We start from the raw sequence: 100,668 nt of genomic DNA, 5'->3' as shown, positions 1-100,668 counted from the left end.
TCAAATGTAAAGCGATTTTAGGATTAATAAAAAAGTGTAAATTTATAATCGGATTACCAATCCAAACTGTAAACTTTTTTTAGGACGACACAGGTCTGAGGCTATAGCCTGGGATTCTCAGGCTTTAGCCTCCTGTCTTTTTGCTTACTCCTGGACCTTTCAGCAGCCCACTGAAAGAGCCAGGAGTATCCCCGGAAGCGTCAGGAGCGCTCCCGGAATTATCAGGAGGCTTCTGGAGACTCCAGGAGTAAGCCTGGAACGGTGAGGCTAAAGCCTGGAGGCCTCAGGCTATAGCCTGAAAACTCGAGGCTAAAGCAAAAATGGGGGAGGCTTATGACTGAGAGGATTTTATTGAAGTATTATGGGGATGGGCTTAAGCAGTGGGGAGGGAGGGGAAAGCCTTTAAGATAGCGGCGGATGGCAGTTTTTAAGGATTTTGCGTGACTTCCTTTATTGAGTGGTATTTATTGAGATTGGATTGTGAAAAATACTTAATTCTTTATGTTTCAGGTAACTTAGCTCGGGAAATATCGTAAGTTGTAACACATTTTATATATTTGTTGACGGGGATATTTTGAAGATTAGGGGAAATGCAATCAGACAAGAGGATATTTTTAATACAGAATCATGATGAAACTATGATCCATGCCTCTAAGACAGAACTTTTCAGGTAAGCGGATTTTATGGTATTTAATTATCACATTTATAAAAGACCATTGTTGGATCAATTTATCCGGTTCTGCTCTGGAAATTTCAAGTTGGCAATTTGGTCATCTACATCTGATGATTATTTGAGGACGTTGTGAAATTTAAAAATTAGATAGATTAGTGATAAAAGAAAAATATACGCCATATGGCGGATATTCAAATGTTATAAGCAAGCCGCTAGGAAAGATTAGACTATCTATGTCGACATTTAAAATCAAAGACATTTTTAAAATCACAGATAGAGGACACGTACTGTCTGGAATTACTAGTGACAAGGAAGCAATTCTTGCAGGCGACAAGATTTTAGTTACTGATGGTTATGAAGGTGTTATTCTAAGAATTGGTGGTGTGTCAATTAAAAAGGAGGCGGGACATTTTGGGCTACTTATTTCTTTCGCGGACTTTGATAAACTGAAAGGAATTGATTTAACAAAAAGCGAACTGAGAATTATTAAAATAAAGGAAAGACAAAGATTGGTCACGGGATCAATTGAATGGACGGGAGACTTGTCAGATGACTGCACTGCACAATGGGCCGGACTTATGTTGAGAGCTGAATTGATGGACGAAAATTATTGGTGGTGGGCGGTATACGATATGGAGAACGATGAAGTGACCATTGACAGCTCGAATAACTATAGTTCAAGATTTATTGGTGGAACAAGTGCAAGACGAAAAGCAGAAGAGATAGCAAAGTCATATCTAAATATTTGAAATTCAAAGGGGCGTGTGATCGCGGCCAGCTTATAACAACGTATATGCGCTATTTAAATTTGATTATTAAATTTTAAAGGTAAATTTAAATAGCGCATATACTGGGGTTAGCGGCAACCCTATAACAAGAGTGCTAAGTTTGAACTGACGAATTTTGAATAAACAGAAAAACAATCATATAGACAAATGCAACCATCGGACTTTCTTACAATTTTAGGATTAGCACTTGCAGTTTGGGCAATTATCCCAAGTAAGGAAAGACGGTTTATTTTACTTTTCTTTTCAAAATTTGAAATTGGAGTTTTCATCGCTTCCCTTTTTGTTATTCATTACCTGATGTGTTTTGACTGGTTAATGGCTAACTGGTTTCCGTGTCTTTCAATTTTCACAGTTGACAATGGTTTGCCAAGTTCAACATGGGCTTACATGATAGCCTTGACGATAATATTTTTTCCAATTGTCAAAGTGTCATTCGGCTACTTTTCTGCAAGCCGATTAAAAAGCATGATTGCACTTTACGAAACTTATTTAAAGGAAAATGAGATTGACCTTTTGGTAAACTACATAACCAAGTATCACATTAAGGACATAAGAAAATATCTTCAAGGAATATCGCACCTTCCACAAAAGGAAAGCATTGACATCATCTTAAGAAGACGAACCGACAAAGACAAAGCATACGATAAATTGGTAGAACCGAAGAGAATATTATTTGCCTCATGGGTTTATGGACACATAATTCAGAACGAAAATTTTGTTCGTAAGACAGCAAATAAATACCCAGAACTTTTTGCAACAGCTTTTAGTGGAATGGAAACAAAAGAATCTTCTAACGAAGACCTTGTCAAGCTTTATATTGAATGCTTGTTTGAAAACAAAAACCAATTACTGATTCAGGAATTAAAAATTATGAACGGGACAAACTCATCAGTATTGGAAATGAACAAGAATTATGACATTCCAATCCTATTCTCACTTTTTGCTCATACAAAAGTAGCCTCAGAAAATTATGTTTGGTATCCAGTTGGCGAGGAAGCTGTTAAATCTTTAAAGCACGATTCAGTACAAAAAGAATTTTTGACAAAGAAATATGACCATGATTTAGAATCAGAACTTTGGAATCAAAAAATTTACATTGCTATTGTTTATTTTAACTACATGGTAAGAGAAACTATTTACCGAGACAGTGAGTGGCATATGTGGCTTTTTTATTTCAGGCATTTCACCGACCTTCTGATAGAAATAATTCCTTCTCCTAATGACTACGAAGGAAATTCTGAATACCCTTCGTTTGCTCATAAAATGATTTACGAGCAATTCTCAATAATGACCAACTGGCTTGATTTGGCAAAGGAGCAGGAAACAGACAATCGTGTAATTGATACTATCAGGTGTTTAGGATGGTGTGTTCATTCAATTTGCCAAGCTGACAATTCAAAAATTTCTGTTTGGTTTAGACGAAGGCAACTAGATTTAATACTTTCAACTTACTTTAAGTTCTCTCACTATCCCGACAACATTGCGGCTACAACTGCACGACAATGGTTAGAGAAATTATTTTTAAATCCTAAAGGTGTTGATTTTGGAGTTCCAGAAAGAACAAATGAATACTTAGCAGCATTACAAGACGCCTGGAATGAATTTGACAAGATTCCATATCAATATCATGAGGACAATGGTTCTATTCAACATTTCGTGACAACTGTTTTAACGCCAATCGGACTCAATGAATGATCCAATGGAACATCTTCGGACATACAGTAGGGCAGCCGCTAACAGTATATATACCTCAGTGGGGGCGGGCATTGTTTGTCAGGCTTTTTCTCATTATTTTCACAGTGTCTCGTGGGATACTTTACTGCTTTAAAATTCCCCACCGAGTCATATATCAACGTTAGTGATAATTATAAATGGAGTATGCAACAGAAGTTTGATATAAATGCATTTTTAAAACATTTAGCTTACGAGCTAATTAATAACTTTTCATTTGCTGGACAAGCGACTACACCAGGACTTGTTGGAAGCGCTAGAGAGAAAATTACTCGCCAGAAGCTGGAGACTTTGTTACCGCCAATGGTTGGAGTTGGAAGTGGATGTGTTATTGATAGTTTTGGTGGAACTAGTAAGCAAATGGATATAATTTTGTTCGAAAAACACCTTTGTCCAGTATTTTCAATAAATGATAACCCTGAAACAACTTATTATCCTTGTGAAGGAGTTATTGCGGTTGGAGAAATAAAAAGTACATTGAATAACTCGGAGTTGGAAGATATATTTAGAAAAACTGAATCGGTTAAATCTTTAAGAAGATTTGCGATTCCTTCTAAAGGTGTTCTTGTTCCTGATGAAACTGTTTCATTTAGACATTACGGTAATACGGGAGCATTTGAGTGCACCAAAGAAGAGGAGTTTAATCAGGATAAAAAAAGAACCGACCAAATTTTCTACTTTGCATTTTGCGGAGAACTTGGAGTTCATCCACAAACTCTTATTAATAAGTTTATTGAATTAAGTAAAATTTACCCAAAACAAAACCTGATAAATTTAATTTCAATATTAAATCACGGATTGTTACTTTATATGAATAGAGCTAAAGGGCAGATAAGGTATTGGTATGGAGATGATGCTGATTCAATTTATATAACTCCAAAGAGAGACAATAATTTCCAATTTTTAATCAATAGATTGAATGAAGTAGTGCGCGGGTATCGAACCACTGAAACAAAGGCATTCTCTAAGTATACAGCGATCTCAGAAGGACCAATTTTTCTGAACGGGACATTTGGAAATCTATAAAAATAACTATCGCTAACATTGTGTATAAAATATACCGGGGTAATAATGTTTAGGAAGGAGCAATGCTTCTAAATCCCGCTATTTTGTTTATTTTTAAAAGGTGTGCGGGGTTTCAGTGCTAGTGGATAGTTCAGTACTTTTAAACCCGGCACATTTCATACACGAATCGTTGCCTGAAATGCGATAACATTATCAACCTTAACATAATATTATGGGACTTTTTGACTTTTTAAAGAAGAAGGAGTTTGAAGAAATCAGGTTCCTTAAACAACAGCTTGAAAAATACAAGCCAATTATTGATGTTGAAAAAGAAGCGGAAACTATCAAGCAGAAATTGCAATCTGAAATTTCTGCTAAAAATAATGAGATTCTTACAGTTGAAACTGAATATGAAAATTTAAAAGCTAATTATCGAACAGCCTTAAGCATATATACTAATTTACGTAAAGAAATAGGGGTATATGAAAATAAGCTTGACCTTGTAGAATTTGGAATATATGAACCTGTTTATGATTTCGAAAAGTCGGATGACTATAGAGCTGAACAAAACAATATTATTGAAAAGCAAAAGCAACTTATAGCTAATGAAACGGCAGCAGTTTGCAGGACAAGTTGGAGTGTGGAGGGTAGTGAGGCCAAGGGACGTGCAATAACAAAAAAGGTCCTTAAATTGATGCTGAGAGCATTTAATGGAGAATGTGATGCATTGATTGCGAAAGTAAAATGGAACAATGTAAACCAAATGAAAGAACGCATTAATAAATCATTTGAAGCAATAAATAAATTAGGCGATAATTATACAGCATCAATTCAAAGACCATATTTAGAATTAAAAATACAAGAGTTAATCCTTGAACATGAATATCAGCTTAAAAGACAAAAGGAAAAAGAGACATTAAGGTTGGCTCAAGAAGAATTAAGAGATGAAGAAAGAGCAAGAAGAGAGTTTGAACAAGCTCAAAAGCAAGCTGAAAAAGATGAAGCGAATTATCAAAAGGCGTTAGAAAAGGCTCGAAAAGAGGTGGCAGAATTAACGGGTGAAAAGCAACAAAAGCTACTAATGAAAATTGAATTACTTGAAAATGAATTAAAGGAGGCACATGAGCGAAAAGAGAGAGCCCTATCTATGGCTCAACAAACTAAAAGGGGGCATGTTTATATAATTTCTAATATTGGTTCATTTGGAGAGAATGTATTTAAGATTGGAATGACAAGGAGGTTAGAACCGACTGACAGGGTAAAAGAGCTTGGAGATGCATCTGTTCCATTTCAATTTGATATACATTCTATGATTTTCTCTGACGAAGCACCGACTTTAGAGAATGAATTGCATAAAGCTTTTTCTGATAGAAAAGTGAATATGATTAATTCTAAACGTGAATTCTTTAATGTGTCAATTGAAGAGATTGAGGCAAAAATAAAAGAATTGGGAATTGATGCTGAGTTTATAAGATTACCAGAAGCTATGGAATATAGGGAAACAATGGCAATTTTAAATAGAATGAAGAATCAAGAGCCACAAGAATCCCTTGATGAACTAGTAGCTAAAGAATTTCCTACGGCGATTTAATAAATTAGCGCTTCAGGCAACATTATATAAAAAAAATGCCTGGCTTCAGAAGAAGAGTTAACTGATGATCTATAAAACTCGCATGGATTTTAATTGTAAATTATGGCCATGCTGGCGGGCTACTAGAGGGTAGGGACGCTCTTTAAATCCTGGCACTTTTTTTTATAATCGACGTTATCTTTAATAAAATGAATAGATACTTCAAAAGAAAATGGAATGAAACAAGAGGTGATGAATTTGATTCATGGGGAACATCTATTTGGTATTTTGAAGTGGAGGATAACGGGTATGCTGTTAAACAAATTGAATTGTATGATAATGGGAACCGACTGAAATATCATTTAGATAAAAGATTTGATGATTATGGAGGACTTGGAAGCCAACCATTAGATTTAGATGAATTCAAAGAATTTGAAATTAATCAAGATGAATTTGATTTTGAATGGAATAAATCAAACCCTAAACAGGAACATCAGGAAATACTAAATTTAATTTCTGACTATTTGGCTAAACATTATGATCAAAGGTTTGGGCAGGCTCTTTTCAATTTAGGCATTATGGAGTTTATGGACAAGGGTGATCCTGCAAAAGAAAATTTTAGATTAAGAGACATTCATGGAGATTCTGACGAGAATATTCTCAAGCGAATAAAAAATCAACTTGAATGGTTTGAGAAACAAAGAAACTGAAGATAACATTGTATAACCTATAGCGGCTGCACCTTTCCAATTATTTTTCAGAATTTAAACGCTCTATACTTACCAACCCCAATTCTAAAAAGCCCGTATATTCTACACCAAATTGCGCAGTTGAACACTTATTTTTACATTTGTAAAAAAAATACAGATTTTAACGTATATATTTTTTAAAAATATTTTTATAGTGACTAAATGAAAAATCATGATTAAGATTAATTCAGTTCAGAAGTTAAAAGTAATTTTTGCCTTGCTTTTACTTTTACAGGTAAAGGTAAAAGGCCAGGTGATTACATTAGACAATCAGGTGACAACATTCTCGGGAACGGGTCTTTCCGGGTATACCGATGGTCCAAAAAGTATTGCACAATTTTTTGATCCCATGGGCTTGGCTTTTGACCAAAAAGGTAACCTTTATGTTGCAGACAACATAAACAGATCCATCATCAGAAAAGTAACTCCGGATGGCGTGGTAAGTACTTATGCAGGAAATGGAGTTCAGGGTTTTGCAAACGGTAATCTTTCTGTTGCCAAATTCAGCCAGCCTACCGATCTTATTTTTTCCACTGACGGCATTGCTTATGTTGCAGACAATGGAAATCACCAGATAAGAAAAATTTCTACCTCGGGCAATGTAACAACTTTTGCAGGAAGCCTTGACTATGGCAATGTAGATGGTGTCGGAGGGTCGGCAAAGTTTAACCAACCATATAGTGCTGTTTTTGATAAAAATGGAAATTTATTTGTTACTGACGAATTCAATCACCAGATCAGAAAGATAACACCACAGGGACTTGTAACTGTTTTTGCTGGCAATGGCGTGGCAGGATTTGCTGATGGTACAGGAACTGCAGCAAGCTTTAATATGCCAATGGGAATAGATATTGATGCTCAGGGCAACTTGTATGTAGCCGATTACCTAAACAGCAGGATTAGAAAAGTGACACCTCAAGGTGTTGTTACAACTGTAGCAGGAACAGGTGAAGAAGGTTTTGCAAATGGGAGTGCAGCCACTGCCAAATTTGATAGACCAAGTGGTCTCACTCTTGACGCATCTGGTAATATATATGTTGCAGATTGTTACAATTATAGAGTAAGGAAAATATCTCCAGATGGCATTGTATCTACTTTTGCAGGCAATGGTACTTCTGCATATACAGATGGTCTTAGTGGTAAATCATCTTTCAGATCTGTCAGTGATGTAGAATTTGGTCCTGATGGTGCTCTTTATGTGTCGGATAATAGTTGTATTCGAAAAATAGCCCCAGTTTCTTTTAAAGCCTTTTCATCCGTTCAAAATTATCCATCAACTAATCAATCCATTGCTATAAGCGCCACTTCTTTAACTGGAAATTTAAACATACTTGCTTCAGATGGTTACGAAGTATCTCTTTCATCAACATCAGGCTTTGCCAGTTCATTAAATTTAACAGCCACAAACGGTTCGATTATATCAGTAGAAATTTTTATAAGAATCTCTAACACAGCTAAACCTGGGACAAACAATGGAACCATTTCCATTACATCATCAGGAGCCCAGGATGTAATATTGAATTTTACAGGGGAAACAATTCCCAATACTGCTTCTCCGACTATTATGAAGGGAATATATGTTAGTACAATTGCTTCAGGATTAAAGCCTGTTGGCGTAGTAGCAGATTCTGACGGAAATTTATTTGTTGCGGATGGCTCGAACCATGTAATTAAAAAAATCTCCAAAGATGGAACCATAACTGTTCTGGCAGGTGCTGGCACAAGTGGTTTTGCTGATGGAAAAGGCATTGAAGCTAAATTTAGTTATCCATCTGGTATTGCAATAGCCAAAAATGGGGATCTATATATCACAGATTCAAATAACCACCGAATAAGAAAGGTAACTCAGGATGGAGAGGTAAGTACTATTGCAGGAACAGGCACTTCAGGATCTCTTGAAGGAGCAGCAGCTTCAGCCCAATTTTATAATCCAAGCGGCATAGCAATTGATATCTATGGAAATATTTTTGTAGCAGATAAAAATAACAGTAAAATAAGAAAGATCAGCACTGACCTGATCGTCTCCACAGTAGGAGCAACTTCTTTCAACTATCCTTCCGGAGTAGCTGCTGATTTAAATGGAAATATTTATGTAGCTGATCAATCAAATCAAAAGATTAAGAAGATAACTGCTGATGGTACAATTTCTATTATTGCAGGAACTTCAGCAGGATATCTTGATGGAAATGCATTAAGCTCAAAGTTTAATTACCCTTCTGCGCTTACCGTAGATGCTGAAGGCAATATCTATGTCTCTGATATGAATAATTATATGATTAGAAAGATATTGCCAACAGGTGTTGTCGTAACACTGGGAGGAAGTGCTTCGAGTTCAGGATCAGTGGATGGTGTTGGTACCAGTGCTGTTTTTAGTTCTCCTCAAGGGCTCACTACTGATCTAAAAGGAAATGTTTATGTAGCTGACGTAGGAAGTGGTAAAATCAGAAAGTTAAGTGCATATCAAATGCCTGGGCTATATGGAATACAAGGTTCTCCTTCAGCTAAAGTTGATTTCCCGGTAATCGCTGCTGCACTTACCAATAATCTGGTTGTAACGGGTACTGCTAATCTGGAAGTTTCCTCCTATGTATCTTTTTTAAACAGTTTGAGTATTATTCCTACAAACGGAACTGCGAATTTCACTTTATCAATAAGAACAAAATCTACAGCTCCTGTGGGGGCCATATTTGATACAATAATTGTTTCATCTTTAGGAGCGGAAATTCTGAGAATTCCTGTTGAGGCATATGTATCACCAATGAAATCAGTTATTCACTTTGATCCTATTGTTTCTACACTTGCAGGTACAGCAACATCAGGTCTTCAGGATGGTAAAGGAGTGGATGCAAGGTTTAATACCCCTTATGGTCTTGCACTAGACAAAAATGACAATCTTTTTGTAGCAGATTACACTAATCACAGAATTAGAAAAATTACTCCAGATGGTGAAGTAACTACCTATGCAGGTACCGGAACTAAAGGGGCTGCGAATGGACCAGTAGCTACTGCAACATTTAACAACCCTCAAGGATTAGTTTTTGATGCTGCCGGAAACCTATATGTCTCCGAATATGGCAACAATGTAATTCGAAAAATTACACCGGATGGCATTGTATCAACATTCGTTGGGGGATCATTCTCTGGAAATGCTGACGGAACTGGAAGCCAGGCTTTATTTTATAACCCTTCAATGATGGCTATTGATGTGTCGGGTATCATTTATCTATGCGATGTAGGGAATAACAAGATTCGAAAAATTAGTCCGGAAGGCGTAGTTACATCTCTTCCATTTTATTTCAAAAATCCGAAAGGAATTGCTCTTGATGATGCCGGGAATATTTATGTGGTTGATAACAATTATCATCAAATAGTAAAAATAACACCAAATAATGAATACAGTGTGTTTGCGGGCGGCGGCACTTCTGGCGCAGATGGAGTAGGATCTTCTGCAGGTTTTTATTACCCATCAGGTATTACAAGGGGTAAAGATGGCAACTTTTACATAGCAGATGGTCTGGACTACAAAATCAGACAAATGACACCTGCTCGCATCGTCACGACTATTGCGGGAACGGGAACCTCCGGTACTGCAGATGGTCTGGGATCCTCAGCTACTTTCAGTGCTACTAATGCTTTGGTAGTGGGGTCTAATGGTAATATTTATATTTCTGAATATAATAATATCAGAAAGATATCCAAGCCTTCTTTGAGCCCATTCCAAGCTGAATATGGATCTGTTTCACCTAGTCAGTCCTTTAATGTAAAAGGATTTAACCTGACAGAAAGCATGACTATAACTGCCCCGGCAGGATTTGAATTGTCTTTTTCGGCAACCACAGGCTATTCAAATAGTTTAAGCCTGGCACCTGTAAGTGGAAATATTGCGTCAAAAAGAATTTACATTCGATTGGCTGCCACTGCTAATGCATCAAGCTATAATGACAAAGTGGTTATTAGCGCTTCTACTGCTGAATTTAAAACGTTAGATGTACAGGGAACAGTAACAGGCGTAGTTTCATCAGTGAAAAATGCAGATGAAAATGAATTTGCAGTTTATCCAAATCCTGTTCAAAGTCTTCTTCATATTATTCCAAATACGGGTAAAAGTGAAACTTTGTCAGTAAAGCTTTTAAATATGCAAGGAATAGAAGTTTTATCTACTGAAAAAAGTGGGGCCGCCGCATTTGAAATGGATTTCTCTTCACTTCCTGCAGGTATTTACCTATTGGAATTAAATGATGGAACAGGGGCTGTTCAACACAAGATTATAAAATAAAGGAAATAAAATTACCAAAAGAAGAGCGCCTAACAGGATTAAGAGACCTGTTAGGCGTGCTCTTTTAGAGCTAATTAATCAACATTTCGACCTGCGGCTCACAAGCCGTAATGTTGATTAATGAATGATAGTCAAAACACCCTAGTTTGTTAACTTTAATTTCTCTAATTCCTCAGCCTCTCAGCCGAAATCTATCCATAGCACAAAAAAATCAAGCATAAGTGAGTTTAGTAAAAAAAGCAAAATGCTTTCTCTCCTAATATTCATATTCTAAAACTCCAGTTAAAAAAAGCAGCCTTTCGGTAAATATTTTGTGTTTGCTTTCATTCCTTGCCACAGTCCAGATGCAAATGGTTTTATCTTGTTTCTTGATGAAATTTGTTTTTACTGCCTTTAGCTCATGTTCCTTAAAGATACGTTCCGTCTCCGTTATTGTCTGGTTATTGGTAAAAGTAATCTTATAAGTACGCACAATATGTCTTATATATCCTTAACTTAATTAAATGCGCCAGGCTTAGAATCATATTCCCTATCCTAACAATGGAATATTCAATGCTCAAATTGATTTAGATAAAGAGCAAGCTATAGATATTGAGATTATCAATTCTCAAGGTCTTCCAATTTCAAAGGCCTCTTATAATGGACAAGAGAATTACCTTCTTAACTTCTCACTGCCGTTAGGAACAGGAGTTTATCTGATGAAGATATTGACACCGACTCATTTCAGGACTATTGGATTTATTGTGCAATGACGTTTAGTTCATGATCAATACGCCAGTCTAGATATATTTCCGCTGTTTAAAAAAACGGATTTTTACTTGATAGATAGTTCTAATATAACGAAAGACAGCTGCATATCTGAGATCATCTTTAAACATAAAAACTAATGAGAATACCTATGAAAAATGTTACTTTCCATGTGCAACTATATTTAGTTTTTTTTGACAGTGGCCCATACACAAATCTTTTGAGAATTATGAGAGACAGTTTATTATTCGATTCTTTGTTTGCCGCTTTTAAATTTTTTTGGCTCTTACTTTTATCTCAAGCCCAGTAATCATATAAGTAGAACTTTCCATTGAAGGTTGTCATGAATGGGTTAAGGAAAAATCCGATTTACCCAATCATGTTGCTCTCATTGAAAGGCGAATATCCAATCCTTTTTTGACGGCTTTATCTTTCTTTTATTCCGTGGCATCTGTCTATTACCATTTCAGGAGAAGACTTTAATGATAAAATAACAACTAAAGAGACATTTAATATAAGACTCTATAAAAAGCAGCAGGAAAACAGAAAATAACAAACAAAGCTAACTTATATAAGCGAACAAATCTTGAAGACATTGTTCGCTTATGTTTGTTGTTAATTAGATAGATTTACTTTTATGAATTAGATGATAGATGGCTTAAAACGAATTATTCTAAAAAAAGAGAATAATTTAATGATTGGATAAGAAGGGTCTATCTCATACCATTTAGATGAAAAATTAAGATTCTTAGAGTGTTTGTGATGGTTATTCTGAAATAGTTCTCCCATCATTATAAAATCAATTATAAGCGAATTTTTGGATTTATCGTTATTGTTAAAATTAGTATAACCTACTTTATGCCCACACCAGTTGACAATGGCGCCATGAACAGCACCCATAAGAAAGTGAACGGGCAACAAGAGATACATCCACCATTGAGTGGCAAAAATGATGTAGAAGGTAATATATATAATGCCCCAACCTATTCTTGATAATCCATTTTCTCCCAGATTATCTATCAGTTTCCATTCAGGTATATCAGAAGTAAATCTTTCTTCTTCTATGTCTTTTCTATCTACTAAATTATTATAAATTTTTCTGGTCGTCCACATCATTCCAAAAACGGACTTATGATTATGAGGTGAATGAGGATCATTTATTGTGTCACTAAAGGCATGATGCTTACGGTGCATGATTCCATAAGCCCTGGGTGTAAGAAATGAAGAGCCTTGAAATATATACAGACTTATATAAAATACCTTTTCCCAGAATTTATTCATATGAAACATTTTATGAGCTCCATATCGATGAAGAAAAAAGGTCTGCATAAATAAAGAAAGATACCAATGAAATAAAAAGAATACGATAATGATCATTTTAAAGAGGTTTAAACTATAAGTAAAAATATTATTGATCTTATGAGTGGGAGGCAGAATTTGATGTTTATGCGACCATCAAGGAGAACCAGCGAGATTTTCCAAATCTAATACTATCTTCTGGAGATAATCAAATGTAGATATTCTTTGTTCAGAAAGCCAGATAATGGAGTCTAAATAAAAAAATAAATAGGAAATGTCAATAATATCGCTTACTTTTGTTATAGCATTAGCATCGTACTACAACGAAAATTCTTCTCCTTGTTGTTGTCCTTTCCTTACGTCTTAGCATACAGATTTAATTACCTTAACTAAAAGTTTGAACTCTTTATGGGTTTTAATTGTCTGTAAGTATAAATTATTTCTCACCGAGAAGACTTCTATTTTTAGTATAGCTACTTTTAGTAAGTAGATCCACTTTAGTTCTCTTCCCATAACAATCAAGTTCACATTTTATGTCAAAATCATTTAAAGATTTAAATCTGATAGCATCAATACTTGAAGCATTAGATAATGAAGGTTATATAGAACCGACACCTATTCAACAAGAAGCCATTCCTTATATCTTATCAGGAAGAGATATCTTAGCATGTGCCCAAACAGGTACAGGTAAGACTGCTGCATTTGCAATTCCTATACTTCAGATATTACAGAATAAAAATCAAGGTATGGTAAAAAAGCCTAGAGCTTTGATATTATCGCCTACACGTGAGTTAGTAGTTCAAATAGGAGAATGTTTCAGTGCTTACGGTAAATATACCAAATGTACTCACACTGTAATTTATGGTGGAGTTTCACAAAAAGCACAGGTAGCTTCCTTAAACAGGGGAGTAGACATCTTAATAGCAACTCCAGGAAGATTAAAGGATCTTTTGGATCAGGGTTATATAAATCTAAGCAATATTGAATTTCTGGTTTTAGATGAAGCTGACAGAATGCTGGATATGGGGTTTATTCATGATATCAGATTTTTGTCTTCGAAAATCCCGGTAAACAAGCAATCTGTTTTTTTTACGGCAACACTTAATCGAGAAATAAAACAATTAGCCGATACTCTTTTAAATAATCCGGTAAAAGTTCAGATTGCCGCTGAATCTTCTGCATCTGAATCAATTCAGCAGCTTCTTTATTTTATTGATAAAGAAAAGAAAATGGACCTATTGTTTGAGTTATTAAATGGTCCATTAATATCTGACGCCTTAATCTTTTCCAAGACAAAACATCAGGCTGACCGACTAGCCGATAAGCTTAACAGAGCAGGGATAAAATCAAATGCTATGCATGGGGATAAGTCACAAGGTTCAAGACAAAGAGCATTAGAAAATTTCAAAGCGGGAAAGATAAGAACTCTTGTTGTTACAGATGTAGCAGCCCGTGGAATTGATATTGAAAGCCTTTCTCATGTTATAAATTATGATATACCTAACGAACCCGAAACTTATGTTCACAGAATTGGCCGAACAGGTAGAGCAGGGGCATCCGGAAGTGCAATTTCATTTTGCTGTGCCGATGAGATAAATTTTCTAAAGCGGATTCATAAACTAATCGACAAATCTATACCAATCGCAGAGGGATATCCGATAGCTTCTAAGGGTGAAATAACAAGTGGATTAAAAAAATATATTTCAAAGAGATAGTACACGATATAAGTGAAAGATCTAATAGGCAGCGAAACAGAAAGGCTAAAAATCATCGCAATATCTCTGGAAAAAATCATTCATAAAGCTTCAAATATCCTAAAGCTTCAATTATATTATTAATGAAATGAACATTTGTAAATGAATAAAAAAGGTAAAAGACTTAAACGATATAGTGCATATTTAAGTACACGAATTAAAGAGATTCAGAGTCTGCAGGATGAACTAATTCTTCAGAATATTTTATTACTCTCTCGAAGAGAAGAACTGGAAATAAAGTATAATCAGGTAGAATGCTTGATTTCAAAGCAACAATCCGATTGTACTAAACAAGCGATAACAACGCAATTTAATGATAGCGTCATTGTTTTGTTTTTAAACTGACATTTATAGTATACTACCTTTATTGAACAGGTCGTTTAGTTTTAGGCTAGGTAATTATATTATTCATTTTATAAGATTTATGTTCGAATGTATGAAAGTGAATAAATTGATAGAATCTCTTTAATGAATTCTGTTTGACAAATCAATAAAGCCTGAAATTATAGAAACTTCAGGCTTTATTTTTTTAAATCAAGATAGTAATTGAACCTCAAAGGACCTTCGTCTATTTTCCAAGGGCTTTATTTGATTATCCATTGTTGCTTGAAAGCGACTATTTTTGCTTAAGCCCAAAGTTATGATTGATATTTTTATAACAGTTTTTTTTTGAAATCAGCCAGTTTTAGAGGGATAGTCATGTTTTGAAAAAAATGAGAATCTTATCTCACACTATAATCAAGGAGTAACTCAATTGTTATAATATCGGATTGATTGATTTCCAAAATATATTCCGGAAGATCAGAGTCAGTATCTAATTCCAGTATATTGGGATTTTTTAGTTTTGAAATATCGTTGTTCTCTATAAAGTAATATTTTTCGGCTTTTGGGCGATTGGATGATTTTCCCTCTTCCGTGGTTGCTATTTTAATAAACTTTCCCCTTATAAATATTCTGCCATTTTCATTATGTAACTTCTGCTTACTTAGTAAATATTCGAAAATACCAGAGCCTTCCTTTAAATATAGTCTTACTGAATCATAGAAATCTAATTCATAGGTTTGAAGAATAGGTATTTGCATAGGTTGATTTAAGTTGTATATAAAAAACATACTAATAAGTGAAATGTTCTAAGAATGGTCCTGTTTAAATTACCATTTGAAGTCCGGTGAGAGAGGTAAGTCCTGACTTAATCAGAGATGCTTTTATAAACGGGTTGCTTTCGAATATGAGGTGCTTAAAAAATATAATAATCAAGAAAATTATAAGATTTATTAACTCTCTTCTCACAGATTCGGCATAATAGGATGCCTCGCGCCAGAAAGCACAGAATTGAGTAATGTAAAAGTCTACGTGTTCCCAACATGCTTTTAGTTTCTCATTTCATATATTGTAGTTTTACCTTTATTGTGTTTGATAGGCAACAGGTACTCACATAAGTAAACATATTCATCTGTTTTACAGTTTTATCCTTCTGATAATTTACTAATGTGATATTTAAAAAAGAGCTAAATGTTTATTGACTATGTCAGGTAAAGTAAGATTTATTGATGCACGAAAATCTCAATTTTATTCAACTGTAAGAGGAAGAGTTGACGATTATTTCAAAGAGCAAAAGCTTACCAAAAATGCCAATATGCTCATGTATTTTAAAACTACTTTCTTTCTTGGCGGGTTAATTTTTATTTATTGCTTAATACTTTCGAATAAATTTAATCTACTATCCATGTTTCTACTTTCTATCCTCCTGGGAATGTTCACAGCCTTTGTAGGATTTAATATTTGTCATGATGCTATCCACGGAGCATATTCGTCCAAATCCTATGTCAATAGAGCATTAGGTTGTGTTTTTAACATTCTGGGGGCGAATGCATATGTATGGAATATTAGTCACAATATCATTCATCACACATATACCAATATTTCCGGTCATGATGGAGATATTGAGATAGCTCCGGGTCTTATAAGGATTACTCTTGAGGATAAAATATGCAAAATTCAGATGTATCAACATATTTATGCTTTTCTGATTTACGGATTTGCAAGTCTCGCCTGGGTATTTAATAAGGACTACCAATTGATTCATAAAAACAATTTGGGAGGAACGAATTTTAAACATCCCAAAAAAGAAATTGCAAAGATGTACTTCTTTAAAGCTGTTTATTATTTTTTATTTATAGCCCTACCTCTTCTTGTACTTCAGTTAAGTTGGTGGCAGTTTATAATTGGCTTCATAGCAATGCATCTCGTTGAAGGTTGGATTATGGGTATCGTATTTCAACTTGCTCATGTAGTAGAAGATTCTGAATTTCCCATACCTAACTCTGACGGAAATATAGAAGAAGCATGGGCAGTACATCAAATGAGAACCACAGCTAATTTTTCTAAAGACAATGTCTGGATCACTTGGTTTTGTGGCGGCTTAAATATGCAGATAGAGCATCACCTTTTTCCTAAAATTTGTCATGTGCATTATCCGAAAATATCAGTTATTGTTCAACAGACAGCCAAGGAGTTTAATGTTCCATACCTGGAAAATAAAACTTTTTTAGGCGCTGTACGATCTCATTACAAAATGCTTCGAAAGTTTGGGATTGAAGCACAGGAAAGTCAAGAGGAAGTTGCTGATCAAGAATTGCATAATTTAAATTTGAAATGAATACTCAAAAATGCAAGTGGAAATTTTCGAACGGGAATAAATGATAGCTTTGAATAGAAACAGAAGCTTATGGAAATAACCTTGTTTTATTTCTAGTTAGTACAAGTTTTCTTAACCTCTTATGAAGGGAACAAAAAAGAGAATTATTCTATGGGATAAGATTGCAAATAATTTGATAGGTATTTCGTGCAGTTCTTTTAAATAGTATTTTTGGGCTTTCAGGGAATTGGATGATATATTAAATGCTTTACTCCAGCTTTGGGAGATTTAATTCCGTACAAAAGTATCTTTGGTTACAGTTCTGATGATCCCTTTTTTTAAAGGCCTCCAAAGCAGAGAAAATACGCTATCATCAGGTTCCCTGGTGGCTTGTACTTCTACTACCTCCGGCTCATTTTTATTATTATTAGGATTTCCATCTTTTATTATAAAATTACTGATTAAGGATTTAATTCTTTTTGTTTCTCCTTCTTCATCCAATGCTTTTATTTTGAAGTCGTGATAAACTAATTTTAAATTTCCGTTTGCGACGCCATTGAGTATACCGACATTAAAGGAGGCAGAGTCGACCTGACCTTGTTCCGCTTGCATATTAGTATAAGTGAATACATTGTTAAAAGCAATTGCGCTCATAGGGCCCATTCTTCCATAATACTTGCAATCAAATTTAGGAGACATCAGCGGTACTGAAATATTAAAGTGAAGCTTTCCTTGCTTTTGCAGTATTGTCGTTCCTATAAGGCGGGCAGGGGTTTTATCGGTCATGATTTTTGGATCATTCGTGAGGTTAAAGATGGAAGCAATTGTATTATTTAACGTGAAAAGCACTGTCGCATTTTTCTTTTCCATAAAAGTTATTTGTCCATTATCAAAGATAACTTTATCTATTCTGAAATAAAATGGAATTGCTCTTGCCATTTCGTTCGGCATTAACTTTGCGTAATCAGGCTTCAATCCTTTTCCTTCCTTAAAAAACACATTCATGTTCATACTATTCATCAAGACTTTTCCGGCAACAATTTCTGACTTATACAATGTCCTTTTAATATCAAATTGATTTATCCTGATTTCCTTTATAAAGGTATTAAATACATTTTCTTTCTGCGAATGAGGCTTATATTGACTTATCCTGAATTTTTTTAATACAGCCGAAGACGTTTGCGATGATACTGAACAAAGATCCGTCTTAAGGATAAGTTTTTCCTTCACCAACTTTAATTCATAATCTCTAAACTCCCCTGATATTTGAGCTACATCTGGAAGTAAATTATCTATTGTTGCAGAAATTCCATTTATATTCAGAGCATAACTTTTTGACTTGTGAACTACACTATCTCCAGCGGTAATTGCAGTATGTGAGAAGGATCCATTCTCAATAGCTATTCTGTCTATGTCCAGAGCTTTAATGAACTTGTTAAAATTGGCAAAAGCAGGTCGTTTCTTTTTAGTCGTTTCTTTTTTTATAACAGTCTGGAAATCTGTTTTCGGATCTTTAATAACTATCTCTTTTAGTTTAACTCTGCCCTCGTCAAAAAAAGCACGCAGGTTGAATCCCTTTACTGAAATATGATTTGCAGAATTATTAAAGTAGATCTTTCCGGACTTGTTTTCTTTATCCTTATAATTTATTCCTAAATAGGATATCGTTATTGTAGAGTCAAAGGAAGAGGCATTTGTCTTTTCAACGGAGATTTTTACTTCAGGATTAAAGCTGGTTAACTCATAATTACTAAAGTCCAAATATATATTGTCGGGATTTTTAAATTTGATTGAATCGATTATTTCTCCAGCAACTTTCATGATTCGAAGGTTAACATTATTTGCTTTCTGAAATATCGAGTCTTGATTTGTGTAAATAAGATTTTTTATACTTCCATTGTGAGCTTCAATATCATTAATCGTAAATGATCTGATAACATCAGAGGCAAATGAGGAAACAAATAATTTATTTTCCCCCCCTGACTTACCCTTTATTGAAACATTTTGCTTGTTTTCTTCCTGATGAAAAATAGTTGATATTCGGGGAGACTCCAATGATAACTTCCCTATAAATATTTTTTTGTTATAAAAGAAATCACGGAAGTTTACTTGTTCTCCTTTTATTTCGTCAAAAACTGCTTCAGTTTCTTTAGCCTTTTTATTAATGATATCCGATTTAGAATAATAGAATTTTTTAAACTGCAGCGTCGAATCTGAAAGCTGTCCCTCAATCTTATCTATGCCCAATGTGTATGAGTCATCACTTGACCTTAAGCGATAATTACCCAGACTGATATGGATGTCTTCAGAGTATAAGATTTTTTTTCTTGGGATAGTATCAATTATGATATCATTTAATTCGATAAAGATATTCTCAGCTGTTTGCACAATTTTATTTTGTTCGGTTTCAAGATCATACTTTAATTTCCCTGATTCAATATCCATCTCTTCTATTCTTAAAGAGCCGGCAAAGCCAGCAATAATCGCAGGAAGTATTTCAATAAATGTCTTATTTGTTTCTCTGAATTGCTCTGAAACTGTACTTCCCTTTACCTGAATTTCAGGTGATTTTATACTTATTGTACCAACCCGAAGATCTTTGCTTATCAAATAATTTACCCACCTTATCCGACGAATGCGCAAAACGGGAATGTATAGTTTTACAGTTGAAATATTTGTATCCGGTTGTTCACTCTTAAGTGTTTTCAATCTGGTAGAATGCTGATACAACAATACCTTTGTCATATTTACAGTACCAGTCCAGAACCGGGTGTTTAAATCGTTAATTTCTATACTGTAAAGACCTTTTGAAGACCTGTATACTTCATTAGCAATCCGACTTTTTACGAAAGAGTCCAGGAAGAAATTTATAAGGATAAATCCTGTTATAAGAAATATCGCAATTACTCCGAAAAAGGCAGAAAGAAATGGGTGGTTCTTAAGATTCATTCATAGAAAACTATTGAAAAATCAACCAAATGTTCATTAAGATGTTTAGAGGTTATTGCTTAAGGACAAAGGGTCTATCCTTTTCATCATTTCTTTCGGTTAAAGAGAGATTTAATTCTACTTAAAATTGAAGTCTCTGTTTCATCTGTACTGATCAGATAAGCGTATGGGTTGAGAGGTTTTACATGATCTAGTGTAATCTTTAGTACGCCTAGGAAAGGAAGAAAAATGATCATACCGGAAACGCCCCATAGATTACCTCCTATTAGCAACACAATTATTGTTGCCAGAGGATTTATGTTTACCTTGTTTCCAACAATATTGGGAGTGAGGAAATTGTTTTCTATAAACTGATTAAAAGAAAATACAGCAATTACCCCGACTGCACTCCAAAGGGATTCTCTGGTGATCAAGGCCATTACTACTGGCAGAACTGCCCCTATAGGAACCCCGATATAAGGTATAATATTTAATATAGCCACTGATATTCCGAAAAATATGGCATTGTCCAGACCAATAATCATAAGTCCGACAGAATTTAGAACAGACAGGATAATTATCACTATAAAAACACCAGACAGATATCTTGCAGCTACTTTACTTGATGCTGTTATAATCATCCGTGTTTTTTCTTCATAGATAGGGTTTGCTATTTTTAAAATAAAATTTTTAAATCTATCTCTGAAATATAAAAAAAAGAATGTACATATAAACACAATCCCTATAGTTGCAAAAGTTCCTGTAGTTTCTACAAATGCGACTTTTATATACTCACCACCGTTTGACATAAAGCCAGACATTTTTTCCTTCATGAAGGCTGTCTGGTCTTTCGGAGAAACTTTTATTAGTCCTTCCAAAAATCTCTGAATATGTCCGATTTTAGAATTGATAAGTTCCTTATACATGGGAAGATTGTCTGTAAAGGAAATAACCTGGAAAATAAATAGTGTGACAAAAGCTCCGATAATAATTATTGCTACCAAAAAACATGAAAGTATAGCTAGCCATCTTGGGAATTTCCAGTGTTCCAGTTTCTTGCATAAAGGGAGAATGAGCATTGAAAGCAAAGCCGAGAAGCTTAAAGGTATTAATATACTTTTGGCAAAATACAATGCACAAAAGAAAAGAAAGCCGGCAAATAATATCAGGACAAAACGAAGTAAAGGATCTTTTCTCACAATGTTATTATTTAATAAACCTAAAGGGAAATCAGACTTTCTTTTTTGTAATAATGGAAAACTCTAGTTCTGCTTTTACTCCTTCTTCAATTAAACCCGTTTCTATTTTTTCTTTAAGTTGTTTTACTAACTGTTTACAAACTTCTTCTTCAACCTTTTTCTTAATCTTTTTATCACTTAAAGCCAAATCAGCGATAAAGCTGGTAAGCTCGCTCTTTTTTGCATGCAGGACTTCCTCTGCATTTGTAATATTCAAGTTGATTTGTATTATAGCCATGTGAATAATTTTTAAAAAAACCTGAAATATTTCTTCTTGTTTGGGGGATTGTCTTAAAGTATATTGATGGTAATAGACTTTAAATCTGCCCTGAAACTGTAGAGTTTAGGAGACTTTGTAGTCGACTTTTTAAAATGCTTGATAATGAGTAGAGTATATGTAGGTCTTTTGAGAATTTGGTTCGACAAATTGTCTGTCGGGGGTACAGGGACAGCAAGAGTGGTGAGCAAGAGCAACAGGATGAAAGGCGCTTGATAAAAGCACAATCTGTTGCTCTTGTTCACACTCTTGCTTCATTTTCAGCAACAGTAATTAGCAACAGCAACAGGATAAAAAAAGCTTTGATAAAAAGCTACAACCTGTTGTTGTTGCTCACACTCTTGCTGATTTATGAGCTTACTTTTTCAAGCTTAGCCCACTCTACCGTTACGCCTGGGCCAAAAGCAAGAGTAATCAATTCGTCTTCTTCTATAGTGTCCAATCTTCTTGCTAATACAAACATCATAGCTGCTGCACCTAAATTTCCAATGCTTTGTAATGTATCATAGGAAGACTGAAGAGCATTTGTTGGCCAGCCCAAACCATAAAATACACTTCCAACATGATCTAATATATTTGGTCCTCCTGGATGAATTCCTAGTGCCGGTGTTGGCTTATCCAAATTTGGATGCAATTTATTAAGGATCTTACTTCCTGCTCCATCGCAGAAATACTCACCTAATTTTTTCCCTACTTCACGATTTAATGTCATGCGATAGCTTGTATGATCAGGCCCTGTTGGAGGCACTAATCCTAATAAATGCTGGCTTTTAGGTACAAGTGACATTCCCGTTTGTGTGTACTTCCATTTCCCTTCATCTGAAAGGATTATTGCAGCAGCTCCATCTGCAAATAAGGAATGTGCTACCAGTGAAGAAATATCAGTGGCATTCACGTCATAATGTGATGAGGCAACTTCAACAGCAACAACCAATACTGCTTTGGCATCACCGGCTCGAATGATGTCTCTTGCGATTCTTAAGCAAGTGGCGCCACAAAAGCATCCGTTAAAATTTAATTCTGCCTTCTGGCAATCATCTGAAAGTCCTAAGGCTTCCATAACAGAAACAGCAACACCGGGCTCGCTCCATCCGCTTGTGCAGGTCGTAATAATATGAGTAACGTCAGAAGCTTTTCCTCCCCAATTGTCAAGTGCTTTGCGGGCAGCTTCAACAGCAAGTTTTATTGCTGTATCATTGAAAACTTCCATACGTTGCCAATAGGGTGGGATGAAATCATTAGGTGTATAAATATCGTGTGAAAGCGCTACGCGTTTTGCTTCCTCAAAATCATCAATTGATCTATTGGTTTCGATCCAGACAGGATGTGAATAATGCCGGGTATGGATGCCTGTACCTTTCACAAAACTTTTCATTCTGGAGATAACTGAATCTGGTTGACCATGGAATCTTCTCATTGCTTCATCAATTTCCAGCATTCTTTCTGTTGAAACCGGGTAGGGAAGGGCAGTACCAATGCCCGAAATATGTGCTTCTTTCTTCATAAAAATATTTCTTGATACTTAAATGTTATAAAACCGTAGATTCGGATTATGCAGTTTTTTGCAGGATGTATGGAAATACAGAAGTTTTCCTCATATATTAATTCCAGGATGGAAAACCAAATTTTTGAATAAAGGTTAAATTATTCTTAGAAATTGTTTAGATTTTTTACTTATCAGATGCAATGAGACAGTAAGAGATTTGGCAGCAAGTGTATGGTGCAACAGCAAGAGGGTAAAATATACATTGATAAAGCTACAAACCTGTTGCTCTTGCTCAAACTCTTGCTACCTTTTAAGGGACAGTCTGAACACACCTCAAAAAAAAGTCTGAAATTTAAAAAATATTAAACCCTGTTCTTAAGCTCATTACATAATGTTAAAACTGACAGTATAAATTATAAAGAGTTGTATATACTTTAAGGGTAAGAAGATGCTTGAACTATAATTGATGCCGCATAGAGCAATGGCATCAATCAGATCATTTAAGTAGATCATGGTCAAAAGACCTGACACTAAAAGAAAAATATTTGTTCTATTATTAGGTATGTTCGAATTATATACTTAACTTTACTGAACATTTAAGTTATTGTGTTTTTTAGCTGCTCTGTATTAATCATACCTCAGTTTTTCTCACCCTTTCTTAATTTATAATCATTCTTTTCTAAGATAACATTAGCAGAATAATTAGTGCTACTTATGGAGTCAATTCATAACTATTAGTGTTTTTTAATAATAAATATATAAACAATGCAAGGAACAGTAAAATTTTTCAACAACGCAAAAGGATTTGGTTTTATTACATCATCAGATTCTAAAGAAGATATCTTCGTACACTCTTCAGGTCTTATTGACGAAATTCGTGAGAACGATCAAGTTAAATTTGATATGGAGAGAGGTAAAAAAGGTATGAATGCGGTGAACGTTGAAGTCTTGAATTAAGAAATCTTAATAGATATATTATTTGAAATTTGATTCAAAAGAAAGCCACTCTAGTAAAGTGGTTTTCTTTTTTTTTACCCTTCAGCTTTATAATTATTATACAAGTATCAGAGCTACAGATGCACCATGGTTCCTTTATTATAGGCGCTGATAATCTTATTAGCACATCAGTCCTGGACTATGTTGACAAGTGCTGCTGAAAGCCAGATATTAATTGAACGATTAATATGTATCCTTTCTTAGATATATAGCTTTATTTGTGTATATTGAGATAATTCTTCTTTTGGCACCATATTCTAAAATCAGATTTATTTAGCGATTTTGAAATTTATGCTAAAGGATTGTAAAATTTCTATTCGATAATTAATTTATAACTAAATAGTAATACATGAGACAACTTAAGATTAGTAAACAAATTACCAACCGTGAAAGCCAATCCCTTGACAAGTATTTACAAGAAATAGGGAAGGTTGATTTGATTACTGCTGAAGTTGAAGTGGAGCTTGCGAAGCGAATCAAGGAAGGAGACCAGGTGGCATTAGAAAAACTGACGAAAGCCAATCTACGCTTTGTAGTTTCAGTAGCTAAACAATACCAGAATAATGGGCTGACACTCGGAGATTTAATCAATGAAGGTAATTTGGGTTTAATAAAAGCAGCGCAAAAATTTGATGAGACACGTGGATTTAAATTTATTTCATATGCAGTTTGGTGGATTCGTCAATCAATCATGCAAGCATTAGCAGAGCAATCACGAATAGTAAGATTGCCTTTAAATCGCGTTAGTTCTCTAACCAAGATTTCAAAAGCCTTTTCAGACCTTGAACAAAAGTTCCAACGTGAACCATCTACTGAGGAAGTAGCAGAATTAATGGGAGTAACCAATGAGGAGGTAATTGCAGATCTCAAAGTATCCGGTCGCCAAGTTTCGGTGGATGCACCTTTCACTCAAGGTGAAGAAAATGGCTTGCTAGACGTACTTTCTGATGTAAATGAGTCAACTCCCGATTCTCAGTTAATAATTGATTCTCTTACCATGGAAGTACAGCGGGTTTTATCTACGTTATCATCGAGAGAATCAGAGGTTATAGGTTTGTATTTTGGGTTGAATAATAAAAACTCAATGACCCTGGAAGAAATTGGTGAGAAATTTAATCTTACAAGAGAACGGGTAAGGCAGATCAAAGAGAAAGCTACAAGAAGATTAAGACATACATCCAGGAGTAAAGCATTAAAATCCTACCTTGGTTAGATTAAATCTAGGTACCGAGTTGCCAAATGGGTTTACCTCTTTAAGATAAAAGTAATTACAATAAGCCGGAAGCATTTTCAAATTCCGGCTTAAGCTTATGATAGATTTAAGCACTCCTCTTATCTTCATGCAACTCATCAGTTTTAAAGGATATCAATAAAAAATTTGCAGATAAAAGTCATTAGGTAGAGACGAAGTAACTGTGTCCCGAGTATCATTAGTCTAAAAAAAAAAATACTGTAATTCACTTCATATCAGAATTGTTCTGTTATATACATAAACGCCAATAGTATTTAATTAAGTCCCTTCAGTCTCTCTATCTCTCGATTCCTCATCTCCACATCTCTTCCAAGAGTTTTATCTTCATAGAGCTTCCTCTCATTATCACTAAGGCCATATTGATTATCGTGTTATTGTAACCTATAGCACTACTTTAGTTCTCTTTTTGGTTAAAGAATAGTCTTTCATCAAAAGCCGATATATCCGATACATGTTATAAAGGATTCAATACCTTGTTATTCGAGAAAAAAAAAATATTTTTAAATCAATATTTTTTAATAATAATAAATATCATTTTTCAATTAAATCTAAAATAAACTTATGAAGAAAACTCTTTGTAATTATTTCATTGGCCTGTTGGTTGCTTTTACATTTTCATGTGGTAAAAAAAGTAAAGATCCTTCACCTGCTGATGACCCTGTAGTTGCAGGAACATTCATCTATGAAGGCGAACTATATACAATGGAATCTACTAAAGATAGTACTTGGAATGGAGTATTCACGCAAAGAGCACAACCAACCCCTCATTGGGGGCTGCAGTTAGTATTTGATCAAAAGCCATTGAGAGATACTGTGTTGGATTTGAGCAAGCAGGATTTTTTAATAGTATATTTTGATGCTCCGGATACTTACCAAATGTATGGTTCTTCAGGTACAGTGGACGTTAAAGTAAGAAAAGGCTATATCACTTCAACTTGCACAAGCTGTGAGATCTATAGATATACAGATAAAAATTATACAAGGCCTATATCGTTTGAAGTAACGACTAAGTAGAGTTACAATTTATCATATAAAAATCTTGGGCTTGCTTAATGGGTTAGAACTCACTGCAAGCCCTAATTATTTGATGAAATTGATTTTTTAAAATTGAAACAGGGATTTTTTTCAATTGAAGTTATAGCTAATGCAAGGCTTTAAATGATATATCAGAATACTACATGAGCGCTTATTGTTACTTATTTTTCATATGAAAAAAATATTCCTTGACGATATAAGAACTATTGACATGATCTATGATAAGATACTGGAGCCCAAGTTTGATGTTGTGAGAAATTATAAAGACTTTGTTAGTTACATTCAAAGGAACGAACTACCTGATTTTATTAGTTTTGATAATGATCCAGGCCTTGATGAAAATGGAGAATTGGCACCTGATGGGTATGTGGCAGCAAAGTGGTTAGTTTATGAATCCGGCATTGATCTCAGGAATTTGAAATTTGATGTTCATTCCGCAAATCCCGTTGCGGCTAAACAAATCGATGGCTTATTAAAGAATTACATTGAATTTCTAAATGAGGAATTTGAGGATGAATAAATAAATTTAATTCGTCTTTAATTTTAATACATGTCATTAAATAAAATATAACTGTCAGGGCGCATTTATTTATTTTCCTCAATTTATTCAAATTCAATACGCATCAGAATCAGCAATTTTTTCTACCAGATCTTTGGTTACTTCATCCAATTCAACAGCTGATTGCAATACATATTCAAGAAGATCATCTGTGCTCTCTCCGTTTTTTTTGTTAATTGTGATCAAGTTTATCAGTCCCATTATTCTTGCCACAGGAGACCTTACTTTGTGTGATTGATACCAAGCTATTTCTTTCAGTTTTTTATTCTTTTCAATAATTAATTCATTGTTGACTTTTAACTTTTCATTTGCCCTCTTGATTTTCTCTTCACTTTTCTTTCTCTCTGTGATATCATGCACATTACCTATCAGATTAATGCATACATGCTCCTCATTAAAGACAGGTGAAATAGTCACTATCCCTTTTTTCTGACCAGAAGGATAATCAGTCGTTTCATCCCATGAAATGGGTATTCTTTTTTCTATGGCCTCATGGTATTTAGATAAAACCAGAGAAGAAGATGGCTTTGGAATTACATCTTCAACAAGTTTACCTTCAACCTGCTCTCTGGAGAGTTCTGTAACTTCAAGAAATCTTCTGTTAACAGTGGAAAAACGAAAGCTTTTTTCTTTTTCTATATCAATAAGAAACATTACCTCATTTGTAGAATTGAACACTAACTCCAGTTTTTCTTTTTGGAGCCTTGCTTCTGTTTCTGCAAGTTTCCTCTCCATTACATAAACTAGGATTCTCCTGATCCGATCTATACTGTTTTCTTCCTCTTTTGAAAGCTCTCGAATTGTTTTGTGATAAATCGCAAATGTTCCTAATAAGACATTCTTTGAATTGATGATAGGATAAGACCATGATGATCGAAGGTCAAAATCTTTTATAATATCTATATAATTGTTCCAATAGGGGTGGTTAAAAATGTCCGAAACTTCAACTTTTTTCCGTAGAAACGCAGAACTTCCGCAAGAACCTTTTCCTTCAGCTATCTGGGTTCCCTCCACTTCTTTATTGAAGGCTTCAGGAAGATGCGGAGAGGACCAGTTATATAATCTGCCATTTTTAGCTTTTAGCACGGAACATAGCATATCCGGGTGAATTTCTTTTAAACCATTCAAAAGGAACGTAATCAATTCCTCTACGGAAGAATTAGGTTGGACGTAGTGCTGAAGAACCTCTTTCTCCAGATTTTCAAGCTTCTCGATTCTTTTTTGCTCGGTAATATTTCTTATTACCCCCATAATCTTAGCTTTACCAAACAGGTCTTTTGCAATTTCAGCCTTCGCAGAAATTATTCTTGGCTTGTCTTCATTTTCTGGAAAGATTTGAACTTCAATATCGTATTTCATTTGCTCCTTAATGAGCTTTTTACCGGCATTTCTGACTTTTTCAATTTCTTTAATCAATGGTTCAATTTTGCTGATTGGAATCTCCGCAGCTTCGGGAGGGAACCCAAATATTTCACATGCTTTTTCAGATCCCCAGATTACGTCTTTGTTTTTCTCAAGTTCCCAGTATCCAACCTGTCCTATTTCCTGTGCTTTTAATAACCGTGCTTTATCTATCCGAATCTGTTGTTCTTCCAGCTTACGAGCCGTGATATCTCGAAAATAAATTGTTAGTCCCTCAGAGGACGGATAGATATTGTTTTCAAACCATTTATTATAGGGAGCATAATATTCTTCAAGGTGAATATACTGTTGCGTTTCCATAGCCTTATTATAGGCTTTGTAGAACGGCTGATCGACTCCTTCCGGAAATTCTGTCCAGATATGTTTCCCGATCATGCTTAAAGGATCCCTGTTGAAAATTTCCCCTGCCTTCCTGTTCATATATGTGTAGCGCCAATTTTTGTCAAGAGCCACAAAAGCATCAGATATTCTTTCGAGTACTGCTAATAAATTCTCCTGGCTATAAACATTCATTAATGGTTGAGAAGGGTTCTTTTTCATTATCTAAAGGAATCCAATAATATAACTCTAAAAATATTGATTCTTGTTTATTTTCAAAGTATTGTATTGGATTAGGGTAATAAAATTTTTGTAATGGAATATCAGGGATGTTTTCGTAAGAAAAAAATTTTGTGTGTTGATCTTAAAACCTTTGAATTTTCGCCCAGGTGCTTTAAATCTAAAGGTAATATGGATAGTGAGAGGTATTAATTATTGTTCAAAAACTTCTTAGGGATTATTAAAGGATGAAAATGTAAATGTATAGATTGAATCCTTTAGTTTATATTTTTTAATAGATCAGTTTATAGCAATATAGGAGAGAAGCAGGAAAAGATTTTGATTAGGAGTGCGTGTAGAACTATTAGCAAAGAACTTCTTTCAATTATAATTTGAAAATTTTATTTGAAAGAATCAGTTTCTACAGAATCTTTATAAGACGGATATTTCTTGGCAATTCCGTCGGACAATATTTTTAAAACTTTCCCTATGATCGGTATAGGTTCTTGTTTTGCATGTTGTTTTTGTATCACAAAAGGCAATGTATCGATTGGTAGCAGATGCTTAGGATCTATAGAATCATTGTCAGCGAGATCTTCATAACTATTAGCATATATCATCCGCTCTGGGGAATTTTTACTTTGAGTAAAATCCGTCGCCTGGAAAATACCGAATAGACCAATGAGGATAATGCATATAGCAAATAAAATTCCTGGAAGAGAATGTTTTAATACGCTCATGTGTAAAGTATATCGGGTTTACAAAAATATTATAAAAGCTATAAAGTGCAAAGAAAAGATATGTAGATAGTTCATTATGTGTATGTTGGTGAAATAGGATTATGTATTGCTAAATAATTACGCTTATAAATTCACAATTGATAATCTAGTGTTATATTTAATAACTTTAGATACTAAATAATCAACAATGGGACTTTCAGATATTTTTAAAAAGGATCAATCACCTAATGACTCATCAACAGATAATGGAATTTTAGGTCCTACTTTTCTTGACGGATTGACTGAACATATTCAAAATCCTAAAGACTTGCATTCACATGAATGGCGAAGACGCTTAAAATTCTCAAATGGTCATACTAATTTTAAAATAAAATATTTTGGAGAGTTACATGAGAATTACAAAAGTTTAATCATTGGGACTGACTTTGCACCTTCATTAGTTTTTGCTGTAGAGGTATCGACCGGGCAAGAAATCTTATTGTTTGATGGCTGTAAACATGGATATAATGCATTGTTCTGTGATACATACACCGAAGACCAGATCAAAAACAGGCCAGCAACAAATTACTATATTGACGAAGAGGGTAATGATACTTTTGAAATAATTATCTCAACATATAATGGTATCGACTATGATGATGAATTTGCAAGTGAAGTTGATGAAGATGGATTAATAGAACTTGTAGATGGAAGCAAAGATAAATTTAGCATTGTAAAACGAAATGGTTATGATACCTTACAAATTTGGGCAATAAATAAGAAAGGAAAAACTATCGATATTATATCTGAAGAACTTGCATAAAGCATAAAGGTAGAACGAAGAATGGATTATGGTCTTAATATGAAAGCAGTTTTCAAAAAAGCAGGAAATATATTTAAGTATTTAGTAATTTTATTTACAATCATATTTTGGATTTATGTTATCTGGGATGACTGGATATTTATAGAAAGATATTGGAAAGATCATTGGGCGGATTATATAGGACTTTGGACGTTGTGGTTTTTAGTTTATCTTATAGCTTTTTCCTTTTATTATTGGGTCATTGTTAGCACTATAATTTTTATTTATTACAAGAAAATCCTGAGAATAAGTCGGAATTAAATTATATAAAAATATCATATCACTTGACTAAATTTCCAATCTGTTATCATATCTTAATACTTGTCAATGTAGGTACATAGTTAATCTTTACAATAGGAAGTAGAACCCATAGGAAGATTGGTAATATGATTAATACACGATGTGAAACTTAGCCACGTCAGAGGCGTAAGAGTCAGAAGGCCAGGCAAAGTTTTGCTTTTTTGCTTGGAATTCATTGATTTTCAATATAGTTAACATTGTTTATGTTCAGAAATTTTCAAATTGTTGTTAAGTTGATTAAAAAACAATCTCTTACAATCCCAGCTGCCATTCTGTTTATTTTCCTTTTGACAGCCTGTAATAAGAAGAAAGAAGAAGCTCCCCCAAACACACATACAGACCTTCAATCCAATGGGAATTCTATTGACAAAACAACTGTCAATATTGACGAAATAAACACAGTTACTCTTAATACAAATATATCTCAACAGCAAATCACCGGTAAGATCGGAGACAAGGAAGTGGTATTCATAAAATCAGATGAAAATATGCTTACCTTTATTACTCCTGCTGATCTTGCTCCCGGAGAATATCCGATCAGCTTTGTACTTGGCAACACGACTTATGAATCAAGAATAGTAATAGAAAATAAGGTTGTAGTTAGTGATGTGCCTGCAAGATTTGATCAATACGAAAATTATCTTAAAGCCCAGATAAATAAATTGGATAGCGCCCTACAGGTAGAGGTTGATTCAAATCTTATTACGATAGAGGAGAAAAATACAGAGGTAAATGAAACCAGGCAATTCATTTCCGATGTTTTGACAAAGGTTAAATCAATGGATGCTTCCAAGCAGCAGAGCTTAGCAAATTTTCTGGAAGTTAACTCAACTAATCTTGAAAATAAAAATCTGATTTCCAATGCCCGAGTTACAAGCGAATACAATAGCCTTTTATTATTCAAAGCTTCGGTACTGGCATTGGGGGGATCTGTTTGGGCTTCTTATATCATGTATAGCGCAAAACAATATGATAAAGCCCTGTTAAGTCTTGCAGGAGTATTTGTGTCATATAAAGCTTCCATTTATTTCGGCAAAAAATCCCGAGATGATTTATATAAGCCTGTTTCGGTAATCATAGATAAACTTTCATCAGAAAGTCAGCAACGCAAGTCACAAGTTACTGCTCAGATGCTAACAGTGAATAATGAAGAACCTACCTCTATCGGGATTAATATAAGGAAGGCTTCCTTAACTAATGCAGATGCTTCAAACAGCAATTCTGTTATTCAATCTTTTTTTGGAGGCTTTAATAAGTTAACCGGTTATATAAATAAAATTAATGAAACCATTGAAGGAGTGAATGCTGTGATTGGTTTTCTTTATACCACTAAGACAGTATCTTATCTGCTTATTCCTAATTCACCAAGATTGGGACTGAGGCCGCTGGAGTCATCCGGATATATATCACTCCAGGGGATAAGTAATTCCTTAGTACAGGGAACATTGACAGGAGTGAGTAACAATAAAGCCAAAGTTACCTTTAAGTATTCAGGAACTTCTTCTGATGACATAAACATTAATTGCAAGTTAGTCTATAACAATGGAGACTTCTCCTATTCTGAAGATCTCTCGGTTACAATTAAGCAACCTCCTTTGGAAATAGGCCAGTCATATGCAGGAGGTATTATCTTTTATCTTGATGAAACCAAACATCATGGATTAGTAGCAGCTCCTAATGATCAGGTAGTAGGAAAGGGTTGGGAAGATCCGGGAAGTTGGGGCTGTCATAATACTGCTATCGTTGGAGCCGATAATCCGGCAGTAGGATTTGGAAAGTGGAATACGGCAGATATTGTGAAGGCTTGTTCTCAGCCTATTGGTGCGGCTTACATTTGTTCGAATCTTGTGCTTAATGGTTATGATGACTGGTTTCTGCCATCCAAATCTGAGCTGGATTTGATGTATGAAAATTTACATCTTAAAGGATTGGGCAATTTCACTGCGGATCCTAATAATCTTGTAGGAGTATACTGGAGCTCTACTGAATATCCTGGGCTTGAATCGACGGACGCGTGGGGAAGATTTTTTGTAAATGGTATTTCCAGAAATTATGCTAAAGGAACTGCATATTGCGTTCGAGCTGCAAGAGCATTTTAAAAATCATAAGAAGTAACAAATTTAACTTTTAAAATTGTAAAGGTCAAAGCCTCTATCAATACTTGCTTGTGACAAGATTTGATACATAAAAAATGGGAATAGCGATACAATCGTTATTCCCATTTTTACTTAATATTGTAACAAGAGATTATAATCAATAAATGGAGAAGGGGTATCAGTTTATTTCACTTTTTAAGATGACAGTTGCAGTATCAGCTTTTGCGATTATTGTAACATTGTTCTGTTTTTATATTGTAAAAGAAAAGAGGCAGTCAAAACAGTTTAATTGCGGTGTTGTTGAAGAGCAACCTGTCTGTGGAAATTATTTAAGACAGATAAGCAGTGGTGTAGAATTTAATAAAACAGGAGAGCAGTTATTTACTAATAATTGTAGAGCTTGTCATAGTATTCACGATGTTGTTGTAGGACCAGCTTTAAAAGATGTTGGAAAAAGAAGACCTAAGAAATGGCTTTATAAGTTTATTAATAAGTCAAATGCGGTTATTAAGTCCGGAGATCCTTATGCTGTAGAGCTATACAATAAATATGCTAAAACAGAAATGAAAGAGTTTAATTTCACAAAAGCAGAGATAGATTCAATACTTGAATATATTGATGGATATTCTCATCAGGGTTATTAGTTTGATGTCCTTTTTTTCGTCTCCCAAAGTCCGCAATAGAAAGATTGGATATTAAATATTCTTCAATTAAAAGGGATATCCTTCATTTTTACCAACATTGTTTATTAATCCTAGAATGATTATTTTAGTCCTATTAATTTGAATACAGAATCCAACAGTGCTACCATTTTTTTTTACAAGCATTGTCTTGTCAGCTGAGTTAAATTAAAAATTGTTTTATGTTAATTAAATTTTTTGATATGAAAAAAGTATTAATAAGAGTTGTATTCTTAGTCCTTGGGTTATTCACTGTAATTGATGGCGTTTGTCAGAAAAGATTAAGGATGTTTGAAAGGAATAGATTCCATAAAGATAAATTAAATGTTATCAGTCTTTATCCGGTTGGGGTGCTTAATATACTTGATCCATCATTACAAATTGGATATGATAGAAAAGTACGGGAAAATGTTGTCATTCAAATAAGTGGAGGTATTATCTTGCCTCATAGCATATTTGGTTTTGTAGGACTATTACCCAATAAAGATTATTATAGATTTAGTGGCTATAAAATTATGGGGGAAACAAAATATATTTTAGCCGAAACCATAAGTGGCAGGCATAACCTTTTCTGTTCTGTGGAAGCTTTTTATAAGAATGAAAGAAATGAAGTAAATGGATCGGCTTCTCCCGGGCCTTCCGAGCTTACTTATACAGACTATTTTACTGTACACAAAGAAGTGGTAGGTGTTGGTCTAAAATTTGGTATGCAATTTATGTTCGGCAGAATGATAATGGAATTTAATTCAGGAGTAGGTTTGAGACATAATAATATTACGCAAACTAATCGAGATAACCCAGAGGATAGATTGAACGAAACACCTAATCACATACATAGAAAAGGTAAGTATTATAGGTTGTATCTTCCATTGCATTACAAAATAGGCTATAGATTTTAATTAGTTGCTTATGTTTTTTTTTATAACTAAATCATATATTACACTTTTGTAGTAGTGTCATTTCTTTACAGTAGACTGTTGTAAGACACATCATGGAAAAATGAAAGATATAATTTCACAAAGACTATGATAGATTCAATGCTAGATTGTATTTAATTATCCCGACGAGTTTATTAGTAGTGAGGTTGAAAATATTTTTTGACAAAAAACTTTGACTTTGTAAGTGTAAGTCTGGATGTGGGACTTAAGGCAGAAATCTCAGAGGTATTATAGAGGCCTGTCATAGGTGTTATAGACAGGCCAATGATTGAAAATTATCTGTTGATTAATAAGATCTTGTTGTATATAGAAGAATTACCTTCGATTAGTTTTAGCATAACTGATTGCTCAGAAATGTCTTTAATTTCAATACATAGATTTTTTGTTAAGCCTTCTTTTAGCATCTGCCCTGTTAAGGAATATATTTGGTAATTTACTTCCTTATTAATTGGCAGTCCGTTTATGTAAATAAAATCAGAATAAGTCGTCGGATTAGGGAAAATATTTATAGAAGGCTTTGGCTCTTCAGATTTGGTAGATGAAATATCACAAGTATACACATTGTCAGTTAGGTTATTGATAGATACGTAATTACGATTATTTATTATTCCGGAAAAGTTAGATCCTTCTCCTTCAATAAGTATGGTTAATGGATCAAAGTAGAATACCCTTCGATTTGCTCCATGTATATACTGAACTTTAATTGAATCAAGATCTTTGGCTATTAGACCATCGTAAAATAATTCACCCACAGCAAGAGAATAATCAGCTACAAGTCTTTCCTGAGTTGCATCTTTACGAAAAAAATAAACCTTTTTATTATCAATATCTTCTCTGACAGCCCCGATATAAACATTGTTTAAATAAGAAACCTTCTTATAAGTTGTGTTATTGATAGTCGTATCGCATCTGATTTGGTATTTGTCAATAGAGGAGTTTCCTAAACCATGAGGATAAAATACTTCCCATATCCGACCTGTCTTTATAGTTGGTATATAATCTTGTGAAAAACTTTTATTAATGAGAAGAATAAATAAAAGAAAGTAAATGGTAGTTTTCATAAAAAATAAGTTTAAATAATTAAAGAATTTGAGTGTACATCTTCACTTGTTTTACTTAGCGTGAATTTAAACAATTTTTATGAATATTTGACGTCACTCCAGAATAGAGAATTAGGTTTTATTGGTAAAATAAATCCAACCTTCTTCTAAGATTTATAAATAGGAAAAATCATAGTACCACTTCTCCTTCATCAGTTATTCTAGTCCCAAATACCGATGAAAGATATTGCATCCTGGCAATTGCATATTCTTTGTTATGACCGATAGCAAGACAGACCTGCATGTTTTGAATAATAACAGGTCTTAATTTAAATTCACTTAACTTCTTGTTTTTTATTATGCATTCAAATAAAAATGACCTATCGTTTCTTAGTAGCTCATTTACAACGTAATCATCAATAAAATCCCCTGTATCGTATAGTATTATCTTTCCTTTGTATATCTCAATTCCCTGAAAGATGTGTGCGCTATGTCCATGGATAATATCTACACCAAGATCTATAAGTCTGTGAGCAAACTCAATTTGTCTTTTGTTGGGTTCTATCTCCATATTTGGTCCCCAATGAATCGATATAATCAATACATCTACTTCGCTTCTTAATTTTACCACTTCAGATTCCAATTCTTCCGGATCATCAACTGTTATAAAAAATGTACCTGGATGAAGGTTAGCTCTCCATGATGGTTCATTGTCAGTACAACCTATGATTCCTATCTTAATGTTGTTTTCTTTAATAATTATGGGCTTTTTGGCTTGAGCTATATTTATTCCAGCACCTGCGTGACCAATGGAATGATGATCAAGGATCCGAATGGTTTCTTCCAATCCGTCTATTCCATAATCACCAATATGATTATTGGCAATATTAGCAACATGGATATTGGCAACTTTAAGGGTATTAATTTTGTCAGGGTCGGCTTTGAAGTTGAATACTTTATTGACAGGCCGTTTAGATGTGGTAATAGCTGCTTCAAGGTTTATAATATTTACTCCCTCCTGTCTGAGCAGAGGTAAAACATCTCCCCATGGATATTCATATCCTGATTCAGAAATCTTAAGATTAACATTTCTTCCAATCATTACATCGCCCATGAACCTGATGGTGCAAGTATTTTCCATAATAAGCTATTTACCTGCATTAAGTAATTATGTTTAAGTGGTTGTGAGGGAGGTAAATTTTACAAACAGCAGAAGATGGATATTGAATCGTTATTCGGACTGGGGAGTAGCTAAGTAAGGTTTGTCTTAAAGAATCAGTTTAATTGAACTATTGAAAAGTTAGCGAATTTTTAAGATTATAGAAAATAGCAATGTAAGTGCTATTTCGAAAATCATTTTTGTAAGCGAGGACTTTATTAATATCTTATTTTCTATTTCGCTTTATACCCAATCATATTTTTTACAGATGTAAATTCAAATTTTATATATACTTCAGGCCAGTGTTTCAATTCTTACCATAAAACTGGCATATTCTCAGATTAAAAATATACCCTTTTCCTGTATTGTCAGCGAATTTAAATTGTGACAAATTTGAATTTACATACGCTAGACACACTTAAAACAAATTATATGAAAAAACTATTTTTACAGATTGTGCTATTGTTTTATTGTATTACGACATGGGCGCAACAGCCATTTCAGTATGTATCCAAATGGGGAGTTACCGGCTCTGAAGCTGGGCAGTTTAGACAGCCAAGGGAATTGCTGGTAGATAGGGATGGGAATATTGTGGTTTTAGATGTAAATAACTTCAGAGTTCAAAAATTTACACCTGAAGGCGAATTCTTGTCTCAATTTGGACGGGGTGGCGAAGGCCCGGGAATGTTGAATGGCCCTACTGGTATTGCTGTGAACAGTAAAGGGGAAATTTATATTTCAGATAATTTTAATCATAGAATACAGAAGTTTATTCCTTCCGGAGGATTTGCTTCGATGTGGGGTAGTGAGGGTACTGGTAAAGGACAGTTTAAAAATATCGGAGATCTGGCAATAGATAAGTTTGATAATGTGTATGTACCGGATTATGAAAATAACCGTGTTCAGAAATTCACTACAGAGGGTGAATATATCACAGAATGGGGAGCGTCTGGTCCTGAAAATGAACAGTTGAATTTTGGTCCACTAGCATTGGATGTAGACTTGCAAGGGAATGTATATGTAGCTGATGGGAATCGAATTCAGATATATACTTCAGATGGTGTTTATATTAAAACAATTGCTTTATGGTTCACTCCTGCGAGTGTATTCGTTGATAAGGACGGAAATATTTATATGGGAGAGTCTCAGTATAATTTTGTTTTTAAATATGATTCAAATGGGAATTACCTCGGCTTCATTGGCGGTACAGGTAATGGCGATGGGTTTTTAGATGCACCCAAAGGGGTAGCTGTGGATGGCAAAGGCTTTGTTTATGTTGTGGAAGCGGGCAATAATAGAATACAAAAGTTTAAACCATTTGCATATGGTATTTCAAGTCCTACTGTTGGCTGTTCCGGAAATTTCTCTGTGAAGGTTCAAAATTACATTAATCCGACTCCTGGTGTAATTGGTTTAGATGTTTGCCTGAAATATGATCCTGCTATCATGACGGCAAAGTCTACCTACACAATTGGTAAAGTAGTAAATGCTGGAAAGGCTTCGTGGGCAGTTGCAAATCTCAATATATCAACCCCGGGTGAAATTAAAGCTACCATTTATTATACTTCAAGTGCTCCTGCAACCACAAGCTTTAAAGGCATTGGAGATATCATCACATTTGATTTTAGTCTGAAATCAAACATACAACCACAAGCAAGCCCTCTTACTTCATGTGGTATTACAGAAAGTAATATGAATAACGGAGGGTATGTTGAATATCCTGTCCATGAAGGAAGTTTGTATGTTTCTACAAATCAGTTTACAAGTAAGTTGTATTATGCGGGTACCTATGTTCCTATGGGGACCTCAACAGTTGCTGGCTCTTATTATAATGTTACCAGAATTTATCCTGGTTTTAATTGTAGAAGCACCAATGTCGCTCCTGTGAAACCAGATACAAGCGGCGTGTTCACAATTCCGTTTACCAATGGCGAAATTGTATTTGAGCGAGATATCAGAGGTTCATATGAAGATAGCATAGGGCTTCCTTCTATTATGTCTGTTATTAATGGAAATGATGTTGTCCTTGCTTCTAATTTTATTGTTGGAAAAACTTTACCAAATTTTTATCAGCTCGTTGCTGCAGATGTGAATCTTGATGGAAGAGTTACAGCTGGTGATTTAACGTTAATGACAAGACGTTATTTGTTAAAAATAGGAGAGTTTCCACAACTATGGAATTATAATGGGTATGTACCAAATGAGAATAGAGAACTGTCAAAAGACTGGCTTTTTATTGATGATAGTTCAGTTGTGAAATATTCAAATTATAGTATTAAAAATGTACCTTCAATACCAAATTGTATTCAACCTCTGAATGTATGTCCCACGACAAAGGACAAATATAGAGGAATATTGCTGGGAGATGTGGATGGAAGCTGGGCTGTTGCAAATAAAGCGCAAAGAAGGGCATTTCAGAATGAAACAGAAGTTTTATTTAATCTTGCAGAAGCCACTTATACAGGTGGAGGTGCCTTTTCAGTACCTGTTTATGTTTCAGCAGATGATGATATTTCATCAGTAGATTTTTCGATTGATGTTGATAGTACTGTATCTATTTTGAAAGTAACATCTGATACTCCCGATTTGATTTTTGATAAAAACGTTTATGGGCGAAGCCTTTTAGTGGGGTCATATGTTTCTGACGGATATATTGTAGATAGCAAAGTTTTTTCAGTAAGTCTAAAAATTAATGATGGTCAGAAGTTAAATGAAAATCTCTTTGGTGGTTTTAATGCATATATCAATGGTACTCCGGTTTCTTCAAAAATCGGCACTGCAGGAATTACTACAGGTATTGTTGAAAATAATAGTATTACAGATTTTCATGTTTATCCTAATCCGACTAAAGGTGCATTCACTGTAGAACTTAAGAATGCAGACCTCGCAAATGAACTGGTTGTTTATAATGTGTTAGGTATTGAGGTTGCAAGGTTTTCAAGTCTTAAAGGTAATTCTATAAATGAATTTGATCTTTCAGAATTAAAAGCAGGAGTATATCAGTTAAAGCTGGTAGGGGATAATTTTAATAGAGTAAATCAACTTGTGATAGAGGAATAGAAGTTAATCTCTGAATAATAACAATGCCTTTTAGCCTATATCAGCTGAAAGGCATTGTTGTTTATGGAAGAGGGATTATTATGGAGTTGGGGGATGTTTTTGAAGTCTATGAGAGGTAGCTAGTATTAGGAGTATCGAGACTTACTTTATAATCAATCTTTGATAAAAGTAATCTTCATTATTAGGCTCCTTTTGATTCTATGTATTTTTCAGTTTTAATCCGAATTCATATAAATAAAAACTGCCGCCTCCTTTCGGAAACGACAGCCTTTTTAACCAACCATTTAAGCTCTATTACACCTCCACCTGTCGGCTGACAGTGATGTTAATGGTATTGGAAAATTCACCAACCTGCTCGTCTTGTACTTTGTAATATTTATGATATCACTGATTATCAATCTCACACTTGAAAAAAAGCGCTATAACTATCAAATTAACTCAAAATATTCAGAACCTTTGGTATAAAAAAGTAAAGCATTTTATCTTTGATACGTATGTATCTTTTGAATCTGATTATTTATCCATAATGAAAAAATTTTACATCTCTATTGTATTCTTATTTGCTTTTAATGTTCTGAGTGCTACCACATTCACAGTTTTAAATAAAAATGACGCCGGTCCAGGTTCTCTGAGACAATGTATTGCAGATGCCAATGCAGACCTTACAGCAACAATGGAAAATCCACATATTATCCATTTTAATCTGGCAGATGGAAGTAGAGAAATCTCCTTGCTCTCTGCTCTTCCTGCAATTGAAAATCATTTAGTTGTAGATGGCCAAGCTGAATATGTAAAAATTTTAGGCGGATCAGGGTTTAGAGTATTTGAAATAAAATCCGGAAAGTATGTATTCTTCAGCTCGTTAATACTTTCAAAGGGAAGTTTAACTTCAGGAGTTGGAGGATGTATTTTAAATTCAGGAGGTTTATGGCTGGACAACGTCAGTGTAGATGGAAATGAGATCATAGGTAATGGATATGGAGGGGGAATTTATAATAACGGTTATCTGGAAATTACAAATAGTTGGATTATCAATAACCACAATACAGGGGGAGAATCAAATTCCGGAGGAGGAATTTGCAGTAGTGTAAATGGCAGAGTGAAGATTTCCAAAACTACAATTGGTGCTAATTGGACGTCATCTGGAGGCGGAGGACTTTTTAATAACGGAAGAGAGGTCGAGCTTTCAGATATGACTTTTGTCAATAATATGGGTGGAGAAGGGGGAGCTTTATGTAATAGAAATTATGCCATATTAACCAACGTGACTATGTTTAACAATCAGGCACAGATAGGAGGGGCAATTAGCAGCTACTGGAATACTATACTGATCAACTGCACCATTAGCGCTAATGATATAGGAGGAGGTATTTATGTAAATAAAAGCACCGATGTAACCCTTACAAATACGATTGTTACGGGAAATAGAGGTAGCCTGACTAAAACTAAAGAAGATATCTACAGCACGTCAGAGGCTTTTATAAGCGCTACTAATTGCTTATTTGGTAACGTTGGTAAGTGGTTAACAATTGAAGGTCCTAACAACGAAATGGGTATTACCCCTGAATCTGCCTTTGGTACGGGAAGTACCAACGGATTTTTTAACGGATCAAAAATAGAAACTATATCATTGACAGAAGGTGCACTGGCCATTAATGCAGGGACCACTGAAAGTGCACCTTCCAAGGATCAATGCGGTCAGGAAAGGGTAGAACAAATAGATATAGGAGCATTTGAATACCAGTATTCTCTAGCCTCTATATCAGCACAAAAACAACACGATGTAAAGATCTTCTCCGACTACAGTAATGGTCATTATAGATTTGAAGTGGACAATACCATGCAAGGAAACTATGAGTGGAAAGTGATCGATATTAATGGAAGAGTTTTGCAAAGCAGTAATAACGCAAGCAAACAGAATGATCCATCGTTTGACTTGTCCTCTTATCCACAAGGAATCTATATACTTATAGTTAGTTCTCATAAAGGAATTAGTACTAAGGAAGTGGTGAAATTGTGAGAAGAATATGAAGACTATTGTATAATACTATCGATACTTTATTTAATAATGAAATCCCGGACAGACAAGCTTTCCGGGATTTATTTAAATATTTTTCAAAGCCTTTTTAATGAGTTTTTCATCATTAAATATCCTGCCTCTGAATAGAACTAGTCCAATAGCAGAAGCAACTGCCACATGAGCAGCTATTCTGGCAATTGCAGCTTTCCTGTTATACTTCCACATAGCTTTGAATCCTATTTCAGCATAAATATTTGGAATTTTTCCTTTACTCAAATCATCAATGATTCCTTCTATAACATCTACGCGATCTGCAATGAGCAAAGGCAGCCAGTGACTGAACTGTCCTTCACTCTTTTTATATGCATTCCGGCGAATCATACCGCTAAGCCCTTTAGGAGGTAAGGTTGTTCCAAATACTGCAGTTAAGTTTGGCCTTTCTGTTGATTTTAAAATTTCTACAGTTGGCTTTTGTAAAGCCGGCCTTTCCCATGTATAGCCGTTTTGTTCTTCATCTGTACGGTTGGGCTTCATAGGATAAGTAGGATCATTTTCCGGATCCGCATCTATTCCCCAGTCTTTAATATTTGGCTGTTCTTTTAATATTTTTTCCATATGAATATCCGTTTATTCTTTTGCTGTAGGTGGAATCAGAATAGGTTTGATACAGTTGTCCAGTTTATCCGAAAAGATTCTGTATGCATCAGATACATTCCTTAATGGCATTCTGTGAGTAATTAGCTCTTTTGGCTTGATGGTTCCTTTCTGAACGTGATCGATCAGTTTAGGTAACAGCCTTTTTACAGAAGCCTGATTAGCACGTATTGTAATACCTTTATTCAATACGTTACCTATAGGTACGAGATTTCCTGTAGGTCCATATACACCTACAATAGAGACAATACCACCTTTTTTTACCGAGTTGATAGCCCAGAATAAAGCAGTAGCAGAACCTGCCTGTAACAGTGTTTTTCTTCCTGTTATTGTCTGCATAGCACTACCGGCTGCTTCGGCACCCACGGCATCAATGCAAACGTCAGCGCCAAGCCAGTCAGTAGTTTGTTTGATAAATTGTACAGGATCTTCAATCGATTTGAAGTTATAGGACTCGCATTTAGCGTAGTTCTTTACAAACTCCAGCCTGAATTCATTCTGGTCAATGACAATGACTCTTCCTGCACCAAACAACCATGAACATTTAGCTGCCATTATTCCAATTGGCCCTGCACCAAATATTACCACCGTATCTCCTGGCTGGATTCCACCCATCTCCGCTGCCTGGTAGCCAGTGGGAACTACGTCTGTTAACAATACTGCATCATCAAGATCCATTCCTTCCGGTATAATAGTAGGTCCAAAATTTGCATAAGGTACCCTTACATACTCTGCTTGTCCTCCATCGTATCCACCTGCAGTATGAGAATATCCGAAGATACCACCCACTGCTGTAGCTTCAGGATTAGATTCATGACAATTGCCATACAATCCCTGTCTGCAGAAAGAACATTTTCCGCAAGCAATATTGAATGGCACCAATACCTTATCTCCGAGCTTTAACTTATGGACCTCTGATCCCAACTCTACTACTTCTCCCACGAACTCATGACCAAAAGTCGTACCTACACGTGTATCAGGTACATTTCCATTATATAAATGCAGGTCAGATCCACAAATGCATGAACGTAACACTTTTACTATACAATCCTCCGGATGAAGGATTTCAGGCATTGGCTTTTCTTCTGCACGGACCCTTCCTGGGCCCCGATAATTCATTGCAAGCATATCTATCCTTTAAGTTCTTTTATATTTTCTGCTGGCTTGATTCTTAATTTAGAATCGTCCCTTTTTAAAGAACTAGTGAGATTGTTTAAAAGTTAACACTAGGGAATACTGGTTTTTAATTACATTGTATTTCGTTGAATTCTAAATGATTGTTGATGTAATGAATGTTAAATGACTATGCCCTAAGAAGGATAGGTGAGAAGATCTTTTCATGTGTTTTTGAAAGGAGTTAAAGATTCTTTAATTTAAGATGGAATACGAAGTGTTAAACTACATGAAGAAAGCTTTTAAAATTATAGTAACAATCATTATTGTATTGTATATCCCATTCTCATTTTTATTAGACACAGCAATCGGAGCTTCTTCTCATAATATTCCATTTAAAAGCAGAGAAGATGCAGAACGACATTTGTATATTAGTTTAGTTGTAGGAGTGATATTTATAATTCTGATATGGCTGCCCTGGAAGAGAATTTTAAATAACAATAGTTAACCACCTACATAATTTCTTTCATTCATGCTTTAAACAAGGCAACAAAGTCGTTTTTCTCCCTTACTGAATAGTTTTTTCTTATATCTCAAACTTTGACTCCTTAAGGCAGTTTTTGGGTTATGGAGCAAGGTTCCGAGAATAAATCAGAAAAATGCAATAAACACCCCTTTACTACTCAATATAAAATTGAAGAATTAGGATTTGGTAGTTCTCCTGAAACAGAGAACGAACGTCTGATATTCCATGACGGTAGATTTAATGTGAGAAGATCAGGGATAATGCTGTATGGTAATAATAATAGTCTGTATCACTGGTTTACTTCTGCTGATTGGGCTACGTTTACTATTGCCATTATCATTCTTTACCTGGTTTTTAATTTGTTCTTTACTGGCCTTTACTATATCGCTGGGATAGAGGGCGTCGTAAGAAGGCCAGGCTTAAATACCATTGAAAAGTTTTTCGAGGTATTCTTCTTTTCGTCTCAAACATTGACGACAGTGGGATATGGAAGAGTGAGTCCATTGGGATTAGGTGCTAACCTGGTTGCTTTTTTTGAGTCTCTTACCGGCTTGATGTGCTTTGCAGTGGCCACTGGTATCATGTACGGTCGTTTCTCTATGCCTAATGTAAAACTACTTTCCAGCGACCAGGCGTTAATAGCGCCTTATAAGGGTCAGAAATCATTTCAGTTCAGAATTGCCAATGCTCGTAAAAATCAATTACTGGACGCTGAGGTGCAACTGATTTTTTCTTGGGTAGATGCTTCGTGTGATAGACCAATACGGAAATTTAATAATCTTAAACTAGAAATTAATAAAATCAATTTCTTCCCATTAAACTGGACAGTGGTTCATGTTATTGATTCAGAAAGTCCTATTCAGGGCTGGACCAAAGAGGATCTGGAAGAATCTAATGTTGAATTTCTTGTTTTGTTTAAGGCTTTTGATGATGTATACAGTCAGGTCGTGCACTCGAGGGTTTCGTACAAACATAACGAAATCGTTTGGGGAGCCGTTTTTGAATCCATGTTTCAAACTGACAGGCATGGTGAAACATTGCTTGAAATGAAGAAAATAAGCAATTACACCCTGATAAAACCAAATGATCTTTTCGATCAGTTATAGTTTCTAAAACATACATTTATTTAACCTATATTCATCAATACCGACATCTGCTGCACTTCCCGGAAGTGTCAGCAGACAATCCTTATTTATTCTGCATTTTGATTATTACTGCTTAAATAGATATTTTTATATTAAATATGAAAAATAGGCATTTAAGACTTTTAGTAATATTATTAGGATTGACTTTGGGCGGATGTAAGAGGTATACTAATAAAGACAGATATATTATTTCAATCGGTGAAAAATTGGATCTCTATTATTCTACTAATTCTTGCTGTTATTACTGCCTGTCCAATGAAAAGGAATTAAAGCATGTGACCTTATTAGGACGAAAAACGATTGATGAGGGACCTGAAGATTGCGAAGGGTGTAATTTTGTAGCAGCTTTTACTTTGCAGGGAAAATCTATCGGCATTGATACTGTCGAATTAAAGCTATTAACAGCAACTATGAGTTGCGATGAAGATTATGGGGTACCTGAAAAATATATAATTGAGGTAAAATGAGAACCTCCTTACATATTATGTCTTCTGAAAGATTTGATGATTGGGTACTAATGTGTTAATTGAAATTCTGAATCTGAATTATGAGAATATTATTTTACAAAATAACATGGCTTCTTATCTTCACATTGATTTATTGTAATACCAATGCTTGCTCTATATTGTATTATGTTGATCCTGCAACTGGTAAGATTTATGTTGCCAATAATGAGGATTATTGGTATGACATAAAGCCATATATCGAAATTCTTCCCAGTTCAAAGAACGAATATGCCAGGTTATGGTATGGATGGGACAATTTTGCACAAGGTGGTGTAAATGAATATGGATTATTTTTTGATGGAGCGGCTACTCCTGAGGAGCCTGCAATAGATGGGTATAGTAAACCAAAAGGGAATCTGGGTGATAGAATTATATCTAAATGTAAAACGGTAACCGAAGCCATTGATTTATTAGAGCAGGAAAAAATTGCATTAACTAATGGACACTTATTTTTGGGTGATAAGACAGGTAATGCTGCTGTGGTAGAATGGGCAAATGGAAAACGAAATTTGGTTTTCATTAAGGACAATGTATTGTTGGCTACAAACTTTCTTTTGACTGATACTACCAAAGGAAATTATCCATGTCAACGATACAATGCAATGGAGAAAGACATAAGTTATATAAAAGAAAATAACGAAACTGTTAATTTAAAGAGAATAGGAAACGTCGCAGCGAAGGCTGTTCAGTTGCCTTCAGAAAATAAAGAAAATCAAACAGCAGGAACACTCTATTCTACGTTCATTGATATTACAGATATGGAGTTTGTTTTAATCTACAAACTTGACAACTCTAAGGTTACACATTTTGACTTAAAAGAAGAGTTTAATAACAATAAGAAACAAAAAATCAAACTGTATTAATCAGTAGGGATAATAGGTTAATTAAATTAAGCAACGGAAATACCAATTATAGATCTGAATAATATTTTTTATACTTTTATCATCAATTGGAAATTTAATTTCTCAAGCTAATCATCTTTCCGTCTAAACATTCATGAAACCACATAGCTTTTTTGTATTTGCATGTTTGCTGGTCTCCTTAAATTATATTTCCTGTCAGAGGAAACTTTCCGGCAAATATAAACCACTAACTTTTACTATTCTTCAGATCAATGATGTTTATGAAATAGAACCGCTTTCAGGAGGAGAAGAAGGCGGTATGGCTCGCGTTGCCAAAGTTCGAAAGGATTTAGTCAAAGATAATAAAAACACGATAGCGGTGCTTGCAGGTGATTTTGTCAGTCCTTCTTTTATGGGAACACTAAAGTATAATGGTCAACGTCTTGCAGGCAAACAGATGGTAGATGTGATGAATGCAACAGGTATTGATTATGTCACTTTCGGAAATCATGAATTTGATATTGAGAAAAGGCAATTACAGGAAAGAATCAACGAATCAGAGTTTACATGGGTATCTTCCAATGTTGAAGAAAAAAGAGTAGATGGAAGCACGGGGCCTTTCATGAAATATAAAAATGGTACTTCAGAGGTAATCAGGCCCTATGTAATTCATCAGTTTATATATGAAAAAGGTCAATCGATTCGACTCGGAATTATTGGGGTAACACTTCCTTTTAATAAGACAGATTCAATTGTGTATGACGATATATATAGTTCTGTCAAGGATACTTATGAAAGAATAAAAGATAGCTGTGATGTAATTGTAGGGCTTACACATCTTGAAATGGAAATGGATAAGAAGCTGGCAAAGGTTGTACCTGGTCTTGATCTTATCATCGGTGGTCATGAACATATGCACATGTATCAGGAAGTTGGAAAAGTTTTGATTTGTAAAGCAGATGCCAATGCGAAATCTGCCTGTATTCATAAGGTGACGTATGCGCCAGACACTCGTGAAGTGAATGTTATTTCCGAATTGAAAATAATAAACTCATCAGTTCCTTTTGATAGTGAGGTTAATAAAACAGTGCAAAAATGGGTTGCATTCAGAGATAGTGTGGTGTATTCTCTGGGTTTTGTTGCGAAGGAAAAACTGATGAGGGCAGATTTGCCGCTGGAAGCAAGAGAGCCGTTCATTAGGTCACAGTCAACTAATTTTACAAGACTTGTTACTAATTCGCTATTATACTCCTTCCCGGAAGCAGATATTGCTATTTTAAATAGCGGCAGTATAAGGATTGATGATCAGATGAAGGGTGAAATAACTCAAGCAGATATATTAAGATCTTTACCATTTGGAGGAAGTCTTTCCCTTGTAAAACTTACTGGAGAGGAACTATTGAAGATACTTAATATCGGCACTGCAGTATATCAGAAAGGGAGTGGAGGATTTTTACAGATTGAAGGTGCTGAAAGGAAAAATAATGTATGGGTTTTAAATGGAAAGCAGATCATCTTAAGTAATACCTATACTGCAGTGATGCCTACTTTCCTTTCAAAAGGTAAAGAAAAAAATCTTGAGTTTATAAATAAATTTACTCAAACAACACCTGATGCTCTTGCTAATACAAGTATTGATAAAGCTTATTCTAAAAACGATGTCAGAAATTCCGTTATTACATATATTAAGTCTGGAATGAAAAGTCCATTATGGGTGAATGAATAACCAACTATTATAAAGATTTTTAAAATGTTAAAGCATGTATCCGATAAGCTTCGTGAAGCTGAATTAAAACTTGAGCTACGATTTCCAAAAAAGCTTTTTGATTTCATCAGAAAGCTTGAAAGTCCCGATGTAATGTTTGGCGAAGAAGAATGGACTTTCCCCACTGTGACAGATAACCCGGATGACCCTTCTGAAAACTTCATTGTGTCAAAGTCTATGTGGTTTAAAAGTCAATGGAATTTGAATGGGTTGGTATTCGCTGTCGGAACATATGGTGATTATCTAATAGCTCTTCAGAATAAAGATGGTAAAATGTTAAAACAATTATTTATACTTATTGATGAAAGATCAGAGATAAAAATTTTTAACACAAACCTTGATAAACTGCTTGAATATGGCCCTTTTGATTACATGGAATGGAATGATTTTTACCTGAAGCTTGAAGGTGGAGAAGTGCAAAGAGGGGATGAAATGATAGATTAAATCAAATCCTAATTCTGTTAATGAATTATTAAGTAGTTTATTTTTAATTTTCAGGCTAGTGTGCCTTTGTAATTTTTTTTGCGCCCCTTGTTTCTATTGTATTTATCTCATTTTCTTTATTATAAAGTAGTTCTACCGGGTAGCCTCTTTGCTAAAAGTACCATAAAATCTTCAGGTTCGGAAATCTGTTAATGGGTCGATTTGCAAAAAAATGACCAGGTTTGGCTATTGAATTTGGGGTAGGTCTGGGGTAACTTTGTGAATTCAGTGACTCAATTTTTCAATAAATAGGTAATATGAATACATTTTTACGATTAATTATTTTGGTTTTGTTGTTGATCCGGCTACCCTTTATTGCAGAAGGACAGAGAACAACAGGAGGTACTCCCAAATCATTTACAATAGAAAAGAATAAAAGGAGTCGGGGAGAGCCTTCTATTCCTGTTAGTACAGTTCCTGCTATTGATAACAAAGAAGAGCTGGAGAAGGCAAAAAAGATCAGTCCGAATATATATGGATTGATAAATGCTGTCAATGTCGATATTATTAAACAAGGATTCAAAGAAGTTTTGTCTGACGGAGGTGCGCTTTGGAGATATAAAGTAAGCTCCTCAACTGCCTATTCAATGGAAGTTGTTTTTAGCAGGTTTCATTTGCCTGATAAAGCTCAGCTTTTTATTTACAATGAGGACCATTCCGTGGTATTGGGCGCATTGAGTTCTTTGAACAATAGTGCTCAAGGAACACTGGCAACACAACCAATATATGGAAGCTCAATAATAATAGAGTACTATGAGCCTTCAAATGTTGAATTTCATGGAGAGGTAGTAGTCGGCGAAGTTATACATGACTTTGCCAATGTTTTACAATTTTTAAAGGGGGTAGGTCCATTTGTTCCTAATCCTATGTTAAGTTATGGAGATGTTTCTTGTATAAAGAATGTTTCTTGTCCAGAAGCTCTGCCTTATGCAAATGAAGCGAAAGCGGTAGCTTTAATTTTATATAAAATGCCCAGTGGGAGATATGTAGGTCATGCAACGGGAACATTAATTAACAATTCCAATAATGACAAAGAACCATACTTTTTAACAGCATTTCACAATATTGATGATGCAAATGCAGATTGTAGTGATAAGACCGATCTTTGTTTTGATTTCTCTAAATGGGTTGTATTGTTTAATCACTATGATCCTGATTGCAACGGTGATGGGCATAGTATTTCCAATTCCGTTAACGCAATAAATTCAATTACAGGCGCAAGACGTTTATCCGGAGATAGGGAAAGGGATTATTTATTGATGCGTTTGAATTCAACACCTCAAAATGTCTGCTATGCTGGATGGTCCAGAGCCTCAAGCCCGCAACCGCCTTTTGTTGGTATTCACCATCCGCATGGCGATGTAAAAAAGATAAGTTTCTATAATCGTCAGTTAGGTTCAGGAGTTCCTGTATTTTGGGAAGTTGACAATTGGAATTCCGGATATACTGCCGAAGGTTCATCCGGTTCAGCTTTGTTTGATAATAATAAGAGAATTGTTGGCGTTCTCAAGGAAGGTTTTGGAGGAGATCTCTGTGAAACTGACCCTAATTTTGATCCCAGAATTCATCCTAATCCTAATCCTCCAAATGACCTACCAATAGCAACTTCTGTATACGGAAGATTTTCCACATCATTTGATCATGGCCACTTTGGGGTCTATTTAGGAAATGTTCAGGAAACAGATACCTATTGCCCTGCACCTGAAGTAGAATCTTGTCCCGGCAACAATCAACAACAAGCGCGTACAGGTGCTCAGATGCGTACATTATCTACATGTATGGAAGTAAATTTCTCAGCAGATAAAACCGAAGCTTTAGTCAACGAAGAAGTTACTTTTACGAACGGGAGTTCAGGAGGAGTTGGTGATGTGACGTATGAGTGGGACTTTGGAATAGACGCTGTACCTGCCACTAGTGATGAAGAAGAACCTCCTTCAGTTTATTATACATCTACAGGGAATAAGTGGGTAAAGCTGACAGTATGCGACGATGAAGGTTGTATTACAGAACAAAAGGCAGCCTATATTGATGTTCAAAATTCCAGCAGCACCATGCTGGTAGATTTTACTTCGTCTAGGAGATATATACAACCCGGTGAAGAAATTGAATTTACCAGCACTGTTTCCGGCAATGAAAGTTCTCCAGCCTACCTCTGGAATTTTGGACCAGACGCAGACGCATCAAGCCTGGTAACTTCAAATCCTACAGTCTCTTTTAGCTCATCAGGTATTAAAAATATTTCGCTACAGGTAACTGATAATACAGGTACTGTTATAGAAATAAAAAATGCTTTTATAACCGTAAACGATCCAAGAATAACTCCTTTAAGAGCAGAGTTTAGTGGTTGCCCTCCGATAGGAATCAGACCTGGTGGCAATGTGGCGTTTTCGGATGAGAGTACCGGCGGAAGTAGTTTTCCGCTTACCAGTTATCTTTGGGATTTTGGAGACGGTACGACATCATCGTCAATGCATGGAAGTCATGTTTACCGCGATTTTGGTACCTACACGGTTTCTCTAAAGGTTTGTGATGGGGATAACTGCGATACAAAGATTCGTAAGGGCTGTGTGAATATTTCAGATATCCCAAGTTCATCTGCTGCTTATTTAATAAATGGAGAACCTGCGTCAAAAGACGATCCGATAACTGTAGGCTGTAACGTACCAGTTATGTATGCCGGTTATTTTCCTGAATCACCAGACATGAAATATACTTGGGAATTTGATAAGGATGCCTGGTCAGGTACATTTGCAAGTCCACCAACTGCAACCGGTTATGGACCGCATACTGTATTTTACACGCAACCAGGCAAATATAGCTCATCCTTGTTCGTGAAAAACCATAAACCAAGGCCCTATTTAATATGGGAAAAACAAGTTAAGAACGATGCAGTAATAGTTGTACCTGGCATGGGACCCGGAGACTGTAAGGCAGTTCTGGGGAATGTATCCTTATCAACTACCTGCTGGAATAAAGGCGCATATCCTGAATTTAATGTGGAGGTCGATTCATACACTTGTCCTTATGAAATAAAAATACATGGTGCCAAAACAGGTGAATTAAAAAATAATAAGATTGATTTTAAGAACGGAACGAATCTTCCTGTATTCCCTTATACAGATACCTTTATAATAAGCCTCGCCCATAATGATTGCCAAAGTCTTACTCAGCTGGATTCAAAGTCAATTACTGTGACTTTGTATTATCCCGGAGCAAATGCCGGTCCTGATATTTCCGTCTGCCCGGGAAATGAACTGCAGCTGGGGAGCGCTTCAAAGCCGAATACCACTTATTCGTGGTCATGCAGCCCAAGCACCGGAGTTAATTATTTAAGTAATGCTGCAATATCAAATCCTAAATTTAATACTGTTATACCAGGAACATATAACTATACTGTAAATGCCAGGAATTTAACTTCTGGTTGTGTAAATTCTGATGATGTAAAAATTACCATTCAACCGGTGACCGTGGGTAATAAAACCTATAATACTTGCAAAGGAGGCATCGAGACGCTGAATTTACCTGTTGCCGGAGGGTCGGGAAGTTTTACAGGAGTATGGACTCCATCAACATATCTTACAAATGCCAATATACTTACTCCAAATGTACAGGCCCCCCAAATGGGAACGAGCTTACTATATAATCTAACAGTTACAGACAGCAAAGGCTGCAAGGGTACAGGTACTGCCCTTGTAAATGTCAGTGCAGTAGCTCCGAGCGGGCTTGTTACAGTGGGTGGATTTAAAGAAGTGAAACTTACCTGGATTGATAATTCTACCACAGAGACGGCCTTTGTAGTTGAAAGATCTACAGATGCGACATCGGGTTTTGTTGCAATAGCAACGGTAGGAGAGAATATAACATCCTTTACAGATAATTCTGCTTCACTTGGAGTTACTTATTATTACCGAGTATATGCAAAAAATGCAACAACACCGAATCTTGGTACTAGCAATAACTCAAGCGCTTATACCAATATTCCTATAGCATGGGACAAAACATACGGTGGTAGTGTTGATGAGTCTGACGTGAAAATATATCCTACAACAGATGGTGGTTATATCTTGGGGGCGACAACAAAGTCTAATGCAGGATTTGATGTTTCAGAGAATCATTCTTCAGGATCTGGTACAAGCCTGGTGGGAGGATTAAGTACCATGTGGATTGTAAAACTGGATGCCTGTGGCAATAAAGTTTGGGATAAGAAATTTAATGTTTTTGAAGAATCATATGAATTTCGGGATCTTGTGGAGGTTTCAGACGGATACGTCCTTCTGGGCAGGAGATGGTATCCAAATTCTGGTAGCGCTTTCAATAATGTTTTATCAGGTTATGATACTTATGTTACTAAAATAAGCAAGTCCGGTGTGCAAATATGGGGGAAAAAGTATGGCAACATTAATTCTGAGCATCCAGGGTCAATTATTCCGTCCGGCGATGGAGGTTTTATAATTGGGAGTCATTCAAATTCTCCTGCTGGAGGTGACAAGTCCGAAGGCTATGTCAGTACCAATTCCTGGAACTATTATTTTCCAAATTATGATTTATGGATTTTAAAGATTGATGGAACGGGCAACAAAATTTGGGATAAGACTATTGGGAATTTGGACATGAATGAATCTATACACTCGCTTTGTGCAAGCGCTGATGGAGGATATTTAATTGCCAGTGAAAGTGTGCAAAATGCATCGGGCATTACACCTGGTTTGATAAGATTAACAAAAATCGATGCTGCTGGAAAAAAATTATGGACCTATACCTATGCGGCAAGTTCTGGTTCTTATGGAGGTAGCGGGATAGCTTCAATGATAATGACTTCCGATGGCAACTATATTATAGGAACAATTAATAATGAAAATTATGCTTTACTAAAAGTAGATCCTAATGGAACTCTAATATGGAAAAAAGAATATGGTGGTAGTGGTGGAGATCGTTTCTATTCCGTAAAGGAATTCCCCAATGGAAATCTTTTGATTGGAGGAAGCTCCGGCTCTCCTAAGAGTGGGGCTAAATCGGAGCCTTCGTATGGAGGTGAAGACTACTGGTTTCTTAAAACAGACAAATTAGGTAATATTCTTTGGGATAAAACTATTAGAGGTACATCAGGTGATAGGCTCGGGAACCTGGCCGTGGTTAATGATGATGATTTTTTGATGGCGGGGGCTTCTAGTTCTCCTAGAGGCGGAGATAAATCTGAAGCAGGTCGTGGTGGCTCTGATATTTGGATACTAAAAGTTGGTAGTGGTCAAAATTCGGGATCCATGACCTTGGGAAATATAAATCCAACCGCTTACTTTCCTTCTGCTGTAGTTGCTATTCCGTTTAATGCTTCATGCACCAAGCCGGGTGAGACATTTACTGCTCAGTTATCAGACCAGAACGGAAGTTTTACCAATCCTGCAAGCATGCCTGTAAACATAGGTACATCAGGAGCGACCTCAGGTACAATCAATGGTACTATTCCTGCCGATGCTATACCTGGAACTGGCTATAAAATAAGGGTTATATCTTCTGTTACACAGACAACATCTGCCGATAACGGACAATATATTACCATAAAACCCTCTCAGATCACAACCGGAACTATATCTCCACTGGCTTATATGCCTGGAGCAACACTTTCTGTTCCATACAGCATATTGGGAGTATTCAAGAGTGGCAATGTGTTTACAGCGCAGCTTTCTGATGCCAATGGATATTTTGTAAATTCTGTAAACATAGGTACGCTTACTTCAACAAATGCAGGAACCATCAGCGCAACTATACCTGCTAACACTCCTGTAGGTCGCGGATACAGAATCAGGGTTGTGGGCTCAAATCCGCTTATTAATGGCAGCGATAATGGAGTTAATATTTCGGTAGGGCGTTTATTTACTGAAACCATAATCGATAAAGTTTATTATCCGGGAGATCCTGTTATGGTGCCTTTCACGGCGCTTGGTACTTTCAATTCCGGAAATACTTTCACAGCAATATTGTCTGATGTTACCGGAAGCTTTACTGCAAATACAGTAAACATTGGAACACTTTCTGGAAAAATTTCAGGACAGATTAATGCAGTAATTCCAATATCGACAGTTCCAGGAGCTACTTATCGGATTAAAGTAGTTTCAAGCAATCCTGCTATTGATGGTACGGTAAATACCAAAGATATTATTGTTGGGTTCCCGATAGTAACATTAGGTTCTTTATCAACCAATAGAATACTTTCAGGCTCAACTATATCTGTTCCCTATACTGTAAATGGTATTTTTAGTGCTACAAATAAATTTACAGTGCAGTTGTCGGATGCTCAGGGTAGCTTCCTGAGGCCTGTAACTCTCGGATCTGTAATATCATCAACAAGTGGCTCTATTAATGTTCAGATTCCATTGGCAGTTCCAATGGGCTCAGGTTATAGAATCAGGATCATTTCATCTTTACCTGCAACTGTGAGCAATGATAATGGCGTAGATATTTCAATCTTTGGCATATTAACTAACACTGTGAGTCCTGCAATATATTATGCCGGTGATGCAATGACGGTTAGTTATTTGACTAATCTACAATTTGCCTCTGGTAATAAATTTAATGTAGAGCTGTCCGATGCCAGCGGAAGTTTTGTAAATCCGAGAGTTATTGGCAGTAGTTCGCAGCCAGGCCCTGTTAATGCATTAATCCCAATGGATGTGCCTTCTGGAAGTTTATATCGGGTAAGGGTGGTATCAATTAATCCGGCGGTGACAGGTTTGTCAAATCCTGAGAATATAACGATTAATCAATCATCATTAACTGTAGATCTGACACAAACTGTTATATGCCCTGGTGCAATAGCTATACCGTTTACGACAACAGGTAATTTTAATCCTGACAATATATTTACTGTTTTACTCTCAGACGCAACAGGAAATTTTGACGATCCCTATATTTTGGAAATGAATAGTTTTCCAAGTTCTGGTTCATGGATGATCAATGTTACTATTCCAAAGTATATACTAGCAGGATCTGGTTATAAAATAAGGGTTGAAAGTTCCAGTCCGTATCTTGAAAGTGATGTAAACGTTACTATAAAAGAGACCCCAAGAGCTATTAATTCATTTTCTTCCACCAATATCAATTTGAATGAAACCATAGATATTAGAAGTGGAAGTGTGTTGAGTTTTGATGGTATAAATGACTATGTTTCTGTACCTGGTTATTCAAAACCTGCCAATGGAGGCCCCATAACAGTTGAGTTCTGGCTAAAGGTAAATGCCGCAGACCTTAGAAAAAGTTCTACATTCTCAGTTGGGACTGATGAGTATGACAGGCTTCAGGTGCATGCACCATATAATGACGGAATACTTACATTTGATTATGGGAATTTAAATAATCCAGCAAGTCGGATTAATGTAGATTATAATCCATATCTGGATAAGTGGACTCACGTGGCTCTTGTTTCATCAGGGAAGGCCAATACCTTTAAGGGAATTTATCTTAATGGAAAACTGGTAAAGTCTGAAAACACTTCGGATGGAAATGCAATGGCACTCAGTGGTTTGAAAATTGGATGTTTTGTCAACAACACTCTTTTTGTAAAAGGAATGATTGACGAATTCAGAGTCTGGAATGTAATGAGAACGGCCGAAGAAATTCAGGTTGGTATGATTAAATTTATAGATGAAAATACTGCCGGTCTACAGTTATATCTTCAGATGCACGAAGGAAAAGGTCCTGAGATAAAAGACAAATCCGGAAAAGGCTTGAATGGAACTGTATATGGAGCTGAGTGGACTTCTCCATCTACAAATATGACATATAACTGGATGCCTGCAACTAACCCGACATCTGGACCAAATGTAACTGCAAGTCCTGACTATACGGGGAACTTCGTTTCAACAGTTACAGATAATACCACAGGATGTGTTGGGCAATATACTACTAAAGTAAATGTTAAGGACGGAATATATACCAATAGTGTAAATCCGGTATCATATTACAGAGGCGAAAGTATTCAGGTAAGCTTTAAAACTAATATAAGTTTTCCTGCAGGTACCATTTTTAATGTCCAGTTATCGGATGTTAAAGGTAGTTTTGCAAATTATCAAATTATAGGAAGTAGCACCCAGATAGGAACAATTAATGCTACCATACCCATAAATACGCCTATAGGATCTGATTACAGAGTACGTGTAGTATCAGCAAATCCTAACATTATCGGTACCCAAAATCCAGAGAATATAACTGTAAAGGCCCCAAGCGTCACAGTAGATTTAGCAGAAGGAAGCACTATCTGTACTGGAGAAATATATGTGCCAATTATTATGGAAGGATTTTATTATCCAGGTAATACCTTTACGTTAATGCTTTCAGATGCTTCCGGAAGTTTTACTAATCCTGTTATTTTAAATAGTTTTCCATACTCCAATTCAGGTAGTGCTCAAATGCGTGCAGAATTGCCCAGGGATTTAATTCTAAATGGCAGTTATAAAATTAGGGTGCAAAGTTCAAATCCTGTTGTTTATGATGATGCAACTGTGGTAGTAAAAGAAGGAGCAAGAGCTGTCAGTTCATTTTCTTCGACGAATATTTGTCCAGGTGAGACCATAAATTTAACCGGAGGAAAAGTCTTAAGTTTTGATGGAGTTGACGATAAAGTGACAGTACCTTCTTTTTCCAATCCTGCAAATGGCGGAGCGATTACCGTGGAGTTCTGGCTGAATGTGGATCCTGCAAATGGAAGGACTAGGTCAGCATTTTCGGTGGGTTCTGATAATAATGAAAGACTTCAGGCTCACACGCCTGGTGCCAATGGATTACTCGTGTTTGATTATGGAAATATTAATAATTCTTCAAGTAGAATAACTGCTGATTATCAACCATATCTTGGAAGGTGGACTCACATTGCATTTGTTTCATCTGGAAAAGCAAATACATTTAAAGGGATATATATTAATGGTAAGCTTGTTGCTTCAGCTAATACATCAGATGGAAATAACATCTTACTTTCGAATTTGAGAATAGGAAGTTTTATTAATAACAGCTTTTTTCTAAATGGAAATATTGATGAATTCAGAATATGGAATACAATGAGAACTGAGGCAGAGATTAAAGACGGGATGTATCATACAATAGAAGCAGGTACTCTGGGGCTAAAGCTTTATCTTCAAATGCATGAAGGTTCGGGAAGCGTAGCCAAAGACAAATCCGGAAATGGGATTAATGGCACAATAAACGGACCAACATGGACATTTATGTATCCTTCTGCCAATGCAACATATTTCTGGAGTTCACCGGCCGGTCTTCAGTCAGGACCAGACTTAAGTGTAACACCCTTACAAACTACGACCTATTCCTTAGTAGTGAAAAAAACAGTTTCAGGTTGTGAAGCAAAGGATTTTACTAAAGTAAATGTACAACCTGCTCCATGCGCACCAAAAAGTTTGGTAGCTCAGCAATTTGGTATTGACGGTCCGTCTTCTGTTTCCAATATTCATAGGTTGGAGGAAGAGGGAATCGAAATCTACCCCAATCCGAATAATGGTTCGTTTGCTGTTTCTATGAATCAAGCTCAGTCCGTTACTATCCAGATTATAGATGCCAAAGGCAATAAAGTAAGAGAGTTCAGTAGCTCTGAGGATAAGATTAATGTGGAGGCTATGGAGCTGGGAGCAGGATTTTATGCTGTAAATATTATAAGTAATGGTAAAATGATCAGCAAGAAAATGACTATAATGAAATAATACTTATAGTTTGCCTTTCATGTGAGAATGACCGGCTTTTATCCGGTCATTTTTTTATTACATTTTTTGAAGAATCACAATGGGAGTCTTTTTATTTAAGATCTTTTTATTTCTACTTCATTAAGCCATGCAATGGCTTCTCCTTCTGTGTCAAAATGTTTGATTTGCATTAAATCTCTATTCTCAACTTTAGATGCGATTGTTTCTATTGCAACCCGATTAAAATAGCTTGTAGGCTTTATTATGGCGATAGCTTTAAATCCTTTTTCAGATCCTCGTGGAATAAAACTGTGCTCAATCCAGTTTTGATCTTCCGTACTTATAAGGATCATCTCTTTGAGATTTGCCAATACCTTATTTGCCTTATGTTCTATCAATGTGCTTAACATTTTTTCAGATCCTTCCTTTAATTGTCTGCTGGTTGAATAACCATGCCAATTCATTACTACTGCTTTAAGATCAGGGTTAAAAAAAATTTCGTAAACAGGTTTTGTATCCATTAAAAGTGGGATTAATTCTCACGTATAACTTAAAATAGTAGTTATTGTTTTTGAAATTATCGCGAAAAAATCGATTTAAAAAAAATATATTTCAAAGTATAATTAATGAAGCTCGCCATTCCAGATAGCATTGAATAGGCTCTTTTCGAAAAAATAAATTCTTACCTATATTTACTTCTATCTATTAACCAATTCATTTCATCAAAATTAACTTTATGAAAAAAATATTTTTATTCTTTCTTCTACTGTCACAATTGACATATGCTCAGGAAAAGTATTCAGGAGTTTCTACGCACTTTGAGGCCCTGGGTACACCTTATGGTGGGTGTGGAGTTCCACCAGACCTTGTTGAATCTGAGTATTTCGTTGCATTGAATGTTTATCACTCACCTGGAGTAAGTACCACTTGGCCACGCCCTTTGACAGGAACAGATACTCTCTTTAAAGGTGAATTTAATAATGGTCGAAACTGTGGTCGATGGGTCAGAGTTTCTATTATGGAAGACTGTATCGGAGGAACCAATGACGGAGCACTAGGACAGCAATTTTGCAGAGGTGGAAATGCCAAGTGGACACATGATAAATATTCCTATGCTTATCTCAATATGATTGTAACAGATGCATGTGGAGATGGCAACGGATGGTGCAGAGACAGCAAATACCATCTCGATCTCCATACTCCAGCTCTGAATAAATTTGAAAAAGATGGACAGACTATAGCGGATATGTATCCGGGACATTTTAATAATAGAAAGATTGAGTGGGAATATATTAAAGCTCCCGGATATACTGGAGATATAGATATTTATTTTATGCAAAACTCCCAACAATATTGGGCTAGTATATTTGTAAACCACCTGGAGAATGGAATCCATAATGTAGAACAAAAAGTGGGAAAGCAATGGGTCAAATTAAAAACTAATAGCGATATGGGGCAAGCATACCTTCTGGACCCAGCGGAGCAGCCATATAGAATAAGAGTATGGGATGCCGAAGATAAGCTTATTAACAATGGGAGAGAGTATGTATTTTCTTTACCTGCTGCATGTGGAAGCAAATGTCCCGTTCCGGCTACAAAAGCTACCTACCAGATAAATGACCCTGTAATAACATCAGTAAATACTGACAGTGAAGATAAATTCTTTTATGTAGGAGGTGCTAACGATAATCATATAATTATGTGGGATCTTAATGAATTGGTTTATTCTGTACAGCTTGTTGATTTGTTGGGCAGAACAGTAAAAGAGTTTAAAGTAGATTCAGTAAAGGGCTCTCTTGAGCCGGGGTCTTTATCTGGAGGGTGTTTTAGAGTGGTTTTTTATGGAAGCAATAGTATTATAGGCAGTAAGATATTAATAAAGTAAGGAAGCCTCTAATTATTACTGACAAATCAAAAGCCGACTATGTAGTCGGCTTTTGATTTTCAAATATATAACTTAGTATAAGCATCTGCTCATATATTGCATATTTGCTTTATCCTCTCATTTTAAAGTTGTTATCAATGTGAAGTTGATAGACGGAATAAGCAATTTAAATTTTATTTGCAATGGAAAAAAAGATGTCAATTGATTAAGTATGAAAGAATCAGAAGTTTATTTCTCATGTCTAAAAAAGATTATTAAAATCTTAGAATAAACGAGCTACTTGGTGAAATATGAAAAAGGCACTGCAGATTTTTTCGTATATTTATGATATTAAATTTAAATATACTTTTTTATGATGCTGGGATACTATACCCCTGTTCTTATATTGCAGGCTTTATGCTTATATCATGCTTACAAAAATAATAATCAGCAAAAATGGTATTGGCTGATATTGTTTTTTCCTGTTTTTGGATGCCTTATTTATCTGTATGAAAATTTTTACAGCAAACGCCTTATTAGTAACCTGTCAGAAGGCGTAAAGGCTCTTGGGAACAGTAATCATAGGGTAGAACAATTGGAGAGACAAGTCAAATTTAACGACAGTTATACCAATAAAGTAAACCTTGCTGACGCTTATATGAGAGTGCAGAGGTATGAGGACGCGGTTAATCTGTATGAAAAATGTCTCGAAGGATTTATGGCGGAAGACCCAGTATTGTTGATGAAATTGCTAAGCGCGTACTATCAGAATGGAAATTATAAAAAGGTAATTTTCATTGGTGAAAAACTTTCTTCGAATAAAACTTTTAAAAATGCGGAAGAAAGGATTGCATTAGCCTGGTCTTACTTTTTTGATAATCAGCAATCTGTTGCAATAGATATTTTTAAGGACTTGGATAAGAGTTATACGAATTTCAGACATCGAATAGAGTATTCAAAGCTTCTTATAAAACTGGACCAACATGAGTCTGCTGAGACAATACTGCAAGTATTGATGGAAGAGTTTGATCACATGAAGCCACTTGAAAGAAAGGTAAACAAACCTCTGGTCAGTGAAACTAAAAAGCTGCTAAGGGAATTGGATAAGGTGAAGTCCTAAATTGTGCATTTTATGGAGCATTCGGAAAATCTGGTAGTCAAGTCGGGAAAAATTAGTGCATATATAGCTGCTGTTATTGTTGTGTTTATCTGGTCTGGTTGGATAACTTTGTCGAGAATGGGGGTACATACAAATCTCACTCCTTATGATATAACATTACTAAGATTTGGAACAGCTGCCATATTAACCTTACCTTTTAGTTTGAGATATGACTGGAAGAGCATTAAATGGCATCAGATTCTATTGGTTGCTCTGGGCTGCGGATTTCCTTATACAATGTTATCATTTATTGGCTTGAAAACGACCAAGGCTGCAAATGCTGGAGTACTGGTGAACGGTATGCTTCCTGTGATCGGTTTACTTTTTACCTTGTTCTGGTTTAAAGAAAAAGTCAGCAACATGAAATATCTGGCAATCTTCGTTTTGCTGATTGCCAACCTGCTGATAGCAAATCTCACCTCAGGATTTTCAGCTTCATACCTGCCTGGAATTCTTTGTTTGCTTTCTGCGGCATTGGTATTTTCAACTTATATGGCAGCTACAAAGCGATGGGGATATGGTATGAAAGATGTTATCGCATTTGTGCCCTTGGTGAACGCGATATTGTTCTTGCCGCTGTGGTTTATGAATCCATCTGCTATCCTGAGTTCTCCTGTTCAGGATGTGTTAGTACAAATGATCTATCAGGGAGTTGTAGTAAGTGTTTTTGCTTTGCTGTTAATTACTTATAGTGTTAGTAAGCTTGGTTCAGGTACAATGTCTGTATTTTTATCATATGTACCTGTTGTAACGGCAATTCTGGCTTTCTTTTTTCTCAAGGAATCACTCTCATTTACTGAGCAGGCTGGTATTGTATTATGTTCTATCGGCTTGTTGATTTATTCAAAAAGTTGAAGTGAAAAATTCATCTCCTGTAAGAAGATCATTAAGTGAATCCTAAATTGCTAAAAGATTGATTTGTGTAATACTATTTAGACATTCCTCCTCAGTTCAGAAGGGGAAAATCCATAGTGCTTTTTGAAGGCAGAACTGAAATGGTTCGAATTTTTATATCCCAGATGAAGAGCAATCTGATTAATGTTCTTCTCACCTGAAAGCAGTAATTTCCTGGCTTCTTCCATGCGTTGCTGAAGCAGATAACCGAATACTGTTGTACCATAAACTTCTTTAAACGTCTTCTTTAGGTGAAACTCATTGGTACCTACCATGTGGGCGAGATCTATCAAAGAGCAAGGAGATTGTATGTTATTCATAATGATGTCCCTTGCATGCTCCATTATTTCTATATCTTTTTTTCTTAATGATTTTCTCGATAAACTATTCTCTGTTTGTGAGTATAGTTCATATTGTTCAAACTGAAGCATAAGCAATTCTGTCACTTTGGCTTCAATCATCCATCTTCTATAGTAGCCTGTGCTTTGAATATTCTTTATATCATGAATGATTCTTAGCATGGCAGGGCTTAGCGGCAGATTTGCCGGACTGATTTTCCCGGGATTACCATTTAGAATAGCTTGTCTGAATGCGTCAAACAGCTCGCTCTCTGGCAGCAGCTTTAAGAATAGTACAGGGTTAACATGAATTCTTACAAGCTGAATGTTGTCCGAAGGAGTATGTTCATGTTGTGCTTCATAATTAGAGTAATAAAGTATGTTATGCTGGTTTGCAAAGTAAGTAACTGGTTCTCTATCCTGAATTATTTCAGTTAATGAATTTCCTGAAAGCAGGAATTGAAGTGTAATGATAGAAAAATCATACTGAAAGAGAAATTTAAAATTTTCATCTAAAGTGATTGCGCTATAGCTAAGCCAGAGATCCTTCATGTATATATCATGAGCATTACCAAAGGTAGTGTTAAAGCCTATATCGTATATGGTCTCGGTTAGCGGGACATGCGGACTCTCAATTGCGGCTGGATATAGTATATCCAATTCACCTTTAAAAGGCTCCAGGTTTATAATCTTAAGTTTCATTTGCCCTCTATATAAGCTTATACTGCAGGCTTGTGTTGCCTTTCAGAATAAGCAATTGTAATATTAATGCACTACTTTTTAATGCCCTCTGAATTGTTTGAGGTAAAACTCAATTAATCCCTCATTTGTATATTTTACTCCGTTTGGCGTACCCGATTTTGGGGTGGAGAAAATTATCTTTGTTGTTCAAATTTAAATGGAATTAGTCTAAATAAAAAGTACGAGATAATGAGTGAGAGGGTTAGATTCGGTAAAATCATTTGTAAAACAGTAGTTTATGTGTTGATCTTTTTTTCTTTTTTTTCAGCTCAGGCTCAAAATGTAGAAATGGTGACAGTAAAAGGACGCATTCAGCTTGAAGATGGTGAACCTGCAATTTTTGCTTCAATTGGGGTAAAAGGTGAGAGTAAAGGAGTTTTGACGGATGAAGAAGGAAGATTTGAATTACAGTTAAAACAAGGGAAATATACAATCATCATTCAATTAATAGGCTATGAAAATATCGAAAAGATAATTGAAGTAAAAGCAGCCGAATATGTTGAATTGCCTTCAGTTGTTTTAAAGGCTCCTGACAATCATCTGAATGAAGTGAAAGTATTTGGCAAATCAGAAATTCAGGAGGTTCAGCAGCAATCTTATAATGTAGCGACTATAGATGCTAAAAGACTTCATAATTCAACGCTTGATCTGAGCTCAGCGCTGGATAAGGTTTCTGGAGTACGTGTAAGAGAAAGTGGAGGAGTTGGTTCTAATTTTAATTTTTCACTGAACGGATTTACAGGCAGACAAGTGAAGTTTTTCATGGATGGAATTCCAATGGATAATTTTGGTTCCTCTTTTCAGATCAACAACATTCCTATTAACCTGGCTGAAAGAATTGAAGTGTATAAAGGTGTTGTACCTGTATGGCTTGGAGCAGATGCTTTGGGTGGTGCAGTAAACATTGTTACTAATGCAAACAGAAGAAATTATTTAGATGCATCCTATTCCTTTGGATCATTTAATACGCATAGAACATCAATCAATGCAGGATATACTTCCAAGTCTGGTCTTACTGCACAGTTAAATCTATTTCAAAACTATTCTGATAACAACTACTGGGTATATGCTGATGTAGCACAAATTCCTTCTGGTCTATACCTTAAAGACCAACGTGTGAGGAGGTTTCATGATACATATAGAAATGAAACGCTTATTGCAAATGTTGGAGTAAGAGGAAAAAAATATGCAGACCTTTTATTGTTTGGCGTCACACTTGGACAGAACCGAGCAGATATTCAGACCGGAGCCCGCATGGTGAGTGTGTTTGGTGACTTTTACAGAAAAGGAAATACCATTATGCCATCTATCCGATACAGTAAAAGTGATCTTTTCATCAAAGGATTAACACTTAATGTTACAGGGAATTATAATCTAGGACAGGAACAAAATGTAGATACGGTAGCTCGTCGTTATAACTGGTTTCAGCAATATACAAACACAACAAGTCCGGGAAGTGAACGTGAACGTTCCTTATATAAATTCAGGAACAATAATGCTATTGCTACAGCAAATATCTCTTATAAGTTCAATAATAAGCATTCGATTGCATTGAACAATGTAATAACTTCCTTTAACAGAAAGGGAGAAGACGAGCTTAGACCTGATGCAGAAGCATTGAAGCAGCCGAAGATCACACTGAAGAACATTATAGGTCTAGGTTATAAATATGATTTCAATGCCCGCTGGAGTACTTCAGTTTTTGTAAAGCAGTTTATACAGAAAAATACATCTTCTCTTTCTGCTGAAGGGCCTGGAGGGTGGGGAAATACCATTTATATAAAACAACATTCTGTATTCAATAAAACGGGATTTGGGTTAGCTACTTCTTATTTTCTTTCAAGCACAATTCAAGTGAAAGCTTCTTATGAGAAAAGTTATAGGCTTCCTGAAAATGAGGAATTATTCGGAGATATGATTAATCTTTCTGGTAATAATACTTTAAAGCCGGAAAGCAGCCATAACCTTAATCTTGGGGCAACGCTCAATAGGACTTTCGCAGCCAATCATGTTTTAATGCTGGAAGGAAATATTATGTATAGAGAGGCCTACGATTTCATTCGTCCGGCTCTGGTTACCAATGGCACACATCAGGTAATGACAAATCAGAGAGATGTAAATAATATCGGATTTAATGGTGATGTCAGATATTCCTTTAAAAGGTTATTTCATGCTGGAGCGAATCTGACTTATCAGAATCTTAGAAACAATACCAAATACGAGGACGGAAGCACTAAGGAAAGTACAGTTTACAGAGACAGAATACCGAATATTCCTTATTTGTTTGGTCATTTCGATCTTGGCTTTACCTTTAATAACGTTGGCGCGAAAGGAAACAGATTAAATATCGGGTATAATTTATTATATGTGTATGAGTACTATTTAAGATGGCCAAGTCAGGGAACTTCCACTGAAAAGTATACCATACCAACTCAACTTTCTCATGACGTGAGTCTGGTTTATTCTATGGCTAATGGAAAATACAATATCGGTCTGGAATGCACCAACCTTACCGATAGCAGACTATATGACAATTTTAGCTTGCAGAAACCAAGCAGGGGTTTTTATATAAAACTCAGATACTTCCTTACAGGTAAATAAATTCAAACTATATATAATTTAATACAATGAAAAATAAAAATCAATGGATCTGTATGGCTTTGGGGCTGGGATTATTTGTGGCATCATCATGTGAAAAGAAAAAAGATCCTTCACCGGGTGAAGTTGGCGGTCTTACAGGTCAGACAAAATATGTTATCGCGGCAAGTCCTGAAGGTACTCTTGGAGAATCTTCCAACTACCTTCTTACATCCGGTGATCTTACATCCGGAAGCATCAGTACTAAAGGAAATGGCATAGAACAGGATGGGTACCGTTATTATGTTTTTCATAAGAACAAAGTATTCAGCTTATTGTACGGACAAGGGAATCCTGGTGCGGTTACAGCATACATGCTCAATACTGCAGGTGAACTGCAAAAGACTCATGAATTGCAGACCGAATCTGTCCACGTATTCGGAACAGTAAATGATGAAATTCTACTAATTAAAGTTCCGCGCCAGGGAGATGCTAATGCTACAATGTTCAGGGTAGATGCAAACAACCCACAAATTCTTGCATCCAAAACTATTAATATTGTAGACCTTGCAGGAAACGGAGAACGTGCACACTTTACGGGAGCATTTCAGGTAGGTAACAAAGTATATGCACCTTATATGTGTATCAAAGGTATCACTGGAAGTGCATTTCATACGAACTATACAGACAGTAGCTGGGTTGCAGTATTTTCATATCCAGATCTGAATCTTGAGCGTGTAATAAGAGATAACAGAACAAGCTATTTCGGATATTATTTTGCACAGAACTGTCTGAAAGAAGTTGAAAACGGAGATGTTTATGCTTTTTCAAGAGCAGTGGTAGAAGGTGCTGGCGTGGTTCCTTCAACTAAACCTTCTGCTATTGTTCGGATTAAAAAAGATGCTACCGAATTTGATAAGAGCTATTTCTTTAATGTTCAGGAAAAATCAGGTGGTCACCATTTGTCTAGCGAAAAATATTTCGGGGATGGAAAGTTTTTACTTACAATGTTTGCTGAAGCAGGTAAAACCAGTGGAAACGTTAAATATGCCATTGCCGATGTTTTTGCAGAAACCTTTACCTGGGTAACCGGCATTCCTAGCGCACCAACTCACGTTGGTATGCATCCATATGTTTGGCCCGATAAAAAATCAATTTCTTTGGGTATCACTACTGATGCCGATGGCCCTTACATATATAATATAAATGTAAATGGTACAGCAACAAGAGGAATGCAGGTGGAGTCAGGAAGTATTACAGCTGTTGGAAGTCTTGAATATTAATTCTAATAAATAGTTTTTAAACCTGATCTGGCAGCTAACAGGGAAGTCCTTGTCAGTTGCCGGATTTTTGATTTAACAATATCGTCAAATAAATAGGAGCATGAAGAAATACACATTCAGAAAATTTATGAATGATATTCACTTATGGTTGGGTATAGGAAGTGGTATTATTCTTTTCATCATTTGTCTGACGGGTACGATCTACGTCTTCGCCAGAGATATCACTGAATGGATGGATAAAGAAAAATTCACCCTTACTTTTTCTGAAAATGCCCAACCCCTTCAGGTAACACAGTTGGTGGCTTCGTTGGAGAAGGAGAAGACTGATAGTAAGGTTACAAGTATTCAGATACCAGAAGGAGAAGAAAGTGCCTGGTTATTTACACTGACACCCAAAGATATCCTTTTACGCAGAAGCAAGGAAGAGAGAGAAGCAAAACTGAAAGAACGCAATGGCGAAAATCAAGAAGCCAAAGGAAGGAGAGATGAAAAAGCTAACCAGCGAGGCCGCGGAACTGATAAGGATACCAAGCCGAAAGCAGAAAGAGGAAAAGGTCGGGGAGACCGTGAAAGAATTAAAACCTATTTTGTAAATCCATATACAGGAGAAGTATTGGGGAATACAAGAACAGCTTCTTCTAAATTTTTCATGACTATTATGGGATTGCATAGATGGCTTCTCCTTGATCATGATATTGGCCGTCCTATTACAGGTACTGCTACAGTAATTTTTATACTGATAGAAATAACCGGATTGATACTATGGCTTCCGCCCAAACTTAAAAGCTGGAAAAAATGGAGCGCATGGAAAGCTGGATTTAAAGTAAAAACAGATGCCCGCTGGAAAAGGATTAACCACGATCTTCATAATACGCTTGGCTTTTATACATTTCTGCTTATTACACTGATGGCTTTGACAGGCTTATGTTTTTCTTTCGAATGGTTTCGTAATGGAGTAGGAAATGTTTTTGGAGCAAAGCCATTTGATGATAGAAAAGCTGCTGTGATTCAATCTGAATACAGAAATGCAAAGCCTGAATCTCTTGATTTTTTATTAGGAAAAGCAGATGAGATATATCCTTATAAAGGAGATCTTCGCATTAGCTTACCAAAGGATTCTGTAAGCCCTGTAACGTTTTATAAAGTACATAAAGGCTTTATATCTTCTGCTGGCACAGATCGTGTGTTTTTTGACCAATATTCAGGAGATTTATTGAAGAAAGAACCATTTTCTGATAAACGAATTGGAGAGCAGATTGTAGCATTGATATATCCTCTTCATGTGGGAGAAGTATTCGGTACATTTACCAAAATTATTTATTTCATCGCCTGCCTCATTGCGACGAGTCTTCCTGTAACAGGGACTATCATATGGATCAATAAGCTAAGAAAAAAATCAGATAAAGAAGAAAGTGTTACAAAAAAGATACCTTCAGGTGCAGGAAAACCTTTTAAACCAAATGTGAAGGTTGCACTGACAGTAATGGAATCTAATACGAATAATTAATAATAAACTATTTTAACTGTAAAAGACAGCACATGAAGTCAATACTTACTTTATTATTTTCTTTATTCCTATTGAATATTGGAAATGCTCACAATATCTGGATAGAAACAAACAATTCTGGTAAAGCTGGGAAAATACATTCAATAAAAATTTACCTTGGAGGTTATGGTGAAAATGAAAGGGATTCTGTAAGTAAGTGGTTTAGCAATACCAGAGAGGTTGCAATAAGCCTTACCAAACCGGATGGTACAAAAGAAAATCTTTTAACAAGAGCATCCGGAAATTACCTGGAAGCTATGTTTACACCTTCACAGGAAGGCTACTACACAGTCTCGGCGTCTCATGAGGTTGCCGATGTTTATGGAACAGCTAAGATACAATATTATGCAGCTTCACAGATAAAAGTAGGAACTTCTGTTGAAGGTGTTAATAATGTGATTACAGCGTTAGATATGCCCGTGCAGCTTATCACTTCAAATCCTGCAGCGAAGAAGAACGTCTCATTAAAGGTAATGTACAAAGGAAAAAATCTTGATAAATCTTCAGTGTCTGTAGCTTCTCCTACCGGTTGGGTAAAAGCAGTTGAAACGAATGACGGAACATTCAGCTTTGATGCCCTTTGGCCTGGAGTGTATGTGATTGAAGCATATCACACAGATAAAACAGAAGGGAATTTGAATGGAAAAGAATATAAGCTTATCAGAAATACGTCAACGTATAGTATAACAGTAGGAAGGTAATTCTTTTCCATTTTTCAAGGCTATGGAATCATCAGAATCTATTTTGAAGCATTTCGCACATATTGCATGTCTCGTAATGTGAGGCAGAGCTGTATTAAGGTTAAAGTATTACTTAGACTATGGTTTGATCCTGTTTGTAAAAGTGCAGACAACCTTTTTGTTGAACTTAAAAATGCGGGGGACAGATGCAGCACAATTGCAAGTGTCTATAATTCGCTTAATTGGCTCACAAAGAAGGATTTCTTATAAAGGAAACTTCTTAAAGAAAGGCGGTATATTGTTGTCATAGAATGGAAAGTATGGTGATGTTGAATTTTTGAATTTAGAGCAAGAGCAGGCTTATTGTTGATTTTTACTCGATTAGGCCAGGGATGCAGTCAGGAGACTCCTTTATAAATTACAAGGAATCTTATTGAACAAAAATGATATAATGTTATGAATGAAAAGTAAAAGGAATATAAAGAACTACCCTATATTCCTTTTTTATTATATTATCTGCAGCATGTGTTAGATGCCCACCGTGCAGTTGTACCTTGATAGATCACAAGATTACCGTCATCCTGAAGTCTTAGATAAGATCCCGGATACATATGGGTATTGGTTGCCCAATAAGGGACTAAACTGTTATCATACAGGACAAGATTACCGTCATTTTGCATAATGCAGCGAGTGATATAAGGTCTTCCTGCTGTATTAGTATGCCATAATGCACGGTTTAAATTATCATATAGGACAAGGTTCCCATCTGTTTGCATTGTTAAAGTAAAACGAGAATCTATGGATCTCAATGACTGACCTTGCAATAGTTGCGCTCCTCCGAACATTCTGTATGTATTGGTTGTAAAAGTCTGAGGATACAAAGTTAAAAGAGAAACTCTGTCTTGTGTTGTGAATGGTCTGTCAGATCCGTTTGAGCATGCAAGCATCCAAGACCCTGATGACGGTGCAGTGGGAGTTCCTGGGATATGCACTGCACCGACTCCTGCATCACCCTCATTGCCACCATTACTCGCGCCGCAGCTGAAAGCTCTGTTCATAAAATCTGTATGTCGGAAGCCCACTGCATGTCCTATCTCATGCGCTATAACTGTAGAGGCGTCAGCTCTTGCAGTAGAGTTGTTGAAATAGTATGTATTGAGTCTGATAAGATTAGCAGGATTTCCACCTGAAGGAAATCCTGCACTGATTCCAAGGAGTGAACTAACTTCATAGAAAGACATTATTCTTATATCTGCTGTCGATATGTTACTGGATCTGGTAAACCTTAAACTCATGTTTACCGCATTATATCTTGCTAATGCCGCATCAAATGCATTTTGCATAAAAGTTCCGAATGTTACATCCATGTATACTTGTATTGTTCGGGGTAGCCGGGTTACCTGAGAACTTGATGCGTAATGGTCAGTTCTTCCATTAGTCAACGACTCTTGGTTTTGTGCAACAAGCTCATCGATCTGGCTTTCGGTTAAATATATATCGTCTTCTACTATATACCCGTCTTCGTATTTGCGAAGACCTTCACTGGTTACAAAACCTGCAGCTTGAAGTTTAGATATGATTTCATCTGAAACATCATTGTTGCGTTTTACTTCTTCTTTTTGCGATTTACATGAAAGAAAAATAACGCCAAGAGCCATGATTAGACAATAGGTTAGCTTTTTCATTTTTTCTAGTTTTAGTGAAAAGATTTTTTTGTTGAAAGAATTTAAAAATACTCGAGGTAAATATTCAATTATATTCTGGTTTAACCTAATGTTAAATATTTGTAATACAGTATGTTATGTCGTTCGATTTTGCTGGTTTGCATGTTTGTCTTATTCATGAATTTTTCAAGGTATGAATAAGTGATATTATAGATTTATATGCATTTACCTTGATTATTTGTTTAATGAACTTATTCGAGAAGAATAGCGCCTATGAATTTTTTATATTTTACCTAGGCAAATGTTCCCTTCATATACAGGATATAGGTGGAGATCTTTAGTCACATTGTAAATTGTGGTAATTGGGCTTATGCAGTTTGATTTTATCTTTTTTGAAGATATTGCATTGTTTTCTGTTATCAGTATGGAAGAGGTGTAACTTCGCTTAAGTCTGTTATTGATTTCATCGATATTAAGAGAAGATTTAATGTCCTTTAAAAAAATAAAAAAAATAGTATAAGAATTGAGAATGATTAGAATTTATAAAAGAATGAGTAAAGATGAGTGTTTTTTGCCCATTGTCATAGCTCATATTTTCAATATAATTGGTGAATTAGTAGCACCAATAACTGATTGTATTGATTAAGGTGAGTTGAAATTTAAATAGCTATTATTGTTGAAAAGCTATTCATTTTCGAAAGCAGGAAATATTAGCAGTAGTGCGCGTGGAATGGAATTGATAAAAGGGGAAATTGAATATGTTCCTGGATAATTTCCAATTGATATAAAATGGAAATTAATATATCACTGACATTTTTAAAACTTCTTCTCCACTATTGATATTGATAAGATAGTAACCTGCTGGTACTCTGTGGTCATTTACATAACCATCCCATAGTTTTGGAAGAGTTAACTGGCAAATGGTGTTGCCAAATTTATCAACAACTTTAGCATTACCAGTTTGAGAAAAATAATAATTATCATCTACTCCATCTCCATTCGGAGTCAGAACAAGTTGTTTACAGTTCTCTCTTGGAATCTCAATAGTTTGAGGTATTGTATAGGAACAACCATTGGATGATGACACAGTAAGCTTATATTCCAAATCTTCGAGATTTATGAATTGACCAGATGCTGAAGAATACTTAGTATGTGTCTGCAATCCTTCTATGTCAAATTTGTAGTTATGACCTGGTTGATTGGTCAAACTTATATTTACAGCTCCTTGCTTTACACAAGTGCTTCCTGTAATGTCATAGATTATTCCACTTATATTTACACATGGAAGAACGTCAACATTAAAGGCATCTGTCCTTAGTGTAAGATTTGGGAATGTAGGATGCGTCACTTCACAATAATAATAGCCCTTGTTAGAAAGGCTTGTTTTATCTATGCTGAATATTCTGGATGTTTGCGCAGTTAGATTATTATTAAAGAACCACTTTCTTGAGACTCCTGAAGTGTTCGAATCTATTTTTGAATTTAACGAAAACTTTTCAAGCTCCACTACAGTCTCACTTGTACCGACTTTGAAGATTTTCTGAGGCGATAATTCAAACAATGAATTGTAATTGAGAAACGCTGTTAATGGCATCAAATTTTGAAAGTTCAGGTAGTTCTTATACAATCTTACTTTGGTAAGCGATTGATAAGAAGTTAATAAAGGTAATTCTGAAATCAGGTTACTATCCAGATACACAGTTTGGATACCTTTTGGTAAAGCCGGGAACTTATCAATCAAGTTAGAACTTGCGTCAAGAATTTTCAAGCTATCCATTCCAGATAGATCCGGCAATTGTTTTATTTGATTTCTAAAGCATTCCAGTTTTCTTAATTTAGGTAGATTTGACAAGTCAGGTAGAGCAGTAATTCCAACCAAAGAAATTCCTAAATCTTCCAGCTTTGGTAAGTTTAAAGCAGGTATATTATCAAACTTGTTCGTATGAACCAATAACTGAATAAGGTTTTTATTATTAGTGAGATCGGGGAATTTGGCCAATTCTAAACGGTGAATGGAAAGGTATTGAAGATTAGTGAATGGCGATAAATCCGGTATTACAGTCAATTTGGTTTCTCCAATATTCAATTTCGTCAATCCTTTAATAGCAGATATATCTGGCAGAGTTATGATAGGATTCTTAGTGATATTAAGTTCTGTCAGTCCTGTAAAATATTTTAACTCATCGATCGTAGCAATACCGTAATTCGGGCACTCCAGCTTTTTAATAGTCGGAGCTTGTGCCAAAATTAAATTCTGATTAGCGTCAAGAGCAGTGGGAATACTATCAGCAATACACTTTCTGAAAGCATTGTCTGCAATTGGTGTAACCTGCGCTCTTGCTGCAAATGCAGACATAGCACAGATATAGATTGCCGCTATGTATTTAATGAAACTCATTCTGTTACTGTAATACTTCCCTTGATAACATTCCCGTCCTTATTTTCAATAATATAAATAAAATACCCCAGTTCAAGTTTTCCTGACTCCAAATATCCTGACCATGTACATTGCTCACCATTTGCCATTTGTTTGGAATAAACCTGATTGCCTGTTTTGTCAATGATAGTCAGTTTTGAAGTCTGCATAGCGACTGGGCCAAGCCATTCTTCGCCTCGTCCAGGATTAAAATCATAATCAAGTTTACAGACTATTCCTTTTAAAATTAAGGGATTAAATTGATGTTTACAACCGTTATCGTCAGTAACGTCTACTCTGTAGGTCCCTTGATTTAAATCTCTGAAAATATTTTCTTCCTCTGATTCTGAACCATTAAGGAATGTTTTGTAAGGGGAAGTACCACCTTTAAACCCTTTAATTTCAATAACTCCAGTGCTGCTGCCATTGCAAGGTTCCTGAACAAGTAATTGAGCAGAGATAACAACACCTTCACATTTATTCGCCGGAGGTGTTAGAAGGTTATTTTTAGGTTCTGCTATTAAATTGTAAGTGTTATCAGGCTTTAAAGTCTTGTCCTTTGATTGTAATTCCTGACCATCAATATCAGGGGAGATTGAAGAAGCATCTATTTTAGCTGTAGTGGGTTCATTAGTAGTTTTTTTATCAGCTGTTATAGTTTTTCCTGAATGTAGTTTTGTGTTCGTAATTTTTACTTCACTTCCGGACAGCTGAACATTAGAAGCACTATCGGTTGAAGTAATAATACTTTTAATACGTTCTGATTTTTCAATTTCGGATGATGAATTGTTTTTTAACAGAAAATAGAAGCCAGAACTAATCACTGCCAATAGTATCAGGAATGTCCAGCCTTTATTGAAGGGACCGCTTTGGTCAGCTTTACTTTGCTCTTCGGCCATTATTGATTTCAGACCTTTAAGTTTATTCTGAAGAATGAGATCCCTGGCAGTTTTACAAACTTCTACTTTATGTTGAAGAGCAATATCGGATATAAGTTGTTCCTCAAACAACATTCTTTCATTTTCAGGAAGTATTTCTGAAAGGTATAGCTCAATTACCTCATATATGTTTTCATCACTACTGCTATACATGACCTTTTAATTTTTGAATTATAAGGGGATTATTTTCAATTTCTTTATATAATTTTTCTCTACATCTTTTAAGAGCCATCTTAGCTGCTCCCTCAGATTCCAGTCCCATCCTCAACTGAATATCTTCCATCATCAGATTTTGGTATATGGTGTAGTTTAAAATTTCAATGCACTTACTACCGATTTTGGAGAATAATTGGGAAAGAAGATTCTCTTCCTTTGCTGCCGGATATATTTCCTGAAAATCAACTACTATGTTATAAATATTCTCTTCAGATTGAAAATCTACACTAATCGATTTGTTACTCTTTCTCAGGCTATTAATCCATCTGTTGATGCAAAGCGTAAATAGAAATCCGTAAACAGTATACTTACCATTATATTTATCTTCAAGGATGTGTTTATATAAGTACATGACAGCATCCTGAAATACATCTTCAACATCTTCCTTCTTGCCTCCCCGGTTTAAAATTGTCTTTTTTACCCTGGGATACACCAATTTGTAAAATAAAGAGATCACCTCTTTATCTTTCCCTTGTTTAATTAAGTCAGGAATATCCTTTTCAACAATTGCCATACTCGTCAAAATCTAAACTGAAGACACGCCGGAATCTTAATAGTAATGGAATTTTTAAGAAATTTTTTAAAAATTTTTTTATCATCTCCGGGATTACTCTTTACGATTTTTTTACCGTTAAAGACTATTCCAAAATTGTATTTTGGAATTATAATTTAGGATTGCAGGATAGGATTTTCTATTATATTTGTCTGAATTTCACTTTAGTCTCATTGAGGAAATTACTTTCATCCTTTCTTTTTATTTTTAACATAACCATCGTCTGCTACTCCCAACAGACCCAGAACTTTTATTTGCCTGATTATTACTCTTCAACTGCACTAGATCATTTAGCATTGATTAATCCTGCCTGGACTGCCGATGATAAAAGGGCGACATTAAATAGTTTGTATAAATCAAGATCTGGTCTTTTTAATGAAGTAGCTACTATCACTGCATATGGGGATGTTCTGCTAAACCCAAAGGGTAATACAGGACAGGTTGCAAGAGTATTGTTTCAGAATGAAAAAGAGGGACCATATATATCATCTCCCAAGTTTTATGGCAACTATGCAATCAAGATACCTCTCAGAGAAGACCTCTTTTTGTCTGCAGGGCTCGCATTTGGTGTAGCTTCCATCAGCTTTACAGCTCCTTCAGGAATGGGAAAGGCCAGTGCTCCCGATGCAAATGCTGGTTTAATTCTAAAATACAGGAAGACAGAAATCGGAGCGGCCTCTTACCAGCTCTTAAACAACAGCATTACAGCTATTAATAGCCCGTTATTATTTAAACGATTTTATCAGTTCTATTTTCAATCGGAAAAGGATGTGAGTGAGTATTTAACTGTAAGAGCTCATTTATTCTATAGACCGCAACCGTATATAGATTTAGGAAATGCCGCGATATTACTTTGTTATAAAGAAACGATTGCTTTTGGCGGGATGTATCAGTATCAGAGAGGTACCTCATTTTTAGCATCTCTATATCTTAACCAATCCAATAATCCAATAATTTTAAATTTTTCCTTTAATAGCCTATTCTTAAGTAACCGCCTTCTTACTACAGGTTCTTATGAACTTGGCCTTCAATATAGGATAGCCAATTGATTTAAAGAGGGTGATATCCCAAAGTTTAACCGGAACAAAATTCAATTTTTATGTATCAAAAGATACATATTAAGATATTTTAATTTTTTATCCCAGAAATGAAATTTTTCTGAAAAGTTAATTCTTTAAAATTTCTTAATATGAGAATAAGAAATTAATCCGACTTTATAAGGCAATTAATTTTAAATGTTTTTATTATTGCATTATAAAAGTATAGCTTTTTTAGTCCGGGCTTCGGTATTGCCCGCATAGAGGGTGTTTAAACAAGTGTTTCACATAGCTGCAGGAACCGTTTGTTAAGTTTTGTAGCGTATTCGTACATTCATACTTCTATGTCATTTGAAAAAGCTGTTTGGTATTTCTTTTAGCTATGTTGTAAGTTTAAATTATTTATGGTAACAAGATTTATTTTTAGTGTAATAGTTTTGTTTTTTGCTTCTTTGAATTTAAGCTATGGACAAGAAACATATACGCTTAGTGGCTCTGTCAAGGACTCTGCCAATGGAGAGCCAATGATTGGCGCAGTAGTAACAGTCAAGGAAATCAATGCAGGTACTGCTACAGATATCAATGGCGATTTTTCCTTAAAAGTACCTCCAGGAAAGTATACAGTAGAAATCAATTTTGTCGGATTTGGTAAAGCTTCCCAAACTATTGTTGTTAAAGGGAATACTAAAATGTCATTCAGCATGCGAGAGCAAATGTTGAATGAGGTTGTTGTTACCGGTGAAAGGCCAGATGCCCAGGTTAAGAACCTTGAGATGGGAACTCAGAAGCTGGACATGAAACAAATAAATGCTATTCCGCCTCTTCTAGGTGAGGTAGATGTGATAAGAAGCATTCAGCTTTTGCCTGGAGTATCGACGGTCGGGGAAGGCGCATCCGGATTTAATGTCAGAGGGGGAGCTGTAGATCAAAACCTGATCTTGCTTGATGATGCTCCGATATACAATTCCTCTCACATGTTTGGATTCTTCTCTGTATTCAATCCGGACATGGTAAAAGATCTCAAGCTTTCTAAAGCAGCGATACCTGCTCAATATGGTGGCCGTTTATCATCCGTTCTTGACGTGAAAATGAAAGAAGGTAATCCTGATAAAATCGGAGTTCAAGGTGGTATTAGTACCATCTTTAGCCGACTCACAGTTGGAGGTCCTATCAAAAAAAATAAACTATCTTTTATTGTTGCAGGCAGAAGATCATACGCAGACGTTCTGGCAAGACCTTTCCTTGCCAAGGCATTTGAAGATGCTAAGCTTTATTTTTATGACCTGACTCTAAAAGCAAACTATAATATCAATAACAGAAATCGTGTTTATCTTTCCGGATATTATGGAAGAGATGTGTTTGCATTCCCAGGTGCTTACTTCGGTTGGGGAAATGCCACAACGACTTTACGTTGGAACCACGTATTCAGCGACAAACTACTCCTTAATATGATCGGAGATTATAGCAGTTATAGCTATCGCCTTGAGTTTGGCGAAGATATGACTGAAGACTCTTTCAAGTGGACAGCTAAAATAATTAACTATTGTGCAAAGCCTGAATTTACATGGTATTTAAACAGTAATAATACTATAAGTCTGGGAGCCCAGGCTACGTATTACAAGTTTGTACCCAGCACAGGAGTATTTTATTCCGGAGGGGAGAGAAGAGACATAGGACTTCCGGATAAATATGCGATGGAAAATGCTTTATATATTTCCAATGAACAGAAATTGACAGCAAGGCTTACACTTCAATATGGTCTGAGATATTCCTTCTTCAACTACCTTGGGTCTGGAACAGCATATTATTATGATTCAACAGCAGGTAACTATGTTAGAAATCCTGTAGGTATTGAAGAATTCGGAAGCAGAAAAACGATTAAAGCTTATGCCAAGCCTGAACCAAGAATAGCAGCTAATTATTCACTTAGTGAAAACTCATCTCTTAAAGCCAGCTATAACAGAATGGTTCAGTACATTCACTTGATATCCAATACTACTGCATCAATTCCTCTGGATGTTTATTTGCCAAGTACAAATAACATAAAGCCTCAATTGTGTGATCAATATTCACTGGGCTATTTCAGAAATATTGGTCCTAAACAAAATATAGAAACTTCTGCAGAAGTCTTTTATAAGGACATGTTAAATCAATTGGATTATATAGATGGCGCAAATCTGTTCTTTAATCCGAATCTTGAAGGAGAAGTTATTCCGGGAACTGCCAGAGCTTATGGTCTGGAATTGTTTGTGAAGAAGAGAGAAGGAAGATTCAATGGATGGATTAGCTATACGCTCTCGAAGTCTGAAAGAAAGGTGCCCGGTATCAATCAGGGAGACTGGTATCCAAACAGATATGACAGAAGACATAATCTAAGTGTTGTTGGGATATATGAACTTTCCAAACGTGTGAGTTTGAGCAGTACATTTGTTTATGCTTCAGGTACTCCATTTACTTTTGCTACGGATAAGTTTGAGTTCCAGGGTATATTTGTACCATATAATCCCGGAGGTCCAAGAAACAATTATAGATTGCCAGCCTATCATCGTCTGGATGTAGCCGCAACTTTAAAAAGCAAAGAAAAAGTTCGCAAGTCTAAAATATTTGGCAGATACAGCTGGGATTTGGTATTTACAGTTTATAACCTTTATTCACGTAGAAATGCATTTGCAATAACGCCGAGACAAAATCCTGAAAATCAACAAATAAGTGAAGCTTTACGATTCTCAATTTTCGGATCATTTGTTCCTGCAATTACATACAACTTTAAATTTTAAACATAATGAAAAATAAAGTTTTATTATTCTTATTACTTATAGGGCTTGTAGCATGTGAGGATAAGGTGGATATCAGCAGTACGCTTAAGGCTGGTAAACCTGCTTTAGTAGTGGATGCTTTTATTACCAATCTGCCCGAAAAACAGACTGTATACCTTTCAAGTACTCAATATTATTTTGATAACTCTGGCCCAATAAGAATAAGCGGAGCATCAGTTAAGGTAGTGGATGAAACAACACAACAGGAATATGTATTCGCAGAATCTGGTCCCGGGCTGTATGTTTCACCTGTCAGAGGTGATTCAATGCTGATTATCGGTCATCCTTACAGATTGTTTATAGATTATCAGGGTCAGGCTTATACAGCTTATTCATTAATGAAAAGAGTTCCTCCAATAGATTCAATCTTGTTTGAACCTCTTGAAGATCTTAACGAAAATATTATTCCAGGTAAATACTTTGCAGAATTCCAGGCTACAGATCAGGTAGGTACAGGGGACCAGGTGTGGATCAGAAATTATAAGAATGGAGTAAGAATAACAGATGCGGAAAGAATTGGGATCTCCTATGACGGAAAGATTTTCGCAACTGCTGAAGCGGATGGATCAATGTTCATTTATCCGTTAAGAGTATTCCCTGTTAACGATAACGGAGGTGAGGAAGATGATCAATGGTTGGATGGCCAGCAGTTTGGTGTAGAATTGTTTTCTATAACTGAGGAAGCTGCAACATTTTTACAAGCAGTAGTAACTCAGTCTACTCAAGGGAACGGTGGACCAATAGGAGCTTTATTTTCTCCACCGCCAGCAAATGTTCCAACCAATATCGTTAATACGACATCTCAGGATAAAGCGGCAGTAGGGTTTTTCTGTACATCTGCTGTTTCCAGAGCCGAAACGATTGTTCCAAATCCTTACGGTCGTAATCAATAATATTTCAGCCATACTTTTGCCTGTAAACGACAAAAGTATGGCTTTGAAAAATAATATTTCTCCTTTTTATTTTTTACTCTTACAACTTGACATGAGAGGGCAATTTTTTAACTGAGCCATCTTAAAAACTCCTTTTAGTTTAATGCAGTTCTTATGATGTTTTTACTTTTTATAATCGAAAAGGAGAGAAAGATTTGTCTTAAAAGGATGAATTGCTTTGAATTATAGATAAACAGTTGAATCCTGTCTTTATACTTTTTGCATCTGAAAAGTCTTATACCAAAGGATATATAGAGGTTTTTGATATTTATTTTGGATTACCGTTTTGCGGTATTGAACATGTGAGTGATTTCGGCTGAATTTTGTAAAGAAAATTTAAACGATTAATCTTATGTGGTCCATTTTAAAAAGCAGAACAGATAAAGGATTTCAGGCAGCATATGCAAATTTCCTAAGCACGAATAAGGCATATAAGAAAACAATGCATATAGATACCCTTAGGGATAAAGAATTCTCAATTCTCGATGAACAGGGGCATGTATATCTTGATTTTACAGGGGGGAATCTTTATGCCCGCAAACTGGTCACAGAGCATGCGGCAAAACTTGCCTCAAATGTTTATGGAAATCCCCACTCTTCTAATCCCACATCTAACAGGGCAACAAAGGTAACTGAATCGGCAAGAGATTATATATTAAGATATCTCAATACAGACCGTAACGAATACGTTTGCATTTTTACCCAGAATGCAAGCGGAGCACTTAAGTTGCTAGGCGAAGCTTATCCCTTTAAAAGCGGAGATCATTTTCTACTTACATTTGATAATCATAATTCAGTAAATGGTATAAGAGAGTTTGCTAGAAAAAATTCTGCTACCTTTAATTATACTCCAATAAGAAGATCAGACCTTCGTATTGATAGGGAGAAACTTCTTGAAAACCTTGATCAGCATGTTGATGGTAAGAATAAACTTTTTGCTTTTCCTGCTCAATCCAATGTGTCGGGAGTAAAGCATGATCTTGAATGGATAAATATCGCGAAACAAAAAGGTTGGGATGTTCTTCTTGATGCAGCTGCATTTGTGCCTTCAGACAAACTGGATCTGAGTAAATACAAGCCGGATTTTGTCTCCATGTCATTTTATAAAATTTTTGGTTATCCAACCGGATTGGGATGTTTGCTTGTTCATCGCAGCAAGTTTGAAAAACTCCGTAGGCCATGGTTTGCTGGAGGGACAATTACTATTGTCTCAGTTCAGGGAGATAATTATTATTATGAAAAGGACAATGCAATGTTTGAAGATGGTACTATTAATTACCTTGATATTCCTGCTATAGAGTCGGGATTAAGGTATATAGAGTCAGTGGGAATAGAAAGTATAAATATCAGGATACAATGTATTACAGGGTGGATGCTGCAACAGTTGCTCAGTCTGAAACATGATAACGGAAGATCATTGATAAAGATCTATGGCCCTCAAGACACCTCACAAAGAGGCGGTACTATTGCCATGAATTTTTTTGATAAAAATGGAGAAATGTATGATTTTCTTGAAATAGAAAAGAAAGCTAATGAACTCAATATCTCTTTGCGAACAGGCTGCTTCTGCAATCCGGGAATTGATGAAACCAATCATTCATTGGAAGAAGGAGAGCTGAAGAAATATTTTTCCAAAATGGGAGCGAAAAACTATTTTGATCTAATTGAGACATTGGGTAAGCGTCGCGGGGCTGTGAGGATATCATTCGGATATGTTTCTAAATTTTCTGATGCATATAAATTTATGAATTTTGCAAAAGGATTTTTAAATGTATCAAGACCTGTAACTTCTGCTGTTATACCTTCAAACAAATCTGTTTCAAAGAAGAAAGCAGTTTATGCTCATTAAAAGAGTATTAAAGTTTTCAGAACATCTCAGAATTTAATCAGGCAAGAAAGGAGTGTTATGAGGACGCTCTTTTCTTATATTTATAATAGGATAGATATCTATTTATGTTGTCGTCTTCCTATTAACGGAAGTAAAGACAATATAATAACGTAGAGAAAGCATACAATGCTTGCTGATCTTAAAGAGAGAATGAAGAAGTTGCCAAATGATCCTGATTTTCTTATGCGTGAATCTCCGATTAATAATATATTTTTTAATGAAAGACTGAAAGCTTCTTTGATTGTAAATTTGCTTCCAAAATTGATAGTATCCATTAAGTAAAAGCCTAATGTTCCATATAATATTATGAATACAAATAAAACTAAAGGAAATTTGAAATCCCTTTTTATATCGGATAGATTGGTTTGTAATGAGTAGTTTTTTTCAGTGTATAATAATATCACAATTATAAAAAAAGAAGCTATAGAGAATTCATAATAACCACCTTTGGTAAGGTGTGCGATGGTTGATATAAATGATCCAAGGAGGGCTATGTACCAAGCTGTCCTATATCCTTTCCACAGATAAATAGAATTGATAATTAGTATAACACCAGTTACAAATTGGACATAGGTCGATGTGTAAAATAACTCATTAGAAATTAAATTTTTGATGGTGTTAAAATGTATGAAATCAACAGGAATTAGCAATGTCAGGATGTTAAGCATTCCAAGTAAAAAACAAACTACAGCTGGAAATACTTTCAGGAACAGACTGTCTCTGTATAGGATATAGGAAAATATTGAATAAAGTAAAGGTGTCCAGAAACTGAATAATCTGTATATAAGTGCTGTTATCAATGCCTGAGCTGGAGATAGTCCATATTGTTTAAATAAATATGTAATTGCAGCTTCAATTGCTCCTAATCCATTCATAAATGGAGAAACCATAGAAATAAAAAAAACTACTACATATGAAAGAAAGGCCATTGTCAGACTCCCTTTTCCTGATATGGCCTCCATTGCTGAGAATGCAAAGGAAATGCCAGTGATGTCAAGGAATGTAGAAGTTGTAAATGTATAAATCAAAAACTTTGTAGAGAATTTCTGAAGGTTAATCTCATCTAATTTTTTAGATAGGGTAGGGGAATGTTTTTTTACAATTGTATATGCTCTGCCTTGTTTTTTATAAGAGAAAAAGGTAATTGCCAAGAGTGTTACTATGATGACTACCGGAATTATCATAAGTGGATTTATTGGGTTATCCTTTTCTGCGAGAGAAGTGATCAGAATTGCAGGAATTGAAAAAACGAAAATTGATGTACAGCTCGTGAACATATAAACGGATGAACCGAATAGCAATACGGTGCTAGAGATGTTCTGAGCATCTGTTTCTTTAGTTGGGAATGCTAAAGAAGTAACTCCACCTGCAGGTAGTATTACACTGATTAAAAATCTCTTTAGGTAAAGTAAAACCATACTGAAATAACCCGGGTAGCATTGTATGGTCCTAAAACTGAAAAAATATAGTAATCCCTGTAATAGCACATATACAATACTTATCAGTAATCCTGTTATGATCCAGTAAATGTTAGCCTTTTCTAATGCAGAGGAGATTTCTTTAATCTCATTTCCGGATTTGGCAAAAAATAGCACCGCAAAGAAAAAGCAGAGAAGCCCCAGTAATATTTGCCAGTAGGAAGAAACCCAGATTCCGATTTTTTTGAAGAAACTCATAACAAAAGAAAACCGGACTCTTCCTATAATGTTTTCTTTACCATAATAAAAAGGTGGTTTGAAAAACTGACTTTGTTATTTTACTAAAATGAATGGAGGTTTTAGTCAATTGTTTGGGTTTTAATAAAAAAGGAGACATCTCTGTCTCCCTTTAATTTTTATGATAAAATATTGAATTAATTTTTAATTAGTTTTTTAGAATATATGTTATTATCCGAATCTGTTAGAATGATATAATACAAGCCAACTGGGAGATCTTCTGTTTCTAATCTGCTTTGGGAACCGGATATTCCTACTTGTTTCACTAATTGATTTAAACTGTTAAATAAAGTAACGCTAGTGATATTTTTTACATCTTGCAGATCTATATCACAATATTGATGTGCGGGATTTGGATAAATCTTTATAGCGTCTGAAATAGCTTTATCCTTGATTCCAGTAACATCCGAGAACTTCCATAGTTCAAATCCATCCATTCCATTATCTGCGGAGAAATAAAGAGCATTTTTATAAACGTGGAAGTCTGTCGGATCTGATTCGCTATCACCTTGATTAATATCCATTACCATAATTGTTCCTTCTTCTGTTCCATCTGACTTCCAGAGCTCGGCTCCCAGTATTCCATCATTAGCTCCGAAATACATTTGACCATTATAAACTGTCAGGTCCATCGGATTCCCATCTTCAGCAGAAGGATTAATGTCTTTTACCAAGATCGTTCCTTCTTCTGTCCCATTTGATCTCCATAGCTCAAAGCCATGAGTTCCATCGTCTGCAACAAAATAAAGGTCCGAGTTAAAAGGCGTTATATCTGTTACTCCGGAGGAGCTTGTAGGATTGACATCTTTTACAAGCTTGGTGCCCAAAGGAGTTCCATCAGTTTTCCAGAGCTCTCTTCCTTCATCTCCATTAATAGCAGAGAAGTAAATTGTTCCGTTAAGTAAGGTGAGTTCACTGGGAGCTTTATTTCCAGAGGTAATCGCAATTGTGCCTTCGCTTGTTCCATCCGATATCCAAAGTTCAATACCAGAACTCATATGCTCTGCAGAAAAGAATAACTTATTATTGAAGACCTTCAGATCATATGGGGAAGCAGAGCTTTCTCCAGTGGTAGTCTTTTTTACCAATGATTCTTCTCCTACATTCCCATTCGTTTTATATAATCCAATATTATTTTGTCCATCAGTTCCTCCGAAATATAACATGGAATTGTATACAGCCATCTCATAGTGTCCGACTTGTATTTCACTCACTTTAGTTATTGATGTTCCATTTGTTTTGTATAAGTATGTACCTGTTCCATCAAAAGCCGAGAAGTATAATTCCGAATTAAACGTAGTTAAATTATTAGGGTAGGAACTTCCTGATTGATTTATATCTGAAATCCGGACTGTTCCTTCTTTTGTCCCATCGGATTTCCAGAGTTCCTGTCCATATGAATCGTATGCAGAGAAGTAAAATTCAGAATTGAATTGTATAAATCTGACATCGTCTGGATTCGAGGGACCAGATGGATTGATATTTTTAAGGAGCTTTGTTCCTGCTGCAGTCCCATCTGTTTTCCATATCTCAGTATCTGTACCATCATTTGCTATAAAATACAGTTCATCTTTAAATTCAAAGAAGAAATAAGGATAAGCATCTCCTGATGGGTTAAATGTTTTAAACAAACTTTGACATATCCCAAAGGATACACAAAAAGGAATAAAAAGTAATGTTGTAAAAAGTTTTTTCATAATTAGTTTTAAAAGGTAAGGGTTTAAAAATTTGTCCTAAGTTAGATGTTTAATTAAATTATTTATAATTTATTTGTTATGGCTTTTAGAGTTTAAATTATATTTAAAGTGTTTTTTTTTTTTTTTTTTTTTTTTGAAACGTTTTGAAACGCAGAAGGTTATGTTTTGATTTGTTAGTCCTTAAACAAATATTTTAATCAAATGATTAAAATGTTTGTTTAAATGAAAGGCGTACTTTTACTTTGTATAGAGAAAACGATATGGCAAAAAAGAAGGAAAAAGAAATTATAGCTGATGCATCAGCTGAAGAGAAGCTAAAGGAGGCTGCCAGAAAGGTCTTTACACAGAAAGGTTATGCAGCAACGCGGACGAGAGATATAGCAGAGGAAGCAGGATTAAATATTGCATTGCTTAATTATTATTTCCGAAGTAAGGAAAAGTTATTTGAGATAATAATGTTGGAAAAACTGCAGCAGCTGTTTGGAATAATTATCCCCTTAGCCAATGATCCTTCAACAAATCTTGATGAAAAGTTGAAAGCAATTGCTTCTGAATATATAGATATGTTATCCTCAAATGAGAATTTGCCTTTGTTTATTCTTAATGAGATCAGAACCAATCCGGAAAGGTTTGTAAGCAAGATGCAGATAACAAAAATATTTTCGGATTCAGTAATGGTTAAGCAGATAAAGGAAAAGAGACCCGATATTAATCCTATGCATTTTGTTATTAATATTCTTGGAATGGTTGTTTTTCCCTTCATAGCAAAGCCAATACTTTTTACTTCCGGACAAGTAGATAGTAAAGCTTTTGGAGTACTTATTAATGAAAGGAAGAAATTAATACCCTTATGGATTAAGGCAATTATGAAAGCAAAATAGAAATAGAATATACAGATATATACATTTCTTCTTTCTTATAATACATAGTAATACAGGATATTAAGATAAGTAACATGAATAACGCAATCAGATTTTTTGCAGGATGTTTAATAGTCATAACAATATTATCCTGTTCCAAAGAGCCGGCATTTGATGCTACAGGTACTTTTGAAGCAATTGAAACAATTGTTTCTTCGGAAGGAAGTGGAGTAATAAAGGAATTTCAGTTAGAGGAAGGGCAGGAGTTGAGCAAAGGTCAGTATATCGGGTATGTAGATACCATACAGCTTTATCTTAAAATGAAACAACTAGAGGCACAGGTAAAATCTACAATCAGTCAAAAGCCCGATATAAACAGTCAGATAGCTTCTCTGAAAGCTCAGAAAAAAGCTGCTGAGAAAGATAAAGAAAGATATACTGATCTTGCAAAAGAAGATGCTATTCCTCAGAAGCAATTGGATGATATTAATGCTGAAGTTGCTGTTTTACAAGGACAGCTGGATGCTTTAAATTCATCTCTTAATATTACAACTAAGGGTATCTCATTGCAGGCAAATCCTATAACCATACAGATCGATCAAGTTAAAGACCAATTGAAAAAGAGTATCATCCATAACCCAATTCAGGGAACCGTATTGAGTAAATATGTTGAACCAAATGAAATAGCATCTATTGGAAAACCTTTATATAAAATTGCAGACCTTTCTACTATTATCCTCAGAGCTTATATTACCGGAAATCAATTGCCTTTAGTAAAACTTAATCAGAAGGTGAAAGTCCTTGTGGATGCTGATAAAGAATCATATAAGGAATACTCAGGAGTGATAGAATGGGTAAACAGCAAAGCTGAGTTTACACCAAAGACTATTCAGACCAAAGACGAGCGTGCCAACCTGGTTTATGCAATAAAGATCAGAGTGAAAAATGACGGATTTCTTAAAATCGGAATGTATGGTGAAGTAAAGCTTTAGGAGATCATGCAAGCCATAATAGCAAAGAATCTTACGAAGACCTATGAAAAAGGAAAAGTACTTGCGGTTGATGACGTTTCGTTTGAAGTAGAAAAGGGAGAATTGTTCGGCTTAATAGGTCCGGATGGCGCTGGGAAAACCAGTATCTTCAGAATGCTCACCACCTTATTAGTGCCTGATAATGGACAAGCCTCCGTTGATGGTTTTGATATTGTAAGAGACTTTAAAAAAATAAGGAATACTATTGGGTATATGCCTGGTAAATTCTCATTATATCAGGATCTGACTATTGAAGAAAATTTAAATTTCTTTGCAACTGTATTTAATACCACTGTAGAAGAAAATTATTCTTTAATAAAAGATATCTATATACAGATTGAAAAATTCAAAACAAGAAGAGCCGGTAAGCTGTCAGGAGGAATGAAACAGAAGCTGGCATTATGCTGTGCGCTAATTCATAAACCTACTACATTGTTCCTGGATGAACCGACCACTGGCGTTGATCCTGTTTCCCGTAAAGAGTTCTGGGATATGCTAAAACGCCTGAAAGAACAAGGGATTACAATATTGGTTTCCACCCCATATATGGATGAAGCCAACCGCTGTGATAGGATTGCCTTGATACAAAGCGGGAAAATTTTATCCATCGATACACCTGCTGCTGTTATAAATTCCTTTATGGAAAAGTTATATGCGATAAAAGCTAATAAAATGTATCCACTATTGAAAGCTCTTGAATCATTTCCAAAGAGAATGAATAGTTATGCTTTCGGAGAATTTGCTCATGCTACATTTGACCAGCCAATAGAAAATGAAGAGCTTATAAGATATCTTGAGATGAATGGGTTAAATCAAGTAGAAGTGGAAGTTATAGAACCAACGATAGAAGATGTTTTTATCAAGCTGTTAAGTAAGCACAATCATGCATAACGATAAATCTGATGCTATGGAAAAAGTAATAGTCTGCAAAGACCTTACAAAGCGCTTTGGAGTTTTTATAGCTGCAAATGAGATTACTTTTGACGTATATAAAGGTGAAATCTTTGGATTCCTTGGTGCAAACGGTGCTGGTAAAACAACTGCTATGCGTATGTTATGTGGCTTATCGGTTCCGTCTTCAGGTCAAGCATCGGTTGCTGGCTATGATGTTTATAAGCAAGCTGAAGAAATCAAGAAGAACATTGGTTATATGAGTCAGAAATTTTCTTTATATGAAGACCTGACCATTCTTGAAAATATAGAATTCTTTGGGGGAATATATGGTCTCACAAGGAAGGTCATAAAAGATAAGGGGAGAAGTCTTATAGAAAAACTTGATTTGCAAAGTGAGGCAAAGAAGTTGGTGGCCTCTTTACCATTAGGCTGGAAACAGAAATTGTCATTTTCAGTTGCTGTTTTGCACGACCCCAAAATAGTTTTTCTCGATGAACCCACAGGTGGAGTAGACCCTCTTACCAGAAGGCAGTTCTGGGATTTGATTTATGAGGCTTCAGAAAGAGGAATAACTGTTTTCGTTACAACCCACTATATGGACGAGGCTGAGTATTGTGATCGTATCTCTATAATGGTTGATGGTAAAATTGAAGTTCTGGACACACCTGCCAATCTGAAAAGGAATTTCAAATCGACTACTATGGATGAAGTATTTTATCAGCTTGCAAGAAGTGCTAAACGATCAGATTAAGAGATGAAACAATTTTTGGTATTTGTAAGAAAAGAATTTTATCATGTACTGCGTGATAAGAAGACTTTATTGATCTTATTTGGAATGCCAGTTGTTCAGATACTTTTATTTGGTTTTGCTTTGACCAATGAAGTGAAAGATTCTCCAATAATAGTGGTAGACTATGCTCGTGATGTAGCTTCTCAGTCTATTATCACAAGGTTGGGAGCCAGTCAGTATTTTAAGCTTAAAAGAAATGTCTTATCTCAAAAGGAAATAATTGAGAGTTTCAGAGACGGAAAGATTAAAGCTGCAGTGGTCTTTCCTGATCATTTTAATGAAGATCTTGAGCATATGAACAAAGCTCAGATACAAATACTTACGGATGCTTCTGATCCTAATACAGCAACTTTGGTTAATAACTACGTATCAGCGATCGTCAGGGATTATCAATCTGACCGTACAGAATTAATGGCTGTTCCTTATCAGATTGTACCAGAGGTAAGAATGTTGTATAATCCTCAATTGCTGGGGGCTCCCAATTTTGTTCCTGGTGTGATGGCTTTGGTTCTTATGTTGGTTTGTGTGATGATGACTGCTATTTCCATTGTGAAAGAAAAAGAAATGGGGACCATGGAGGTTTTACTTGTTTCTCCTTTTCAACCTTTTCTAGTGATATTATCTAAAGCTATTCCATATATAGCGCTATCATTGGTGAACCTGGGAGCCATCCTCTTGTTAAGCGCATTTCTGCTGGAGTTGCCTGTAAAAGGAAATCTTTTACTATTAATAGGAGAAAGTACACTTTTTATTATATGCTGTCTGAGCCTTGGTATACTTATCTCTATCAAAGCCAGGTCTCAACAGGTTGCCATGATGATCTCCCTGGTTGGGATGTTTCTGCCCACCGTTTTATTCAGTGGATATATGTTTCCGATAGAAAATATGCCTCTTCCTTTACAGATAATATCAAATATTGTTCCTTCAAAGTGGTATTACATCATCGTAAAATCAATAATGATCAAGGGCGTGGGATTTATGTATCTATGGAAAGAGACTTTAATTCTTATAGGGATTACCACAGTATTTCTGTTGGTTAGTCTCAAAAGTTTTAAAATCAGGTTAGAGTAAAAGATGCTATTCCGGTTATGAGAACATTGATCTTCTTATTAAGAAAAGAATTTAAGCAGATATTCCGTGATAAAGCCATTCTGGCTATCATATTTGTGATGCCTTCAGTTCAGCTGATAGTGATGCCATTGGCGGCTAATTATGAGGTGAAGAAGATTAATCTGGCTGTTGTTGATCATGATAAATCGACTTATACTCAAAAGCTGATATCTCAAATCACTAGTTCCGGTTATTTCCGATTACAGAGTTATAATGCTTCTTATGATCAGGCTTATGAATCAATAAAGTCTGATAAAGCTGATCTTATATTAGAAATTCCTCATGGGTTTGAAAGGAATCTGGTACGAGAAAATAAAGAAAAAATTTTTATTGCTGTAAATGCTATTAATGGTACTAAAGCAAATCTCGGAGGAGCTTATCTTTCAACTATCATAAGCAATTTTAATAATGAAATCCGAATGAAGCTCACCGTGGGTTCCAGGTTCAGTCAGGTACCAACGATTGAAATAGCTTCCTCAAACTGGTTCAATGTGCACATGAACTATCGGTTGTTTTTTGTTCCTGGTATTCTGGCTTTGTTGGTTACATTGGTGGGTAGCTTTCTTACTGCTCTGAATATCGTCCGGGAGAAAGAAGTAGGAACAATAGAACAAATTAATGTTACCCCAATAAAGAAACACTATTTTATACTTGGAAAGCTGATTCCTTTCTGGGTACTAGCGAATGTAATATTCACGATCGGACTGCTTCTCGGAAGACTGGTATATGGGATTGTTCCTGCTGGAAATATAGGTCTTTTATACCTGTTTGTAGGAGTATATCTTCTCGCGGCTCTCGGCTTTGGATTGCTTATATCTACCTTTGCTGATACCCAGCAGCAAGCCATGCTGATCATGTTCTTTTTTATGATGGTCTTTATATTAATGGGAGGATTGTTTACTCCTATAGAAAGCATGCCGCAGTGGGCGCAGATTGTAACCAAATTTAACCCGGTAAGATACTTTATAGAAGTAATGCGTATGGTTATTCTCAAAGGTAGCACGCTGAGGGATGTGGCTTCTCAGTTTATTGCAGTAATTGTGTTTGCCGTTTTCCTCAATGGCTGGGCTATATTGAATTATAAAAAGACCAGTTGAATAGCATCAGGAAAACCACTTTTAAAGTTTACCTGATGCTTATTATTTTAATCAAAGATTAACCTCATACTGAGGAAGCGATATTTCGTCCTGCGAATAAACAAGGAAGCTGTAAGGACCAATGTTAATCAAACCGTTAAAAGCTTGTCCATCTTTCTCTCCTTCTTGTGCTTCAGTATCAAAACTTGAATGATTAGTGAATTTTTCATCAAATCCTTCCCAATCACTGTTAAATCTGGCTTTCCAAATGCCATTGCAAGGAAGACCAATTGAATAGCCATTATGCGCTTTATTAGCGAAATTGAAAATTATAATGACGCTATCTTTAGGACCACCTTTATCCCATCTGTGCATGGCCAGTATTTTATCTTCATTGTTTACATGAAAGATTTGTACAAAGGAACCGGATAATCCTGCTGTTGTGCCATGAAGGTTTCTTCTTAGTGCAATCATTTCCCGATACATGTGCACTATACCATCAAATTTGTCAGCCCTGCACCAGCTTAAAGGCTTTGTATCCTCAAACCATCTATCCTCAAGAAATTCCTGTCCTTGAAAAATCATCGGAATACCGGGAGATGTAAATACAAGTCCGGCCCCCAGGGTAGATCTTTTTTTAGAAAACCAGCTGCCCACTTTCCCTGGCCATATTTCTTCCGGAACTCTGGCCTTACCATTGGCTACTTCATCGTGGGATTCAGTATAAATTACACGATGCATGTGATCTCCGTTATAGTATTTATTGATTGCATTGCATATGGCAGACATATCTCTTGAATTGTCTTCCATCGTAATGATTGCATCCCGCACCGGATGGACAAAGTTCATATCCCATTGTGTGTCAAATCCAGCTCCACCTACTGAAGTATCTTTGGTTACCCATTCATTTCCTGTAAGATCTTCAGCAATAGTAAGTGCTTCAGGTTTGGCTTTTTTTACTTCTTCATTTATCCACTGTAGTATGCTCCAGGCTTCAGGAATGTCGGTAGCAGGATTGTTTACTTCGCCTTCCACATTTCTCATATATAAAACCGAGTCGAATCTCAGTCCATCGACATGATACTCATTAATCCACATCAGCGCATTGTCCTTGAGAAATGTTCGTACCTCACCTCTTCCGAAATCCGGACGGGTATTGCCCCATGGAGTTTTAGATTTCCAGTCATTATAAAAGTAAATGCCTCCACCTTCATTTTCACTCCATCCGTCAAATTGCCATAGATCAAGATCTCCGGGGCCGAAATGATTATAAACAACATCCAGAATAACTCCGATGTCATGTTTGTGCGCTTCCTTCACAAGATCTTTAAAACCTTTAGCTCCACCATAATCACTTTCTATAGCATAAGGATAGGATGGATTGTAGCCCCAAGAGAAACTTCCCGGAAATTCAAGTGGAGGCATTATCTGAATAACATTTATTCCAAGTTCTTTGAGATAAGGCAGCTTCTCTATAACACTTTTAAAATCGCCAGGTGTTCCGTCGGCTATAGTATTAAAGGTTCCGACGTGCATTTCATATATGACGAGCTTGTTCCAGGCTTCCAGTTTGAAACTGTCGTTTTCCCAGTCATAGTGTGGATCTACAATGATAGAATTACCAGCAGAATTGGTTAATTCTTTTGCATAAGGATCATTTTTAATAAGCTCCTTGTCTCCATTGATAATCCTGTATTTATACTGATCTCCGAATTTTGCTTCTGGTATTTCCACAAACCAATTGCCAGCTCCGTCACTTTCCATTGGATTTTTATCAGGTGAAAAATCGTTAAATGTACCGGTAACAAAAACCTTCTCTGCATTTGGTGCCCATACACAAAAAGAAATTCCATTTTCACAAGGATTTGCCCCCATTGCATAGTGGGTAGTTTTTATAGTCTCTTTTGACATAGGTTATTTTTTAAAAAATATTTAGGGTCTGAAAAGAATAACAGAGGTATTGAAAATATTGTTAATACTTAATGTCAAGCACTTGTTAATGAGTGTATTTTGTGTTTTGATGGATAATGTAAAATGTTAGATAATTATTTATTCATACATTTTGTAGACCTCAAATAGACCTGTTATTGCGTTTGGTTATATTTGATGCTGAAATATTAAGATGTGGAAAATATACTTAAGAAGATAAATCATTTATTTCCTTTGTCCCACAGGACTGTAGAGTTGCTCAGGGCAGGAATGAAGAAGATTTCTTTATCTAAAGATTCTGTTTTATTTAAAGAAGGAGAGATAAGCAGCAAGATTTATTTTTTGGAAAAAGGAGCAGTGAGAGCATTTCATTATAAAGAAGATAAGGAAATAACATTCTGGTTTGGGTTTGAAGGAGAGATGGTAATGACACTTCATAGTTATATTGAGAACAAGCCAGGTTATGAAACCATTGAACTACTGGAAGATTCTCAATTATATGAGATGGATCATAACTACCTTCAGGATTTGTATAAAGAGAATATAGAATTAGCTAATTGGGGTAGAAAAATGGCCGAAGAAGAATTTTTAAAAGCAGAAAAAAGATTTTTATCTCAGCAGTTTCAGAGTGCAAGAGAAAAGTACGAATCCCTTCTGGAACAGCATCCACGAATTACAGAAAGAGTTCAGCTTGGTTATATAGCTTCGTATTTAGGTATTAATCAAGTTACATTAAGCAGAATAAGATCAGATCTTAGACATTCATAAAGGACTTATTGACGCTGATGTTAATGAGATGGATCAAACCGCTTGCTCTAGATAAAAGTCTGTCATGAATAATTTTACGTATTCTAATTTTACAGGTTAAGTTCTTTATTTTAATAAACGAAATGAAATTTAAAATGTGAGATTTTATATGATTTGTAACGTTTAATTTGTTTGTTTTTTATTAATTTGGATGGATGTATAAGTTCATTCAATGAATGGATACTCTTTAAAAATATTTTTATAATGTATAGATCAAATTATTTACTGCTGCTCTTTCTTTTATTGCTGTTGTCTTCCTGTGATAATAAAAACAATGAAAAAGTAAGCAGAGGCTTTTACTATTGGAAAAGTAAATTTCAATTGGAAGAACGTGATCAGAAATTGCTGAAGTCTTTAAATGCTAATAAGATTTATGTGAAATTTTTTGATGTTGACTGGAATGCTACAATTAGTGAACCTATGCCATATGGCACAATTCAGTCTAAAGGAGAATTGGATAGTTCATTCAAAGTTGTCCCCACTATATTTATCACAAACCGCACATTTGAAAATCTTAATAATTATGAAGTAAGTTCTTTTTCATACAATGTACACCATAAAATAACTGAGTTATTAAATTGTTTTGAAAGTCCAATAAAGCTTAGTGAAGTGCAGATCGATTGTGACTGGAGCATGAAAACTCAGAGTAAGTATTTTGATTTTTTAGACAATCTCAAAACACGTTTTGGACATCAAGGTATTAAAGTTTCTTCAACGATCAGATTACATCAGGTGAAGTATTTTGAAAAGACAGGCGTACCGCCAGTTGACAAGGGGATGCTTATGTTTTATAACATGGGTGATGTAACAAAGGCTGACAAAGATAACTCAATATATAATATCCGAGACGCATCTAAGTACTTAGCAAAATTTGACAAATATCCTCTTTCATTGGATGTAGCGCTTCCGGTTTTTTCCTGGGCTGCGGTTTATAGAAAAGGAAAATTGATACAGTTAATTTCTGATTTTGAACCATCTCTTGTCGATAATAAAAATCTTTCAGAGGTAAAACCAAATGTTTTTCAGGCATCAAAGTCTATTGAAATGAAAACCTTTCTGGTGAAAGCAGGAGACATTATAAAGTTTGATATTATGACACCTGAAAAAACTATTGAGGCTGCAAGCCTGGTTAAGCCTCATTTAAATGATTCCGTTTCGGTAGTATTATTTGATTATAATAATTTGAATTTGAAAAGATACAATGAAAGCGACTTTGAAGATATATTTGATACTTTTAATTAGTATCATTTGCTCTATCTACCCGGTGGAAACTTTAAATGGCTGTGGTGGCTGGGAATATTATCCAACCGATAATTTCTATAATCTGGTGGATCAGGAGATTCTGGATGCTGGAGAATATCAGCCTTTTTATCTGAATCTCAATAACGATTATTATTTTTATGATGATTCTGTTTTTAGTGGAGAAGCGGCCAATATTAATGAGTGGGCAGTTTATTTCCAAAATAAGATTTCAAAAGAAAATATCAAAAAACTTGTATACGATTATCAAATATCAGATTTAAAGGCTATTGAAAATTTTGTTTTCAAGCAGAAGAAAAATAATCTTCCAGCTGAAGTATTAAGTTATTTCAGTACATCACAAGATAAAGATGTTATTCCTTACCTTTTGTATGTGAGAGAGCTGCAGCCTTATGTAACAGGAATGGATCAATGGGAAGGGTGTGCTCATGATAATACTTTTGCAACTAATTTGCTTAATCAGGGAGAAAAGATGTTCAATGGAGCACACTCTGATTTTATCAAAATGAGAATCGGTTATCAGCTTACGAGGCTAGCTCATTATAGCGGCTATTATGAAAAGGCTGTAAACTATTTTGACAAAAACGTAGCTCCATTCTCTTCAGAAAGTTCAATCAAATATAAAGCTTTGGGTCATAAGGCTGGTGCTCTCAAAGCAATTGACCAGCTTTCTGAGGCCACTTATCTTTTTTCCAGAGTATTTGCTAAATGTAATGAAAAGAGACTTGAAGCATTCAGAAGCATTGTATTTAATGGAGAAGGATTTGATGGTGCATTAGCTTTATGTAAAAATGATGATGAAAAAGTAATGCTTTACTTTCTTAATGCGCTTGAGGACCTGTCTTCGAATTTAAACGATCTTACTAATATTTATTCCATAAATCCAAAGTCCAAAGAATTGGAAGTGTTGGTGATGAGAGAGCTGAAGAAGGCTGAAAACGAATATGTAAATTCAGGTTTTGGAAATTATTCTGATCCGGACCTTAAAAATTTTATTGTCTCATGTGCTGACGAAGGTAAAGTCAGAGATGTTGCTTTGTGGAATTTCTTTGCTGGATATTTCGATTTTTTAAATAAGGATTATTCAGGTGCAGTATCTTTTCTTAATAAAATAAATTCTTCAGTTACCAATGATACGAGGCTTTTAAATCAGGTCAGAATAGTAAATACTGTAATTAAGATAGAGGAAAAAGATACAATAGATCAGGCTTTTGAAGGAATGCTTCTGAATGAATTTAGCTGGCTGGAATCAATGAAAGATAAAGACCAGTTGCCAGAAGAATTTGGAAAGGCTAAGAACTATTATCTTGTCAGATTAAGTAATAAATACCTATCCAATAATGAAAATATCAAGGCAGAGCTTGCTAAAAGTGCTTATTACGGCATTTCACTGCAAGATAATCCTGATGAAAATCTTATTGATAATTTCATTGATTATTGGAAGAAAGAAGATAAATCTCCAATGGACATTTACTTAATTGGTATGTTCCCTTATAAGCTTAGTTCTTTGTATGAGCTTAAAGGAACTTTGGCACTAAGAAAAGCTGACTTTAAAAGTGCAGTTTATTATTATAACCTCATGGATAATGGTAAAGACAATACAACCCTTTCAGGTGGAGATCCTTTTGAATTTTTAATTAATAATTGTATTGACTGTGGTTCATCAGAAAATAAACAATATACTAAGTTGAAGTTCGCCCAAAGAATGCTGGAATTGGAGAATCTTGCTTTGACAGATAAGAAGAATGCTGCTTCTTATTATTTCATGATAGGAAACGGCCTTTTTAATACTTCCTATTATGGCAGTTCGTACAACTTAACATTGTATTACAGGTCTTATGCTGATGGTGGATATTCTGAAGATGTTGTTTATACTCTTAAGAATGATGAAGGAAAGCCGGATGATGATGCTATTAAGGCTCATTATGCTTCAATAAAAGAGAGGGTAGGGAAAGCTCAAAACTTTGACTGTACAAAAGCGATGGAATATTTTCAGAAAGCCATGAGTTTGGCAAAGGATAAAGAACTGGCTGCTCAGGCTTGTTATATGGCCGCAAAATGTGAAGAAAGCAACAGGTATCAGGGCAATGTAGATATTGACAATGGTTTAGGAAAACACAAGTTTTATAGAATATTGAAAGATAAATATGCAGGTACTGAATTTTACAATGAAGTGATAGATGAGTGTAAATATTTCAATAACTATGTAAAAGATCCGATTTAAGAAGGTTAATAAATTAATACTCCTTTATGGTCATGAGGTCCTTGGAGGGGTATACTATTTATAATTCGGGCATTTTTGCCCGAATTATCAGCTAAAAGCTCCGAATTATCAGCTAAAAGCTCCGAATTATCAGCTAAAAGCTCCGAATTATCAGCTAAAAGCTCCGAATTATCAGCTAAAAGCTCCGAATTATCAGCTAAAGAGCTCCGAATTAGACCCTAAAAGCTCGAAATTTGAATTGAATAAATAAGCTCTTGCAAGACCTTACACCTGCAAGAGCTCAAAAAATAACCCTAAAAAAATAACCCTAAAAAGAACTAAAAAAGTGCTTTAAATTTTCTTTCAAATATTAATATTCATGTCCTGGAAATTCTTCTATTGCAGCTAAAGGTGCAATTTTTAAAACTGTTTCAATACCTTCCTCCCGCAGTCTTGGCGTGGGAAACATTTCACTTTTACCAATGCGTTCACCATTGGCAGATCTTAGGATAAAGTAATATTCATTGTTATTTGAAATTACCCTTTCATATCTGGAGCTTTTTAAAGCACTGGTTTTAACATGTTCTATATTTTTAATACATTCTAGCCTTGTTGCATAACCTTCGCCTGTAAGAACAATGTCTCCTTTCGCAGATTTTAACCTGTAGAAATTTAAATAAATTTGGAATTTTGGATTGGTTTCCATATCTGTTATAGCGTTTTGATTAAGTCAAAAATATATTTTGCTAACGCAAATCATTTGCGTCCCCAAAAACTAATTTTACTTTTATAAAAGAATAAAAGATTTATGGCAGGAAGTAAAAATCAGATTTCAAGGTATCAGGTAATTGACGAATGTCTTTCAGGCAAAAAAAAGTATTGGACTAAAAATGAATTAATACAAAGAATTGATGAACGAGTAGATATTAAAATCAGCGCAAGGACTCTGGATAATGATATCCACAATATGCGCTATAATGCACAGTTGAAATTTGAAGCTCCTATTGAGTTTTGTAAAGATCATAATGGGTATCACTATACAGAACCAAATTATTCTATTTATAGAATTCCTCTTAATGAGGCCCATTTAAAAGCCTTTGAATTCGCAACGGCTGTATTAGGGCAATTTAAAAACTTTGGAATCCTGAATGAATTTGCAGGAGCTGTTGATAAAGTTGTAAAGGTGGTCAATAACCTGAAAAATAAAAATTTCGATATATCTGATACTATAGTTGATTTTGAAAAGGCTCCTTACTACAAAGGTGCAGATCATTTGGAAACTTTAATCGATTGTATAAAGGATAAAAAAGTTGTAGAGATTGTCTATAAAAAGTTTAATTCAAAAACTGAAAAGAAGCATATTATTCATCCTTATCTTTTAAAGGAGTATGCAAACCGCTGGTATTTGCTTGGCCTTGGTGAAAGCAGACAAGAACTTATTACACTTGGTCTTGATAGGATTGTTAGTATTAGCATTCATGAAGGACCTTTGAAATTCAATATGTTGAAAGATTTTAGTGCAGAGGATTATTTTAAAAATACTATTGGAATAACTTATTCAAAAGCACCTGTTGAGGATGTTATTTTATCTTTTTCACTTAATCAGGCAGAATATCTGAAAACACAATACCTGCATAGTTCACAGGAGATAATTAAACAAGACGATCAAGAGTTTATTATAAAGCTGAATCTGGTACCTAATTATGAACTTGTCTCCCGAATTTTAAGCTATGGAAAAGATGTTAAAGTTATTGCTCCGGAATCATTGAAAAAGCAAGTTGGGGATTTGCTTAAAGAAGCTTATACGTATTATCAATAGTTCTAATCTTTGTAATAAGGAGTGTCTGGCAGAATGTTTTTATAACGTTGTTCTTGTCCAGGTTTATATTGAAAGATTCCTTGCAGAGATTATTCTGCAAGGAATCTTATTAAAAATGTTTCCCCAAAAGTAGTTTAAAAAGTACTGTCAAAAAAAGTAATCTAAAAAATAAAATCTGCATATCGTTCTATCATAGAGAACGGCGCTGTTCTGCTTACTTCGTCAATAGCTTCTTCTCTTGCTTCATGCGAGTAATAAATTTCACTCCTGCCAAGAGACTCCCCGTTAGCAGACCTTAGAATAAAATAATACTGATTGTTACCAAGTGAATTTTTTCGCTCATATCTGCTATCATATGGCGCACTTGCTTTTACTTGTTCTATACCTTTCTGACAGGCCTCCTGAGATACATAGCCATGTCCTGAAAGAATAACTTTTCCACTTGTAGATTTTAACCTGTAGTTAAACTGGTTATTCAAGGAGATCTGAAACTTGGGTATGAAATCCATTTATTTTTGCGTTTTGTTGATATATCAAAAGTAGCAGGAGGGGACGCAGCAGGTTTGCGTTGAGAAAAAATTTTTAAATTCGAAAAAAAGAAAAATAAAAAAGCCCTTCATTTAAGGAAATGAAGGGCTTAAAATCTAATAAAATTTATTTTATAGTTTTACAAGCTTTATCACTTTTTTGTATTGATTATCCTGACCTTCGATTTTTATAAAATAAATGCCAGATGTAAGGAATGACAAGTCTGCCTGACCTCCTGAAAGGTTGTTATAATCCTTTTCCAAGTGAACAGCACCATTGATGTCTGAAATGATAATTTTTGCATTTTCAATCTCTGGCTTAATTGTTACTTTATCAACAACAGGGTTCGGGAATACGAGTGCATCTGTTGAACTTAATGTTGTTTCCTGAGCCGACTCACGTGCCGGGTAGTTAACAATAACTTCTACTGGTAAAGAGCTTATGGATTCTCCGTAAATAGTATTAGCAACAGCTGTTATATGATAGCTTCCTGGATTTACATTTTCAAGGTTAATAGAATATGGAGCTGCAGCATCTTCTCCTAGTTTAACAGCACCATCATAAAACTCTACTTTGTTTACATAATTCTGTGATGTTGCAGGTATCAGTGAAGCATACAACTGCCCTCCAACAGCTCCACCATCAAATGCGTTTTCAATTTTAGAATCACCAAACCATAAGAATGGAGTGGTGCCTCCTGTAAAGATGATCTTTTGTATACCGATTTTAAATGATCCTGCATTGGCACTGTATGGAAGTTCGAACAAGTTTAGTTTGGTGAAGTCAATGCTGGCATCAAATGCTGATAAAGGTATTGTAATAGTTACAAATTTATTAACTGCTCCTCCAGCCTGGTTTA

Annotated in this window: 72 protein-coding genes (1 of these 72 only partly in view); 48 read left to right on the top strand and 24 right to left on the bottom strand. The window is 35.4% G+C overall.

Annotated elements, in window-relative coordinates; all coding sequences use genetic code 11:
- Window positions 1-683: 683 nt before the first annotated feature.
- The 8 genes from K350_RS33165 (at window position 684) to K350_RS33160 (ending at window position 11,544) form a co-directional block, all read left to right on the top strand.
- Entirely contained in the window at window positions 684-806 is a 123-nt protein-coding gene (locus K350_RS33165; protein ID WP_081671156.1) for an NIF family HAD-type phosphatase, read from the top strand.
- Window positions 807-828: 22 nt separating this feature from the next.
- Window positions 829-1,422, top strand: a complete 594-nt coding sequence (locus K350_RS0126325; protein WP_028982470.1) for a hypothetical protein — start codon at window positions 829-831, stop codon at window positions 1,420-1,422.
- A 186-nt stretch (window positions 1,423-1,608) separates the two neighbouring features.
- Complete coding sequence (locus tag K350_RS0126320; protein ID WP_028982469.1) at window positions 1,609-3,156, top strand: hypothetical protein; 1,548 nt, start codon at window positions 1,609-1,611, stop codon at window positions 3,154-3,156.
- A gap of 183 nt (window positions 3,157-3,339) precedes the next feature.
- Window positions 3,340-4,218 carry a DUF6602 domain-containing protein gene (locus tag K350_RS0126315; protein ID WP_156027212.1) on the top strand — a complete coding sequence of 293 codons (879 nt, stop codon included), beginning with the start codon at window positions 3,340-3,342 and terminating at the stop codon, window positions 4,216-4,218.
- 211 nt (window positions 4,219-4,429) lie between these two features.
- On the top strand, window positions 4,430-5,788 hold the full coding sequence (locus tag K350_RS30535) for an SNIPE associated domain-containing protein (protein WP_051313758.1): 1,359 nt from the start codon (window positions 4,430-4,432) through the stop codon (window positions 5,786-5,788).
- Between the two features lie 188 nt (window positions 5,789-5,976).
- The gene (locus K350_RS32770) at window positions 5,977-6,477 is read left to right on the top strand and encodes a hypothetical protein (RefSeq protein WP_211236783.1); all 501 of its coding nucleotides are present in this window, start codon (window positions 5,977-5,979) and stop codon (window positions 6,475-6,477) included.
- A 211-nt stretch (window positions 6,478-6,688) separates the two neighbouring features.
- Entirely contained in the window at window positions 6,689-10,792 is a 4,104-nt protein-coding gene (locus K350_RS0126295; protein WP_028982467.1) for an NHL domain-containing protein, read from the top strand.
- A 524-nt stretch (window positions 10,793-11,316) separates the two neighbouring features.
- Window positions 11,317-11,544 (top strand): T9SS type A sorting domain-containing protein, encoded by a 228-nt coding sequence (locus tag K350_RS33160; protein ID WP_081671162.1) that lies wholly within the window; start codon window positions 11,317-11,319, stop codon window positions 11,542-11,544.
- A gap of 637 nt (window positions 11,545-12,181) precedes the next feature.
- Here the strand turns inward: K350_RS33160 and K350_RS0126285 are convergent.
- A complete protein-coding gene (locus K350_RS0126285) occupies window positions 12,182-12,916 on the bottom strand; it encodes an acyl-CoA desaturase (protein WP_028982465.1) in 735 nt (244 codons plus the stop codon).
- A 455-nt stretch (window positions 12,917-13,371) separates the two neighbouring features.
- On the opposite strand from K350_RS0126285, the gene K350_RS30525 reads away from it, so the two are divergent.
- Window positions 13,372-14,553, top strand: a complete 1,182-nt coding sequence (locus K350_RS30525) for a DEAD/DEAH box helicase (protein ID WP_051313756.1) — start codon at window positions 13,372-13,374, stop codon at window positions 14,551-14,553.
- Between the two features lie 761 nt (window positions 14,554-15,314).
- Here K350_RS30525 and K350_RS0126270 read toward each other — a convergent pair.
- Window positions 15,315-15,674: a hypothetical protein gene (locus K350_RS0126270; protein WP_156027210.1), complete on the bottom strand. Its 360-nt coding sequence runs from the start codon at window positions 15,672-15,674 to the stop codon at window positions 15,315-15,317.
- Window positions 15,675-16,117: 443 nt separating this feature from the next.
- Here K350_RS0126270 and K350_RS30520 point away from each other — a divergent pair, with 443 nt between their 5' ends.
- Complete coding sequence (locus K350_RS30520) at window positions 16,118-17,251, top strand: fatty acid desaturase family protein (protein ID WP_037577304.1); 1,134 nt, start codon at window positions 16,118-16,120, stop codon at window positions 17,249-17,251.
- Window positions 17,252-17,518: 267 nt separating this feature from the next.
- On the opposite strand, the gene K350_RS0126260 is transcribed toward K350_RS30520, so the two are convergent.
- The 4 genes from K350_RS0126260 to K350_RS0126245 all read right to left on the bottom strand — a co-directional run bounded on the left by K350_RS0126260 (window position 17,519) and on the right by K350_RS0126245 (window position 23,177).
- Window positions 17,519-20,179, bottom strand: coding sequence for a hypothetical protein (locus tag K350_RS0126260; protein WP_028982462.1), 2,661 nt, complete (start codon window positions 20,177-20,179; stop codon window positions 17,519-17,521).
- Window positions 20,180-20,265: 86 nt separating this feature from the next.
- A complete protein-coding gene (locus K350_RS30515) occupies window positions 20,266-21,357 on the bottom strand; it encodes an AI-2E family transporter (RefSeq protein ID WP_162144221.1) in 1,092 nt (363 codons plus the stop codon).
- Between the two features lie 31 nt (window positions 21,358-21,388).
- Entirely contained in the window at window positions 21,389-21,634 is a 246-nt protein-coding gene (locus tag K350_RS0126250) for a hypothetical protein (protein ID WP_028982461.1), read from the bottom strand.
- A 388-nt stretch (window positions 21,635-22,022) separates the two neighbouring features.
- The gene (locus K350_RS0126245; RefSeq protein WP_028982460.1) at window positions 22,023-23,177 is read right to left on the bottom strand and encodes a beta-ketoacyl-[acyl-carrier-protein] synthase family protein; all 1,155 of its coding nucleotides are present in this window, start codon (window positions 23,175-23,177) and stop codon (window positions 22,023-22,025) included.
- Between the two features lie 747 nt (window positions 23,178-23,924).
- Here K350_RS0126245 and K350_RS0126240 point away from each other — a divergent pair.
- The 4 genes from K350_RS0126240 (at window position 23,925) to K350_RS0126225 (ending at window position 26,962) form a co-directional block, all read left to right on the top strand.
- Window positions 23,925-24,116: a cold-shock protein gene (locus K350_RS0126240; RefSeq protein ID WP_028982459.1), complete on the top strand. Its 192-nt coding sequence runs from the start codon at window positions 23,925-23,927 to the stop codon at window positions 24,114-24,116.
- 388 nt (window positions 24,117-24,504) lie between these two features.
- Window positions 24,505-25,368, top strand: a complete 864-nt coding sequence (locus K350_RS0126235; protein ID WP_028982458.1) for a sigma-70 family RNA polymerase sigma factor — start codon at window positions 24,505-24,507, stop codon at window positions 25,366-25,368.
- A 600-nt stretch (window positions 25,369-25,968) separates the two neighbouring features.
- Window positions 25,969-26,421: a hypothetical protein gene (locus K350_RS0126230; protein ID WP_028982457.1), complete on the top strand. Its 453-nt coding sequence runs from the start codon at window positions 25,969-25,971 to the stop codon at window positions 26,419-26,421.
- 193 nt (window positions 26,422-26,614) lie between these two features.
- The gene (locus K350_RS0126225) at window positions 26,615-26,962 is read left to right on the top strand and encodes a cyclic-phosphate processing receiver domain-containing protein (RefSeq protein WP_028982456.1); all 348 of its coding nucleotides are present in this window, start codon (window positions 26,615-26,617) and stop codon (window positions 26,960-26,962) included.
- A gap of 93 nt (window positions 26,963-27,055) precedes the next feature.
- Here K350_RS0126225 and K350_RS0126220 read toward each other — a convergent pair whose 3' ends face one another.
- Together K350_RS0126220 and K350_RS0126215 are read right to left on the bottom strand one after the other, a co-directional pair.
- The gene (locus tag K350_RS0126220; RefSeq protein ID WP_028982455.1) at window positions 27,056-28,963 is read right to left on the bottom strand and encodes a PAS domain-containing protein; all 1,908 of its coding nucleotides are present in this window, start codon (window positions 28,961-28,963) and stop codon (window positions 27,056-27,058) included.
- A gap of 398 nt (window positions 28,964-29,361) precedes the next feature.
- Window positions 29,362-29,700, bottom strand: a complete 339-nt coding sequence (locus K350_RS0126215) for a hypothetical protein (protein WP_028982454.1) — start codon at window positions 29,698-29,700, stop codon at window positions 29,362-29,364.
- Between the two features lie 187 nt (window positions 29,701-29,887).
- Here K350_RS0126215 and K350_RS0126210 point away from each other — a divergent pair, with 187 nt between their 5' ends.
- From K350_RS0126210 to K350_RS0126185, 4 genes are all read left to right on the top strand, one after another.
- Window positions 29,888-30,502: a hypothetical protein gene (locus tag K350_RS0126210; protein WP_051313750.1), complete on the top strand. Its 615-nt coding sequence runs from the start codon at window positions 29,888-29,890 to the stop codon at window positions 30,500-30,502.
- 542 nt (window positions 30,503-31,044) lie between these two features.
- Complete coding sequence (locus K350_RS0126200) at window positions 31,045-32,940, top strand: Lcl C-terminal domain-containing protein (protein WP_028982451.1); 1,896 nt, start codon at window positions 31,045-31,047, stop codon at window positions 32,938-32,940.
- Between the two features lie 197 nt (window positions 32,941-33,137).
- Window positions 33,138-33,581 carry a c-type cytochrome gene (locus K350_RS31755; protein WP_162144220.1) on the top strand — a complete coding sequence of 148 codons (444 nt, stop codon included), beginning with the start codon at window positions 33,138-33,140 and terminating at the stop codon, window positions 33,579-33,581.
- A 239-nt stretch (window positions 33,582-33,820) separates the two neighbouring features.
- Entirely contained in the window at window positions 33,821-34,516 is a 696-nt protein-coding gene (locus K350_RS0126185; protein ID WP_028982450.1) for a hypothetical protein, read from the top strand.
- 314 nt (window positions 34,517-34,830) lie between these two features.
- Here K350_RS0126185 and K350_RS0126180 read toward each other — a convergent pair whose 3' ends face one another.
- Together K350_RS0126180 and K350_RS0126175 are read right to left on the bottom strand one after the other, a co-directional pair.
- The gene (locus tag K350_RS0126180; RefSeq protein ID WP_028982449.1) at window positions 34,831-35,616 is read right to left on the bottom strand and encodes a hypothetical protein; all 786 of its coding nucleotides are present in this window, start codon (window positions 35,614-35,616) and stop codon (window positions 34,831-34,833) included.
- 169 nt (window positions 35,617-35,785) lie between these two features.
- Window positions 35,786-36,736 (bottom strand): CapA family protein, encoded by a 951-nt coding sequence (locus tag K350_RS0126175; RefSeq protein WP_028982448.1) that lies wholly within the window; start codon window positions 36,734-36,736, stop codon window positions 35,786-35,788.
- Window positions 36,737-37,186: 450 nt separating this feature from the next.
- On the opposite strand from K350_RS0126175, the gene K350_RS31750 reads away from it, so the two are divergent.
- Both K350_RS31750 and K350_RS0126165 read left to right on the top strand, forming a co-directional pair.
- A complete protein-coding gene (locus K350_RS31750; protein ID WP_051313744.1) occupies window positions 37,187-39,814 on the top strand; it encodes a T9SS type A sorting domain-containing protein in 2,628 nt (875 codons plus the stop codon).
- 526 nt (window positions 39,815-40,340) lie between these two features.
- On the top strand, window positions 40,341-41,834 hold the full coding sequence (locus tag K350_RS0126165; protein WP_156027208.1) for a choice-of-anchor Q domain-containing protein: 1,494 nt from the start codon (window positions 40,341-40,343) through the stop codon (window positions 41,832-41,834).
- Window positions 41,835-41,918: 84 nt separating this feature from the next.
- Here K350_RS0126165 and K350_RS0126160 read toward each other — a convergent pair whose 3' ends face one another.
- On the bottom strand, window positions 41,919-42,449 hold the full coding sequence (locus K350_RS0126160) for a hypothetical protein (protein ID WP_028982446.1): 531 nt from the start codon (window positions 42,447-42,449) through the stop codon (window positions 41,919-41,921).
- Between the two features lie 12 nt (window positions 42,450-42,461).
- Window positions 42,462-43,616, bottom strand: coding sequence for a zinc-dependent alcohol dehydrogenase (locus K350_RS0126155; RefSeq protein WP_028982445.1), 1,155 nt, complete (start codon window positions 43,614-43,616; stop codon window positions 42,462-42,464).
- Between the two features lie 274 nt (window positions 43,617-43,890).
- On the opposite strand from K350_RS0126155, the gene K350_RS0126150 reads away from it, so the two are divergent.
- From K350_RS0126150 to K350_RS0126120, 7 genes are all read left to right on the top strand, one after another.
- Complete coding sequence (locus K350_RS0126150) at window positions 43,891-44,109, top strand: hypothetical protein (protein WP_028982444.1); 219 nt, start codon at window positions 43,891-43,893, stop codon at window positions 44,107-44,109.
- A gap of 119 nt (window positions 44,110-44,228) precedes the next feature.
- Complete coding sequence (locus K350_RS30500; RefSeq protein ID WP_051313742.1) at window positions 44,229-45,233, top strand: ion channel; 1,005 nt, start codon at window positions 44,229-44,231, stop codon at window positions 45,231-45,233.
- Between the two features lie 137 nt (window positions 45,234-45,370).
- Window positions 45,371-45,739, top strand: a complete 369-nt coding sequence (locus tag K350_RS0126140) for a hypothetical protein (RefSeq protein ID WP_028982443.1) — start codon at window positions 45,371-45,373, stop codon at window positions 45,737-45,739.
- A gap of 80 nt (window positions 45,740-45,819) precedes the next feature.
- The gene (locus tag K350_RS0126135; RefSeq protein WP_037577300.1) at window positions 45,820-46,641 is read left to right on the top strand and encodes a carcinine hydrolase/isopenicillin-N N-acyltransferase family protein; all 822 of its coding nucleotides are present in this window, start codon (window positions 45,820-45,822) and stop codon (window positions 46,639-46,641) included.
- Between the two features lie 133 nt (window positions 46,642-46,774).
- Window positions 46,775-48,346 (top strand): bifunctional metallophosphatase/5'-nucleotidase, encoded by a 1,572-nt coding sequence (locus tag K350_RS0126130; protein ID WP_028982441.1) that lies wholly within the window; start codon window positions 46,775-46,777, stop codon window positions 48,344-48,346.
- A gap of 24 nt (window positions 48,347-48,370) precedes the next feature.
- Window positions 48,371-48,829 carry a hypothetical protein gene (locus tag K350_RS0126125; protein WP_028982440.1) on the top strand — a complete coding sequence of 153 codons (459 nt, stop codon included), beginning with the start codon at window positions 48,371-48,373 and terminating at the stop codon, window positions 48,827-48,829.
- Window positions 48,830-49,125: 296 nt separating this feature from the next.
- The gene (locus K350_RS0126120) at window positions 49,126-58,569 is read left to right on the top strand and encodes a LamG-like jellyroll fold domain-containing protein (protein WP_028982439.1); all 9,444 of its coding nucleotides are present in this window, start codon (window positions 49,126-49,128) and stop codon (window positions 58,567-58,569) included.
- Between the two features lie 95 nt (window positions 58,570-58,664).
- Here the strand turns inward: K350_RS0126120 and K350_RS0126115 are convergent, their stop codons facing one another.
- On the bottom strand, window positions 58,665-59,069 hold the full coding sequence (locus tag K350_RS0126115; RefSeq protein WP_028982438.1) for an STAS/SEC14 domain-containing protein: 405 nt from the start codon (window positions 59,067-59,069) through the stop codon (window positions 58,665-58,667).
- A 215-nt stretch (window positions 59,070-59,284) separates the two neighbouring features.
- Between K350_RS0126115 and K350_RS30495 the strand changes: the two genes are divergently transcribed.
- The 3 genes from K350_RS30495 (at window position 59,285) to K350_RS0126100 (ending at window position 62,426) form a co-directional block, all read left to right on the top strand.
- Window positions 59,285-60,433, top strand: a complete 1,149-nt coding sequence (locus tag K350_RS30495) for an expansin family protein (protein ID WP_051313740.1) — start codon at window positions 59,285-59,287, stop codon at window positions 60,431-60,433.
- Between the two features lie 352 nt (window positions 60,434-60,785).
- A complete protein-coding gene (locus K350_RS0126105) occupies window positions 60,786-61,532 on the top strand; it encodes a CDC27 family protein (protein ID WP_156027207.1) in 747 nt (248 codons plus the stop codon).
- Window positions 61,533-61,544: 12 nt separating this feature from the next.
- Window positions 61,545-62,426 carry a DMT family transporter gene (locus K350_RS0126100; RefSeq protein WP_051313738.1) on the top strand — a complete coding sequence of 294 codons (882 nt, stop codon included), beginning with the start codon at window positions 61,545-61,547 and terminating at the stop codon, window positions 62,424-62,426.
- Window positions 62,427-62,503: 77 nt separating this feature from the next.
- On the opposite strand, the gene K350_RS30490 is transcribed toward K350_RS0126100, so the two are convergent.
- Window positions 62,504-63,505 carry a helix-turn-helix transcriptional regulator gene (locus tag K350_RS30490; protein ID WP_051313736.1) on the bottom strand — a complete coding sequence of 334 codons (1,002 nt, stop codon included), beginning with the start codon at window positions 63,503-63,505 and terminating at the stop codon, window positions 62,504-62,506.
- Between the two features lie 228 nt (window positions 63,506-63,733).
- On the opposite strand from K350_RS30490, the gene K350_RS0126090 reads away from it, so the two are divergent.
- The 4 genes from K350_RS0126090 (at window position 63,734) to K350_RS0126075 (ending at window position 69,651) form a co-directional block, all read left to right on the top strand.
- A complete protein-coding gene (locus K350_RS0126090; protein ID WP_037577298.1) occupies window positions 63,734-66,145 on the top strand; it encodes a TonB-dependent receptor in 2,412 nt (803 codons plus the stop codon).
- Between the two features lie 26 nt (window positions 66,146-66,171).
- A complete protein-coding gene (locus K350_RS0126085; RefSeq protein ID WP_028982434.1) occupies window positions 66,172-67,404 on the top strand; it encodes a DUF4374 domain-containing protein in 1,233 nt (410 codons plus the stop codon).
- Window positions 67,405-67,504: 100 nt separating this feature from the next.
- Window positions 67,505-68,911 carry a PepSY-associated TM helix domain-containing protein gene (locus K350_RS30485; RefSeq protein WP_051313733.1) on the top strand — a complete coding sequence of 469 codons (1,407 nt, stop codon included), beginning with the start codon at window positions 67,505-67,507 and terminating at the stop codon, window positions 68,909-68,911.
- Window positions 68,912-68,943: 32 nt separating this feature from the next.
- The gene (locus tag K350_RS0126075) at window positions 68,944-69,651 is read left to right on the top strand and encodes a DUF4198 domain-containing protein (RefSeq protein WP_028982433.1); all 708 of its coding nucleotides are present in this window, start codon (window positions 68,944-68,946) and stop codon (window positions 69,649-69,651) included.
- A 491-nt stretch (window positions 69,652-70,142) separates the two neighbouring features.
- Here K350_RS0126075 and K350_RS30480 read toward each other — a convergent pair whose 3' ends face one another.
- The 4 genes from K350_RS30480 to K350_RS0126055 all read right to left on the bottom strand — a co-directional run bounded on the left by K350_RS30480 (window position 70,143) and on the right by K350_RS0126055 (window position 75,378).
- Window positions 70,143-71,315 carry a M57 family metalloprotease gene (locus K350_RS30480; protein WP_081671154.1) on the bottom strand — a complete coding sequence of 391 codons (1,173 nt, stop codon included), beginning with the start codon at window positions 71,313-71,315 and terminating at the stop codon, window positions 70,143-70,145.
- Between the two features lie 775 nt (window positions 71,316-72,090).
- Window positions 72,091-73,692: a leucine-rich repeat domain-containing protein gene (locus K350_RS0126065; RefSeq protein WP_028982432.1), complete on the bottom strand. Its 1,602-nt coding sequence runs from the start codon at window positions 73,690-73,692 to the stop codon at window positions 72,091-72,093.
- On the bottom strand, window positions 73,689-74,801 hold the full coding sequence (locus tag K350_RS0126060; RefSeq protein WP_028982431.1) for a hypothetical protein: 1,113 nt from the start codon (window positions 74,799-74,801) through the stop codon (window positions 73,689-73,691). Before K350_RS0126060 ends, K350_RS0126065 begins: the two co-directional genes overlap by 4 nt.
- Window positions 74,794-75,378 carry an RNA polymerase sigma factor gene (locus K350_RS0126055; RefSeq protein ID WP_028982430.1) on the bottom strand — a complete coding sequence of 195 codons (585 nt, stop codon included), beginning with the start codon at window positions 75,376-75,378 and terminating at the stop codon, window positions 74,794-74,796. Before K350_RS0126055 ends, K350_RS0126060 begins: the two co-directional genes overlap by 8 nt.
- A gap of 212 nt (window positions 75,379-75,590) precedes the next feature.
- Here K350_RS0126055 and K350_RS0126050 point away from each other — a divergent pair, with 212 nt between their 5' ends.
- The 4 genes from K350_RS0126050 (at window position 75,591) to K350_RS30470 (ending at window position 82,051) form a co-directional block, all read left to right on the top strand.
- A complete protein-coding gene (locus K350_RS0126050) occupies window positions 75,591-76,466 on the top strand; it encodes a type IX secretion system membrane protein PorP/SprF (RefSeq protein ID WP_162144218.1) in 876 nt (291 codons plus the stop codon).
- 392 nt (window positions 76,467-76,858) lie between these two features.
- Window positions 76,859-79,231 carry a TonB-dependent receptor gene (locus K350_RS0126045; protein ID WP_028982428.1) on the top strand — a complete coding sequence of 791 codons (2,373 nt, stop codon included), beginning with the start codon at window positions 76,859-76,861 and terminating at the stop codon, window positions 79,229-79,231.
- Window positions 79,232-79,236: 5 nt separating this feature from the next.
- Window positions 79,237-80,163 carry a DUF4249 family protein gene (locus K350_RS30475; protein WP_051313729.1) on the top strand — a complete coding sequence of 309 codons (927 nt, stop codon included), beginning with the start codon at window positions 79,237-79,239 and terminating at the stop codon, window positions 80,161-80,163.
- 391 nt (window positions 80,164-80,554) lie between these two features.
- Window positions 80,555-82,051, top strand: coding sequence for an aminotransferase class V-fold PLP-dependent enzyme (locus K350_RS30470; RefSeq protein ID WP_051313727.1), 1,497 nt, complete (start codon window positions 80,555-80,557; stop codon window positions 82,049-82,051).
- A 98-nt stretch (window positions 82,052-82,149) separates the two neighbouring features.
- Here K350_RS30470 and K350_RS0126030 read toward each other — a convergent pair whose 3' ends face one another.
- Together K350_RS0126030 and K350_RS30465 are read right to left on the bottom strand one after the other, a co-directional pair.
- A complete protein-coding gene (locus K350_RS0126030) occupies window positions 82,150-83,766 on the bottom strand; it encodes a lysylphosphatidylglycerol synthase domain-containing protein (protein WP_028982427.1) in 1,617 nt (538 codons plus the stop codon).
- 176 nt (window positions 83,767-83,942) lie between these two features.
- Window positions 83,943-85,502, bottom strand: a complete 1,560-nt coding sequence (locus K350_RS30465) for an ELWxxDGT repeat protein (RefSeq protein ID WP_051313725.1) — start codon at window positions 85,500-85,502, stop codon at window positions 83,943-83,945.
- Between the two features lie 260 nt (window positions 85,503-85,762).
- Between K350_RS30465 and K350_RS0126020 the strand changes: the two genes are divergently transcribed.
- The 6 genes from K350_RS0126020 (at window position 85,763) to K350_RS0125995 (ending at window position 91,284) form a co-directional block, all read left to right on the top strand.
- A complete protein-coding gene (locus K350_RS0126020; RefSeq protein WP_028982426.1) occupies window positions 85,763-86,383 on the top strand; it encodes a TetR/AcrR family transcriptional regulator in 621 nt (206 codons plus the stop codon).
- Window positions 86,384-86,457: 74 nt separating this feature from the next.
- The gene (locus K350_RS0126015) at window positions 86,458-87,354 is read left to right on the top strand and encodes an HlyD family secretion protein (protein ID WP_051313723.1); all 897 of its coding nucleotides are present in this window, start codon (window positions 86,458-86,460) and stop codon (window positions 87,352-87,354) included.
- A gap of 6 nt (window positions 87,355-87,360) precedes the next feature.
- Complete coding sequence (locus K350_RS0126010; protein WP_028982424.1) at window positions 87,361-88,284, top strand: ABC transporter ATP-binding protein; 924 nt, start codon at window positions 87,361-87,363, stop codon at window positions 88,282-88,284.
- Complete coding sequence (locus K350_RS0126005) at window positions 88,277-89,038, top strand: ABC transporter ATP-binding protein (protein WP_028982423.1); 762 nt, start codon at window positions 88,277-88,279, stop codon at window positions 89,036-89,038. Before K350_RS0126010 ends, K350_RS0126005 begins: the two co-directional genes overlap by 8 nt.
- Before the next feature lie 3 nt (window positions 89,039-89,041).
- Entirely contained in the window at window positions 89,042-90,148 is a 1,107-nt protein-coding gene (locus tag K350_RS0126000) for an ABC transporter permease (RefSeq protein ID WP_028982422.1), read from the top strand.
- Window positions 90,149-90,165: 17 nt separating this feature from the next.
- Window positions 90,166-91,284 (top strand): ABC-2 transporter permease, encoded by a 1,119-nt coding sequence (locus K350_RS0125995; RefSeq protein WP_028982421.1) that lies wholly within the window; start codon window positions 90,166-90,168, stop codon window positions 91,282-91,284.
- Window positions 91,285-91,335: 51 nt separating this feature from the next.
- On the opposite strand, the gene K350_RS30460 is transcribed toward K350_RS0125995, so the two are convergent.
- The gene (locus tag K350_RS30460) at window positions 91,336-93,174 is read right to left on the bottom strand and encodes an alpha-amylase family glycosyl hydrolase (protein WP_051313721.1); all 1,839 of its coding nucleotides are present in this window, start codon (window positions 93,172-93,174) and stop codon (window positions 91,336-91,338) included.
- A 213-nt stretch (window positions 93,175-93,387) separates the two neighbouring features.
- On the opposite strand from K350_RS30460, the gene K350_RS0125985 reads away from it, so the two are divergent.
- The 3 genes from K350_RS0125985 (at window position 93,388) to K350_RS0125975 (ending at window position 97,483) form a co-directional block, all read left to right on the top strand.
- The gene (locus K350_RS0125985; RefSeq protein ID WP_028982420.1) at window positions 93,388-93,960 is read left to right on the top strand and encodes a Crp/Fnr family transcriptional regulator; all 573 of its coding nucleotides are present in this window, start codon (window positions 93,388-93,390) and stop codon (window positions 93,958-93,960) included.
- 243 nt (window positions 93,961-94,203) lie between these two features.
- The gene (locus tag K350_RS0125980) at window positions 94,204-95,241 is read left to right on the top strand and encodes a hypothetical protein (protein WP_028982419.1); all 1,038 of its coding nucleotides are present in this window, start codon (window positions 94,204-94,206) and stop codon (window positions 95,239-95,241) included.
- Window positions 95,201-97,483, top strand: a complete 2,283-nt coding sequence (locus K350_RS0125975) for a hypothetical protein (protein ID WP_028982418.1) — start codon at window positions 95,201-95,203, stop codon at window positions 97,481-97,483. The genes K350_RS0125980 and K350_RS0125975 overlap by 41 nt, the downstream gene beginning before the upstream one ends.
- A gap of 349 nt (window positions 97,484-97,832) precedes the next feature.
- Here the strand turns inward: K350_RS0125975 and K350_RS0125970 are convergent, their stop codons facing one another.
- On the bottom strand, window positions 97,833-98,168 hold the full coding sequence (locus tag K350_RS0125970; RefSeq protein ID WP_037577294.1) for a YegP family protein: 336 nt from the start codon (window positions 98,166-98,168) through the stop codon (window positions 97,833-97,835).
- Between the two features lie 102 nt (window positions 98,169-98,270).
- Between K350_RS0125970 and K350_RS0125965 the strand changes: the two genes are divergently transcribed.
- Window positions 98,271-99,281 (top strand): helix-turn-helix transcriptional regulator, encoded by a 1,011-nt coding sequence (locus tag K350_RS0125965; RefSeq protein WP_028982416.1) that lies wholly within the window; start codon window positions 98,271-98,273, stop codon window positions 99,279-99,281.
- Between the two features lie 161 nt (window positions 99,282-99,442).
- Here the strand turns inward: K350_RS0125965 and K350_RS0125960 are convergent, their stop codons facing one another.
- Together K350_RS0125960 and K350_RS0125955 are read right to left on the bottom strand one after the other, a co-directional pair.
- Window positions 99,443-99,790, bottom strand: a complete 348-nt coding sequence (locus K350_RS0125960) for a YegP family protein (protein WP_028982415.1) — start codon at window positions 99,788-99,790, stop codon at window positions 99,443-99,445.
- Between the two features lie 150 nt (window positions 99,791-99,940).
- On the bottom strand, window positions 99,941-100,668 hold the 3' portion of the coding sequence (locus K350_RS0125955; protein ID WP_028982414.1) for a choice-of-anchor Q domain-containing protein. The gene runs 1,591 nt beyond the window's last position; only the last 728 of its 2,319 coding nucleotides appear in the window; its start codon lies beyond the right edge, outside the window — the gene reads right to left on this strand; it ends in the stop codon at window positions 99,941-99,943.

The organism is Sporocytophaga myxococcoides DSM 11118 (genome assembly GCF_000426725.1).
GTDB classification, from domain to species: Bacteria; Bacteroidota; Bacteroidia; order Cytophagales; family Cytophagaceae; genus Sporocytophaga; species Sporocytophaga myxococcoides.
Note: the sequence above shows the minus strand (reverse complement) of the source record. Positions and strands in the feature narration are given on the sequence as shown.

What these genes read in the sequence shown, in the direction of transcription:
- K350_RS33165 (WP_081671156.1), top strand. Translation starts at nt 684, where the DNA reads ATGGTATTTAATTATCACATTTATAAAAGACCATTGTTGGATCAATTT.
- K350_RS0126320 (WP_028982469.1), top strand. Translation starts at nt 1,609, where the DNA reads ATGCAACCATCGGACTTTCTTACAATTTTAGGATTAGCACTTGCAGTT.
- K350_RS0126315 (WP_156027212.1), top strand. Translation starts at nt 3,340, where the DNA reads ATGCAACAGAAGTTTGATATAAATGCATTTTTAAAACATTTAGCTTAC.
- K350_RS30535 (WP_051313758.1), top strand. Translation starts at nt 4,430, where the DNA reads ATGGGACTTTTTGACTTTTTAAAGAAGAAGGAGTTTGAAGAAATCAGG.
- K350_RS32770 (WP_211236783.1), top strand. Translation starts at nt 5,977, where the DNA reads ATGAATAGATACTTCAAAAGAAAATGGAATGAAACAAGAGGTGATGAA.
- K350_RS0126295 (WP_028982467.1), top strand. Translation starts at nt 6,689, where the DNA reads ATGATTAAGATTAATTCAGTTCAGAAGTTAAAAGTAATTTTTGCCTTG.
- K350_RS0126285 (WP_028982465.1), bottom strand. Translation starts at nt 12,916, where the DNA reads ATGATCATTATCGTATTCTTTTTATTTCATTGGTATCTTTCTTTATTT.
- K350_RS30525 (WP_051313756.1), top strand. Translation starts at nt 13,372, where the DNA reads ATGTCAAAATCATTTAAAGATTTAAATCTGATAGCATCAATACTTGAA.
- K350_RS0126270 (WP_156027210.1), bottom strand. Translation starts at nt 15,674, where the DNA reads ATGCAAATACCTATTCTTCAAACCTATGAATTAGATTTCTATGATTCA.
- K350_RS30520 (WP_037577304.1), top strand. Translation starts at nt 16,118, where the DNA reads ATGTCAGGTAAAGTAAGATTTATTGATGCACGAAAATCTCAATTTTAT.
- K350_RS0126260 (WP_028982462.1), bottom strand. Translation starts at nt 20,179, where the DNA reads ATGAATCTTAAGAACCACCCATTTCTTTCTGCCTTTTTCGGAGTAATT.
- K350_RS0126250 (WP_028982461.1), bottom strand. Translation starts at nt 21,634, where the DNA reads ATGGCTATAATACAAATCAACTTGAATATTACAAATGCAGAGGAAGTC.
- K350_RS0126245 (WP_028982460.1), bottom strand. Translation starts at nt 23,177, where the DNA reads ATGAAGAAAGAAGCACATATTTCGGGCATTGGTACTGCCCTTCCCTAC.
- K350_RS0126240 (WP_028982459.1), top strand. Translation starts at nt 23,925, where the DNA reads ATGCAAGGAACAGTAAAATTTTTCAACAACGCAAAAGGATTTGGTTTT.
- K350_RS0126235 (WP_028982458.1), top strand. Translation starts at nt 24,505, where the DNA reads ATGAGACAACTTAAGATTAGTAAACAAATTACCAACCGTGAAAGCCAA.
- K350_RS0126230 (WP_028982457.1), top strand. Translation starts at nt 25,969, where the DNA reads ATGAAGAAAACTCTTTGTAATTATTTCATTGGCCTGTTGGTTGCTTTT.
- K350_RS0126225 (WP_028982456.1), top strand. Translation starts at nt 26,615, where the DNA reads ATGAAAAAAATATTCCTTGACGATATAAGAACTATTGACATGATCTAT.
- K350_RS0126220 (WP_028982455.1), bottom strand. Translation starts at nt 28,963, where the DNA reads ATGAAAAAGAACCCTTCTCAACCATTAATGAATGTTTATAGCCAGGAG.
- K350_RS0126215 (WP_028982454.1), bottom strand. Translation starts at nt 29,700, where the DNA reads ATGAGCGTATTAAAACATTCTCTTCCAGGAATTTTATTTGCTATATGC.
- K350_RS0126210 (WP_051313750.1), top strand. Translation starts at nt 29,888, where the DNA reads ATGGGACTTTCAGATATTTTTAAAAAGGATCAATCACCTAATGACTCA.
- K350_RS0126200 (WP_028982451.1), top strand. Translation starts at nt 31,045, where the DNA reads ATGTTCAGAAATTTTCAAATTGTTGTTAAGTTGATTAAAAAACAATCT.
- K350_RS31755 (WP_162144220.1), top strand. Translation starts at nt 33,138, where the DNA reads ATGACAGTTGCAGTATCAGCTTTTGCGATTATTGTAACATTGTTCTGT.
- K350_RS0126185 (WP_028982450.1), top strand. Translation starts at nt 33,821, where the DNA reads ATGAAAAAAGTATTAATAAGAGTTGTATTCTTAGTCCTTGGGTTATTC.
- K350_RS0126180 (WP_028982449.1), bottom strand. Translation starts at nt 35,616, where the DNA reads ATGAAAACTACCATTTACTTTCTTTTATTTATTCTTCTCATTAATAAA.
- K350_RS0126175 (WP_028982448.1), bottom strand. Translation starts at nt 36,736, where the DNA reads ATGGAAAATACTTGCACCATCAGGTTCATGGGCGATGTAATGATTGGA.
- K350_RS31750 (WP_051313744.1), top strand. Translation starts at nt 37,187, where the DNA reads ATGAAAAAACTATTTTTACAGATTGTGCTATTGTTTTATTGTATTACG.
- K350_RS0126165 (WP_156027208.1), top strand. Translation starts at nt 40,341, where the DNA reads ATGAAAAAATTTTACATCTCTATTGTATTCTTATTTGCTTTTAATGTT.
- K350_RS0126160 (WP_028982446.1), bottom strand. Translation starts at nt 42,449, where the DNA reads ATGGAAAAAATATTAAAAGAACAGCCAAATATTAAAGACTGGGGAATA.
- K350_RS0126155 (WP_028982445.1), bottom strand. Translation starts at nt 43,616, where the DNA reads ATGCTTGCAATGAATTATCGGGGCCCAGGAAGGGTCCGTGCAGAAGAA.
- K350_RS0126150 (WP_028982444.1), top strand. Translation starts at nt 43,891, where the DNA reads ATGAAGAAAGCTTTTAAAATTATAGTAACAATCATTATTGTATTGTAT.
- K350_RS30500 (WP_051313742.1), top strand. Translation starts at nt 44,229, where the DNA reads ATGGAGCAAGGTTCCGAGAATAAATCAGAAAAATGCAATAAACACCCC.
- K350_RS0126140 (WP_028982443.1), top strand. Translation starts at nt 45,371, where the DNA reads ATGAAAAATAGGCATTTAAGACTTTTAGTAATATTATTAGGATTGACT.
- K350_RS0126135 (WP_037577300.1), top strand. Translation starts at nt 45,820, where the DNA reads ATGAGAATATTATTTTACAAAATAACATGGCTTCTTATCTTCACATTG.
- K350_RS0126130 (WP_028982441.1), top strand. Translation starts at nt 46,775, where the DNA reads ATGAAACCACATAGCTTTTTTGTATTTGCATGTTTGCTGGTCTCCTTA.
- K350_RS0126125 (WP_028982440.1), top strand. Translation starts at nt 48,371, where the DNA reads ATGTTAAAGCATGTATCCGATAAGCTTCGTGAAGCTGAATTAAAACTT.
- K350_RS0126120 (WP_028982439.1), top strand. Translation starts at nt 49,126, where the DNA reads ATGAATACATTTTTACGATTAATTATTTTGGTTTTGTTGTTGATCCGG.
- K350_RS0126115 (WP_028982438.1), bottom strand. Translation starts at nt 59,069, where the DNA reads ATGGATACAAAACCTGTTTACGAAATTTTTTTTAACCCTGATCTTAAA.
- K350_RS30495 (WP_051313740.1), top strand. Translation starts at nt 59,285, where the DNA reads ATGAAAAAAATATTTTTATTCTTTCTTCTACTGTCACAATTGACATAT.
- K350_RS0126105 (WP_156027207.1), top strand. Translation starts at nt 60,786, where the DNA reads ATGATGCTGGGATACTATACCCCTGTTCTTATATTGCAGGCTTTATGC.
- K350_RS0126100 (WP_051313738.1), top strand. Translation starts at nt 61,545, where the DNA reads ATGGAGCATTCGGAAAATCTGGTAGTCAAGTCGGGAAAAATTAGTGCA.
- K350_RS30490 (WP_051313736.1), bottom strand. Translation starts at nt 63,505, where the DNA reads ATGAAACTTAAGATTATAAACCTGGAGCCTTTTAAAGGTGAATTGGAT.
- K350_RS0126090 (WP_037577298.1), top strand. Translation starts at nt 63,734, where the DNA reads ATGAGTGAGAGGGTTAGATTCGGTAAAATCATTTGTAAAACAGTAGTT.
- K350_RS0126085 (WP_028982434.1), top strand. Translation starts at nt 66,172, where the DNA reads ATGAAAAATAAAAATCAATGGATCTGTATGGCTTTGGGGCTGGGATTA.
- K350_RS30485 (WP_051313733.1), top strand. Translation starts at nt 67,505, where the DNA reads ATGAAGAAATACACATTCAGAAAATTTATGAATGATATTCACTTATGG.
- K350_RS0126075 (WP_028982433.1), top strand. Translation starts at nt 68,944, where the DNA reads ATGAAGTCAATACTTACTTTATTATTTTCTTTATTCCTATTGAATATT.
- K350_RS30480 (WP_081671154.1), bottom strand. Translation starts at nt 71,315, where the DNA reads ATGAAAAAGCTAACCTATTGTCTAATCATGGCTCTTGGCGTTATTTTT.
- K350_RS0126065 (WP_028982432.1), bottom strand. Translation starts at nt 73,692, where the DNA reads ATGAGTTTCATTAAATACATAGCGGCAATCTATATCTGTGCTATGTCT.
- K350_RS0126060 (WP_028982431.1), bottom strand. Translation starts at nt 74,801, where the DNA reads ATGTATAGCAGTAGTGATGAAAACATATATGAGGTAATTGAGCTATAC.
- K350_RS0126055 (WP_028982430.1), bottom strand. Translation starts at nt 75,378, where the DNA reads ATGGCAATTGTTGAAAAGGATATTCCTGACTTAATTAAACAAGGGAAA.
- K350_RS0126045 (WP_028982428.1), top strand. Translation starts at nt 76,859, where the DNA reads ATGGTAACAAGATTTATTTTTAGTGTAATAGTTTTGTTTTTTGCTTCT.
- K350_RS30475 (WP_051313729.1), top strand. Translation starts at nt 79,237, where the DNA reads ATGAAAAATAAAGTTTTATTATTCTTATTACTTATAGGGCTTGTAGCA.
- K350_RS30470 (WP_051313727.1), top strand. Translation starts at nt 80,555, where the DNA reads ATGTGGTCCATTTTAAAAAGCAGAACAGATAAAGGATTTCAGGCAGCA.
- K350_RS0126030 (WP_028982427.1), bottom strand. Translation starts at nt 83,766, where the DNA reads ATGAGTTTCTTCAAAAAAATCGGAATCTGGGTTTCTTCCTACTGGCAA.
- K350_RS30465 (WP_051313725.1), bottom strand. Translation starts at nt 85,502, where the DNA reads ATGAAAAAACTTTTTACAACATTACTTTTTATTCCTTTTTGTGTATCC.
- K350_RS0126020 (WP_028982426.1), top strand. Translation starts at nt 85,763, where the DNA reads ATGGCAAAAAAGAAGGAAAAAGAAATTATAGCTGATGCATCAGCTGAA.
- K350_RS0126015 (WP_051313723.1), top strand. Translation starts at nt 86,458, where the DNA reads ATGAATAACGCAATCAGATTTTTTGCAGGATGTTTAATAGTCATAACA.
- K350_RS0126010 (WP_028982424.1), top strand. Translation starts at nt 87,361, where the DNA reads ATGCAAGCCATAATAGCAAAGAATCTTACGAAGACCTATGAAAAAGGA.
- K350_RS0126005 (WP_028982423.1), top strand. Translation starts at nt 88,277, where the DNA reads ATGCATAACGATAAATCTGATGCTATGGAAAAAGTAATAGTCTGCAAA.
- K350_RS0126000 (WP_028982422.1), top strand. Translation starts at nt 89,042, where the DNA reads ATGAAACAATTTTTGGTATTTGTAAGAAAAGAATTTTATCATGTACTG.
- K350_RS0125995 (WP_028982421.1), top strand. Translation starts at nt 90,166, where the DNA reads ATGAGAACATTGATCTTCTTATTAAGAAAAGAATTTAAGCAGATATTC.
- K350_RS30460 (WP_051313721.1), bottom strand. Translation starts at nt 93,174, where the DNA reads ATGTCAAAAGAGACTATAAAAACTACCCACTATGCAATGGGGGCAAAT.
- K350_RS0125980 (WP_028982419.1), top strand. Translation starts at nt 94,204, where the DNA reads ATGTATAGATCAAATTATTTACTGCTGCTCTTTCTTTTATTGCTGTTG.
- K350_RS0125975 (WP_028982418.1), top strand. Translation starts at nt 95,201, where the DNA reads ATGAAAGCGACTTTGAAGATATATTTGATACTTTTAATTAGTATCATT.
- K350_RS0125970 (WP_037577294.1), bottom strand. Translation starts at nt 98,168, where the DNA reads ATGGAAACCAATCCAAAATTCCAAATTTATTTAAATTTCTACAGGTTA.
- K350_RS0125965 (WP_028982416.1), top strand. Translation starts at nt 98,271, where the DNA reads ATGGCAGGAAGTAAAAATCAGATTTCAAGGTATCAGGTAATTGACGAA.
- K350_RS0125960 (WP_028982415.1), bottom strand. Translation starts at nt 99,790, where the DNA reads ATGGATTTCATACCCAAGTTTCAGATCTCCTTGAATAACCAGTTTAAC.